At 63.4% G+C, this 115,343-nt stretch carries 102 protein-coding genes and 1 tRNA gene (2 of these 103 running past the window's edge); 37 read left to right on the forward strand and 66 right to left on the reverse strand.

The genetic code is table 11. The features are described 5' to 3' along the window. A protein-coding gene (gene purD, locus CGLAU_RS10490; RefSeq protein ID WP_095660654.1) for a phosphoribosylamine--glycine ligase crosses the window boundary here: on the reverse strand, window positions 1-1,178 show its 5' portion. 97 nt of this gene lie to the left of the window's left edge; only the first 1,178 of its 1,275 coding nucleotides appear in the window; the start codon lies at window positions 1,176-1,178; its stop codon lies off the left edge, out of view. A gap of 31 nt (window positions 1,179-1,209) precedes the next feature. On the opposite strand from purD, the gene CGLAU_RS10495 reads away from it, so the two are divergent. Further along, entirely contained in the window at window positions 1,210-1,620 is a 411-nt protein-coding gene (locus CGLAU_RS10495) for an HIT family protein (protein ID WP_095661176.1), read from the forward strand. On the opposite strand, the gene CGLAU_RS10500 is transcribed toward CGLAU_RS10495, so the two are convergent. The 3 genes from CGLAU_RS10500 to CGLAU_RS10510 all read right to left on the reverse strand — a co-directional run bounded on the left by CGLAU_RS10500 (window position 1,583) and on the right by CGLAU_RS10510 (window position 3,909). Further along, window positions 1,583-2,962 (reverse strand): sensor histidine kinase, encoded by a 1,380-nt coding sequence (locus CGLAU_RS10500; RefSeq protein ID WP_095660655.1) that lies wholly within the window; start codon window positions 2,960-2,962, stop codon window positions 1,583-1,585. The genes CGLAU_RS10495 and CGLAU_RS10500 overlap by 38 nt on opposite strands. A 22-nt stretch (window positions 2,963-2,984) precedes the next feature. Further along, window positions 2,985-3,692 (reverse strand): response regulator transcription factor, encoded by a 708-nt coding sequence (locus CGLAU_RS10505; RefSeq protein ID WP_095660656.1) that lies wholly within the window; start codon window positions 3,690-3,692, stop codon window positions 2,985-2,987. Between the two features lie 144 nt (window positions 3,693-3,836). After that, window positions 3,837-3,909: transfer RNA gene (locus CGLAU_RS10510), tRNA-Thr, on the reverse strand. A gap of 81 nt (window positions 3,910-3,990) precedes the next feature. Between CGLAU_RS10510 and thrE the strand changes: the two genes are divergently transcribed. From thrE to CGLAU_RS10525, 3 genes are all read left to right on the forward strand, one after another. After that, window positions 3,991-5,451, forward strand: a complete 1,461-nt coding sequence (gene thrE / locus CGLAU_RS10515; RefSeq protein ID WP_332461811.1) for a threonine/serine exporter ThrE — start codon at window positions 3,991-3,993, stop codon at window positions 5,449-5,451. A 65-nt stretch (window positions 5,452-5,516) separates the two neighbouring features. After that, a complete protein-coding gene (locus tag CGLAU_RS10520; RefSeq protein WP_095660658.1) occupies window positions 5,517-5,906 on the forward strand; it encodes a histone in 390 nt (129 codons plus the stop codon). A gap of 1 nt (window position 5,907) precedes the next feature. Further along, window positions 5,908-6,366, forward strand: coding sequence for a hypothetical protein (locus tag CGLAU_RS10525; RefSeq protein WP_095660659.1), 459 nt, complete (start codon window positions 5,908-5,910; stop codon window positions 6,364-6,366). On the opposite strand, the gene CGLAU_RS10530 is transcribed toward CGLAU_RS10525, so the two are convergent. From CGLAU_RS10530 to CGLAU_RS10575, 10 genes are all read right to left on the reverse strand, one after another. Continuing rightward, window positions 6,367-7,341 carry a LacI family DNA-binding transcriptional regulator gene (locus CGLAU_RS10530; RefSeq protein ID WP_095660660.1) on the reverse strand — a complete coding sequence of 325 codons (975 nt, stop codon included), beginning with the start codon at window positions 7,339-7,341 and terminating at the stop codon, window positions 6,367-6,369. A gap of 27 nt (window positions 7,342-7,368) precedes the next feature. Next, a complete protein-coding gene (gene rlmB / locus CGLAU_RS10535; protein ID WP_095660661.1) occupies window positions 7,369-8,316 on the reverse strand; it encodes a 23S rRNA (guanosine(2251)-2'-O)-methyltransferase RlmB in 948 nt (315 codons plus the stop codon). Further along, window positions 8,317-9,666, reverse strand: a complete 1,350-nt coding sequence (gene cysS, locus CGLAU_RS10540; RefSeq protein WP_095660662.1) for a cysteine--tRNA ligase — start codon at window positions 9,664-9,666, stop codon at window positions 8,317-8,319. A gap of 31 nt (window positions 9,667-9,697) precedes the next feature. Further along, window positions 9,698-10,171, reverse strand: a complete 474-nt coding sequence (gene ispF, locus CGLAU_RS10545; protein WP_095660663.1) for a 2-C-methyl-D-erythritol 2,4-cyclodiphosphate synthase — start codon at window positions 10,169-10,171, stop codon at window positions 9,698-9,700. 1 nt (window position 10,172) lies between these two features. Continuing rightward, on the reverse strand, window positions 10,173-10,766 hold the full coding sequence (locus CGLAU_RS10550; protein ID WP_095661177.1) for a Type 1 glutamine amidotransferase-like domain-containing protein: 594 nt from the start codon (window positions 10,764-10,766) through the stop codon (window positions 10,173-10,175). A 23-nt stretch (window positions 10,767-10,789) separates the two neighbouring features. Continuing rightward, complete coding sequence (locus tag CGLAU_RS10555; protein WP_232507109.1) at window positions 10,790-11,389, reverse strand: HNH endonuclease signature motif containing protein; 600 nt, start codon at window positions 11,387-11,389, stop codon at window positions 10,790-10,792. A gap of 94 nt (window positions 11,390-11,483) precedes the next feature. Continuing rightward, window positions 11,484-12,833 (reverse strand): IS256 family transposase, encoded by a 1,350-nt coding sequence (locus tag CGLAU_RS10560; RefSeq protein ID WP_095658980.1) that lies wholly within the window; start codon window positions 12,831-12,833, stop codon window positions 11,484-11,486. Window positions 12,834-12,849: 16 nt separating this feature from the next. Further along, complete coding sequence (locus CGLAU_RS10565) at window positions 12,850-13,692, reverse strand: hypothetical protein (RefSeq protein WP_095660665.1); 843 nt, start codon at window positions 13,690-13,692, stop codon at window positions 12,850-12,852. A 197-nt stretch (window positions 13,693-13,889) separates the two neighbouring features. Continuing rightward, a complete protein-coding gene (ispD, locus tag CGLAU_RS10570; RefSeq protein ID WP_095660666.1) occupies window positions 13,890-14,603 on the reverse strand; it encodes a 2-C-methyl-D-erythritol 4-phosphate cytidylyltransferase in 714 nt (237 codons plus the stop codon). Next, entirely contained in the window at window positions 14,599-15,186 is a 588-nt protein-coding gene (locus CGLAU_RS10575) for a CarD family transcriptional regulator (RefSeq protein WP_095660667.1), read from the reverse strand. The genes ispD and CGLAU_RS10575 overlap by 5 nt, the downstream gene beginning before the upstream one ends. A 159-nt stretch (window positions 15,187-15,345) precedes the next feature. Here CGLAU_RS10575 and CGLAU_RS10580 point away from each other — a divergent pair, with 159 nt between their 5' ends. Then, window positions 15,346-15,891 (forward strand): hypothetical protein, encoded by a 546-nt coding sequence (locus CGLAU_RS10580; protein WP_095661178.1) that lies wholly within the window; start codon window positions 15,346-15,348, stop codon window positions 15,889-15,891. 6 nt (window positions 15,892-15,897) lie between these two features. Further along, window positions 15,898-17,256, forward strand: coding sequence for a DNA repair protein RadA (gene radA / locus CGLAU_RS10585; protein ID WP_095660668.1), 1,359 nt, complete (start codon window positions 15,898-15,900; stop codon window positions 17,254-17,256). 7 nt (window positions 17,257-17,263) lie between these two features. Here the strand turns inward: radA and CGLAU_RS10590 are convergent, their stop codons facing one another. Both CGLAU_RS10590 and CGLAU_RS10595 read right to left on the reverse strand, forming a co-directional pair. Continuing rightward, window positions 17,264-17,950 carry a hypothetical protein gene (locus tag CGLAU_RS10590; RefSeq protein ID WP_095660669.1) on the reverse strand — a complete coding sequence of 229 codons (687 nt, stop codon included), beginning with the start codon at window positions 17,948-17,950 and terminating at the stop codon, window positions 17,264-17,266. A 9-nt stretch (window positions 17,951-17,959) separates the two neighbouring features. Beyond that, window positions 17,960-18,562: a carbonic anhydrase gene (locus tag CGLAU_RS10595; protein WP_095660670.1), complete on the reverse strand. Its 603-nt coding sequence runs from the start codon at window positions 18,560-18,562 to the stop codon at window positions 17,960-17,962. Here CGLAU_RS10595 and CGLAU_RS10600 point away from each other — a divergent pair. Together CGLAU_RS10600 and CGLAU_RS10605 are read left to right on the forward strand one after the other, a co-directional pair. Further along, window positions 18,561-19,433 carry an HhH-GPD family protein gene (locus tag CGLAU_RS10600; protein WP_198304926.1) on the forward strand — a complete coding sequence of 291 codons (873 nt, stop codon included), beginning with the start codon at window positions 18,561-18,563 and terminating at the stop codon, window positions 19,431-19,433. The two genes, CGLAU_RS10595 and CGLAU_RS10600, sit on opposite strands and share 2 nt — an antisense overlap. Before the next feature lie 111 nt (window positions 19,434-19,544). Continuing rightward, window positions 19,545-22,046 carry a hypothetical protein gene (locus CGLAU_RS10605; protein WP_095660671.1) on the forward strand — a complete coding sequence of 834 codons (2,502 nt, stop codon included), beginning with the start codon at window positions 19,545-19,547 and terminating at the stop codon, window positions 22,044-22,046. A gap of 7 nt (window positions 22,047-22,053) precedes the next feature. Here CGLAU_RS10605 and CGLAU_RS10610 read toward each other — a convergent pair whose 3' ends face one another. From CGLAU_RS10610 to dacB, 23 genes are all read right to left on the reverse strand, one after another. Beyond that, entirely contained in the window at window positions 22,054-22,224 is a 171-nt protein-coding gene (locus tag CGLAU_RS10610) for a DUF4236 domain-containing protein (RefSeq protein ID WP_095660672.1), read from the reverse strand. 20 nt (window positions 22,225-22,244) lie between these two features. Next, a complete protein-coding gene (locus CGLAU_RS10615; RefSeq protein WP_095660673.1) occupies window positions 22,245-24,965 on the reverse strand; it encodes an ATP-dependent Clp protease ATP-binding subunit in 2,721 nt (906 codons plus the stop codon). Between the two features lie 247 nt (window positions 24,966-25,212). Then, window positions 25,213-26,592: a hypothetical protein gene (locus CGLAU_RS10620; RefSeq protein WP_095660674.1), complete on the reverse strand. Its 1,380-nt coding sequence runs from the start codon at window positions 26,590-26,592 to the stop codon at window positions 25,213-25,215. Between the two features lie 469 nt (window positions 26,593-27,061). Then, on the reverse strand, window positions 27,062-28,765 hold the full coding sequence (gene ptsP, locus CGLAU_RS10625) for a phosphoenolpyruvate--protein phosphotransferase (RefSeq protein ID WP_095660675.1): 1,704 nt from the start codon (window positions 28,763-28,765) through the stop codon (window positions 27,062-27,064). 106 nt (window positions 28,766-28,871) lie between these two features. Continuing rightward, the gene (locus tag CGLAU_RS10630; RefSeq protein WP_095660676.1) at window positions 28,872-29,255 is read right to left on the reverse strand and encodes a TM2 domain-containing protein; all 384 of its coding nucleotides are present in this window, start codon (window positions 29,253-29,255) and stop codon (window positions 28,872-28,874) included. A gap of 59 nt (window positions 29,256-29,314) precedes the next feature. Beyond that, the gene (locus CGLAU_RS10635) at window positions 29,315-30,223 is read right to left on the reverse strand and encodes a hypothetical protein (RefSeq protein WP_095660677.1); all 909 of its coding nucleotides are present in this window, start codon (window positions 30,221-30,223) and stop codon (window positions 29,315-29,317) included. A 45-nt stretch (window positions 30,224-30,268) separates the two neighbouring features. Further along, a complete protein-coding gene (locus CGLAU_RS10640; RefSeq protein WP_095660678.1) occupies window positions 30,269-30,529 on the reverse strand; it encodes a hypothetical protein in 261 nt (86 codons plus the stop codon). A 172-nt stretch (window positions 30,530-30,701) separates the two neighbouring features. Then, window positions 30,702-32,789, reverse strand: a complete 2,088-nt coding sequence (locus tag CGLAU_RS10645) for a glucose PTS transporter subunit IIA (RefSeq protein WP_095660679.1) — start codon at window positions 32,787-32,789, stop codon at window positions 30,702-30,704. 118 nt (window positions 32,790-32,907) lie between these two features. Continuing rightward, window positions 32,908-34,449, reverse strand: coding sequence for a lysine--tRNA ligase (lysS, locus tag CGLAU_RS10650; RefSeq protein WP_232507110.1), 1,542 nt, complete (start codon window positions 34,447-34,449; stop codon window positions 32,908-32,910). 29 nt (window positions 34,450-34,478) lie between these two features. Further along, window positions 34,479-35,696, reverse strand: coding sequence for a hypothetical protein (locus CGLAU_RS10655; RefSeq protein ID WP_095660681.1), 1,218 nt, complete (start codon window positions 35,694-35,696; stop codon window positions 34,479-34,481). A 23-nt stretch (window positions 35,697-35,719) separates the two neighbouring features. Beyond that, a complete protein-coding gene (locus CGLAU_RS10660; RefSeq protein WP_095660682.1) occupies window positions 35,720-36,535 on the reverse strand; it encodes a pantoate--beta-alanine ligase in 816 nt (271 codons plus the stop codon). 6 nt (window positions 36,536-36,541) lie between these two features. Continuing rightward, window positions 36,542-37,246: a 6PGD fold domain-containing protein gene (locus CGLAU_RS10665; RefSeq protein ID WP_157731356.1), complete on the reverse strand. Its 705-nt coding sequence runs from the start codon at window positions 37,244-37,246 to the stop codon at window positions 36,542-36,544. Window positions 37,247-37,250: 4 nt separating this feature from the next. Beyond that, a complete protein-coding gene (locus CGLAU_RS10670; protein WP_095660684.1) occupies window positions 37,251-38,270 on the reverse strand; it encodes a DUF6779 domain-containing protein in 1,020 nt (339 codons plus the stop codon). Window positions 38,271-38,280: 10 nt separating this feature from the next. Continuing rightward, window positions 38,281-38,748 carry a DUF3180 domain-containing protein gene (locus tag CGLAU_RS10675; protein ID WP_095660685.1) on the reverse strand — a complete coding sequence of 156 codons (468 nt, stop codon included), beginning with the start codon at window positions 38,746-38,748 and terminating at the stop codon, window positions 38,281-38,283. After that, a complete protein-coding gene (gene folK / locus CGLAU_RS10680) occupies window positions 38,745-39,206 on the reverse strand; it encodes a 2-amino-4-hydroxy-6-hydroxymethyldihydropteridine diphosphokinase (protein ID WP_095660686.1) in 462 nt (153 codons plus the stop codon). The genes CGLAU_RS10675 and folK overlap by 4 nt, the downstream gene beginning before the upstream one ends. 2 nt (window positions 39,207-39,208) lie before the next feature. Beyond that, window positions 39,209-39,580, reverse strand: a complete 372-nt coding sequence (folB, locus tag CGLAU_RS10685) for a dihydroneopterin aldolase (RefSeq protein ID WP_095660687.1) — start codon at window positions 39,578-39,580, stop codon at window positions 39,209-39,211. A 4-nt stretch (window positions 39,581-39,584) separates the two neighbouring features. Further along, complete coding sequence (gene folP / locus CGLAU_RS10690; protein ID WP_095661180.1) at window positions 39,585-40,436, reverse strand: dihydropteroate synthase; 852 nt, start codon at window positions 40,434-40,436, stop codon at window positions 39,585-39,587. Between the two features lie 27 nt (window positions 40,437-40,463). After that, window positions 40,464-41,105 carry a GTP cyclohydrolase I FolE gene (gene folE / locus CGLAU_RS10695; protein WP_095660688.1) on the reverse strand — a complete coding sequence of 214 codons (642 nt, stop codon included), beginning with the start codon at window positions 41,103-41,105 and terminating at the stop codon, window positions 40,464-40,466. Next, window positions 41,095-43,521 carry an ATP-dependent zinc metalloprotease FtsH gene (ftsH, locus tag CGLAU_RS10700; protein WP_095660689.1) on the reverse strand — a complete coding sequence of 809 codons (2,427 nt, stop codon included), beginning with the start codon at window positions 43,519-43,521 and terminating at the stop codon, window positions 41,095-41,097. The genes folE and ftsH overlap by 11 nt, the downstream gene beginning before the upstream one ends. A gap of 13 nt (window positions 43,522-43,534) precedes the next feature. After that, window positions 43,535-44,140 carry a hypoxanthine phosphoribosyltransferase gene (gene hpt / locus CGLAU_RS10705; protein ID WP_198304927.1) on the reverse strand — a complete coding sequence of 202 codons (606 nt, stop codon included), beginning with the start codon at window positions 44,138-44,140 and terminating at the stop codon, window positions 43,535-43,537. 415 nt (window positions 44,141-44,555) lie between these two features. Continuing rightward, a complete protein-coding gene (locus CGLAU_RS10710) occupies window positions 44,556-45,380 on the reverse strand; it encodes a hypothetical protein (RefSeq protein WP_157731358.1) in 825 nt (274 codons plus the stop codon). A gap of 122 nt (window positions 45,381-45,502) precedes the next feature. Further along, a complete protein-coding gene (tilS, locus tag CGLAU_RS10715) occupies window positions 45,503-46,429 on the reverse strand; it encodes a tRNA lysidine(34) synthetase TilS (RefSeq protein ID WP_095660691.1) in 927 nt (308 codons plus the stop codon). 9 nt (window positions 46,430-46,438) lie between these two features. Further along, the gene (gene dacB, locus CGLAU_RS10720) at window positions 46,439-47,710 is read right to left on the reverse strand and encodes a D-alanyl-D-alanine carboxypeptidase/D-alanyl-D-alanine endopeptidase (RefSeq protein WP_095660692.1); all 1,272 of its coding nucleotides are present in this window, start codon (window positions 47,708-47,710) and stop codon (window positions 46,439-46,441) included. Between the two features lie 64 nt (window positions 47,711-47,774). Between dacB and CGLAU_RS10725 the strand changes: the two genes are divergently transcribed. Both CGLAU_RS10725 and CGLAU_RS10730 read left to right on the forward strand, forming a co-directional pair. Continuing rightward, window positions 47,775-48,308: an inorganic diphosphatase gene (locus CGLAU_RS10725; RefSeq protein ID WP_095660693.1), complete on the forward strand. Its 534-nt coding sequence runs from the start codon at window positions 47,775-47,777 to the stop codon at window positions 48,306-48,308. Window positions 48,309-48,340: 32 nt separating this feature from the next. Continuing rightward, the gene (locus CGLAU_RS10730; RefSeq protein ID WP_095660694.1) at window positions 48,341-48,640 is read left to right on the forward strand and encodes a rhodanese-like domain-containing protein; all 300 of its coding nucleotides are present in this window, start codon (window positions 48,341-48,343) and stop codon (window positions 48,638-48,640) included. Window positions 48,641-48,871: 231 nt separating this feature from the next. Here the strand turns inward: CGLAU_RS10730 and CGLAU_RS10735 are convergent, their stop codons facing one another. Next, window positions 48,872-50,335 (reverse strand): integrase core domain-containing protein, encoded by a 1,464-nt coding sequence (locus CGLAU_RS10735; RefSeq protein WP_095659852.1) that lies wholly within the window; start codon window positions 50,333-50,335, stop codon window positions 48,872-48,874. A 170-nt stretch (window positions 50,336-50,505) separates the two neighbouring features. On the opposite strand from CGLAU_RS10735, the gene CGLAU_RS10740 reads away from it, so the two are divergent. The 4 genes from CGLAU_RS10740 to CGLAU_RS10755 all read left to right on the forward strand — a co-directional run bounded on the left by CGLAU_RS10740 (window position 50,506) and on the right by CGLAU_RS10755 (window position 56,417). After that, window positions 50,506-50,946 (forward strand): MarR family winged helix-turn-helix transcriptional regulator, encoded by a 441-nt coding sequence (locus tag CGLAU_RS10740; protein ID WP_095660695.1) that lies wholly within the window; start codon window positions 50,506-50,508, stop codon window positions 50,944-50,946. Between the two features lie 113 nt (window positions 50,947-51,059). Next, the gene (locus tag CGLAU_RS10745; protein WP_095660696.1) at window positions 51,060-51,707 is read left to right on the forward strand and encodes a hypothetical protein; all 648 of its coding nucleotides are present in this window, start codon (window positions 51,060-51,062) and stop codon (window positions 51,705-51,707) included. A gap of 79 nt (window positions 51,708-51,786) precedes the next feature. Next, entirely contained in the window at window positions 51,787-52,245 is a 459-nt protein-coding gene (locus CGLAU_RS10750) for a hypothetical protein (protein ID WP_095660697.1), read from the forward strand. Between the two features lie 395 nt (window positions 52,246-52,640). Further along, complete coding sequence (locus tag CGLAU_RS10755; RefSeq protein WP_095660698.1) at window positions 52,641-56,417, forward strand: Pls/PosA family non-ribosomal peptide synthetase; 3,777 nt, start codon at window positions 52,641-52,643, stop codon at window positions 56,415-56,417. Between the two features lie 34 nt (window positions 56,418-56,451). On the opposite strand, the gene CGLAU_RS10760 is transcribed toward CGLAU_RS10755, so the two are convergent. Further along, the gene (locus tag CGLAU_RS10760) at window positions 56,452-58,263 is read right to left on the reverse strand and encodes a metallophosphoesterase family protein (RefSeq protein WP_095660699.1); all 1,812 of its coding nucleotides are present in this window, start codon (window positions 58,261-58,263) and stop codon (window positions 56,452-56,454) included. Between the two features lie 193 nt (window positions 58,264-58,456). Here CGLAU_RS10760 and CGLAU_RS10765 point away from each other — a divergent pair, with 193 nt between their 5' ends. The 5 genes from CGLAU_RS10765 (at window position 58,457) to CGLAU_RS10785 (ending at window position 62,786) form a co-directional block, all read left to right on the forward strand. After that, window positions 58,457-59,344 (forward strand): cysteine ABC transporter substrate-binding protein, encoded by an 888-nt coding sequence (locus CGLAU_RS10765; RefSeq protein WP_095660700.1) that lies wholly within the window; start codon window positions 58,457-58,459, stop codon window positions 59,342-59,344. Between the two features lie 4 nt (window positions 59,345-59,348). Beyond that, window positions 59,349-60,008, forward strand: coding sequence for an amino acid ABC transporter permease (locus CGLAU_RS10770; RefSeq protein ID WP_095660701.1), 660 nt, complete (start codon window positions 59,349-59,351; stop codon window positions 60,006-60,008). Then, window positions 59,992-60,663, forward strand: a complete 672-nt coding sequence (locus tag CGLAU_RS10775; RefSeq protein WP_095660702.1) for an amino acid ABC transporter permease — start codon at window positions 59,992-59,994, stop codon at window positions 60,661-60,663. Before CGLAU_RS10770 ends, CGLAU_RS10775 begins: the two co-directional genes overlap by 17 nt. After that, window positions 60,664-61,398 (forward strand): amino acid ABC transporter ATP-binding protein, encoded by a 735-nt coding sequence (locus CGLAU_RS10780; RefSeq protein ID WP_095660703.1) that lies wholly within the window; start codon window positions 60,664-60,666, stop codon window positions 61,396-61,398. 314 nt (window positions 61,399-61,712) lie between these two features. Beyond that, window positions 61,713-62,786: a hypothetical protein gene (locus CGLAU_RS10785; RefSeq protein WP_095660704.1), complete on the forward strand. Its 1,074-nt coding sequence runs from the start codon at window positions 61,713-61,715 to the stop codon at window positions 62,784-62,786. An 18-nt stretch (window positions 62,787-62,804) separates the two neighbouring features. On the opposite strand, the gene CGLAU_RS10790 is transcribed toward CGLAU_RS10785, so the two are convergent. The 4 genes from CGLAU_RS10790 to CGLAU_RS12320 all read right to left on the reverse strand — a co-directional run bounded on the left by CGLAU_RS10790 (window position 62,805) and on the right by CGLAU_RS12320 (window position 64,873). Then, window positions 62,805-63,467 carry an enoyl-CoA hydratase-related protein gene (locus CGLAU_RS10790; protein WP_157731360.1) on the reverse strand — a complete coding sequence of 221 codons (663 nt, stop codon included), beginning with the start codon at window positions 63,465-63,467 and terminating at the stop codon, window positions 62,805-62,807. Continuing rightward, window positions 63,460-64,359 carry a polyphosphate kinase 2 gene (gene ppk2 / locus CGLAU_RS10795; RefSeq protein ID WP_095660706.1) on the reverse strand — a complete coding sequence of 300 codons (900 nt, stop codon included), beginning with the start codon at window positions 64,357-64,359 and terminating at the stop codon, window positions 63,460-63,462. Before ppk2 ends, CGLAU_RS10790 begins: the two co-directional genes overlap by 8 nt. 131 nt (window positions 64,360-64,490) lie before the next feature. Then, the gene (locus tag CGLAU_RS12315) at window positions 64,491-64,628 is read right to left on the reverse strand and encodes a hypothetical protein (RefSeq protein WP_157731362.1); all 138 of its coding nucleotides are present in this window, start codon (window positions 64,626-64,628) and stop codon (window positions 64,491-64,493) included. 89 nt (window positions 64,629-64,717) lie between these two features. Further along, window positions 64,718-64,873, reverse strand: coding sequence for a hypothetical protein (locus CGLAU_RS12320; RefSeq protein ID WP_157731364.1), 156 nt, complete (start codon window positions 64,871-64,873; stop codon window positions 64,718-64,720). Window positions 64,874-65,271: 398 nt separating this feature from the next. On the opposite strand from CGLAU_RS12320, the gene CGLAU_RS10800 reads away from it, so the two are divergent. Next, window positions 65,272-66,336 (forward strand): alpha/beta hydrolase family protein, encoded by a 1,065-nt coding sequence (locus CGLAU_RS10800; RefSeq protein WP_095660707.1) that lies wholly within the window; start codon window positions 65,272-65,274, stop codon window positions 66,334-66,336. 89 nt (window positions 66,337-66,425) lie between these two features. Here the strand turns inward: CGLAU_RS10800 and groL are convergent, their stop codons facing one another. Continuing rightward, window positions 66,426-68,063 (reverse strand): chaperonin GroEL, encoded by a 1,638-nt coding sequence (groL, locus tag CGLAU_RS10805; RefSeq protein ID WP_095660708.1) that lies wholly within the window; start codon window positions 68,061-68,063, stop codon window positions 66,426-66,428. A gap of 274 nt (window positions 68,064-68,337) precedes the next feature. Between groL and CGLAU_RS10810 the strand changes: the two genes are divergently transcribed. The 8 genes from CGLAU_RS10810 (at window position 68,338) to CGLAU_RS10845 (ending at window position 77,350) form a co-directional block, all read left to right on the forward strand. After that, entirely contained in the window at window positions 68,338-69,717 is a 1,380-nt protein-coding gene (locus CGLAU_RS10810; protein ID WP_095660709.1) for a M20/M25/M40 family metallo-hydrolase, read from the forward strand. 218 nt (window positions 69,718-69,935) lie between these two features. After that, a complete protein-coding gene (locus CGLAU_RS10815) occupies window positions 69,936-70,553 on the forward strand; it encodes an acetyl-CoA acetyltransferase (RefSeq protein WP_232507111.1) in 618 nt (205 codons plus the stop codon). 294 nt (window positions 70,554-70,847) lie between these two features. Beyond that, on the forward strand, window positions 70,848-73,868 hold the full coding sequence (locus CGLAU_RS10820) for a Na+/H+ antiporter subunit A (RefSeq protein WP_095660710.1): 3,021 nt from the start codon (window positions 70,848-70,850) through the stop codon (window positions 73,866-73,868). Further along, window positions 73,869-74,360, forward strand: a complete 492-nt coding sequence (locus CGLAU_RS10825; RefSeq protein ID WP_095660711.1) for a Na(+)/H(+) antiporter subunit C — start codon at window positions 73,869-73,871, stop codon at window positions 74,358-74,360. It abuts the gene before it with no gap. Window positions 74,361-74,394: 34 nt separating this feature from the next. Next, window positions 74,395-76,134, forward strand: coding sequence for a Na+/H+ antiporter subunit D (locus tag CGLAU_RS10830; RefSeq protein ID WP_095661183.1), 1,740 nt, complete (start codon window positions 74,395-74,397; stop codon window positions 76,132-76,134). Next, window positions 76,134-76,646: a Na+/H+ antiporter subunit E gene (locus CGLAU_RS10835; RefSeq protein ID WP_095660712.1), complete on the forward strand. Its 513-nt coding sequence runs from the start codon at window positions 76,134-76,136 to the stop codon at window positions 76,644-76,646. The genes CGLAU_RS10830 and CGLAU_RS10835 overlap by 1 nt, the downstream gene beginning before the upstream one ends. Before the next feature lie 3 nt (window positions 76,647-76,649). Beyond that, a complete protein-coding gene (locus CGLAU_RS12540; protein WP_095660713.1) occupies window positions 76,650-76,928 on the forward strand; it encodes a monovalent cation/H+ antiporter complex subunit F in 279 nt (92 codons plus the stop codon). After that, a complete protein-coding gene (locus tag CGLAU_RS10845; protein WP_095660714.1) occupies window positions 76,925-77,350 on the forward strand; it encodes a monovalent cation/H(+) antiporter subunit G in 426 nt (141 codons plus the stop codon). Before CGLAU_RS12540 ends, CGLAU_RS10845 begins: the two co-directional genes overlap by 4 nt. Before the next feature lie 24 nt (window positions 77,351-77,374). Here CGLAU_RS10845 and CGLAU_RS10850 read toward each other — a convergent pair whose 3' ends face one another. From CGLAU_RS10850 to CGLAU_RS10860, 3 genes are all read right to left on the reverse strand, one after another. Beyond that, window positions 77,375-78,505 (reverse strand): glutamate--cysteine ligase, encoded by a 1,131-nt coding sequence (locus CGLAU_RS10850; protein WP_095661184.1) that lies wholly within the window; start codon window positions 78,503-78,505, stop codon window positions 77,375-77,377. Between the two features lie 87 nt (window positions 78,506-78,592). Then, entirely contained in the window at window positions 78,593-79,690 is a 1,098-nt protein-coding gene (locus CGLAU_RS10855; RefSeq protein ID WP_095660715.1) for a LytR C-terminal domain-containing protein, read from the reverse strand. Window positions 79,691-79,725: 35 nt separating this feature from the next. After that, window positions 79,726-79,968 (reverse strand): DUF3263 domain-containing protein, encoded by a 243-nt coding sequence (locus CGLAU_RS10860; protein WP_095661185.1) that lies wholly within the window; start codon window positions 79,966-79,968, stop codon window positions 79,726-79,728. Between CGLAU_RS10860 and CGLAU_RS10865 the strand changes: the two genes are divergently transcribed. From CGLAU_RS10865 to CGLAU_RS10880, 4 genes are read left to right on the forward strand one after another with little or no spacing between them, the layout of a single operon-like run. Continuing rightward, complete coding sequence (locus CGLAU_RS10865) at window positions 79,967-80,539, forward strand: peptide deformylase (RefSeq protein ID WP_095660716.1); 573 nt, start codon at window positions 79,967-79,969, stop codon at window positions 80,537-80,539. The two genes, CGLAU_RS10860 and CGLAU_RS10865, sit on opposite strands and share 2 nt — an antisense overlap. 13 nt (window positions 80,540-80,552) lie before the next feature. After that, the gene (locus tag CGLAU_RS10870) at window positions 80,553-81,539 is read left to right on the forward strand and encodes an N-acetylglutamate synthase, CG3035 family (protein ID WP_095660717.1); all 987 of its coding nucleotides are present in this window, start codon (window positions 80,553-80,555) and stop codon (window positions 81,537-81,539) included. Between the two features lie 25 nt (window positions 81,540-81,564). Beyond that, window positions 81,565-82,356, forward strand: a complete 792-nt coding sequence (locus tag CGLAU_RS10875) for an exodeoxyribonuclease III (protein WP_095660718.1) — start codon at window positions 81,565-81,567, stop codon at window positions 82,354-82,356. Further along, on the forward strand, window positions 82,353-83,825 hold the full coding sequence (locus tag CGLAU_RS10880) for a phospholipase D-like domain-containing protein (RefSeq protein ID WP_095660719.1): 1,473 nt from the start codon (window positions 82,353-82,355) through the stop codon (window positions 83,823-83,825). The genes CGLAU_RS10875 and CGLAU_RS10880 overlap by 4 nt, the downstream gene beginning before the upstream one ends. A 362-nt stretch (window positions 83,826-84,187) precedes the next feature. On the opposite strand, the gene CGLAU_RS10885 is transcribed toward CGLAU_RS10880, so the two are convergent. Genes CGLAU_RS10885 through CGLAU_RS10900 form a run of 4 tightly spaced genes read right to left on the reverse strand, consistent with a single transcriptional unit; the run spans window position 84,188 to window position 87,371 of the window. Further along, window positions 84,188-85,138 (reverse strand): DUF559 domain-containing protein, encoded by a 951-nt coding sequence (locus CGLAU_RS10885; protein WP_095660720.1) that lies wholly within the window; start codon window positions 85,136-85,138, stop codon window positions 84,188-84,190. A gap of 32 nt (window positions 85,139-85,170) precedes the next feature. Further along, window positions 85,171-85,902, reverse strand: coding sequence for an ABC transporter permease (locus CGLAU_RS10890; RefSeq protein WP_095660721.1), 732 nt, complete (start codon window positions 85,900-85,902; stop codon window positions 85,171-85,173). After that, window positions 85,895-86,917, reverse strand: a complete 1,023-nt coding sequence (locus tag CGLAU_RS10895) for an ABC transporter ATP-binding protein (RefSeq protein ID WP_095660722.1) — start codon at window positions 86,915-86,917, stop codon at window positions 85,895-85,897. The genes CGLAU_RS10890 and CGLAU_RS10895 overlap by 8 nt, the downstream gene beginning before the upstream one ends. After that, window positions 86,910-87,371: an NUDIX domain-containing protein gene (locus tag CGLAU_RS10900; protein WP_095660723.1), complete on the reverse strand. Its 462-nt coding sequence runs from the start codon at window positions 87,369-87,371 to the stop codon at window positions 86,910-86,912. The genes CGLAU_RS10895 and CGLAU_RS10900 overlap by 8 nt, the downstream gene beginning before the upstream one ends. A gap of 36 nt (window positions 87,372-87,407) precedes the next feature. Between CGLAU_RS10900 and CGLAU_RS10905 the strand changes: the two genes are divergently transcribed. From CGLAU_RS10905 to CGLAU_RS10915, 3 genes are read left to right on the forward strand one after another with little or no spacing between them, the layout of a single operon-like run. Continuing rightward, window positions 87,408-88,844, forward strand: a complete 1,437-nt coding sequence (locus tag CGLAU_RS10905; protein WP_095660724.1) for a hypothetical protein — start codon at window positions 87,408-87,410, stop codon at window positions 88,842-88,844. Further along, complete coding sequence (locus tag CGLAU_RS10910) at window positions 88,844-89,962, forward strand: glutamate ABC transporter substrate-binding protein (RefSeq protein WP_095660725.1); 1,119 nt, start codon at window positions 88,844-88,846, stop codon at window positions 89,960-89,962. Before CGLAU_RS10905 ends, CGLAU_RS10910 begins: the two co-directional genes overlap by 1 nt. After that, on the forward strand, window positions 89,963-92,476 hold the full coding sequence (locus CGLAU_RS10915; protein WP_095660726.1) for a serine/threonine protein kinase: 2,514 nt from the start codon (window positions 89,963-89,965) through the stop codon (window positions 92,474-92,476). It begins immediately after the preceding gene. Window positions 92,477-92,663: 187 nt separating this feature from the next. On the opposite strand, the gene CGLAU_RS10920 is transcribed toward CGLAU_RS10915, so the two are convergent. The 11 genes from CGLAU_RS10920 to CGLAU_RS10980 form a co-directional block, all read right to left on the reverse strand. Next, window positions 92,664-93,869 (reverse strand): acetate kinase, encoded by a 1,206-nt coding sequence (locus CGLAU_RS10920; protein WP_095660727.1) that lies wholly within the window; start codon window positions 93,867-93,869, stop codon window positions 92,664-92,666. Window positions 93,870-93,874: 5 nt separating this feature from the next. Then, window positions 93,875-95,227, reverse strand: coding sequence for a phosphate acetyltransferase (pta, locus tag CGLAU_RS10925; protein WP_095660728.1), 1,353 nt, complete (start codon window positions 95,225-95,227; stop codon window positions 93,875-93,877). A gap of 145 nt (window positions 95,228-95,372) precedes the next feature. After that, complete coding sequence (locus tag CGLAU_RS10930) at window positions 95,373-96,401, reverse strand: ATP-grasp domain-containing protein (protein ID WP_095660729.1); 1,029 nt, start codon at window positions 96,399-96,401, stop codon at window positions 95,373-95,375. 125 nt (window positions 96,402-96,526) lie between these two features. Further along, window positions 96,527-97,330 (reverse strand): hypothetical protein, encoded by an 804-nt coding sequence (locus tag CGLAU_RS10935; RefSeq protein ID WP_095660730.1) that lies wholly within the window; start codon window positions 97,328-97,330, stop codon window positions 96,527-96,529. Window positions 97,331-97,515: 185 nt separating this feature from the next. Then, the gene (locus CGLAU_RS10940; RefSeq protein WP_232507112.1) at window positions 97,516-98,274 is read right to left on the reverse strand and encodes a class F sortase; all 759 of its coding nucleotides are present in this window, start codon (window positions 98,272-98,274) and stop codon (window positions 97,516-97,518) included. Window positions 98,275-98,434: 160 nt separating this feature from the next. Continuing rightward, window positions 98,435-101,407, reverse strand: a complete 2,973-nt coding sequence (locus CGLAU_RS12325; protein ID WP_157731366.1) for a DUF5979 domain-containing protein — start codon at window positions 101,405-101,407, stop codon at window positions 98,435-98,437. 377 nt (window positions 101,408-101,784) lie between these two features. Further along, window positions 101,785-103,164 carry a hypothetical protein gene (locus CGLAU_RS10960; protein ID WP_095660733.1) on the reverse strand — a complete coding sequence of 460 codons (1,380 nt, stop codon included), beginning with the start codon at window positions 103,162-103,164 and terminating at the stop codon, window positions 101,785-101,787. 163 nt (window positions 103,165-103,327) lie between these two features. Beyond that, on the reverse strand, window positions 103,328-104,287 hold the full coding sequence (locus tag CGLAU_RS10965) for a hypothetical protein (protein ID WP_095660734.1): 960 nt from the start codon (window positions 104,285-104,287) through the stop codon (window positions 103,328-103,330). Between the two features lie 124 nt (window positions 104,288-104,411). Continuing rightward, window positions 104,412-106,625 carry an Ig-like domain-containing protein gene (locus CGLAU_RS12330; protein ID WP_157731368.1) on the reverse strand — a complete coding sequence of 738 codons (2,214 nt, stop codon included), beginning with the start codon at window positions 106,623-106,625 and terminating at the stop codon, window positions 104,412-104,414. Window positions 106,626-106,970: 345 nt separating this feature from the next. Then, window positions 106,971-109,670 (reverse strand): Ig-like domain-containing protein, encoded by a 2,700-nt coding sequence (locus CGLAU_RS10975; protein WP_332461812.1) that lies wholly within the window; start codon window positions 109,668-109,670, stop codon window positions 106,971-106,973. Between the two features lie 203 nt (window positions 109,671-109,873). Next, complete coding sequence (locus CGLAU_RS10980; RefSeq protein ID WP_095660736.1) at window positions 109,874-111,163, reverse strand: adenylosuccinate synthase; 1,290 nt, start codon at window positions 111,161-111,163, stop codon at window positions 109,874-109,876. A 53-nt stretch (window positions 111,164-111,216) separates the two neighbouring features. On the opposite strand from CGLAU_RS10980, the gene CGLAU_RS10985 reads away from it, so the two are divergent. Both CGLAU_RS10985 and CGLAU_RS10990 read left to right on the forward strand, forming a co-directional pair. Continuing rightward, window positions 111,217-112,122, forward strand: a complete 906-nt coding sequence (locus CGLAU_RS10985) for a hypothetical protein (protein WP_095660737.1) — start codon at window positions 111,217-111,219, stop codon at window positions 112,120-112,122. Between the two features lie 310 nt (window positions 112,123-112,432). Then, a complete protein-coding gene (locus CGLAU_RS10990) occupies window positions 112,433-113,317 on the forward strand; it encodes a PRC and DUF2382 domain-containing protein (RefSeq protein WP_095660738.1) in 885 nt (294 codons plus the stop codon). Between the two features lie 132 nt (window positions 113,318-113,449). Here CGLAU_RS10990 and CGLAU_RS10995 read toward each other — a convergent pair whose 3' ends face one another. Next, window positions 113,450-114,280 carry a glycosyltransferase family 2 protein gene (locus CGLAU_RS10995; protein WP_157731370.1) on the reverse strand — a complete coding sequence of 277 codons (831 nt, stop codon included), beginning with the start codon at window positions 114,278-114,280 and terminating at the stop codon, window positions 113,450-113,452. 49 nt (window positions 114,281-114,329) lie between these two features. Next, window positions 114,330-115,343: the 3' portion of an FUSC family protein gene (locus CGLAU_RS11000; RefSeq protein WP_332461813.1), read on the reverse strand. Its footprint extends 288 nt past the window's final position; the window shows 1,014 of its 1,302 coding nt (coding positions 289-1,302); its start codon lies off the right edge, out of view; its stop codon occupies window positions 114,330-114,332.

Here is a 115,343-nt window from a genome sequence, read left to right on the forward strand (position 1 = left end):
TCGATCTCGGCGTACGCGTTGGACACCGCTTCCTCCAGCGTCTCGCCTTGGCCAAGCACGTTGAGCACGCGCCCGCCCGCGGACACGTAGTGTCCATCGCGCTGCGCAGTTCCAGCGTGCAGCACCTTCGACGGGTCGTCGAGGTTTTCGCCCGTGATCACGTCGCCGGTCTGGGCGGCCTGCGGGTAGCCTCCCGCAGCCAGCACCACGGTGGCGGCGTATCCCGGCTTCCAGGTCAGCGATGGCAGTTGGGCGAGGCGTCGACAAGCAACTGCTTCTAACACCTCGCCGAGTGGGGTTTCCAGCAAGCTGAGCACCGCCTGGGTCTCCGGGTCACCGAAGCGGGCGTTGAACTCGACGACTGCCGGGCCCGAGCGGCCCCACGCGGCGCCGACATACAAAAGGCCGTGGTATGGAATGCCGCGCGCGACCATCTCGCGGGCGACCGGCTCGGCAATCTCGGCGACAATGCGCTGGGCACCATCCTCCGGCAGCCACGGCAGCGGCGTGTACGCGCCCATGCCGCCGGTGTTCGGGCCCTCATCGTTGTCGTGCGCGCGCTTGTGATCCTGCGCAGGCAGCAGCGGCACGACGGTCTCGCCGTCAACCAGGCAGAACAAGCTCACCTCGGGGCCTTCGAGAAAGCTCTCGAAGAGCACCGGGTTGCCCGCGGCGATCACGGCCTCAGCATGGGCCATTGCTTCTCGACGGTCTTCCGTGACCACGACCCCCTTGCCTCCGGCCAGACCGTCGTCCTTGACCACGTAGGGCGCCTGATATTCGTCGAGGGCGGCGTCGATCTCCTCTGCGGTTTCGATGCGGGTCGCGGAGGCGGTGAGCACGCCCGCGGCTGCCATGACCTCCTTGGCAAACGCCTTCGAACCCTCGAGCTGGGCGGCGGCCTCGCTCGGGCCGAAGACGTTGATGCCGGCTGCTTCGAGTGCGTCTGCGGCGCCTGCCACCAGTGGGATCTCCGGGCCGATGACCACGAGTTCGGCGTCGATGTCCTGTGCGAGCTTGAGGATGGCTTGCGGGTCGGCCACGTCCACCTCGCGGACCGTGGCGAGCGTTGCCATACCGGCGTTGCCCGGCGCGACCGTGAGCTCGTGCTGGTACCCGGAAAGGCCTGTGAGCAGGGCGTGTTCCCGGCCGCCCGAACCGATGACAAGGATGCGCATGGGTTCAAATTTACAGGTAGCGTTGGGCGTCATGAGCACAGTATTCAGCAAGATCATCAACGGCGAGCTGCCCGGCCGGTTTGTCTACCGCGACGAGACCGTGGCCGCGTTCTTGACCATCTCGCCTGTGGCGTACGGCCACACGCTGGTCGTGCCGGTCGAAGAGGTGGATAAGTGGACCGACCTCTCGCCGGAGCTGTGGGCGCACCTGAACGAGGTTGCGCAGAACGTGGGCCGAGCCATTATCGACGTCTTCGGTACCGAGCGCGCCGGCTACCTGATCGCCGGCTTCGAGGTGCCGCACGCGCACATCCACGTCTTTCCCGCCAATGACATGTCGGGCTACGACCTGTCCACCGCGATGGATCCGGACTCGGTCGACGAAGCGAAGATGGACGAGGCGGCTACGCGGCTTCGCGAGGCAGTGGAAGCGACAGCGTAAACGTCGAACCCTTGCCTGGCGCGGTTTCCACGCTGACCGTGCCGTCGTGCTGCTCGATGATGGACTTCACAATCGCCAGGCCCAACCCCGAGCCGCCGGTGGCGCGGGTGCGTGAAGTGTCTGCGCGGTAGAAGCGGTCGAAGATGTGCTCGGCATCCTCCTGGCTCATGCCGACGCCGTCGTCGGCGATGTCGATGGACAGCCGGTCAAGGTTGTCGCGCAGGGTAATCGTGACCACCGCGTCCTCGCCGGCGTGTTTGAACGCGTTGGTAATCAGGTTGAGCAGCACCTGGTGCAGGCGGTCGGGGTCGCCGTCGACCACCGGCTGGCGGGTGCAGTCGTGGTTGATGTTGACCACCCGGCCAGGAAAGGCCGCCTTCGCCGTGCTGGCGGCTGTGGTTACAGTGCCGAGCATGTCCACCGGCCGTTTCTCCAGACGCGCACCCTCCGCGCGGGTGAGCGCGAGCAGATCCTCCACCAGCAGCTGCATGCGGGCGGATTCCTCCTCGATCTTGTTCAGCACCATGTCCGCGTCCGGGGCCATGCCGGTGCGGTAGAGCTCCGCGTACCCGCGCACGCTGGTGAGCGGGGTGCGCAGTTCGTGGGAGGCGTCGCCGACGAAGCGGCGCATTTGCTCCTCTTTCGCTTCTGCTTCCGTCACCGTGTCCTGCAGCTGGGTGACCATGGTGTTCACCGCGTATGAGAGCTTGCCCACTTCGGTGTCGCGGGACCACGAGGGGATGCGCCGGTCTTGGTCGCCTCCCGCAATTGCCAGGGCGGTGCGCTCCACTTCACGTAGGGGCGCAAGCGCGTTCGCGACTTGGCGGCGCCCAATGAGGATGATCGCCAACGTCGCCAAGAGCCCGATGGCTCCTTCCGTAAGTGCGAGACCGGTGAGCGTGCGTCGCTCCGCGTCGAGCTTTTTGGCCACCATGCGCACGGTGCCGTTGGATTCCTCGCGGGCCATCGCGCGCCATTGTCGGTTGAACTCAGAGCCTGTGACCGAGCCGATGGTTTGTGCCTTGTCAAAGTCGCTCAGCTGCTCGTAGTCAGGCGGCGTAGTCGAGGTGATGGGCTCGAAGGAGCCGTACTCCGGGCGCCAGATCATCTGGTGGAAATCGCTCGGGGCGCCGTAGCTGGGGATCAGCGGCGCGGACTGGCCCACCCACGTGTCCAGCCCGTCTTTGAGCTGCTCGTCCACCCGCTGGTACAGGAAGCTGCGCATCAGGAAGAACACGAAAGTGAAGCTGATCAGCATCGCCAGCGCGGCGGTGAGCACCACGAGCGTCACCAGCCGTTTCTGCAGCGGCTTGCGCACGGAGTAGACGGAAGGGGAGGGCATGGCGTTAACGGGCTGTTGCGGTTTAGGAGCGCGGCGTCCTCAGCACGTAGCCCACACCGCGCACGGTGTGAATCAGCGGAACGTCGCCGGTGTCGATCTTACGGCGCAGGTAGGAGATGTAAGACTCGACCACGTTGCCGTCACCGCCGAAGTCGTAGTGCCACACATTATCCAAGATCTTGGCCTTGGACACCACGACCTCCGCGTTAAGCATGAGGTAGCGCAGCAGGTTGAACTCGGTCGGCGAAAGCTCCACGATCTCGCCGGCCTTGGTCACCTCGTGGGTCTCGTCGTTCAGCGTCAGGTCGGCGTAGCGCAGGGTGGCGTCCTCGCCGCTGTCCTCGGTGACGTTTCCGCGGCGCAGAATCACGCGCAGGCGGGTGATCACCTCTTCGAGGCTGAACGGCTTGGTCACGTAGTCGTCGGCGCCGATGGTCAGGCCGTGGATGCGGTCCTCCACGGAATCCTTCGCGGTCAGGAAGAGCACGGGACCTTCCAAGCCTTCGCCCCGCAGCTTGCCCAGCAGCTCAAAGCCATCCATGCCCGGCATCATCACGTCCAGGATGTAGGCATCCGGCTTGAAGGTGCGCGCGAGCTCGAGCGCCTCTTGTCCGGAGTTCGTGCTCTCCACATCGAACCCCTGGAATTTCAGGGAGACCGTCAAAAGCTCGACGATATTCGGCTCATCATCAACGACAAGCACCTTCACACCCTGCGGATTTTCAGCCATTACCACTCCTTTATTCAAGAACCACAGGACATTGAACACCCTCACGCTGAACGTTTCCTGCACACTCGCTGTACGTGTCGCGCGAAGTCAAGAGCATTTTGCTTGACGACGGTCCCCCGTTGATCCCACCCAAACGAAAAAGAGAGCTGGAGACGGGACTTGAACCCGCAACCTACGGTTTACAAGACCGTTGCGCTACCAATTGCGCCACTCCAGCAGTCGCGCTTTTTCAAGCTCGAATTAGCCTACACGGGCCCCGCACCTGCGCGAAACGGTGCCACGAGTTAGTGTGTGTCGCGTGGTAAATGGACTGTGGGACAGAATGCGCGGCTCGCGCCAACGCGTGGCGACAATCGACGAAGCCCGCACCTCTCCCCCACCCTCAGTCCTCGCCCCGGTCGACCTGACAGATCCCAATCAGGTGGCTGCTGTGATGATGATCGGCGCGCGCATCGGCGAGATCCTCATGGCCAACGGCACTACCTCGTCGGATGCGATTGCGCAGATTCGCACCGTGACCTCGTCGTACGGCCTGCACTACTGCCACGTCGACATCACGGTGAACACCATCACCATGAACGCCGTCATCGGCGGTAAAGACCGCACCCCGGTCACCGTCTTCCGCGTGGTCACCATGCTTTCGGAGAACTACCACAAGCTCCAGGAAGCCGACCGCCTGATCCGCTCCATCCGCGCCGGCGCCACGCGCCCCGAGATGGCGGAGAAGATCCTCGACGACATCGACCGCTCCCCGATCCCATACCGCAACACTCGCTTCCTGCTGGGCTGTGCGTTCATGGGTGCGGCGGTGTCGATCCTGCTCGGCGGCGACCTTCTCATGGCGCTTGTCGGCGGTATCACCGCTTTCCTCATCATGGGCTTCAACAAAGTCCTCTCTCGCAACGACCTGCCGTACTTCTACCACTGCGTCCTCGGCGGCTTCATTGCCACCATCCCGGCCGCGATCTTCTACGACTTCGCCGCCTCAATCGGCCGCACGGTCGTGCCCAGCCAGGTCATTGCGTCGGGCATTGTGGTGCTGCTCGCAGGTCTAACGTTGGTGCAATCGCTTCTCGACGGCGTGACCGGCTCCCCACTCACCGCCTCAGCGCGGTTCTTCAACACCGCGCTAAACACGGGCGGGATTGTCGCCGGCGTGGCAATGGGTCTCTACTTCACCGACATCGTCGGCGTGAGCCTGCCGCCGGTGGAAACTATGGCCCCGCGTCCCTCACTCGACGGTGTCCTGTGGCGCATTTTCGGCTCCGCCACCGCTGCCGCCGCCTTCGCGATCACCTGTTTTGCGGAACGCACCGCCATCATCGTCAGCTTCATCACCGCCGCCGCAGGTTCCGCAATGTACTACGTGTTCCTGCTGCCGTTTGGCACAGACCGCTTCCTCGCCACCGCGGCATGTGCCACCGTCGTCGGCCTTGCCGGTGGTTTGATTGCCCGCCGCCTGATGATCCCGCCGGTGATCACGGCAGTCGCCGGTGTCACCCCGTTCCTGCCAGGCTCCGGCATCTACCGCGGCATGTACGCCGTGCTGAACGAGCAGATGGTCGTGGGCATGAGCAACATCTTCTCCGCTATCGCAGTCTGCATGGCGCTCGCCGGCGGCGTGGTGTTTGGCGAGTGGCTCGCCCGCCGCATCCGCGCCCCACAGCTCTACCGCCCGTACCGGGCCATCAAGCGGATGGGCCGCGTCACCTTCCAACAGATCCGCAGGGCGGAGCGCCCGCGTCGCAAGAAGCGGTAGTTGGGCGCGCTAGACTGTCCCGAGAGTTACCTCGAGAATCACCCAGCAAAGAAAGGACCGCCCACGTGCCACCGAAGATCACCGATTCCCGCCCCGCTTCCGATGCCGTCATCGAGATGGAGGAGCAGACGGCGTCCGGTGCGCGACGGATTGTGGCCACCTACGCCGAGGACTTCCACGATGGTGTCACCCTGATGTCCATGCTGGGCGTTGAGCCGAAGGGCTTCGTGTACAAGCGCTACAACGAGCAGCGCGAGCAGGAGCTCGCCGAGTCCGGCGACGACGCATCTGAAGAGACTACGGCAAAGAAGTCCACAAAGAAGGCTTCCAAGAAGAAGGCGACCAAGAAGGCCGCGAAAAAGACCACCAAGAAGGCGACGAAGAAGGCCACCAAGAAAACCACGAAGAAGGCCACCAAAAAGGCCGCGAAGAAGAGCTCGACCACCGAGGACTAGGTTGAAGCGTTCCGCTCTCCTCGCCGCCGCGCTCTGCTTCCCTGCCGCCGTCACTGCGTGTTCCTCGGCGCAGCAGGAAACGTGGCAGGTTGTCGCCATCTACGCTGAGCCGGATCTGCCAGGTAACCTCCCCGCCGATGCGGCCGGCACGGTGAACGTCCGCCTCACCGACACCAAAGACACCCCCACCTTCGCCGGCACCACCCCGTGCGCAGAGGTCACCGGCACGCTAACCCAAAACGACGATGAGCAGGTCACAGCCATCGACACTGTCGAGTTCGGGGCAATTACTAACGACGACTCGTGCATCGGTGGCGCCCGACACACCCACAATCAGCTGGCTGAGCTTCTCAAGCCGGGCACCGCGATCGCAATGGCGAAACCCTCTGAAGAAGAGCTGCGCGTCGTGCTCTCGCCCGACGCAGTGAACCCGCCGAGCATCTGGCTGCGGCGCCTCTGACTACACCTCAAACACGGTACTGCCGGGCACGAAGTCGGTGTCCAGGATGATGCGTTCGGGGCCGGTAGGGCGACCGTCGATAAGCGAGCGCAACATCACCCCCGCCGCCTCCCCCTTGCGCCGATTCGGCTGCAGTACGGTGGTGAGCCCGCGGAGCCTGGCTTCTTCGATGCCGTCGAAACCGGTGACCGAAAGCGTTTCGCCGAACGCCTCCAACACGCCGAGTGCCATCGAGTCCGTGGTGCACAAAACGGCCGTGAGATCCGGGTAGAGGCCGAGCAGCTCGCGCGCGCCGTCGGCGGCGGAATCCGGGTCGTTCAGGTGGCGCGTGACCACCGGCACCTCCCCCAGCACCTCCTGCGCGCCAAGGACGCGCTCGCGCTGCACCACCAGATCTGCCGAGGAGACGTCTTCAACTTCGCCGTTGTACGGCTCGGAGAACATCCGCTTCGTCAGAATCCCGACACGGCGGTGCCCGGCGCGCACCAGCGCTTCGGCCGCGGGCTTAATCGCCTTGCGGTCATCGATGCCCACAAACGGCACCTCGACATCCTTCGGCTGGTCGCACACCACCAGCGGAAGTCCCCGCGCCTGCGCATCCGCAAGCTGGGGATCTTCGCTGGGCACGGAGTAGACCACTATGCCGTCCACAATCGCGGCGTGCATGCTCGCGCCGTCGGGAATCAGCGTCAGCGAATAATCCCGAATATCCGACAATCCCGCGAGAAAGTCGACCGAGGCCTTGTCCTCGAACGCGAAGTTCAGCGCCTCAGTGAGCACTACCCCGATTGCCCCGGTCTTCTGCGTGCGCAGCGAGCGCGCCATCGGATCCGGCCCCGCGTACCCGCGCGCCTTTGCCACCGCCAGGATCCGCTCACGCAGCGCTTTCGACAGCTGCTCCGGGTTGTTGTACGCGTTGGAGACGGTCGTTCGAGACACACCAACTTCTGCGGCAATCGAAGCAAGCGAGGGCATACGGCCGATAGTAACGCGTACAGCTGCTTACTGATTTCCTGGCTGACGTCGCTGACGCGCGAACTCGCTGAGCACAACGCCCGCCGCGACGGAAGCGTTGAGCGACTCGACCCAGTCCACCATCGGGATGGACATGATGACGTCGCAGTTCTCGCGCACGAGGCGGGAGATGCCCTTGCCCTCGGAGCCGACGACGATGACCACCGGGTCCGTCGCCTGATCGAAGGTATCCAGGGTGTGCTCGCCGCCCGCGTCGAGGCCGACGACGACGTAGCCGTTGTCCTTGAATTCCTTGATGGTGCGGGTCAAATTCGTCGCCTTGGCCACCGGCAGACGCGCCGCAGTGCCCGCCGAGGTGCGCCACGCAACGCCCGTGACCTGCGCCGAGCGGCGCTCCGGGATGATCACGCCGTGGCCGCCAAACGCCGCCGTCGAGCGGATCACCGCGCCGAGGTTGCGCGGGTCAGTGATGTTATCCAGCACCACGAACATGCCGGTCTCCTGGCGGTCGTTGACGCCCGCGATCAGGTCGAACACGTCCGCATACTTGTACGGCTGGATCTTCAGGCCGATGCCCTGGTGCATGCCGTTGCCGGTCATCTCATCGAGCACGCTTCGCTGCACCTCGTGCACCGGCAGGCCTTTCGAGTTCGCCAGCGTCACGGCCTCGCTGAGACGGTCGTCGTGCGCGGTGCCGAGCGCCACATACAGCGCCTCCGCCGGCACTTTCGCGTGCAGGCACTCCACGACCGGGTTGCGGCCGACGACCAGGTCCGCTTTCTCCCGCTCGTGGCGGCCCTGCGCGCGCCGCTGCTGCTCCAGTTTGCGTTTGTGCGCCGCGTGGTAGACGCGGTCCTCCGCCTTCGGGGTCGCGCCCTTGCCCTTCAGCCCGCGGCGGCGTTGCCCGCCCGAACCCTTCGTCGGGCCCTTCTTGTTCTTCTTTTGCTTATCGGGGCGCTCGTACGGCTTCGCCATCTACTTCATCTCCCATTTCTGGCCCCCGGGTGTGTCCGTGACCTCGATGCCCGCCGCCGCGAGCCGGTCGCGCACCGCGTCAGCCTCGGCCCAATCCTTGTTCTTGCGGGCCTCGGCGCGGCGCTCCAGTTCAGCTTCCACCAGCACACCCAGGGCTTCATTGCTTGTCGACGCATCCTCCCACACGCCAGGATCAATCCCCAACACACTCGCCATCGCGCGCACTTGGGCCGCGATCTCGGTCTTGGCGGTGTCGTCGGCCTTGTTGCCCTCGCGGACGAGGTTGTGGATCTCGGCGAGCGCACGCGGCACGGCGAAGTCGTCGTTCATGGCTTCTGCGAAACCCTCGGTCCACGTCGTCGGCTCCGGGGTGCCGGCGCGCTTGACGAAGTCCTCGATGCGCTTATAGCCCGCCGCCGCTTCCGCCAGCGATCCCGGCGAATACTCCAGCACGCTGCGGTAATGCGCCGAGCCGAGGTAGTAACGCAGCTCCACGGGGCGCACCGGCATCGAATCGATGTCTAAGACGTTGCCGATGGACTTCGACATCTTTTCCCCGGCCATGGTCACCCAGTGGTTGTGCATCCAATAGTTGGCGAACTTGTCTCCCGCCGCGTGCGACTGCGCCTGCTCGTTCTCGTGGTGCGGGAACTGCAGGTCAAGGCCGCCGCCGTGGATGTCGAACTGCTCACCGAGGTACCAGGTGGACATCGCCGAGCACTCCAGGTGCCAGCCCGGACGGCCGTCGCCCCAGGGTGTCGGCCAATGAGGTTCGCCCGGCTTCGCGGCTTTCCACAGGGCGAAGTCCAGCGAATTTTGTTTGCCCCGGTTGTCAGTTTCGCCCTGGTTCATCTCGTCGGGGCGGTTGCCGGAAAGCGATCCGTAGTCCCCGCCTGCGTTCACCCAAGCGTTCACATCGAAGTACACCGAGCCGTCGGCCTCGTAGGCGTAGCCGTTGGCGATCAGCCGCTGCATGTAGTCGACCATCTGCGTCACGTGCCCGGTCGCGCGCGGCTCCACCGACGGCGGCAAGACTCCGAGCGCGTTATACGCCCGGGTGAACTCGCGCTCGAAGGTGGAAACCCATTCCCACCAGGGGCGGTTGTGTTCCTCTGCCTTGGTCAGGATCTTGTCATCGATGTCGGTGACGTTGCGCACGAACGCGACGTCGTTGCCCTGCGCCATGAACCAGCGCCGGACAATGTCGAACGCGACACCGCTGCGCAGGTGCCCAATGTGCGGCTTGGCCTGCGGCGTTGCCCCACAAAGGTATATCGAGACGTGGCCTTGTTTGACCGGTTCGAAGTCTCGGAGCGTGCGGGTGGCGGTGTCGTAGATGCGTTGAGTCACAGCGCCAACTCTAGTTCACACGCAGGCGTCGTTAAGCAAGCTCCACCAGCGCAGTCGCGATCGCGGCGCGCCCCTCGCCGCTGCCCGTGAAACCCATGTGGTCGGTCGTGGTTGCGGAGATGGAGACGGGCGCACCGAGGGCGTCGCTAAGCACTTGCTCGCACTCCTCCCGCATAGCCGCCATTTTGGGGGTTTGGGCGATGAGCTGAGCGGAGACGTTGACCACGGTGTGGCCGTGCTGCGTGAGGAGCCCGCGCAATTCGCCGAGCAACTGCACACCGCGCACCCCGTCGTACTCCGGGCGGCCAACGCCAACGAACGAGCCGAGGTCGCCCAAGCTGCACGCGGAAAGCACCGCGTCGACGATTGCGTGGCTGACCACGTCACCGTCGGAGTGGCCCTCGCAGCCGTCGAAGTCTGGGTGGAGGATGCCGGCGATCCAGCATGGTTTACCGGGTTGGATTTGATGCGCGTCAAATGCGCTGCCCACTCGCAGGTTTGTCATGTCAGATCAGGTGCTCCCCTTGGTCGTCGACAAGCAATGCTTGACCGTCTCGCAGCAGAAGCAGCGGGTAGTCCGCTGCGTACTTTTCCACCATGCCGCCGATCATGGACGCCGGGTAGGGCCCCAGCGTGCCCTGGGCGTGCGGAATGATGCAGTGTTTGACCAGCCCGAGCCCGCTGAAGTCGGTGAGGTTGAGGTCTTCGGCGGGTTCATCCATCGGCGGTGTGTGCTCGAGGGTCGGGCCGGCAATCACGGCGCCGGCGGATGACCCCGCGTACGGAAGGCCGGCTCTGACCGCGTCGGCCAACACCTTGTCGTTGCCGTTGCGTTTCAACGCCTCGAGCACTTCGAAGGATTCGCCGCTTGCCACGTAGACGCCGGAGCAGCGGTCGAGCAGCGCTGTGAACTCCTCGTTCGTGAGCTCAGCGACGCTCACCTCGGTCGTGGGTTCTCCGCACTCCGCGAGTGCCCGTCGTTCCTCTTCGACGAATGGAGTGCCATCCATGTTCTTCGCGGCATCGTTGATGTACAACACCTCGCCGTCGAAAAACTCGCCCAATCGCGGGTGGAGGAAAGATGCGAGAAGCAGTTTCATGTCAGCCACCGTACCTAGTTCGCTTAGAACGGCACCGGTTCTTCGATCCCGGCTTCTTCTGCAGTGATATGCCCGTCCAGGTAAGCGCTTCGAAGCAGTTCTTTCCATTCGTTCGGGTGCATCTTCAGATCCATCGGCTCCTCCGGCCAGTACTGGAACTTCAGGCCGCTAGTTTTCTCGAGCTTTTCCAGCTCGGCAACGCACGCCTCGTAGTCGTTGTCCGCCTCGAATCGCTCGACCGCAGCATGGCACCGGGCGTTGAACTCAGCGATCACGGCCTTGCGTTCGCGGCGCTGAGCGATCGTCTGTCGCCAGCGTGGTTTGTCCGGGCTAGTGAATTCTTCGAGGATGCCGTTCGGCTCTACGACGGAGTAGGTGCCGTCGGCAAACAGCCACACGATTTCCCCCGTTGCGGGGTCCGGGACGTAGAACGCACGTCGATCGGTCTTGATGTTGTGGTGGCGCTGACACAGTGAGAACAGGTTCGCGGGCGTGGTCGGGCCGCCGTCGTCGAACGGAATGCGATGGTCCAGCTGGCACTTCGTTGAGGGCACATCGCACCCCGGATACACACATGTGCCGTCGCGCGCCTGCACGTACGCCTTCATAGCGTCGGTGGGCACGTAGGCATCGGTGACGGATGCCGCGGCAGCGTCGAGGTCGATGATCTGTGGCGGGGACTGAGGGTGTCCGATTGTTTGTGTGCGGGGGCTTGGTTTACAGGTAGTCCGCGAATCGGTCGGGGTATGCCACGGCTAGTTGGTTGATGGCTTGTTTCCACCCGGTGGCTTTCGCCCCTTCAATATAGCCGTTGCATTCGATTGCCCGTTTTGCCTTCTTCGCCCGCTGGGCGGCGCGTTTGTCTTCGATGTTGCAAATCATCAACCACAGCGTCTTCAGCGCCGCGGTGTCGTTCGGGAACTGGCCCCGGTTGCGGGTAGCTTTGCGCAGTTCAGCATTGAGCGATTCGATCGCGTTCGTGGTGTAGAGCACCCTCCGGGCCGCTGGCGGGAACTGCAAAAACGGCACGAACTGCTCCCACGCATCACGCCACACCTTCACCGACTGCGGGTAGCGGCGCCCTAGCTCAGAGGCTTCGAACGCGTCCAGGGCGGCGCGGGCGGTGTCCTCGTTCGGTGCGGTGTAGACCTCCCGTAACGCACTCGATACGGGTTTGCGGTCTTGGTAGGACACCCACCTGTTCGCAGCCCGAATCAGGTGCACGATACAGGTTTGCACCATCGAGTTCGGCCAGGTTGCCTCCACCGCATCGGGTAAGCCTTTGAGCCCGTCGCAGCAGACGATGAACACGTCTTGGACCCCACGGTTGGCAAGGTCAGCGCACACGGACGCCCAGAATGCGGCACCTTCGTTACCGGCGATCCACAACCCAAGGATGTGTTTGATGCCGTCCATGTCGACACCAACGGCCATGTAGCAGGACTTGTTGACCACGCGGTTACCATCGCGGATCTTGATCCGCAATGCGTCGAGAAAGATCACCGGGTAGAACTCTTCGAGCTGTCGGTTCTGCCACATCATCACCTCATCGAGTACCGCGTCGGTGATCGTGCTGATCGTATCGGGGCTCATGTCCACCCCGAGGGTGGTTGCGAGGTGGTGCTGGATGTCTCGCACTGTCATCCCGCCCGCATACAGGGAAATGATCATGTCATCAAGCTCAGTGAGCCTGCGGGCCCCCTTTGGCACCATCTGCGGGGCAAACGTCCCCGCCCGATCCCTTGGCATGGTTACTTCCAGCGGGCCGTAGCCAGAGTCGACGGTCTTGGTATACGACCCGTTGCGGTGGTTATCCTCACCGCGGGTGTCAACCTCAGCTTTGGCTTTGCGGTCAGAGTGCTCATAGCCCAAATGGGCATCCATCTCCGCCTGTAGACCGGCATTGATCGAGGCCTGTAAAAGCCCCTTGACCAGCTCGCTGGCATCGTCGGTGGAGGTGGACAGCTCCCCGATGAGCTTGGCGAGCTCGGGGTTATCCATCAGCTTCTCGCTGATCTCATTGACCCTGGCCGGGTCATGGCTTTTCTTCGGTGACACCGTAGTCATTATCGGTGAAACTCCTTCAGATCAGAGCCTCACACACAAAACTCCTGACACCCTCCGGGGACTCCTCCATCAGCGATTCAAGCCACGCGGTACCGTCAGCGTCGGTCCAGCCGAAGTTGGGTATGAAGTACGACGACGGATCCGTCTTCTGCGCGAACACGTGCAAAACTATCTTGGTGTTCGTGCACAACTGGCCAGTGAGGATGGCCTGGACCGCCTCGCTCTGCGTCAGCTTGCCCTCTTTGGCCACCCGGTCGACGTAGCGCTCCATCGAGGCGATGACGCCAACGTTGCCGGTGATGCTCAGACCCGCCTCAAGATCATTCAGACCATAGAACGTGGTCTCGCACGCACCGAGCGGCCTGTCCTTCTCGTCCTTACGCTGCTTGGTCTTCTTCGGATCGGGAGCTAGTGAGGCATCGATCTTGCGCACCAGCTCATTGAGTCTGCGACGAATCGCCATTGCCGACGGCAAAATCTGCCCAGCCTTCTTCGGCGTGAACATCTCGACCAGGAACGCATCGAGCTCTTCGAGCACCTCCTCGCGTGGCAGGTTGTGCAGCCGGTCGACGGTCTCCCCGATCGCATCCAGCCGCACAACATCCAACCGGCGAGTCTCCGCCTGCAGGGCCTTCAGCGCCGGTAATTCCCCGAGCCGGTAGTACGCCAAGATCGCCTGCTCAACCCATGCTTTGCTGCGTCCAAACGCCTCCCCGACCCGCCGACATTCGAGCTCCAGGTCAAGCTCCGCGAACTCCGCCTCGGCATAGCGCGCAAACACCTCGTACTCCACGTCGCGCGCGCGTTGCCCAGCCGCACACAGCTCATCGCCCTCGCGCTCTGTCGCGAAATAGCTCATCGTCTCACCCCTTCCCGAATTAACCCCAGCCAACTACAGGCAATAATATCGAAAGCCATTCGAAAGCACAAGCGTCACATCGAAAAACTTTTCGCATCGCTTATCGACGACCTGCCGCACCCGAACACCAACGTGATGCCAACCCAAAGACTACAAAACCCCGACAACACTTCGCCGGGGCCGTTCGAACATGTCAGCTACTCGCTGGGAACCTCAAACACAGTCGGCTCAACCTCATCGGTGATGGAGGTGGCCAGCCGCAGGTCGATTGGGGTGGTGATCTTGAACGCCATCGGGTCGCCCTGCACGGTGCGCACGTCCACGCCGAACCACTCCATCAAGGATGCATCGTCAGTGGCCACAAAATCCTGCGCACCGGAGAAGTACGCCTCGTTCGCCGCGCGCAACGTGCGAAGATCAAAGCCCTGGGGCGTCTGCACCGCGCGCAAGGAAGAACGGTCTGGGGTCGACGTCACCGCGTCCCCCGACACCACCTTGATCGTGTCCGCCACCGGCACTACGGGCACGACGGCGTCGGCACCCTCCAACACGGCCCGTGCCACGCGAGCAATCATTCCCGGTGGGGTGAGGGCGCGGGCGGCATCGTGGATGAGCACGCAGCCGTCGTCAAGCGAAATTGCCCTGAGTGCATTCCAGATTGAGTCGGCCCGCTCCGCTCCCCCGTGCACGAAGGTGACCGAATGCCCCTGAAGCAAGCGGCGCGCGACGGGTTCCATGGAGGGGCTGACCACCACGACCACAGAGTCGACGACCCCGGAGGTCTCCATCGCCGTCACCGACCGCTCGAGTAGCGAGCGCCCCCGCAGCGGCACATACGCTTTCGGCACCGCCGCGCCAAGCCGCGTGCCTTGCCCGGCGGCGGCGACAACGGCAACGACGCGTCGACTAATCTTCGTCGTCCTCGTCGTCGAAGGAGATGTCGTCCATATCCAGGTCGTCGTCGAGGATGTCTTCCGGATCCTCTATGATGCCGGCCTTGATCTGCTCCTCGATGATCTCGCCGATGCGTGACTCCATCTCGGACACCTTGGCCTCATCCACCGGCTCCGCCAGCGCCAGCTCGCCCACGAGGATCTGGCGCGCCTTGCCAAGCATGCGCTTCTCACCTGCGGAAAGGCCCTTGCCCTGGTCGCGGCGCCACAGATCGCGCACAACCTCGGCCACCTTGTTGATGTCGCCGGAAGCCAGGCGCTCCTGGTTCGCCTTGTAGCGCCGCGACCAGTTGCCGGCCTCTTCAACGTCGGTCTCGCGCAGCACCGAGAAGACCTTCAGCAGGCCCTCCTCATTGACCACGTCGCGCACACCGACAAGCTCGGTGTTCTTGATAGGCACGCGAACTTCCAAGTCGGACTGGAGGATCTGCAGCACGAGGTAATCCAGCTTTTCGCCGCCGATCTCGCGCTGCTCAATGTCTGCGATCCTCGCAGCGCCGTGGTGCGGGTACACAACCACTTCGCCGACTTTGAATTCCATGCAACTCTCCTCGCGCTTGTTTACGTGACCATTTAACAGTACAGGCCCCCGCGTTCACCCACTGCCAAAAGTTTACCCCACCCATAAATGCACAATCTGCCCACTCTGCGACTAATGTAAATGTGCAGAATTGCCAATTAATTGCCTAGCAACGAAATGATGGAGGACACCCTCGTGAAGTCCCTGAAGCCGGTCGCCGCTCTCGTCGCCGCCTCTGCGCTGGCGCTCGCCGGCTGCTCCGCTGGTCAGATTACCCAGACCTCCAGCCAGGTAGCAGCTGTGGACGGTGCAACCGCGTTCACCGAGAACGACGAGGTCTCCGTACAGGACGTTCAGGTCGTGCTCTCCGAGGAAGGCACCGCCGCCCTGAAGTTCGCCGCCACCAACCAGGACACGTCCATGGCGGAGCACACCTTGCAGTCGGTCTCCGTCAACGGCGAAGAGGTCAACTTCAGCCCGGCGCCGAAGGCGATGGGCTACAACTGCGTCATCGTCGGCGATTCCGCCGAGGGCCTCGAGCGCATGCCGCGGTACGACAACGAGTGCTTCCAGTACATCGAGACCACCCTGCCGAACCAGGACTTCGCCTACGCAGGCAACGTGGACGTGCAGTTCACCTTCGACGCCGGCACCCTGAACGTCCCGGCCACCGTGTCTGCGCCGCTGCTGCCGGCTGGTGAGGGCGACCGCGACATCACCAAGTAACCACTAGTGGCCAAAAAGCAGCGGGTGGTCCACACCTGCTCTGAGTGCGGCTACACGTCGCCTAAGTGGCTCGGCCGCTGCCCGGAATGCGGCTCGTGGGGCACCCTTCAGCAGGAAGCTCAAGGAGCCCCCCGCTTATCGACGGCACCTTTAACCCCAACTACCAAAGCCCAGCCGATCACGGCGATAAACGCCACCGCGACGCACACAATCAAGTCGGGAATTGGGGAACTTGACCGCGTCCTCGGCTCCGGCGTGGTGCCGGGTTCCGTCGTCTTGATGGCGGGCGAACCCGGCGTGGGAAAATCCACGCTGCTGTTGGAGGTGGCCAGCAAGTGGGCGGGTAACGACCGCCGCGCGCTCTACGTCACCGCCGAAGAGTCCGCCGGCCAGGTTCGCGCGCGTGCGGAACGCACCGGCGCGCTGAAGGACACGCTGTTTCTCGCCGCCGAATCCCAGTTGGACACCGTGTTCGGCCACGTTGATGAGGTGAAGCCCTCCCTCCTCATCGTGGATTCGGTGCAGACGATGCACGCCGCAGGTGTCGAAGGTGTCGCGGGCGGCGTCGCGCAATCCCGCGCGGTCACCGCAGCGCTGACCACGCTTGCCAAGACCACTAACTTGCCCATCCTGCTCGTGGGGCACGTGACCAAGGACGGCAACGTCGCCGGCCCGCGCGTGCTCGAGCACCTGGTGGATGTGGTGCTGAACTTCGAGGGTGACCGGCAGTCGTCGCTACGCATGCTGCGCGGCATCAAGAACCGCTTCGGCGCCACCGACGAGGTGGGCTGCTTCGAGCAGACCGCCGACGGCATCCGCGAGGTACCCGACCCCAGCGGGCTCTTCCTCTCGCACCGCGGCCAGACCCCGGACGGTTCCGCGGTGACCGTGGCCATGGACGGCGTGCGCCCGATGCTCGCTGAGGTGCAAGCGCTCACCGTCGACCCGGTGAACAAGTCGCCGCGCCGCGTGGTCACCGGGCTTGATGCGAACCGCGTGCCCATGGTGCTCGCTGTGCTCCAAGCGCGCTGCGGCGAGCGCACCAACGACAAGGACGCCTACGTGGCCACCGTCGGGGGCGTGCGCATCACAGAGACCGCCACCGATCTCGCAGTCGCGCTCGCCACCTGGTCCAGCCTGCACGAACAGCCGTTGCCACCCAAGACGGTGGTGATCGGTGAGGTCGGCCTCGCAGGAGAACTGCGCCGCGTTCCCAACCTCGGCCGCCGGCTGCAAGAAGCAGCGCGGCTGGGCTACACGCAAGCGATCGTCCCAAAGCTTGGCGAGCCCCTTGCGATCGACGGCTTGCGCGTCCACGAAGCCAAAACCCTGGCTGAGGCCGTGAAAATCCTCGCCGGACTCTAACCCAGCACTAACTTAAGTTGAATGGCATCGCGTCGGAGGCGTTATCGCCGATCACAGTGTGCAGGTAGTACGATCCCGCCGGCACCGGCTGGCGTCCGTCGCATTGCCCCGGCTTCGAGTCGGCGCGCGACCAGCGCGCCTCGAACGGCTTCTCGGTGCCGGCCTCAAACGTCTGCCGCCCGGTGGTCACCGACGGGTAACAATCCGTATCCGCCCACACGCGCTGGTTCGTGGCCATGTCGTAGACCTCGAACCGCAGATCGCCGTCGCTAATATCCAGCACGCAGTCGGTGTCGGTCGGGTTGTCCACCATCATGTAGAACGTCGGCTGCTCGTCCGGACCGTAGGAAGGCTTGTCGCTTGAAGCGGAAATTCGCAGGTCAGAAAGCTCACACTTGCCGCTTGCAAGAGGCTCTTCGCTTGACGACGGCTCCGTCGACGCCGCAGTACTCGACACCGTCGAAGAGGCTTCACTCGAAGCAGAGGTGCTTTCTTCGGGCGCCGGCACCGTCGGCTCGGTGACTGGGGCCGGCTCGGTGGCTGTGGCGGAGGTGGCCTCGTCGTCGCCGCCGGAGTTGCCCGCCCACGCGCTCAGCCCCCAGATGATTAACGCGGCCAGCACCAGCAAGACGACGAGCGCCGCGACCCTGCGGCGCATGTAGATCTCAGGTGGGTGCGGTCGCTGGTTTGTCATGCACTCACTTTAACTACCGAAGTGCTCATAAACGGTCTCGACGCGGCCCGTGTCCAGCCGGTACCTTGCACCCACAACGCCTACACCGCGGGCCTTCACCGCGGGCGCACGGTCCTCCAAGTGTTCTGCCATGATGCGGGCGTGGTCCGCCTCGATCTCGGCTGGGTCGGTGTGGCCCTTACTGTGCGCCTCGATCACAGACGGCGCGATCTTCTCCACAAACACGCGCGTCAGGCCGTAAGGGATCTCGGAGTTGTTCACGGCCTTGACAGCCGCGCCGACTGCACCGCAGCCCTCGTGGGAAAGGAACAGAACTAGCGGCACGCCAAGCACATCCACCGCGTACTCGACCGATGCGGACACCGCAGAGTCGACGCAGCCTCCGGCGGTGCGGATGACGAAGATGTCGCCGAGTCCGGCGTCGAAAAGCAACTCAACCGGAACCCGCGAATCGCTGCACGCGACGACTGCCGCAATTGGGTCCTGCCCGCTGATGATTTCGTTGCGGCGGCTGGTGTCGCGGTGCGGGGTGGCGAGATTGTCGGTGGCGAAGCGCTCGTTGCCGGCGAGGAGGGCGTCCCAGACCTCGCGGGATGTCATTGATGTAGGCATGGGCTATATTCTGGCACTCATTGTGATCAAATCTGCCGAAATCATTGCGTGGTATCGCGAAAACGCGCGTGACCTGCCGTGGCGGGCCGAGGGGGTGCCCCCGTGGGGCGTGCTGCTCTCCGAGGTGATGAGCCACCAGACCCAGGTGGAGCGCGTCGCTCCGATTTGGCAGGAGTGGATCGCGCGCTGGCCCACCCCGGCGGCGTTCGCGGCGGCCGGCACCGACGAAATTCTGCGCGCGTGGGGGACGCTCGGCTACCCGCGCCGCGCACTGCGGCTCAAGGAGTGCGCGCAAGCGATTGTCGACGCTCACCGCGGCACCGTTCCCGACGATGTCGATGACCTGCTGGCGCTGCCGGGCATCGGCGAATACACCGCGCGGGCGGTTGCGTGCTTCGCGTACGGACAGAACGTGGCGGTGGTTGATACGAACGTGCGCCGCGTGTACGCCCGCGCCGAGCGCGGCGAGGAGAACGCGAAGCCGCGCAAGGCGGAGATCGCCGAGGTGGCGGCGTTGCTGCCGGTAGAAAACGGCCCGGAGTTCTCCGTCGGCCTGATGGAGCTCGGCGCGCTGGTGTGCACATCGCGGGCGCCGAAGTGCGAGGCCTGCCCGGTCAGCGAGTGCGCGTGGGTGGCGGCAGGCAAGCCCGCCGGCGAGGTGAAGCTTTCCACGCAGAAGTTCGCGGGCACCGACCGGCAGGTGCGCGGCAAGATCATGCGGGTGCTGCGCGACGCGGATGCGCCGGTGCCGCAGGAAGCGATCGACGTGGTGTGGCCGGACGCGGCGCAGCGCTCCCGTGCGCTCTTCTCGCTGCTTGACGACGGCCTTGCGGTCCAAGACGAGCACGGCCTGTTCCACCTCCCCCGGTAAGCGCCTGAACACGCCATTTCCCAACCTGAGATAGACCCCCAGCATTCGCACGGGATACTCTACGGCCCCCCGGCCAGCGGACTCCCAGACTCCGGTGTACTACTGAAACTTATGAAACTCTCAGGTATCGATGCGCAGTGGAGAACGCTTCTGCAGCAGGCCTACGACGGCCTCCCGCAAACGGATTTTCTCGTCCAGGTAGAGGAGCTCGTCCGACAGCTCTGCGACATCGACGCTGAGGATCAGGCGGCCGAGGAGCTCGCCTACCGCATGCGTCTGCACGCGATCCTCCCCCGCACAGAACTCGACCCCGCCAACGCGCTCGAGGAGTACGAGGCTCTACTCGGCATGCATGAAGCCCACCCAGAACGCTTCCCCGCGCACCCATTCGATGAGGGCAACTGGTTCCAGGACGTCACCGACTTCATGATGTGGTGGCTCGCGGAGCGCACCTCGCGACGCCACGTCGAACACCTGCTCAACCTCGCTGCGCGGGTCTTCGACGACCCGGATATGCTGCGCCACACCCAGATCAGCGCCTACGTCAACCTTGGGGAAAGCGCCAAAGCGTTGCCGCTTCTCGACGGCTACCTGCCCTCGCCCGAAGCCGTCCACTCCGGAGAGATCCATGAAGCCGATTGGCTGCATCGCTACGACCTCGCCGCGATGGTCTACCTGCAAGAGGGCATGCTCAAAGAGTGCGACGCAACCGTGTCCGCGATGATGGACGGCGGGTTCATTCACTCCAACCAGCCGATGGCCATGGTCGCTGAGTCCCTCCTGCCGCTGGCGGAGACCGTCGACACCGAGACCTCCGTCCAGCGCTCCCTGCTGGTCCTCGAGCACTCCTTCGCTGACCCGAAGCAGACCCGCGCGATCCTGCAGACCGCGACGTTTCTCCTTCTCGGCGGCCTGCACACCCAGGCGTTCAACCTCGTGCACTTCACCGAGCCATTCATCAAGGAGACCTCCACGGAGCTCGAGGGGCTCTACCGCTTTTTCCACTTCGCCACCGAGGAGGGCTTCGGCGAGATCGTCTCGGTCCGGTTCACCTCTCCGCGTTGGCAGCTCGAGCACGGCATCGGCACTGATCCCACTTGCGCTGCGCTGGCGAGGGATTTCTACCGCGCCGCCCACGAGCGCGCGCTGCACTTCCAAGAGGTCAACGGCGACACCGAGGCCCTAAACCGCCTCAAGCAGACGTTCCACGTCCCGCAGCTCAATCCCGAGGACTACTTCAACACGGCCGCGGATATCGTGGAGAACCTCTCTAACTCCACCCTGCGCTACGACCCAATCCACACCCGCTACGACGATGCGCTCTATGACTTCGCTCGCGAGATGTTCCGCGAGGAAGGCGAATTCTCCCCCGGGATGGTCCCGCCCCGGGCCGCCGAAGATCCAAAGGTTGGCCCACTGTGGGAAGAACTCGTCAGTGGCGGCATGGACCACGCCCAGCGCGTGATGGGCAAACTCATCGACACCGCCGACGAGCCCGACCTCGACCCGGAGGTTCGCACCATCATCGAGGTATTCATGCTGGCCAACGTCACCTTCCCCGGCCAGTTCCCGGGTCTCGTGGGCATGCGCGCATTGCCAATCGCTGCCAACATCGACCCCAACCGCGCCGGCGTCTTCGCCGAGCAGATTCTCGACGCCCTCCAACAGTCTGGCTACGCCACATCCACCGTCGTCCACGACCTCTTCGACTTCACCGGCGGCCTCATCAACACCAAGGCGTTGTCGCTGCCGCTCCTCGGCGACCTGACCACCCGCGCCATCCGATCAAGCCGTAGCATGGACATCCTCGCGTTCATCAACGCGGTCGAGGAAGCCATCGCCATCGACCCCGAGCAGGTCGAGGACCCAGCCACCACCCTCGCTCACTTCGGAGCACTGAAGGGGGTTCGTTTAGGCAGGCTCGGCAACCCCGCAGCAGGAGCTTTTTCGCTTATCGACGCAGCGTTGGCTTCCGAGAAGTGCGGTGACATGACCAATTACGTCGCCCGCTTGGCGTCTGCTGCAAACGTGTTGCTCAACGCCGAACGCTACCGCCAGGTCGAGCGTCTCTTTGAGCAAGTGAGCGAGAAGCTTGATGATCCCTCGCTCGACATCGAACCATGGGCGCAACTCGAGGGCGCCGAAGCCACCTGCCGGTTCATTGCGGTGCTGGCGGATCCGAGCTTCGCTGACCTCTGGCCGCAGGCCCGCGATAGGTTCAAAAACATCCTCGTGCAGGTGCTGCAGGAGGATGAGGATGCCCCTTCGCACCTCGACGTCATTGCGAACACGGTTTGTTCGCTCACTCGCGAACTCACCTGGGACCACCACCACAATGAGGCGATAGACATGTCTGCTTGGGGCTACCAGGTGTTCGCGCAGCTTGGCGACGACCACTCGAGCTGGAAGCTGCTTGGGGAGAACGCTCTTGCGCTTGGCAACGCGGGGCGCGACGAACAGTCCGCGCTGGTCTTCGAGTCGCTGTGGCAGCGCGCACGCGAGGCAGGCGCGGTGGACCTGATGGAGTTCACCGCGATGTATCTCAGCGAGTTCGCGTCCAAGGAGGACGCGTCACCTGCTTACGCCGACATCCTCGAGCGGATGGGCGCCTAGCGTGGCGCTACTTCCAGCGACCGCGGTAGCTCATCCCGCCCGGCAGGTTCACCCAGACCCCGCCGCGCGAGTTGAAGGTCACCGGCCCGACCTTGGTGGACACTGACGCGCCGGTGCCGGTCTGGTTGATCCAGACGTTTTTCCCTACCTTGTGCTTTTTGCGGTACTGCAGACCCATGGCCGTAGAGATTACCCGACCTAGGCCGGCTCGACCGGACCGCGGCCCTCGCCGTCGGTGTCGTCATCGTCGAACTCGTCACGCTCGTCCGGGAACTCGGACGCGGTGGACGGAGCTTCCTCCAGCGACGGGTCGATCTCGCGGATCTCTTCCTCGACCTCCTCGTCGTCGAAGGTGTCAGCCGGCAGCGGGCGCGGGCGCGGTGTGAAGGTGAACTTCGCACCCTCTGCCGCGGTACCGCGTGCTTCGCGAGCCGCCTCGACATCGCCGTCCCAACCCTCGACGTCGACGGTGATGATCTCGCCAGCACCGATCTCGCCGTAGAGGATCTTCTCGGAGAGCACGTCCTCGATCTCGCGCTGGATCGTGCGGCGCAGCGGGCGCGCACCCAGCACCGCATCGAAGCCGCGGAGCGCCAGCAGGTTCTTCGCCTTGTCGGTGAGCTCGATACCCATATCCTGCGCAGCAAGGTTCTTGTCCACGCGGGAAATGAGCAGATCCACCATTTCCACGATCTCTTCCTGGGTGAGCTGGCGGAAGACCACGATCTCGTCGATACGGTTCAGGAACTCGGGGCGGAAGTGCTTCTTCAGCTCGTCGTGCACCTTGTTCTTCATGCGCTCGTACTGCGCATCGGCGTCGGTAGCGGTGCTACCAGAGAAGCCGAGGCCGACAGCCTTCGAGATGTCGCCAGTACCCAAGTTCGAGGTGAAAATCAGCACCGTGTTCTTGAAGTCCACGACACGGCCCTGGCCGTCGGTGACGTGGCCCTCTTCGAGCACCTGGAGCAGGGTGTTGTAGATCTCCTTGTGCGCCTTCTCAATCTCGTCGAAAAGCACGACGGAGAACGGCTTGCGGCGCACCTTTTCGGTGAGCTGCCCGCCTTCTTCGTAGCCGACGTATCCCGGAGGAGCACCGAAGAGACGCGACGCGGTGAAGCGGTCGTGGAACTCGCCCATATCCACCTGAATCAGCGAATCCTCGTCGCCGAACAGGAACTCAGCGAGTGCCTTGGACAGCTCCGTCTTACCCACACCGGACGGGCCGGCGAAGATGAACGAACCGCTCGGGCGCTTCGGATCCTTCAGGCCCGCACGGGTGCGGCGGATCGAGCGGGACACAGCCTTGACAGCCTCGTCCTGGCCGATGATGCGCTTGTGAAGCTCGTCTTCCATGTTGAGCAGGCGCGAAGACTCCGACTCGGTGAGCTTGAACACCGGGATACCGGTCCAGTGCGCGAGCACGTCAGCGATCTGGTCCTCGCCGACCTCGGCGATTTCCTCGAGATCATCGGAGCGCCACTTCTTTTCCTTCTCCGCGCGTTCTTCGCCGAGCTTGCGTTCGGTGTCGCGAAGACCAGCGGCCTTCTCGAAGTCCTGCGCGTCGATCGCAGCTTCCTTCTCCTTGCGGACCTCGGAGATGCGGTCATCCACCTCGCGCAGCTCTTCCGGAGCGGTCATGCGCTTGATGCGCATGCGGGCACCGGCCTCATCGAGGAGATCGACGGCCTTGTCCGGCAGGAATCGATCGTTGATGTAGCGATCCGAGAGGTTCGCTGCAGCCGAGAGAGCATCGTCGGTGTAGGACACACGGTGGTGTGCCTCGTAGCGGTCGCGGAGACCCTTGAGGATCGTGATGGTGTCCTCGACGGACGGCTCGTCGACCTGCACAGGCTGGAAGCGACGCTCAAGCGCGGCATCCTTTTCGATGTGCTTGCGGTACTCGTCGAGTGTCGTCGCACCGATGGTCTGGAGTTCGCCACGAGCAAGCTTCGGCTTGAGCAGCGACGCCGCGTCGATGGCGCCTTCTGCCGCACCGGCACCAACGAGCGTGTGGATCTCATCAATGAAGAGGATGATGTCACCGCGCTGGTTAATCTCCTTGAGCACCTTCTTGAGACGCTCTTCAAAGTCACCGCGGTAGCGCGATCCGGCCACCAGCGAGCCGAGGTCGAGCGAGTAAACCTGCTTGTCCTTCAGGGTCTCCGGAACCTTGCCGTTAGCGATGTCCAGAGCAAGCCCCTCGACGACGGCAGTCTTACCCACACCAGGCTCACCAATTAGCACCGGGTTGTTCTTGGTACGGCGGGAGAGCACCTGCATGATGCGCTCGATTTCCCTATCGCGACCGACAACCGGGTCGAGCTTGCCCTCCTTGGCGGCTGCAGTGAGGTTGCGACCAAACTGATCGAGTACCAGCGAGTTGGAGCGCTCCCCCTGGCTGCTGCCGCCACCGCGCGGCCCCGGTCCAGCAGACGCGCCGGCCGGCTGCTGGGGCGCCTCGGGGTTCTGCCCCTCGCCACCTTCGTAACCGGAGAGCAGCTGGATAACCTGCTGACGCACACGCGGCAGGTCAGCGCCGAGCTTGATCAGCACCTGTGCCGCAACGCCTTCGCCCTCGCGGATGAGGCCGAGAAGCAGGAATTCGGTGCCAATGTACTTGTGGCCCATCTGCAGACCCTCGCGGAGGGAGAGCTCAAGAACCTTCTTAGCGCGCGGGGTAAACGGAATATGCCCGGTGACCGGCTGCGTGCCGTGGCCGATAATGTCGATGACCTCTCGACGGACATCTTCTAGGTTGATGCCCATCGACTCGAGAGCCTTGGCGGCTACACCCTCGCCCTCTTTGATCAAGCCAAGGAGGATGTGCTCGGTGCCCATGTAATTGTGGTTCAGCGCGCGAGCTTCTTCTTGGGCGAGCACGATGACGCGACGGGCCCTATCGGTAAACCTCTCAAACATGAAGTTGACCCCTTCCTAAAACGCTATCCGCATATAGATGACACTCACCATAACGCTCGGGACCCACACGACATCCATCATCAAGCTCTCCGGAGGGAGCAGCGCGGCAAAACGGCCAGTTCAGAGGGGAAGTTCGCCGTTAGCGAACGGGATTGCGGAACCGCTCGCCGGCCCAGTCCAGACATGAAAAAACCACCCGGATTAAACCGGGTGGTTAGTTCGTGCTATCCGCTTAGCGGTAACTGCCTTAGAACTTCGGCAGGAACTGCTGGATGTGCGGGAAAGCAACTGCGACGATGCCGCCGAGAGCCGCGAGGACACCGATGACGATCGCAGCGATGGTGGCACCGCTCAGGTCGCCCTTGTTGGACGGGGTCTTGGTCTTGTCGCCCGGCTTGGTGGTATCGCCCGGCTCCTTGGTGTCCTTGGCATCCTGCATGCCGTTGATGGCCTCGATCAGACGATCGATGTCGGAGCCGCGCTCCTTCTCAGCAGTGTTGTCTGCGCCAGCGATGGTCGGAGCGTCGTTGCGGTACTTCTTATCCAGAAGGCGAACGCGCTGAACCGGGTTCTCCCATGCCAGACCGTCGCGGTCGGACTTGGCGTAGAACTCGAGGGAGCGAGCCTCGCCCTTCGGGTTAGCGTTGTCGAAGAGGACCTTGCGGTACTCCTCGCGCAGGGTGGACTGCTCGTTGCCGAGGATGGTGTCGTTCTCGTACAGGTCCAGCCAGCGAACGACAAGGCCGTAGTAAGCCTGGATGGTGCGCGCCTTGCGGACGTTGGACTGAGCAACCGCGTAAGCTTCCTTGATGTCAACGATGTTGCGGTTGGTAGCTTCGTTGGTGAGGCGGATTGCCTCCTTGTACAGCGCGTTGCGGTTGTCGAAACCAGTCAGGTAGGTGTTGAGCTGGTTGGAGATAGCGGTGGTTGCGTTCAGCTCGTCGACAAGCTCCTTGTCGGTCTTGCCGTAGTTCTCCTTGATGGCGTTGTCGAGGACCTCTGCCAGCTCGATGACCTTCGGTGCAACCAGGGTGACCTGCTCGTAGTAGTCATCGTCGCCCGGCTTTGCGGTGAGGGTCCAGACATCGTTCACAGCAGTGCGAACCGGCTCCGGGGTTGCCGGGTTCTTAGCCAGCTCAACGAGGGTTGCCTTCTCGGAATCGGAGATGGTGACAGCGTCGGCGTACTTGGCCCAAGCAGCCTCGGCAGCTGCGGTCTGAGCCTCGACATCCTTCAGGGTTGCGTTGATGTCGTTGAGGGTAGCAACCGCGTTGGTAAGGAGCTTGGTTGCCTCAGCCTCGTGAGCCTCAGCCTTAGCCTGAGCCTCAGCCTCGATCGGCTGATCCTGGTACTGGGAGTAGTCAGCGGTCTTGTGAGCGTCGATCGCCGCCTTGTCGTCGTTTGCAGCCTTCTTGAGTGCGTCAGCAGCCTTGACCTGGCCAACCGGTGCAATGTTCTGCAGGTTGTCGCCGTTACCAGCCTTGGAGCCGTCAGCAACGTGCTGACCGTTGTCGGTCTGGTGGGTGGTGCCGTCCTCGGCGTAAGCCGGAACGGTCAGGCCGGACACGCCGGTTGCAACTGCGATTGCACCTGCGAGAGCTGCGGTGCGAACACGGTTCTTGAACATGTGTGAGTACTCCTAGAGAGTAGAAGGTGTATCTGACCCAGACGGGTTGTCTCGGCCGAAAGTTATCCGGAACAACGGGACTTGGAGATTGATTTCCTCTTAAGTCCTCAATCACCCTATCGGCTCCGTCGCTGGAAACATTACGGGCGCTTCCAAGCAACTGCAAGCTAATTCAAATCAGGTCACAAAAGATTAACGATCCGTTTACCCGCGCGGCGCGTGAACATGGCGTTTAGCTGGGATTCTAAGTAAATAGTTAATTTAGAACTCGAATTAACAACTTTCACTACAGCCCCCTACAGGTAACCCCCAAAATAGGGTAGCCAAGGCTCTGAGCTGGGCGTTTTCCGTTACTGAGAGAAAAGACAACCGCAAATCCGAGCGTTTGCGGCGTGGCATCCCGTTAACCTGAGAGTTTTTTGTAGAGAAGGCTTCGCGGACCCAGAAAGCCTTCTCCGTGACGAAAGGTTTAGCTCACCAAATCGCGGATAATCGGATCCGCTAGTTCAAGAGCAGCCTCGCGTGCCTGGGACGCAGTTGGGGCCTTGATTGCCAGGTCAGCCATGTCCCGGCAAGTCTCTAGATCATGCAGGCGCAGTGTCGCCCTGACCGCGCTGACCTTGGCCGGGGCCATCGAGAGTGAGCTCACGCCCAGCCCGGCTAGAACCAAGGCAACGAGCGGGTCACCGCCAGCTTCACCGCAAACGCCAATCGGCTTTCCGTTGTGCTCCCCTCCCTGAGCCGTGGCTTGAATCATACGAAGCACGGCCGGCTGCCAGGGAGAGAGCAACCCGGCAAGCTCTCCCTGCATGCGGTCAGCCGCCATCGTGTACTGGGAAAGATCGTTGGTGCCAATGGAGGCAAAGTCGGCAACGGTGAGGATTTGCTCGGAAAGGATTGCCGCTGCAGGTGTCTCCACCATGACACCGATTTGCGGAAGCCCATAAGAACGGGCGCGCTCCGCGAACCACTCGGTTTCTTCGATCGTGGAGACCATCGGAGCCATGACCCACAGGTCAGCTCCTTCAACCGCCTGGTGCGCTGCGGCTAGAGCTTCCAGCTGCTGGTCGATGAGGTCGACACGCTCCATCGAAAGCCGCAAACCGCGGCGACCCAGCGCAGGATTCTCCTCTGGGCCGAGGTCGGCGAACGAAAGAGGCTTGTCGGCACCAGCATCGAGCGTGCGAACCACAACGCGGCGCTGTCCGAATGCTTGCAGCACCTTTATATAGGTCTCGGTTTGTTCTTCCACACTTGGCGCAGCATCGCGGTCAAGAAAGAGGAACTCAGTGCGGAACAGGCCTGAGCCCTCGAGGTCGAACTTTGCAGCCTTTCGCGCGTCCTCCGCGGTACCAATGTTCGCGAGCAGCTTCACCTTGTGACCGTCGCGGGTTGCCCCCTCACCCGCAGAGTCAGCAAGCAACTCGGCGCGTCGACGCGAACGCGCCTCAAGCTCGCTGACATCGGAGGCATCCGGCGCAACGATGACCTTGCCCGTACCACCGTCGAGCGCCACCTGCGGCTGGTTCACTACGGCCTCAGCAATGCCCTTGACCTGGACGGCAGCGGGGATGCCCAGCTGGGCAGCGAGGATCGCGGTGTGCGAGGTCGCGCCACCCGCCTCAGTGATAATGCCTGAAACGCTTTCCGGATCGAGGGTCGCTGTCTCCGCAGGCGCGAGGTCCTCAGCGATAAGAATTGATGGTTCGGTGAGATCAGGAATGCCCGGCTCAGGAAGATTGCGGACTCGAGCAGTGGCGCGATCACGAATGTCGTAGAGATCAGTCACGCGCTCAGCCATGTACCCGCCGAGCTTTCGCAACTTCGCCGCGTAGGTTTCCACGGCATCGTGGATCGCCTTCGTGACACCGCTTCCCTTCTTGAGCTCCTTGTCAATGCCCTTGATCAGGCCCTTGTCGGTTGCCAGCGTGGCGGTTGCCTCGAGCACCGCTTTCGAGGTCTCGGAATTCGCATGTTCAGCGCGGGAACGAAGCGATGCCGCTACCCCCTCGAGAGCCTCGCGGACGCGCACCCCGTCCGATTCGGGATCTACGGATGCCGGCTCGTGTTGATCGATACCCACCGCCGGTGTGACGAGGGCAATCGGCCCGGAAGCGGTACCAGCGGAAACGCCGATGCCTTTAAGTTCAGTGCGCGCGGTGGACTCGGACATGGTGATGCTCAGTTCCTTTCGGTCGCCTGTACCGCATCTGCGCGGCACCATTTAGGTGCCACGATACGCGCGCATCACCGGTAGCGCGGCGGGTCTTGGATCCGAGTTAGACCAAACGGATGCCGTCCTGATCCCTGTCATATCCGTCCGAGCCTTTGAGCACCATCACGAACTCTGTCAGCGACCAAATAATAAGGCCCGCGAGGACGAAAATGCCGATGAAAATAAAGTAGCCGAGCACTCCGAGGACGAAGAGCCCAAGCTTGGTGAAGCCGCGCTTCTTTTGGCCGAGGTAGAAGTTGCCCACTCCGAGAATGCCGAAGAAGAAGAACAGCAGAGCCGCGACTCGCCTACTCTTTGGGGCGGTTTGGGCCTGGGGCGGGAGGGCTGCGGAGTAGTGCGCGGCTGGTTGGCTGTAGTGGGGCTGCGGGTGAGGATTCGTGTGGATCGGGCGGTTGTGCTCAGGGTAGGCCGGCCATGGGGTGCTCATGCGAGCTCCTTTCGAAGTCACGAAATGGCTGCATGCTAACACCCCGCCTGAGTGGACGCTTAGCAGATTGGCAGCTTTAGACGCAGGTCCTTCGCGTCCTCACCGTTGACAAGCAACGAGTACGTGCCCAAGTCGCCCTGGGGCGCGATGAAGTATGCAGCAGGGTTCTGCCCCTCGAGCTCTACTGTCTCGATGGTGCAGCTGTCGTTGCCGTAGCGCTCCTTCTTTCCTGCAGGAATCGAGGCGTCGCGTTCCTCGACGGAGTCGAACAGGAAGACGCTCACGCCGTTATCTGGACCTGCGCAGCGGATCTTTGCGGATTCGTCCCCTTCGGTGGTGTGGGACCGGCACGTCATTCCCATGAACCCCGCGCCGCCGTCAGCGTCGGAAATAAGCTTGGGGAAGGCTTCCGCGAGCTCCGCATTCTGGCCCGTCCACTCTTCGGTGGTCTCTCGCTGCGTGAGCCACCAGGTCAGCAGGCCCGCAATCAAAAGAAGAGCAACAGCACCAATGATCCACGGCAGCGGGTTGCGTCGCTTATCGACGCTGGCTGCAGTACTCACATCGGTGACCTGCCGAGACTCTGCCGCGGTGGGCACCCCAACGGCGGGGCGTGCGCGGGCGAACTCCTGGGTGGGGTACGAGTCATATCCGCGTCGCGCATTCGACGAATCGGTGGCGGCACCAAAAGCAGTCACCGGTTGCTGCCTGGGCGCGATCTCCGTGGTTGCCAGTTGGCGGAGTGCATCGACGGTGATCTCTGGCGCGTAGGAGTCATCCAACCTGCGGTCGTAGATCGCCCGGCGGTCCGGATCGCCAAGCACGCGCTGCGCCACCCGGAGCTCGTCGAGGCCACCAGGGTTGTTAATCAGCCCGGCACTGATGCGCTGCTCAATCTCGTATTCGATCGACTCCGCAGACTGGGAACGATCCAGACCGAGGGAGGAATAGAGGTTGTAATGCGGCATGGGGGCAGGTCCTTTTGAAATGGAGGCGAAACGCAGACGTGAAAATTATGCCAAAGCGATACTGCAATCGCTGGTCAATAGGGGCGTTAGTGAAGGGCACTGTCCTGGAACCGTGAAGTGCACCGGCAGGCTACTCGGGTGCTGCATGAGCACCTGCTGCGCTATCTGAAACTGAGTTTCCTCCCGGTTGCCGTAGTTCACGATCGACTCCAGGATGAGGATGTTGCGGCCGTCGCAAGCTGGGTAAGAAGCGTCTTCGTACGCTTCCCACTGCTTTGTGCCGGTGGTGAGCTGGGTAGCGCCCATCTTCTCCAGCTTCTCGCGAGTATGACACTCGGTAGTAAGCGCCCCGTCTGGATCCCATCGCGCTCCAGCGGTTCCCAATCACTCCCGTTCCAGTAATTCTCGCTTACCTACGAATTGGGCTTCCCGATCCGAGCGAAGTTGACGCCTTTGTTGCCGCCGGCGAACCAGCGGCCTACTTCGAAGCGCGGAGGATGGGTGCGCCGGTGGCAACAGCGCCGTCCGGGTTCGGTTCTGCTACATCATCCACCGAGCCGAGCTTCTTCGTGTTCACCACAGTGGTGATCACGGTCGGGTTGGTGTTGGAGTCGACGATGCTGGCGAAGTCGACGTCGGCAAGCGGTGTGCCCGCCTCGATCTCCTGCTTGCGCTCCACGCGCGGGGTGAAGCCAGCGCCTTCGAGGGCGACGGTGTCGATGCCGATGTGCACGAGAATCTCCACGCCGTCGGCGGTCTTCATGCCGTAGGCGTGGCCTGTCTTCGCGACGGAGATGACCTTGCCGGTCACCGGAGCGACCACTTGCGTGGTCTGGGTTCCGGGTGCGGGAAGCACGCCGACGGCCTTGCCGAGGGCACCCGAGGCGAACGCCGCGTCTTCGATCGCTTCCTGGGCGACAACCTCACCGGCGATGGGAGCGAGGATGTCGACGACCACGGGTGTGGCGTCGGCAGTCGCGGCTGTGGGGGCAGAGGTGATCGGCTCGTCGCCGGGCTCCAGGGCGGTGACCTCGGCGGCGGCGTCGGAGTCGTCGTCAAGCGAAGCCCGAGCTGCGGCGGCGCGCGCGAGAGCTTCCTCCTTCTCCTCGGGGGTGCGGTAGTCCGTGATGAAGATGACGGCGAAGGCGGTGAAGAAGGCGACCGTGATGGCGATGATGTACACCCACGCCGGGTCGAAGACCGGGATGGTGAACAGCGAAGTGAACACGAAAGCGTTCGTCTTCACGCCGCCGTACGGGGTGCCAAGGATGGCGATGGTAAGGCCGCCGGTGAAGCAGCCGACCAGCATGCGCGGGTAGATGCGCTTGTAACGCAGGTGGATGCCGTAGAGCGAAGGCTCGCTGATGCCGCCGAGGAGGCCGGCCGCGAGCGCCGAGCCTGAGGTCTGGCGCATGATCGGGTCCCGGTCTCGGAGCGAGATGGCGAGTACGGCGGCGGTGGCTCCGAAGCAGGCGAAGTTCCAGGCACCCATCGGGCCCTGGATGAAGTCGTATCCGAGGGTGTTGATGTTCACCAGCATCAGGGCGTTCAGCGGCCAGTGCAGACCCAGCGGCACCAGGAACGGATAAAGCATCGGGATCAAGATGGCGAAGACGAACGGGGCGTTGCCGTTCAGCCACGCGAGACCGCCGCCGATCCAGGCGCCGAGGGCGTAGCCCAGCGGGCCGATGAGGAACGCGGTGAACGGGATCATGACCAGCAGGGTGAGGAACGGCACGAAAACCATGTGGACCGCGCTCGGGATGATCTTTTGCAGCCCCTTGTACACCGTGGCGGCGACGGCAGCCATGATCAGCGGCACGAAGACATTGCCGCCGTACGGCGGCAGGTACATGGGCAGCCCCATCACCTGAACGGAGGCGACCTCCGAGCCCAGAATCGGATTGTTGGTCACGGTCGCTTCCGGGTGGGTTGCGAGGTTGGTGAACTCCGGTGTGAAGAGCGCGAACATGATCGCGGCCGGCACCCAGCCGTCGATGTTCAGCTTCTTGCCGGCGTTGTAGGCCACCATGACCGGAAGGAAGTAGAAGACGGAGCGCCACATGGCGTCTACGAACTGCCAGGTTGGGGTCTTAACTGTGGCCTGGAAGTCGACGAGCTTGAAGGCGTCCATAACCGCTGCGAACGCGATGATGAGCGAGGCACCGAGAAGGACCCCCAGGATCGGGCGGAACGAGTCGGAGAGGTACTCGAAGAACGCGTCGATCCACGGGACCTTGCCCTTGGCCTTGGCGCGCTGCTCCGCCTTGACGTCTTCGTTCGACTTCGTGCCGCGGTCTTGGAACTCGGGGAGGTTCTGGATCGCGTTGTAAACGGTCGCAACATCCCCGCCCACGATCACCTGGTAGTGCGCACCGCCTTGTGGCACCGCTCCCATGACCTTCGGGTTGGCTTCGAGCCGGTCTTTGTCGGCGAGGGATGCATCGTTGAGTTCAAAACGAAGACGGGTGGCGCAGTGGGTAAGAGATTTGACGTTGCCGGCGCCGCCGACACCGTCGATGATGTCCGCGGCCTGCGAGTTCAGGTCCGCTTTAGTTGTTGCCATGCGAGGTGTGCTCCTTGATCAAAGGACGAAAAGACCCGAACGCGTGGCTCACGCTGCTCGGGTCTGCATACCTCGAACCTTAGTAGCTTCTTAGCGGGATTCCGCTGCTTTCATGCATCTAGTTCGCTTCCGGCTTGACCAGCGGGAACAGCACGGTTTCGCGGATGCCGAGGCCGGTCAGGGCCATGAGCAGGCGGTCGACGCCCATACCGGTGCCGGCGGTCGGCGGCATCCCCTGCTCCATCGCGGCGAGGAAGTTCTCATCCAGCACCATCGCCTCATCGTCGCCGTGCGCGGCGAGGCGCGCCTGGTCCTCGAAGCGCTCGCGCTGAATCACCGGGTCGACGAGCTCGGAGTAGCCGGTGGCCAGCTCGAAGCCGCGAATGTAGAGGTCCCACTTCTCGGTAACACCGGGCTTCTCGCGGTGGTCGCGGGTCAAGGGCGAGGTCTCGACCGGGAAGTTGGTGACAAAGGTCGGCTCGTAGAGCTGGTCGGAGCAGAGGTGCTCCCAGATCTCTTCCACCAGTTTGCCGTGTAGCCAGCCTGCGTTTTCCGGCACGGGCAGGCCGATGGCCGCGGCGATTGTCTTGAGTTCTTCCACGGAAGACTCGACGGTCACCTCGGGCTGGCCCGGGAACTTACGCTGCAGAGCCTCGTTGAGCGAGGGGTACATTTCAAGGACCTTCCATTCGCCGGAAAGGTCGTACACGGTGCCGTCGGCAAGCGTGACCTGCTCTGTGCCGAACACCTCGCGGGCACAGAACTGGACGAGCCCCTTCATCATTTCGGCGCCGTCTTTGTAGGTGCCCCAAGCTTGGTAGGTCTCGAGCATGGTGAACTCCGGCGAGTGGGAGGAGTCGATGCCCTCGTTGCGGAAGTTCCGGTTGATTTCAAAGACGCGCTCAATGCCGCCGACAACGGCGCGCTTGAGGTAAAGCTCGGGCGCGATGCGCAGGTAGAGGTCGATGTCGAGCGCATTGGAGTGGGTAACAAACGGACGGGCCGCCGCACCACCGTGCAGGGTCTGGAGCATCGGGGTTTCGATCTCGACGAAGTCCAGGCCAGTGAGGTACTTGCGCACCGCGGCGATGACCTTGATGCGGGTCATCGCGTTGTCGCGGGCGGCCTCACGCATGATCAAGTCGGTGTAGCGGTGGCGGACCCGCTGCTCCTCGTTCATGTCGGCGAACGCGACCGGCAGCGGGCGCAGGGCCTTCGAGGCCATTTGCCACTCGGTGGCCTGGACGGAGAGCTCGCCGCGGCGCGAGGCGATCACGCGGCCGGTCACGGAGACGATGTCACCGAGGTCGGTGTCGGCCTTCCAGCTTGCGAGCTGCTCCTCGCCGACCTCCGCGAGAGAGACCATGACCTGCAGCTGCGTCCCGTCGCCTTCCTGCAAGGTGGCGAAGCAGAGCTTGCCGGTATTGCGCTGGAACATGATGCGGCCCGTGACGGAGACGACATCTTGGGTTTCCTCGCCAGCTTCCAGCGTGCCGTCGTACTTCTGGCGCAGGTCGTGCAGCGAGGTAGTGCGCTTGACCTCGGCGGGGTAGGCACCGCGGCCGTCGCTGATCAGCTTCTCGCGCTTCGCGCGGCGGATCTGCTGCTGCTCCGAAAGGTCGTGCGTCTGGGAAGTCTGCTGGGCCTGCTGGTTAGTCACGCCAGCTAATGGTAGTCGGTGGGTGCGCGTTATTCGCACAGAGGCAGTTCGAGGCGCTTCGTCTCTGCGTCGGCACCGTTCACGATGAACAAGTACTCGGTGTTGTCGCGCGGGGCCATCGCGTACGCAGGCGGATCGGTGTCCGGGATCTCAAAATCGTTGATCATGCACGCTCCGCTGCCCAGCACCGTTGCATCGTCAACGCCGGGCACGACACCATTGCGCTCGCGCTCGTTGGCGTACTTGATCACGGTCACACCGAGGCTTTCGTCGGCGCAGCGGATCTTTCCGTCCTGCCCAGGGTCGGTGGCCGCGGACTCGCAGGTCAAGCCCTGCCAGCCATACTGCCCAGACTTCTTTGCGACGATCTGCGGGTAGGCCTCATGGATCTGGGCCTCGGCCTCGTTCCACTCCTGGCCGCGGTTGGTGAACCACCACGCGCCGATGAGAGCCACAAGTGCGAGCGCGAGAGCACCAATGATCCACGGCCACGGGTTGCGGGCCGTTGTCGTTTGCGTGGCGACGGGCGCGACCTGGCTGGCCTGGTACGGATCCGCCTCGCGGCGGTAGACCTCGCCCGGGCCCGGCGCGACACCCGAGCCGGCGATCGCGCGCAGGTAGCCCACCGCGGTGGCGTGGCGGGCGGCGGCCCCCTCGTCGACCGGCTTACCGGTGACCTCGGCAATGACCCTCCAGAAGTCGTGCAGGATGTCTTCCGCGGAGGAGTGCTCGGTGGTCGGCCCAACCAGACCGAGCTTCACCGGGGCTTTCGCAAACGCGTGCTGCACCAGCATCTGCTCGGTGTTCACGGAACGTGCGAGGAAGTTCGAGTGGCCGGCGGCGATGTAGGCGTCGACGGCCGCGGCCGCGCTTTCCAGCAGCTCACCCGCCCACGCGTCCGAGACTGTCTCCCCCGCCTCGCGCTTTTCGGCGATCAGCCCAGACAGCGGGGTGCCGGTGGGTGCGTCGCGGAGGATGAACGGGCGGCCGTCGTCAAGCTTTCCTGCGAGTCGCGGGCGGAACACCCCTGGGTGGGCGATGTCGTTGAGCTGGGAGTTGAGCGCGTCGGTGTCGGCTGCGGCGGTGAACGGGGCGTCGAAAAGCTCGATCTGCACCCCGACCCCCTCGTCGGTTTTGCCTTCGAAAAGGGTGGACGCGGCGGTGCGGCCGGTCTGGCGCGCCCCGTCGCCGACTAAGGCGATGCCGTAGCGTTCGTTGAGGACACCGGTGATAACGGGCTCAGACATGGGTGCGAGTGTAGCGCAGCAGCTTAGGAGTTCTCGGGTGAAGCTTCGATGTGTTTGAATCCGACACCCAGCGGTAGCCCGACGTTATCGAGCAGGTGGACCCCGCCGAGATCGACCGCTGCGAGCAGGCGCGCGTCACCGGTTTCCGGGGCGGGGCGGAAGGCTAGATCGCGCAGCGCGAGGTACGCGGGTGTCAAGCCGGCGGCTTCGAGGACGCCCCGGGCGGTATCGAGGACGACCTTTTCGCCGTGCTCCGCGGCGTGGGCCCCCGCGGTAAGCGCGGCGGAAAGTGCAAGGGCTGCGTCGCGCTGGGCTTCGGGAACGTCAGCGTTGCGCAACGAGATAGCGATACCGTCCGGCATGCGCACCGTGGGCACCGAGTGGAGTTTGACCTTCATGCGCAGGCTAGTTACCGCGAGCTGGGTTGCGACGAGGAGCTCGAAGTCCTTCTCCCCCATCACCAGGTCCGTGGCGTGGGTGAGGTTGGCAGCCGCGATGATGCGGGCGGTGTCGTGGGCGATGGAGTCAGCGTCTTCGAGGTGGTCAAGACCGGTGTGAATGCGGGCGGTGGTGGCGAGCTTGCCGTGGAAGACGACATCGACGCCTTCGCGGGCGAAGTCTTCGGGCACCGGTTCGCCGGGCGCGCCCTGGTAGATGACGAAGACGTAGGCGCCGAGCAGCGATTTCGCGGCGCGGATGAGGGAGATGTGACCAGCGTGGATGCCAGTCGTCAGCGGCACGACCACGATCGACTTGCCCACCTTGCGAAACGCGCGACCGTACTGCGCCAGGTGCGCCTCGTCGGTCACAACCACAGCTTGGCCGGGTTCAAATGCCATCTCGGACTAGCTCCCTTCGTACTTGGAAAACGCCCACAGCTCCACATCGGTGGAGCGGTTCTGCTCCGCTTGACGACGCTGCACGTCGACGAACAGACGACGGATTCCCGGATCCTCGATCGCGCCAAAGAGCCAGTCCAGCTCCTGCGGCGTCATCGTCGTTTCCGCCGACCCGGATTGCGCAGAGAAGAACTCGGCCTGCATGGCATCGACGTCCGGGAGTGCGGACCTAATCAGGTCGTACGCGTCGAAGCGCAGTGTGCTTTCGAGTGCGCGCAGCCGCTGGGCAGCGCCGAGGAGGCCGCGGTCGGCATCGTTGACGGGTACGCTTGTGCCGCCGATCTCGGAGACGAGCAAACCGATGACGGTTTCGCCCAGCTCGTCGGCGGCCGAGGTAACCCACACATCCGCGAAGAGGTTGTGCGCGCACATGACGATGGCGTGGGCGGTTTCGACATCGTCAAGCAACTGCGGCCCGTGTGTGAGCGCGGTGTGCAGGAACATCTGTTGCGGGCGTGCGAAAGGGCTGAGGCGCTCGGCAGCCCACTCGACACCGTCCGTAACGCCGTCGAGCAGGACGAGGTCGACCTGCTGGATGGCGCCTGGGTCCTCGACCGGATCGATCGGGTAAACGGAGTGGCCGGCTTGCTCGAGTTTCAGCGCGAGCGGTGTCTCCCCAAACACCGCCCCTACGACGAGGCGTGGTGGCACAGGCTTAAGCGCCTTCGTTCTGGCGTCGCGCGAGAAGGTCAGCGACCGAGAGCGCACTTGCACCCTGCTCGTCACGGCGGCGACGACCACCACCGCGGTGCCGGCCAGCGGAATCCTCGGCAGGTTGTGCCTCCGGCACCTGCTCAGGCTCCGGCGCTTCCTCGACGACCGGTTCGGGCTGGGGCTCAGGCTGGGGTTCGGGCTGGGGCTCAGGCTGTGGCTCGGGCTGCGATTCGGGCGCGGGCTCCGAAGCTACCGGCGTCGGCTCTACCACCTGTGCTGGCTCCTCGCTCGCCTCCGCCTGGTTCGCCTCCGCCTGGTTCGCGCGCTCGTTGATGATCTCGGACAGCGGGTTCGGCTGCTCACGCGCGGGCTGCTGGCCCAGGCGGCCTGCAATCGCGTCGGCTGACGGCGCACCCGCCGGGCGATCACGGCGCATGCTGACCGGCTCGCGCACAATGTCAATCTCCATGGTGTCTTCACTCGACTGCCACGGACGCGGTGGCTGGGTCGGCTCCGGGAACACCGGCGCCCCCGGCTCGCGGTTCAACCCGATCTCCTGAATGCGTCGCGCGCGCGCCTGCACAGCCGCCGGCTCGTACTCAAACACCGCGCCGCGCATCTCTTCAAGCTGGCTGCGCAGGGACTTGATCTCCTCCTGCAGCTCGCGCAGCACCTGAAGGTCCTGTGAGTTCAACACCGGGGCCGGCTGCGGCTGCGTGGGGTGGGCACCGGCCTCGCGCGACTGCACCACGGCCTGTTCCAGCTGCGCGCGAGTGTTGGCCAGCTCGTATTCACGCTCATCAGCCGCTGTTCGGGCCGCGTCGCGGTCCCGGCGCGCACGATCGACCACGATGATGCCAGCAGCACCCGCCCACAGCGCGAAGATCAACGAGATCTTCAGCGCGTTAGCCGAGTTGGTGAACAGCATGACCACGGTGCCGGTCACAGCGAAAACAAACGGGACGATCACCCAGATGTTCCCTCTGTCCTTGCTGGCTGCTCCGCGGCTTGGTTCAGTCATGGGGCCAACCTTAGCTGGCACCTTCCCCATGAGCCGGTGGCGACACCTCGCAAGATCGCTCCAGTACCACCCCAGCCACAGCCAGCACCACTCCACCAAGGGCACCAGAGATTAACGACGGAAAGTCCTCCGCGGCAGCAACCACAATGTGCATCCGAGGGACCACGTACACCAGAGCACCGATATATCCGCCGCCGCACAGGGCACCTGCCCAGGCACAGGCCTTGCCGAAGACCATGAAGTTCGCCACCATCATGGGGTTGAGCTGACTGCGATCCAGCCCTACTTTGCCCTCTTCGCGGCGCTTGCGCACCATGTATGCGAGATAGAAGCAGACCGCGCCGAGGATCCAAAGGCTGAGCGGCACGACCAAGCTCAACGACTCAAGCGCGGCAAAGAACCGGCGCACTAAGATCCATCCGGCTGCGGCGGCAAAGGCCACTGCGCTGAAGAGACCGGCAATCGACGTGCGCGTCACAGCTTCTCCACCCCCTGCGGCTCCAGCCGCGCGAGGATGTCGCGCACCGGCTCGCCGTTGAGGTGCGCCTCCGGATCGATCTCCAGCCACGGCCGGAGCACAAACTCGCGCTCATGCGCCCGTGGGTGCGGCACGGTGAGCACGGGGTGAGTCGAGGTGAAGCCTTCAATGTCCACGATGTCCACGTCCAAGGTGCGCGGGCCCCAGCGCACCTCGCGCACGCGGTTCGCGGCGCGTTCCAACTCTTGGCAACGGTTAAGAAGGGTGAATGGGTCGTCCAAGGGGGCGTCGATAAGCAATGCCTGGTTGAGGAATGCTTCCTGCTCGATGCCACCCCACGGTGCGCTTCGGTAAAGGGAGCTTTGCGCGATGACTTCCGGCCCGAACGCGCGGACGACGCTGACGAGATGCGCGCGCGAGTCTTCCATGTTGGAGCCGGTGGAGAGCACAGCGCGCATGGTCACAGGCGCTTTCGCGAGCGGCGGGCGACCACGGCGACGTCGTCGAAGACCAACGGGATGGGTGCGTGCGGTTTGTGCACGGTGACCTCAACGGCGTGCAGCACGGCGTAGCGCGCGAGCGCTTCCTCGGCGATCTGCGTGGCTACGGTCTCGATGAGCTGCTTCGGCGTGCCGGCGGCGATGTCGTAGGCCAGCTGCGCGAGTTCGGCGTAGTTGACGGTCTTGGTCAGGTCGTCGGTGGCGGCGGCATCGGCGAAGTCGAGCCAGCACACGATGTCCAGCGTGAACGCCTGGCCGTGCTCGGTCTCGTGCGGGAGGACGCCGTGGTTGGCGTGGACGGCGAGGCCTTTGAGTTCGATGCGGTCGGCCACTTCCTTACCTCCCGGTGTTCCCGTGCTTCCAGGCAGCGGCGACATCGACAGCGTCGCGCGAGGGGGCGACCTCGTGCACGCGCACGCACCACGCGCCGAGGTGGGCCGACAGCGCGGTGACGGCCGCGGTTGCGGGGTCCGCGTCGACCGGGCCGTGCTCCAGCCCGCGGTTCGCGCGGATCCCGATGAGGAAACGCTTGCGGCTCGCACCGACCAGCACCGGGAAGTCACCGGCGACGAACTCGGGCAGAGCGTTGAGCAGGGCCCAGTTGTCCTCTGCGGTTTTGGCGAAGCCGAGGCCCGGGTCCACCACGATCTGGCCCGGGTCGACGCCGGAGGCGATTGCATTGCCGGTGAGTTGGGCAAGGACGTTATGCACGTCGCGGACCACATCGCCGCCGTGGTCGGCGACGCCGGAGGCGCTTTCGAAGCGGTCCGCGCGCCAGTGCATGAGGCACACCGGCAGCTTGGTCTCGGCCATGACGGTGTACATGTCCGGGTCGGCGAGGCCGCCGGAGACGTCATTGATCATGTCCACCCCGGCCTCCGCGGCGGCCAGTGCGGTCGCAGCTCGCATCGTGTCGACGGAGGTGCGGATGCCGTCGGCGTGCAGCTGTTCGACCACCGGTCGCACGCGCTGTGCCTCGAGCTCTGCCGCAACTCGGGTGGCTCCCGGACGAGTGGATTCGGCTCCGACGTCGATAATGTCCGCGCCGAGCCGCACCAGCTCATGGGCGTGGGCGACTGCCTGGTCCACGTGAAGCCACTTGCCGCCGTCGGAGAACGAGTCCTCGGTGACGTTGACGATGCCCATCACCGTCGTGCGCCCCGGTGCAGTGAGGTCTGCGACGGTCACGCGTGGCTGGCTGGTGGCGCTCATGAGTTAGCTCCTGATCAGGCTCATCACTTCGGCGCGCGAGGCCGGGTTGTTTTGGAAGCCGCCGCGCACCGCAGACGTGGTGGTCACCGCGCCGGGCTTGCGGATGCCGCGCATGGCCATGCAAAGGTGCTCGCACTCGATCACCACAATCACTGCCGACGCCCCGAGCTTGCTCACCAGCGCATCGGCGATCTGGGCGGTGAGTCGCTCCTGGACCTGCGGGCGCTTGGCGTAGAGGTCGGCGAGGCGAGCGAGCTTCGACAGCCCGGTGACCTTGCCTTCCTTGCCCGGAATGTAGCCGATGTGGGCCTTGCCGTAGAACGGCACGAGGTGGTGTTCGCAGGTGGAGTAGATCGGAATGTCGCGCACAAGCACGAGCTCGCGGTGGTTCTCTGCGAAGGTCTTCTCCAGCACCTCGGTCGGCTCAGTGTGCAGGCCTGCGAAGCACTCCTCGTAGGCGCGGGCGACGCGGGCCGGGGTTTCGATAAGGCCTTCGCGATCCGGGTTCTCGCCAACGGCGATGAGGAGCTCGCGCACTGCGGCTTCCGCACGCTCCCGATCGAAGGTGCCCTTGGCAGCGACAAGGTGGTCGGAGGCTCCCGGGCTGACCTGCTCGGGGTCCAGGATGTTGGCGTTATCGCTCATCGCGGCGGTCTCCTTCCGGTGCTCCAGGTTCCGTGTCCGGGTTAACGATGTCTTCCGCGTCGCGGACCGGGGTTTCCTCCGGCACGTCTGGGCGGCGCGGGTTGTCCTCGAACGAGCGGTCCGGGCGCTCGTGCTCCGGCAGGCGGAACCCGATCTCGTCGGTGCGCTGCTCCGACGGGCGCGGCTGACGCGGCGGCAGCTGAGTGGTGTCTCCGTTCGGCCGGTAGTGGTCCATGCCTGGGTGCTGCTGCGGCGGCATCGGCTGGCCTGGTTGCTGCGGTTGCTGGTTCTGGCCCGGGTACGTCCAATCCGGCGGCGGGGTTGCGCCACCGTATTGCGGCTGGTTGCCCCGCTTCGGCTGCCAACGGGTTGAACCGCCGTCGCGGCCACCACCCTGCTGCCCGGATTGCGCCTCGCGTTCCTGGCGGCGGCGCTCGCGGGTCTCGCGGGAAGCCTCGAGGATGGAGAAGCGCTTCGGCGGCTCCTCACCGCGCTCGATAGCCAGCTCTACCGGGGTTTTTACCGGCTCGTGGCCTTCTTGGCGGGCGAAGCGCTCGTCGTGGACCGGGATCGCGGGGCGCTCCGGCTGGATCGCGCCGAAGATGTCCTCGAGGTCCGGGCGGCGCAGGGTTTCCTTCTCCAGCAGCTTGCTTACCAGCGAATCCAGCACATCGCGGTTGCGACGCAGGATGGCGTAGGCGGTCGCATGCGCGGCGTCGACAAGCTCATGCACCTCTCGGTCAATGGTCTCTGCGACTGCCGGCGAATACTCGAGCGCTGCGCCCCCTCCCCCGCCGGAGAACGGATCGCCCTGCTGCTCGCCGTACTTCACGGTGCCCAGCGCGGAGCTCATACCGTACTCGGTGACCATCGCGCGAGCGATCTTCGTGGCCTGCTCGATGTCGTTGGACGCGCCGGTGGTCGGCTCGCCGAAGACGAGCTCCTCGGCGCTTCTGCCACCCATGGCGAAGACCATGCGCGCGAAGAGCTCGTCGCGGTTGTACATGCCCTTGTCGTCCTCGTCCGCGGTCATGGCGAAGCCGCCAGTGTTGCCGCGCTGGAGGATGGTGACCTTGTACACGCGCTCAATGTCCTTCAGCGCCCAGGCGGCAAGGGTATGACCACCCTCGTGGTACGCGGTAACCTTCTTCTCCTTCTCGGAGATGATCTTGGTGCTGCGGCGCGGGCCGCCGATCACGCGGTCGGTGGCTTCTTCCAGCGCATCCGGGGTGATCACGTTGCCGCCGACGCGGGCGGTGAGCAGCGCGGCCTCGTTGAGCACATTGGCCAGGTCGGCGCCGGACATGCCCGCGGTGCGCTTCGCCAGCGCGTCGAGGTCGACGTCTTTCGAAAACGGCTTGCCCTTCGCGTGCACCTTGAGAATCTGCGCGCGGCCATTGAGGTCCGGGTTGGTCACAGGGATCTGGCGGTCGAAGCGGCCCGGGCGCAACAGCGCCGGGTCCAAGATGTCGGGGCGGTTCGTTGCGGCGATGAGGATGACGCCCTCGCGGCCGTCGAAACCGTCCATCTCCACGAGCAGCTGGTTCAACGTCTGCTCGCGCTCGTCGTGGCCGCCGCCCATGCCGGAGCCGCGCTGGCGACCCACGGCGTCGATCTCGTCGACGAAAATGATGCACGGCGAGTTCTCGCGCGCCTGCTTGAACAGGTCGCGCACACGCGAGGCACCGACACCCACGAACATCTCCACGAAGTCGGAGCCCGAGATGGAGTAGAACGGCACCCCAGCCTCGCCAGCGACGGCGCGGGCCAGGAGCGTCTTACCGGTACCGGGCGGGCCGTAGAGCAGCACACCGCGCGGGATCTTCGCGCCGAGCTTCTCGTAGATCTCCGGGTCGGTGAGGAAGTCCACAACTTCCTGCAGCTCGTCGACGGCCTCGTCCGCACCCGCGACATCGGCGAACGTGTTCGTCGGGTTGTCCTTGTTCAGCTGCTTCGCCTTCGAACCGCCAATGCCGAACATCCCGCCGCCGGCCTGCATGCGGTACATGAAGTAGAACAGCAGGCCGAAGATAATGATCATCGGCAGCATGAAGCCGAGCATGGAGAGCAGGAAGGACTCCTGCGTCACGTTCGTCTTGTAGCTATCCGCGCCGGAGTTCTGCACCGCCTCGAACACGGTCGGGGTGGTGCGCGCCGGGTATTGGGCCGAGACGGCTTCGACGCCCTCGCGCTCGTCGATAGTGATTGGCTCCCGCAACTCGATGCGGACGCGCTGCTCCCGGTCGTCGATCTGCACCTTTTCGGCGTTGCCATTCTCGAGCTGCTCGAGAGCAACGGAGGTGTCGACGTCCTGGTACGCGCGGGTGTCGTCACCAATCAGCGTGAGCAGGTAAAGAACGATGAGTACGACGGCGCCAATGAGGCCCCACCGCAAGACATTTTGGTTTTTTGTCATATCGTGGTGAAGCTTAAAGCCCTAACAGCTCGGAATAGACATTCGGGTGCAGCGTGCCCACATAGGGAATGTCGCGGTAGCGCTCGGCAAAGTCGAGACCATAACCCACCACGAACTCGTTCGGGATGTCGAAGCCGACATCGAGCAAATCGATCTTTGCGGTCTGCACCTCCGGCTTGCGCAGCAGGGTGACCACCTCGAGCGACTTCGGGCCGCGGCCCTTCAAGTTCTTCAGCAGCCACGAAAGGGTAAGGCCGGAATCGATGATGTCCTCAACGACGAGCACGTCGCGGCCCTCGATCTCCTTGTCCAAATCCTTGAGAATGCGCACCACGCCTGAGCTGGTCGTGGAGTTGCCGTACGACGACACGGCCATGAACTCCATCTCGCAGGGGATGGTGAGCTTGCGCGCAAAGTCTGTGAGGAAAAAGACCGCGCCCTTGAGCACACACACCAGCATGAGGTCCTGCTCGGAGTCCTTGTATTTCTCGCTCACCATGTCCGCGAGTTCTTGGACGCGGGCTTGCAGCGCATCCTCCGGAATGAGCACGGCCTCCACATCGTCGCCGTAGCGGTTGGCGGGGACGTTGTAATCCTTGTGGTCGTACAGCTTCGTCATTGCTTACCTCTGCGGGTGCTGCGTTTGGGAATGTTGGTAAAGATCAACTTCCTCATCTTGCCACCACAATCCGGCCAGATTCAAGAACCGCCCTGGGTGGGGGCTGGTTCCCGCGAACCTGGGGGAGGCCTGGAAGGGCTGAAGGAGGCGTGCGGGCGAAAGTGGCAACATGTTGCATTTCGGTAAATATTTGCCAGGGGCTTATTCGTCTCGGTGGCGGGCCAACGAATGCAGAATTTCGAATACCGTAACGACGTTGCGGGAAACGACAGTATCTGGGAGAATGTCGGTACAGAAAATCTGAGTAAGACTCTGTCGGTTCGTGACCGGGATTTTCGCGAAAGAGGGAGACTCGGGTTCGATTCCCGGCCCACGGTTGTGGTGTAGCTCAGTGGCAGAGCCCCTCTTTTGGTGCTTAAGGCCAGTGCGGAACCGTCCAGTAACCTTTCGATTCAGCAGCCTGTTTCAAATCGTTTGACGATAATCCCACTGGGCCATAGTTGAATTTGGCCAAACCTATGACCGACCTCTGCCACTTGCTGGAGTTACGGGGAGCACTCGTCTCGGATTCATAGTGGTCGACCACGATTTCCGCCCAAGTTCGTTTTGAGACGGTTTTACCCAGAGTACGGTTTACATCACGAGCAAGGCGCTGCACGAGGCCGAATGCGAGAAAGAGATGTCTAGCGTCTATTAGTAGGGAATTGTTGTTTCCCTTAATCTGAAGCGGCTGGCGGTTCTGAGTCACTTTCTCCCAGTAATCGAGCGCTTCATCTGATAGGGCTGGGATCATCTGATCCAAAGCCGCTTTGTAATTCCCGTTTTCATGAATGATCCCGTTGCGGACTAACCGCAAAACGTGGAAGAGCTCCAGCATCGAGTCGGGAGGCTGGGCGTGGCAAGTGGCGTAGAAAACTTCGTGCATATTAACCATTTTGATGTCGGGTCCAGTGTTACCGGCCGAATCGACGACCTGCATACCGTCTAACCGCGCCAAACCGACAGCGGATACCACGTATTGCTCAAGGACCGACATCGCGTAAGGAATGCCCACTCTTGCTAAGTGCCCCTCCGCCTGGTCAATATACGATCGCGCCTCGTCTGACCTTAGATTGAACCGCTCAATATGCCGGACTGCCGGAAAGATCCTGGCGAGAGTTTCTTCCGAGCCCTCGGTCAATTGCAGGGTATTTGAGGCTAGCTGGGACCCTGCAAGCAGAGCCATCAGTGCTGAATTCATCTGCGAACGCTGATCCAGAAACTGAAGGTACTCGGGATACTTTATCTGTGTGTCACCCACACGACCCCCCAAAAAATGTCATGGCTATTTTCATTCAACATAACGCTACCGGAGCGCATCATTCAGACAAGGTGCAGGTGCCCGGCATCGCGGGTGACGGTGCGGCCACTTGTGAGGGTGATCGGGCCCTGGCCGTGCCAGTCGGTGACGAGGCCATCGATAGCGTAGAGCTGATCGCCCTGGACGGGGATGCCGTTTTTGATGAGCCACGCTGCAATGCGACGGCGGCGCACCGGTGCGGGGTCTGCGGCGAGCTCAGCACAGTCGGCGGTGGGCTCGAGGTCGGCGAGGGACTCGAGGAGCTGGCGATCTTCGGCGATCCGGTTTGCGGTGGCGGCGAGCGGGACGACGGCGTCACCGCCGAGGAGTTCCGTCAATGCCGGGATGATCTGCTGGCGGATGGCGACGCGGCGGTAGGCCGGGTCGTGGTTCATCGGGTCGTCCCACGTTTCGAGCCCGAGTTCTTGGCAGGCGCCAACGGTTTCCGCGCGGCGGAGAAACAGCAACGGGCGGACGAGGCGATCTGACCGAGGTGCCATGCCAGCGGGGTTGCCGCGCAGCGCACCGAGGAGCAACGTCTCGGCCTGGTCATCGGCGGTGTGGGCGACCCAGACATCGGCATCAGATCCGGCTGCCGCAAAGAGCGCACTGTAGCGCGCGGCGCGGGCGGCGGCTTCGAGGCCGATGGCGCGACCAGTGCCGGCTACGGTGTCCACGTCGACGCGGACAACCTCAGCAGGCACATCCAGGCGCTGAGCCTGCTCGGCCGCGCGGGCCGCAACGTCGGCGGAGCCGGGCTGCAGACCGTGGTCCACCACCACCGCGCGGACGTGCTTGCCCTCGGCAGCGGCAGCGGCGACCAAAGCGAGTGAGTCGGGCCCGCCCGATAAACCGATGGCGGCTGGGTGGTCGGGATTGGTGTGGACGGGACGAACGGCCCGTCGACAAGCGAGAAAATGGGACGACTTCCGCGGCCAGAAGGGTTCCACGAACGCGCCTTAATACGCCCGGAGGATCGAGGCCATCTCATCCATCGCCCGGCGCGCCTCCAGCACGCTCGAACCGTTGGAGAGGAACGCGAACGTGTACACGTTGCCGTTAACACTGGTCACGGTGCCGGCGAGACCGGAGGTGTCGTCGAGCGTGCCGGTCTTGGCGCGCACCCAGCCGCGACCCGGCAGGTCGCCGTAGCGCTCGATGAGCGTGCCTTCGCCGCTGGCCACGGGCAGGGTGTTCAGCAGCGGACGCAGCTCCGGCTTGGCGGCGGCGTCGGCGAGGATGGAATCCAGCAGCTTCGGCGTGATCAGGTTCATGGTGGACAGGCCAGAGTTGTCGTGGATCTCGGTGCCGGCGGTGTCGAAGCCGTGCTCGCTCAGCGCAGCCATGGTCGCCCCCGGCGCGTCAGTCGCCGCGCGGTCCAGGGCAACTTCGCGGCCGATGGCCTCGGCGTAGACGTTGTCCGAGTGCTTCATCATCATGTCCAGGCGGGTGACCAGGTCCGGCGAGTCCACTGACGCGACCACCTGCGCACCCTCGGGCACCGGGGCAGCGCCGGCGGCCTCGGCGCCGATGGCACCGGCAAGCGCCTGCGCCACGTCGAGCGCGGGCGCGTGCGAACGCGGCACGTCGCCGGTTTCCTCCACAAGCCCGCGCCCACCGTTGAGCATCGCCGGCTGCAGCGGCGCAACGTAGCCGCCGTCGATGTCCACCGGATCCCAGCCGGGCAGCATTTCCGGCATCTGGCCCCAATAAGAAGAGTCAATGGCAACGCTGGTCACGGGCTCGCCCAAGCCATTGAGCTGCGTGGCAAGCGCGTCGATGGCCTCGGCGTCCATCCACACGTCGCCCGCGGCCTTGATCACCACTTCGCCCGGGTTCGGGCCGCGGTACACCTGCGTGGTCACCACATCGTCGGACCCGAGCTGCAGGATCGCGGCGGCCGCAGTGAGAATTTTCGTGGTGGAAGCAGGGCGCAGCGCAACGCCGGACTGCTGGTCAAACACCACTTCCCCGGTTGAAGCGTCCGTCACCCGGGCGTGAAACTCGACGAGGGCCGGGTTGGAAGCGGCGCTCAACAGGGCGTCGTGAAGCGAACTGCTCTCGATGGGCGAGCCTTGAGCTGGCTCGAGGACCTCGATTGGTGCGGGGAGTGTGTAGGCGGGGCCGTGTTCGAGCGCGGAGAGCTCCTCGTGCGCGACCACACCGAAACCAGCGACCGAACCGACGCCCACGAGCGCGGCGGCCGCGGCGACCCACGTCCAAGCTTTCATCAGGTGGCAAGCGTAGCGCACGTATGATGGCTGGCGACTATTCATCGAACAAAGGAGAGCCGCAATGGCAATCGAGGTCATCATCGAAATCCCGAAGGGGTCGCGCAACAAGTATGAGGTGGACCACGAAACTGGCCGCATCTTCCTGGACCGCTACCTGTTCACCCCGATGGCCTACCCGCTGGACTACGGCTTCATCGAGGACTCCCTGGCTGACGACGGCGACCCGCTGGACGCGCTGGTGATCACGCCGGAGCCGGTGTTCCCGGGCGTGACCGTGATCGCGCGACCGATCGGCGTGTTCAAGATGACCGATGAGGCCGGCGGCGACGACAAGCTGCTCTGCGTGCTCGACGACGTGCGCTACGAGTCTTTCCAGGACATTTCCGACATCGACGACTTCACCAAGGACGAGATCGAGCACTTCTTCGTGCACTACAAGGACCTCGAGCCGGGCAAGTCCGTGCAGGGTTCCGGCTGGGGCGACCGTGCCGAAGCCGAGTCCATCCTGCAGGCCGCGCTGGATGCGTACAAGCGCGTGGGCGACAACTCCCGCGAAGGCCTCGAAGAAGAGAAGGAAGCCAAGACCGAGAACTAGGTCCTCTCGGTTTTATTCAGGGAGAGGTTGGCATGAAAGAAGTAGAGGTACAGCAGGTCCCCGAAGGGGCACAGCTTATCGACGTCCGCGAGCCCGACGAGTTCGCCGCCCAGCGAGCCGTCGGCGCGGTGAATGTGCCGCTGAGCGAGTTCATCTCCCGAGTTGGCGAGATCGATCCGGACCAGGACGTGTACCTGATCTGCAAATCCGGGGGCCGCTCGGCGCAGGCTGGCGAGTATCTGGAAAACGCGATGGGGTGGGACAACGCGATCAACGTCGTCGGCGGGACCACCGCGTGGGTGGAAGCTGGGTTGCCGTCCGAGCAGGGCTAGGGCGGCTCGGGCGCTTCGGCGCTTCGGCGCTTCGGTGCCCCTGAGACACAAACCCGGATATCAGCCACAAACCCGGATATCTAGACCTCTTTATGTGCGAGCTTCCACACGTAAGGTGTCGTAGATATCCGGGTTTAGCTTTGCCCTGTTATGTCCATAGAGTTTTTGGACGCGGAGTCCGGGGACTTTTTGGACGCGGAGTCCGGGGACTTTTTGGACGTGCCTAGCTGATCATCGTTGTGGTCTACGTTTTGGGCGGGGCTTGGACAGGTTCGGTTTGAGCTGTGGCGGTTGGCGGTGCTTCATCCCTTCGACGAGGTTGATGTTGATCTGCCCGCCGGGTGGCCTGTGACTCAGCGTGATCGGCAGCGGCACGCTGAAGAGGAATTCACCGTCGTGGGCTGTGAAAAACTCAGCGACGTTGTCCGCTGTGACCGTGGTGTAGAGCAGACGGTTTTTGAATCTCAGGCCGATGTAGAGGCCGTGGGCGAGCACGCGGACGACCCCGTCTTTGCTTACTCGGAGTTCGTCTGGGATGCCCCAACTGTTTGTTGATCGTGTCGTTGGCATCGTTAGGGTGGGGGTATCGGTGGGAGGTATGCCTTGCTGAGCTGCCATGTCATCGGTGCTGGCCTCGGGTGAAGTTGCCGCTTGCCCGGGGCCGTTTGTCGCTATGAGTGCTGCTTGCGGGTTGTGCGCTTGGTTGAAAGTGACCACGCGGGCCCAAACATTTTCAGGATCAAGCGGATGCGTGGGTGGTGCTGCCTTGGGGAAGGTGTCGAAAGCTTGGCGTGGGGTGATATGCATTTTGCCCACCAGCAGCGATTGGTGGCGTCGTCGCTCGTTGTACACCTGGCGGTATTCAACGAGGTACGAGTTGACCTCAGCAAGGCTGACCGGGTGGCGCGCGTCTAGGAACTGAATCAGGGTGCGGTGGGAGCGCTCGTCTTTTCCCTGGGTTGTGGGAGCAAACCCAGCAATAGCCAGTACTCCTTCGCTGGCAAGCCACACTTCAGTAGCGGAGAGATGTCCACGGTGGTAGGTGGCGAACGCCTCGCCGTTATCGGAGAGGATCTCTTGGGGTTTGCCGTAGACAGCAAATGCCTCGGCTAATGCAGCGCGCGCATCAGTACCGTTTTCCGGCAAAGCGAATGCTTTAGTACCTACATCGAATCTGCTGGCGTCGTCGATGACCTGGTAGATCGTCACGTGAGTGTGGGCGTGGTCGAACAGCCGGTAGACCAGACCGTCGATCTGCCATAGCTCACCAACGAAATCGCGGGCGAATCGTTTATAGGAGCTGCGTGGGCGTTTACGGGCATTGGCTTCTACAAAACCCAACTCATGAAGCCACAACGCGATGGTGGAACGCGACGGGGTGCGATCAGGACCAACGGAATCGAACAAGGAGTAATAGATCGACCACGGGCCGTAATCCAACCCCTGTTCCATCAGATGTTGCCGAGCGTTGACGACTGCGATTTTGTCGGCTTCATCGAATCTTCTGGCCGGGTTCTTCGGAGCGGTCGAATCCGGCAGAATGCCCGATCGACCCTTCTGGGCAACCCGCTTTTTGATGTTGGTGTAGGTCTGACGCGAGATGCCCAATTCTTTGCAAAACTGTGTGATCGTTTTGCCGTCGCGGACCGGGTCAAAATCAGCGACCTTTCTGCGCTTGTGCAATGGAATAGCCATCGGGCTATTCCACCGCCGCAAATGTCCAAAAAGCCTCTAGACATCACGTCCAAAAACTTCCTGGACTCCATGCCCAAGAAGTCCCAAGACATCACAGGTTTAGCTTTGCCCGGCCTATGGCTGTCGCCAAAAGTGGCGCAACCCCATCAATTTCTGGTTACGCTTGAGACATGGCCCAGTCCGCAGATCTACCTCACTCGCTCACACGGTCGCCGTCGTTTCAGATCGAACGCGTCCGCCGACATACAAAAGACGAGGTAGAGCGCGCCCTGAGCCAGCACGGTTCGTCGATGCGGGAGTTCTGGATCCTCAGCTGCGTGGTCGATCAGCCCTACTCCCAGACCCAGCTTTCGGAGCTTTTGGCGATCGACGCCTCGGACATGGTTCGACTTGTCGACTCGCTGGAAAAGCACGAGTGGGTGAAGCGCGACCGCGACCCGCGGGATCGTCGTCGCCAAATTGTCACCCCAACCAAGAAAGGCATCAAAGCGCACGCCTCGCTTGTCGACGATGTCGCCTCGGCCGAAGATCGCGCCTTGGACATGTCGACAACGAAGCAGCTCAAATCGCTAAAGAAGCTTTCCAAGGCGATCCTGGAAGAGGAAAGCTAGCCGCATTCTTTGCGACACGAATAAAACACCTCGAAGCCTCATGGAGCGGAGCCCGGCAGCGTTAAGCTGATATCTGTTCCCTTCTTTTTCATTGTCCGTCGAGGAGTTTTGTCATGAAGCGTTTCCGCGCGGCCAGCATTGCTGCAGCCCTGTCCGCCGCGCTGATCACCGCTCCCATCCCGTTCGCTTCCGCCGAGACACCGAACGCTGAGATAGCGGCTGAAGAGAACAAGAACGCAGCCGAGGACACGAACCCGGAGCTCATCGCCGCCGAGGCCGCGCTTGAGCGAGCTGAAAAGAAGCTCAATGAGGCGAAGGCCGAGCTGACCAAGATCGAGCAAGACGCCATCGAGGCAAGAAAGGCCGAGTCCGAGGCGCTAAAGAAGGCCACCGGCGATCAGGCAGGTAAGTTCGAAGCAGCTCGAATCGACAACGAGCACGAGCGGTCAAAGAAGATCCTCGCCGCAATGGAGAAGGTGACGAAAGCCCAGGCCGACTACGACCGCGCCGCTGCCGAGGTTGAGCGCGTCAAGGCCGGCCCCTCTAACGACCGCAATGAACGCGAGTCGATTAACCAGCCCCTGGTTACCCAGGTTCCGAAGAACACTAAGGGCTCCGCAACAAGTTCCTCAGAACTTTCCGGAGTCAACCCGGTAGCCGGTGGTGCTGTCATTGGCCTGGCCATCGGCATAATCGCCGCAATCTTTAGCGTCGTCGCCGTCACGCTGCCGATGCTGCCCCAGATCGCAGCAGCGTTCTAACCCAAAGCTTGGGTAACTCCGGTTACCCAGTTCCAACTGAATAGCTCTATTTGTTTCCAACTCTCTGGAGGAGTTTCCCATGACCCGTTCCCGCATCCGCACCGCTGGCGTTGCCGCCGCAGTCGCAACCTCTCTGATCGTCGCTCCGAACGCATTCGCCGAGGATAATGCGACTACCGCTGCGGAGACCGTTGACGCACAAAACGTTGAGCAGCAGACCCCGAAGGAGGACGCTCCGAAGGAAGACACTCCGAAGGAAGACACTCCGAAGGAGGACACCCCGAAGGAGGACACCCCGAAGGAGGAGGAGGAGAAGGAGCCGAAGGGCGACCGGTCTTCAAACAACACCATCCAGTCTTCCAAGGAGGGTGACAAGACCGCCAAGGGTTCGAGCGAAGATGGCTCCCTTTCCCCGGGTGCTATCGCAGGTATCGTCATCGGCGTTCTCGCAGCGATCGCTGGCGCAGCAGCTTTCGCCCTGCCGCAGATCCAGCAGTTTCTGCCTCCGCAGATCCAGCAGTTCCTGCCGAAGTTCTAATTCGGTAGCAAATCGGGCGCCATAGGTGCCACCACTTGAAGCCGTCTGCTCGCTTGAGCGGGCGGCTTCTTTCATGCTTGCCCAGGGACCACCCCCACCCCCAACCCCTTCCACACGGCTCTGTAGGAACTTACTGAGACGCGCGCTTGTGTCGGCATTGGCTTAGGTCTCGATCGAGCAGTCGTAAATTTTTACAGTCGCCAAGATCTCGTGGCGAAGAGGGCTTGTGGCGGTGGGGGCATTCGCCGGCAAGGGCAGAGAGGCCGGAGAGGGCGAGGCTGGCCGCGTGGCCACGCACCCCAGTCAAACACCCACCCACATTGCTGGGCGCCCATAAACCGTTGGTTCGAACCAACAAATTGGATGATTGCGCCAGGTTAGTTAGCCTTATTGCCATGACAATCCAGGGCAACCACGACGAGCACTTGCTGCGCGCGCACCTCGCACCGCCACCGCGCACCCTCGTGGACATCGTCCGCGCCACTGCGGAGGAGCACCCCGAGGCCGCCGCGATCGACGACGGCGAAGTGCTCACCTACGCCGAGCTCATCGCAGAAGTCGAGGCGCTGGCCGCCGACCTGCACGCGCATGGTCTCGACCACGGCGGGCGCGTCGGCATCCGCATGACCTCCGGCTCGAAGGACCTCTACCTGGCCATCCTGGCCACGATGTTCGCCGGCTGCGCCTACGTGCCGGTCGACGCCGACGACCCGGACGAGCGCGCGGAGCTGGTCTTCGGCGAGGCCAAGATTGACGCGGTCTGGACGGATGAGGGGTTTCGCGTGCTGCGGGGCTCGAAGGCGGTGCAAGGAGGCGTCGATAAGCAAGTAAGCCCTGACGATGACTGCTGGATTATTTTCACCTCCGGCTCGACCGGAACGCCGAAGGGTGTGGCGGTGACTCACCGCTCGGCCGCGGCTTTCGTGGACGCTGAGGCGCGGCTGTTCTGCCAGGCGGAACCGCTCGGGCCCGATGACCGGGTGCTGGCGGGCCTGTCGGTGGCCTTCGACGCGAGCTGCGAGGAAATGTGGCTGGCGTGGCGCCACGGTGCATGCCTGGTGCCCGCTCCGCGCGCGCTCGTGCGCTCCGGCCAGGACTTGGGCCCGTGGCTGATTCGCCGCGACATCACCGTTGTTTCCACCGTGCCCACGCTCGCGGGCCTGTGGCCTGCGGAAGCGCTCGACAACGTGCGATTGCTCATCGTCGGCGGCGAGGCTTGCTCGCAGGAACTCACCGATCGCTTGGCGACGGGGCGCGAAATGTGGAACACGTATGGCCCCACAGAGGCGACCGTGGTGGCTTCGGCGCAGCGGCTCGTCCCGGGCGAGCCTGTGACCATCGGCTGGGCGCTCGACGGCTGGGACCTCAAAGTCGCCGACGACGGCGAGCTGGTCATCGGCGGCGTTGGCCTCGCGCGCTACCTCGACCCTGCGAAGGACGCGGAGAAGTACGCGCCGATGGGCGATTGGCCGCGCGCCTACCGCACCGGCGACCACGTGAAAATTGCCGACAATGGCTTGGCGTTTATCGGCCGCGCCGACGACCAGGTGAAGATCGGCGGCCGCCGAATCGAGCTCGGCGAGGTAGAGGCGCACGTCGCGGGCCTGGACGGGGTCTACAACTCCGCCGTCTCCACGCAGACGCTGCCCAGCGGCGACAAGGTGCTGGTGGGCTACCTCTCCCCCGACCCGGGTGTCACCCTCGACGTCATCGCGATGCGCGAGGCACTCGCAGAAGTCATGCCGGCCGCGCTCGTCCCGCGCCTGCATGTGATGGACGAGCTGCCCGTGCGCACCTCCGGCAAGGTCGACAAAAAGGCCCTCCCCTGGCCGCTGCCCGCCGAGGTCAGCGCCGTCGGTCTCACCGAAACCGAAGCATGGGTGGCGCAGACCTTCGTCGATGTCCTCGGCATGGACGTCGCCAGCCGCGACGACGACTTCTTCGCACTCGGCGGCACGTCGCTTGCCGCCGCGACCCTGGTCGCGCGCCTGCGCGAGCGCGTCCCCACCATCGCCGTGCGCGACCTCTACGACCACCCTCGACTCGGGGCTTTAGCATCGCTTATCGACGACTCCTTGGGCACGACCCACACGCTCCGCGACCGCGCTGTCACCCCGGTTGGCGCAACTACGCGTCTTGCCCAGACTCTGCTCATGGTGCCGGTGATGACGCTGCGCGCCGCCACAGCAGTGACGTGGGTGCTCCTGGCCGCGCAGCTACTAGGCGTGCTGGCGCTGTCGTGGTCCGGACTGGTGCTCGCGTTTGTGGTGTTCTGCACCCCACTCGGCCGCGTGCCTGTCGGCGCGCTTGGCGCGCGGGTAATCCGCGGCCGCATCGAGGCGGGCGTGTACCCGCGCGGCGGTGCAGTGCACGTGCGTCTCTGGGCTGCGGAACGCTGGCTCGCCGCCTCCGGCGCGACGAATATCTCTGCGGCGTGGCTGGTCAAGCCGCTTGCGCGCATGCTGGGCGCCCGCATCGGCCGCGGCGTGGACTTTCAGACGTTGCCGCCGGTCACCGGTCTACTCACGGTTGGCAGCGGTGCGGCGATCGAGCCGGGCGTCGACCTGTCGGGCCACTGGCTCGACGGCGATGAACTGCACGTCGGAGCGGTGACAATCGGCGATGACGCTCGCATCGGTGCCCGCTCGACCCTGATGCCGGGTACCGAGATCCGCCAGGATGCGCACGTTGAGGCTGGGTCCACCGTCACCGGCGACAAACCCGTGAAGAAGGGCGCGCGTTGGGCGGGCTCGCCCGCGAAGAAGGTCGGCCGCTCGAAGCTGCGCTTCCCTGACGAGCGGCCGCCGCGCGGCATCGTCTGGGCAGCGGCGTATGCGCTGACGTCGCTGGCGCTCGCTGGCCTACCCGTTGCAGCTGCGGCCGCGGGTATTGCAGTGGTGTGGGCACTCGCGCCGTCAATTGGCTGGGCGGTGGTCCTCTCCCCGCTCGGCGGCCTGGTTTACCAGGGCGTCGGCATGGGCCTGACCTGGCTGGGGGTGCGCATTGCGCAGCTGAGCATCAAACCCGGCATCGCCCCGGTGCGTTCCCGCCACGGGCTTGCGCTGTGGACCGTCGTGCGCCTGATGGATGATGCCCGCACCCGCTTCTTCCCCGTCTACGCTGCACTGCTTACCCCGGTGTGGCTGCGCACGCTCGGCGCGCACATCGGCAACGACGCCGAGGTGTCCACCGCTGTCATGGTGCCCACGCTCACCGAGGTTCGCGACGGGGCATTTCTTGCCGACGACACGCTTGCCGGCGGCTACGAACTCGGCGGCGGCTGGATCCGCAGCGCCCAAACGACTGTGGGTCGACGCGCGTTCGTAGGTAACTCCGGCATGGTCGCCCCAGGGCGCAAGCTGGCTAAGCAGTCCCTGGTCGCGGTGCTCTCTGCCAGCCCGAAGAAATCGAAAGCGGGATCTAACTGGTGGGGATCGCCGCCGGAGCGAATGCGCCGCGTCGAGGTCGAGGCGGGAAGTGAATCTGTGACGTACGCGCCGTCGACAAGCATGAAGCTCCGGCGGGGCTTTGTGGAAACCCTGCGGCTGCTCGCACCCATGGCGCATGCGTGGCTGGCTGCACTGTTCGCGGTGGTCGTTGTGGGTTTGACGCCGGTGCTGGGCTGGTGGGTGTACCTGGCTGGTGGGCTGGTGTGGATGTATATCGGCGCACTCGCGGTGCTGGTTGCTGTGGCGACGAAGTGGCTGCTGGTGGGCACGCACCGGGCGGGCGAGCACCCGCTGTACTCGTGGTTTGTGTGGCTCAACGAGCTGCAGGACCAGTTCATTGAGCTGGTGGCCGCGCCGTGGTTCTTCAACTGGGCGCCGGGCACCGGCGAGATGTCTCTGGTGCTGCGGCTGCTCGGGGTGGATATCGGGCGTGGCGCTTGGGTGGAGTCGTACTGGTTCCCCGAGACAGACCTGTGCCGCGTGGGCGACGGCGCATCGGTGGGGCGCGGCACGGTGGTGCAGACGCACCTGTTCCAGGACCGCGTGATGTCGCTGGATGCCGTGGTGGTGGAGGCCGGCGCGTCGGTGGGGCCGCACTCGGTGGTGCTGCCCGGTGCGGTGATCGGCGCGGACGCGTCGGTTGGCCCGGGTTCGCTGGTGATGCGCGGCGACGTGCTCAGCGAGCGCACCGTCTGGCAGGGCAACCCGGTCGAGCCGCGGTAGCGGCTAGTTGCGGCCCGGCGCGGGCAGTGTTTGGCTAGCGCACCACCTGCGGCGCGAAGAACGCGAACAAACCGCCGAGCGCCGCGAGCACGGCGACGATCACGCCGACCGCAGCAGGCATACCGGATCCAGACGAGCCTGTGGAACCATCCTGCTGCGGGTTCGGCGACGGTTGGGAGCCAGCGTTCGAACCCGCGCCGGCAGCCTGGTTTCGCACCGCGTCAGACGCGGTGAGGCGGCCCTGCTTGGAGAAGTCCTGGTACTTGATCAGCTTCGTCGTGCCCTCCGGGTTGGTGGCACTGTGGCCAGCCTTGAAATCCCAGGCCTCGACGCGGACGCGGTCGTCGTAGATCTTCACGCGGAGGCCGGATGCGGCCTGCTCGTCCACGATTTCCTCGTCGTGGTCGCCGTCGGGCATGTACTCGTTCAAGATCGCACCGGTGTTCACTACCGGGAATCCGATCGCGCCTTCCTGAGTGCCGTCGTAACGTCGCGTCCCCCACCAGTTGTTCTGGTACAGCGATGCATGCGAGTGGCTGGTGAATGCAACGACGTCGTTGTACTTCGACAGGACGTTGGAAAGTGCCTGCTGATTCTCGAAGTCGTTCTGGTACCACGCCGAGTGGGACATGGACACCGTCTGCGGCAGTAGCGGGTGGGTGAAGACGAGTGCAGTCACACCCTGGCTATCCCAGTACGCGAGGCGAGAGTCGAGCCAGGCGAGCTGCTCGGCCGACAGGCGTTGAAACGGTTCTTTACCGTCACGGTCGGAGTCTTGGTAGTACTCGGTGGAGATGCCGATCATCGGCACACCATCCACGACCTTTTCAAACCACGGCTTGTCCTGCCCGGTGTGCTCGCCCGCGTACTGCATGTAGCGGTCCATCTTTTCTTGGAAGTCCAGCTCGTGGCCGTAGAGCTCGTGGTTGCCGATGGTCCAGAACTCCTCGCCGGAATCGTGTGGCATTGCCTCGCGTGCGGCGAGGAAGGTGTCCCACTGTTCCTGCGTGCCCAGATCGACCAGGTCGCCGTTGATCACCAGCGCGTCAGCTTTTTCAGGCATCGCGTTGAGCCGCGCCACTGCCAGCTTGAAGTCTTCGGGGTCATCTTGGGTGTCAGAGATGACGTCGATAATGGCCTTCGGCTGCTCCGCGACTTGCGTGAACGGAGCACGAACCGCAACATTGTCCAGCGCCCACCAGTAGTCGTCGTTGCCGCCGAGGTAGGAGAAGGTCACCTGCATCTGGCTCGCGCCGGCCGGAACATCGATCTCGAAGTACTCGTGGGAGGAGTAGCGGTCCGCATCGAACGTGGCGACGGTCTGTTGTGCTCCCCCATCGAAGCTCACGCTCACCTGGGCGGTCTGGCCCGACTTGCCCTGGCGGTAGTGGTGGTCGAACTCGAGCGCGACGGTGCCCTGGCCACTGACGTTGATGTTGGCGCTGGTAAGTGAAGCGTCCATCGAGTCGCGCGGCGCGAGGCGCTGCTGCTTCGAGTCGATGATTGCCACCTGATCGTGGCCCTGGGTGAAGTAGTGGCGCTGTTCCGTGCCAGACGTCCAGGTCCAGCGCCGGATGGTGGAGAGCGTCCACCCGTTCCAGCGTTCCTCGCCAGAGGTCACGCCGGTGACGTCTTGTTTCCAGCCCTTCGGCATGTCGTGGGTGAAGTGGGCCGGGTTCGGGACTGCATCGAAGCTTTCGAAGTACAGGTACGGACGGGCCGAAGCGGGCAGGGTTTCCGGTTGAGCGGCGACGGCCTGGGTGAGGCCGAGCGGAAGAGCGATGACAGTAGCGGTTGCGATGGCGGTTGCGGTGGCGGTAGCGAGGAACGAGTTGCGCAGCGTCATACGCCAAAAATTACTCCACCCGACCAGGTTCCGCTTGGCAAGCTTTCAGCCCACTCTCAGCGAATTTGGCAGCGATTACCGGCACCCTTTCCCTTACTAGACAGGGTGGTGTATTTTCTTCATACAGATCGGTTTCCGGGCCGCCAACGGTTGCCAGGAAGACCGTCTCACCTGCAAGAGAAAGTAGAACAACATGTCTATCATCCCGAATCGCAAGCGCATCGCGGCGGGCGTCGCCGCTGTCCTCGCAGCAGTGAGCCTCACCGCTTGCTCCTCCGACTCCTCCGGTTCGAGCGACTCCGCCGGTTCCGATGCCCCTTCCGCCTCGAGCAGCTTCCGAGATGTGGATGCCATCAAGGAGGACGGCACGGTGAAGATCGGCGTGTTCTCCGATAAGGCGCCGTTCGGCTACGTCGATGCGAACGGCGGCTACGCCGGATACGACATCGAGTACGGCAACCGCCTCGGCGAGGACCTCGGCGTCGAAGTTGAGTACGTCCCGGTCGAAGCCGCCTCGCGCGTCGAGTTCCTGGACACCAACAAGGTCGACATCATCCTGGCCAATTTCACCGTCACCCCGGAGCGCCAGGAGAAGGTCGACTTCGCCAACCCGTACATGAAGGTCTCGCTCGGCGCGGTCACCCCGGATGCCAAGCCGCTGAACAGCGTCGAGGAGCTCGAGGGCAAGAACGTCATCGTGGTCAAGGGCACGACCGCAGAGGCTTACCTGGAAGAGAACCACCCGGAGATCAAACTCACTAAGTTCGAGCAGTACACCGAAGCCACCAATGCGCTTATCGACGGCCGGGGCGACGCCTGGGTCACCGACAACACCGAGGCGCTCGCATGGGCTGAGCAGACCCCTGGTTTCACCGCGACCATCCCGACACTGGGTGACATCGACACGATCGCTGGCGCAGTAGCCAAGGGCAACACCAGCCTGAAGGACTGGATGAACGACGAGCTGGTCGAGCTGGGCAAGGAGAACTTCTTCCACGACGCCTACGAGAAGACCCTGAAGCCGGTCTACGGCGACGCGGTCTCCGCAGACGACCTCGTCGTTGAGGGCGGCAAGCTCTAATCCAATGGATTTCTCGGTCGTCGCCGATAACATCCCGGTCTACGCTCAGGCGGCAGTCCTCACTGTGAGGGTTGCCGCCAAAGGCATTTTGCTGGCGTTTCTCGTTGGCGCGCTCTGCGCCACCATCAGGTACTTTCGCATCCCGGTGCTGCGCCAACTCACCACGGCCTACATCGAGGTCTCCCGCAACACTCCCCTACTTGTGCAGCTCTTCTTCCTCTACTTCGGCCTGCCGAAGTTGGGCATCGTCATCGAGTCGGAGACTTGTGCGGTAATCGGGCTCGGGTTCCTCGGCGGTTCATACATGGCCGAGGCAATTCGTGCGGGTCTGGAAGGCGTGCCGGCCAGCCAGATGCAGTCGTCGTTAAGCCTGGGCATGAGCCGTACCCAAGCCCTGCGACATGTGATCACTCCGCAGGCCACTGCCCTGGCTCTGCCCGCGCTGACGGCGAACATCATCTTCCTGATCAAGGAGACATCGGTGGTGAGCATCGTCGCACTGCCGGATTTGGTGTACACGGCGAAGGAGCAGATCGGGCAGACCTACGAAACCCGCGAGGCGCTGCTTCTGCTGGTCACGTTCTACCTGATCATTTTGCTGCCCATTTCGCTGGTGGCCGGTGCCGTTGAGAGGAAGGTGCGCGCGAATGTTTTCGGATCTTGAGGTACTCGCGCAGGGCAACAACTTCGCCCGCCTGCTCCAAGGCCTCGGAGTCTCGGTGCAGATCGCGCTGATCTCCATGGCGCTTTCGATCGTGCTGGGTACGCTCCTTGGCGTTGTCATGACGTCGAAAAGCAAAATTGTGCGGGTAGTGACCCAGTTCTACCTGCAGTTTGTGCGCATCATGCCGCAACTGGTGCTGCTGTTTCTGGTGTACTTCGACCTCACGCGCGGCTTCGGGATCAACCTCGACGCCAAGGTTGCGGCAATCATCGTGTTCACCCTGTGGGGCACCGCCGAGATGGGCGATCTGGTGCGCGCCTCTATTCAGGCGGTGCCGCGGCACCAATACCTCTCCGCCGCGGCGCTGGGCATTGAGGGCCGCGACCTCTACCGCCACGTGGTGCTGCCGCAGGCGGTGCGCGGGCTGTTGCCGCTGACCATCAACCTGACCAACCGCATGATCATGACCACCTCGCTCGTGGCGCTAATCGGCGTCGTCGAGGTGCTCAAAGTCGCACAGCAGATCATTGACGCGAACCGTTTCGACTACCCCAGCGCCGCCCTGTGGATCTACGGCGTGGTGTTTGTGCTCTACTTCCTCGTGTGTTTCCCCATCTCGCTCGCCGCGCGCAAGCTTGAAGAAAGGTGGCAGTAAATGGAGCTTTTGAAGCTTCACGACGTCCGCAAGACCTACCCCAACGGCCACCGAGCCCTCGACGGGGTGAGCTTGAGCGTGGATCGCGGCGAGGTCGTGGCCATCATCGGCCCGTCCGGTTGCGGTAAGTCGACCCTGCTCAAAACGGTCAATGGCCTCGAGCCGGTGGACTCGGGGCACATTCTTGTCGACGGCCGCGACGTCACCCTCGCCACGACGCGCCTGAAAGACGTGCGCGCTGATGTGGGCATGGTGTTTCAGTCCTACGACCTGTTCCCGCACCTGACGGTGATGAAGAACCTGCTGCTCGCCCCCAAAGTGGTGCAAGGTGCGAACGAGGCGCAGGCGCGCGAGCGGGCCATGGAGCTGCTCGAGCGAGTCGGCCTGGCGGATAAGGCAGACGCGCGCCCGCGCGAGCTATCCGGCGGGCAACAACAGCGCGTGGCAATCGTGCGCGCGCTGATGATGGAGCCGAAAGCATTGCTTCTCGACGAGATCACCGCCTCCCTCGATCCCGAGATCGTTCGGGAGGTGTTGGAGGTGGTTGTGGGACTCGCGCGCGACGGGATGACGATGCTTGTGGTGACTCACGAGATGTCGTTTGCGAAGGCAGTTGCCGATCGCGTGGTGTTCATGGACGCCGGTCGCATTGTGGAGGTAGCGCCGCCGGAGGAGTTCTTTGCATCGCCGTCCAGCGATCGCGCAAAGCGCTTCTTAGACCAGCTGGTTTTCTAGGGCGTTCGGCTGCCGAGGTGTTGGCTAGCTGAAGTCGCTGGGAGCTTTGCATTGGGCGCGGGGCCGGCGCCCCTGCATTTGTCCGGCATTTGCCCGGCAATGGTACAGACAAGTTGAGTAGTCGAATGCTGCACGCCACTTTCTTCTAGCAACATGGTTCTCACCAGTGATAATGACCACGAATCCCGCAAGATCCGCTTCCTGCATTCAGCACCGATTTGACCTAACCGCTACTCTTCTTGGGGGAAATGGTTCTATTTTCTGGAGCTTATTTATACTTGCTCTCGCCCTACTGATCTTCCCAGGAGACTTTAATGAAGAAGACCTTCCGCGCCAGCCTCGTTGCCGTTGCGCTTGGCGTCAGCACGATCACCGTTCCGGCCGCGTTCGCTCAGGAACCGACAACCTCCGCCGCTACCGCCAACCAGTCGGGCGATCAGTCGATCGCAGAGGCAGAGGCCGCGGTTAAGGACAAGGAGCAAGCCCTCGCTGCCGCCAAGCAGGAAGCTGCGTCCGCCAAGGCTGCGGCTGAGACCGCTGCCGCAGCCGCTGCCGAGGCACAGGACAAGGTAGACGCTGCGAAGAAGGAAGAGGCCGCGGCCGCAAAGCCGATTGCAGATCTCGAAGCCGCACAGGCAAAGAGCGATGCAGCGCAGAAGACTGTTGAGGACCTCCGCGCCGCCGAGATTGTCCAGGAAGAGCGCCTCTACACCGCAATGGTGGAGCTGGAAGCTGCAAAGGAGCGCAGCCGCAACGCAATCAACCACGTCGACGTGCGCAAGGCCACCGCCGACGTGCTTAAGTGGACCAACGAGCACCTCGCCGCGATCAAGGACCTGATCGCGGCACAGGAAGCAACGAACGCAGCACGCCCGGAGGCAGAGACCGCCCTAACTGAACTGACAGCTGCCGAAGAGGCCGCAGCCCCGAAGCAAGCTGCTTTGACTGAGGCGCAAGAGAAGACTGCTGCAGCTCTGGCTGAACTGGAGAAGGCTAACGCTAAGAAGTCCGAGGCCGAAAAGGCGCTTAAGGACGCCAACGACAAGGTCAAGGCACTAGGGGGGCAGACGGACGCCGAGCCGACCACCAGCGCGACCTCCACCGAATCCACGACCACCACCGAGGCGGCGGAGCCGACCACTTCGGAGACTTCGACCGAATCCTCCACCACGACGACGACCGCGACTTCCACCGAGGCTGCGGAGCCGACCACCTCGGAGGCCGCGAGCGAGACCGCGACCACCACCGAGTCGACCACCACTCAGCAGCCCAAGCCGCGCCCCACGACTCCGGTCGCTGACGCTGTAGTTGGCGTGATCACGGTCATCTCCACCACCATCACCACCCTGTGGGATCAGGTGAAGCGCGCATTCCCGTGGCGGCGCTAACTTACGCCTAAAACGCTATTAGGGCCGCGCGTCCCACGCGGCCTGCACGCCCGCGTCGCGTTCAGCTTCGGTGAACAGCGACGGGGCGAACTGCTGCTTCACGTTTGCCACGGTCTCGGCGGACTTGCCGGCAAAGTTGCCGGCAAAGGCAAGCGCGTCTTCGAGGCTGCCGCGGCCGACGGCGAAACCGGTAGCTACCGCGGTATCGACGTCCAGCGGAAGCCCCGCAAGCAGCATCGCGCGCGCCCTGGCCCCGCCAATGAGTTCGGCTAAGGCTTCGACGGGCCAAGAATCGACACCGATGCCAATCTTGGTGACCGGAAGCGAGCAGACCGCGGTCTCGGAAACAACCCGCAGATCGCAGGCCATCGCCAACATCATTCCCGCACCGATCGCGGGCCCGTTCAAATAGGCAACCGCTGGCAGCGGGCTCGCGACAATAGTGCGCATCAGCTTGGCAATTACGGGATAGAGCGCGTCCTGGAAATCCGTCTCATCCAAATCGGCACCCGCGCTGAACACGGTGCCCTCCCCGGTCAGGACGATCGCCCGGGTTGAGGAGGGCGGGTGCAAGATTCCGTCGATAAGCAATGTGCAAAGCTCCTGGCTGAGCGCATTGCGTTTCTCGTGCCGGTCGAGCGAAATTACGCGAACCGGCCCGGAGTCGACGACCTTAATCACCGATCTGATCGCGCCCCCGCTTAACGATCTTCGGGTCCGGCTCGCCCACGATCTCATGATCCTTGTTCGTGTACTCGAACTTGCTCAGAATGTAGCGCATCGCATTGAGGCGGGCGCGCTTCTTGTCGTTGGACTTAATCGTGATCCACGGAGACTCGTCGGTGTCCGTGTAGCGGAAAGTCTCCTCCTTCGCGCGCGTGTAGTCGTCCCACTTGTCCAGGCTGGCCAGGTCCATCGGGGAGAGCTTCCACTGGCGCACCGGATCCACCTGGCGGATGGCGAAACGGGTGCGCTGCTCCTTCTGCGTGACGGAGAACCAGAACTTGGTCAGCGAAATGCCAGAGCCGAGGATCATGTTCTCCAGCATCGGCACCTCGCGGAGGAACTCAGCGTGCTGCGACTCGGTGCAGAAGCCCATCACTCGCTCCACACCGGAGCGGTTGTACCAAGAACGGTCGAAAAACACGATCTCGCCCGCAGCAGGGAAGTGCTCAATGTAGCGCTGGAAGTACCAGGAGGTACTTTCGCGTGGCGACGGCTTCTCCAACGCCACGGTGCGCGCTCCGCGCGGATTGAGGTGCTCGTTAAAGCGCTTAATAGTGCCACCCTTACCAGCGGCGTCGCGGCCTTCAAACAAGATGATGTGGCGCTGACCGGTATCTTTCGTCCAATTTTGCCACTTCAGCAGCTCGATCTGGAGGGCGCGCTTCTTCTCCTCGTACTCATCGCGGCTCATCCGCTCTTCGTAGGGGTACTGCTCGCGCCACGTCTGAATCGGCGTGCCGTCCGGCATGAGGAGCACCGGGTCGTCCTCGTCAGAATCGTCCACGATCCAGCCTTCGGTCGCGGCGAGGTCGATCATCGGCATATCGTCATCGTTGTGGTCAGCCATACCGGGAATCTTACGCTGACCGGCCACATGTTGCGGGGTGAGATGGTGGCGGATCAGGCAGCAGTTGCAATGCAAAAAGCCCCGCCAAAAGTGGCGGGGCGAACTGCGAGCGCTTTCTCAGCGCCTAAGCCTTAGAGCAGGCCGAGCAGCTTGTGAGCGTTCTCAGCAGCGCCTGCGAGGGACTTCAGGATGTCCAGAAGAGCGCCAGCGAGGTGAGCGTCGGAGGAGACGAACTTCCAGTTCTCGAGAGCGGTGGTGATGTTTTCCATGGTTTGCTCCTATTCAGCAAGTATGAGTTGGTGGGTGGCACTAAGTGCCGGGTGACATTGAGTCCGAGAGAACTCGGACCGTCGACTGACTAGTTAGCCTTAGCTTCCGGGGCCAGGCCGGTCTGCTTGTCGCCCAGCTCGGTGAGCTTCAGGAGGAAGTCCGGGACGAAGCGGAACAGGCCGACGATGTTCTTGCCGAAGGTCTCGAAGTCCTTGAGCGCGGAGATGATTGCGGAGAGATCCATGTTGTCCCCTTAAGTGTTGGTGCCAGATGTCTGGCGAGGTTTTGACAGTTTCCTGACACCCTTCGAGGGGCATCACGGGTTGTAGTATGCCACAGCCAATCTTTCGCGCAAGAGATTCCTCTAAATTCCCAGCCGAATTGGTTTCGAGTATTTTGGCGGGTTAGTTAACCCCAACGTTAACTTTTGTTAAGTAATTCCGGCTACCAGCAACATTTGTCGCCGAAAGGTGAATGCCGAGTTACGGCCCCCTTGTTGATGTAACACCAGTGCACAAAATGCCCGATAAGAGCATCCAAAGCAGGCTTTCCAGGCTCCCACATCCGGGGGTGATTCAGCGCCGAGACTAAAGTTATCCGCAACGCCTCCACAGAACCCTCCCCTACTTCCAAGGAGCTCCGATGGCCGCAGAGTGGCACGAACTTCACCCCGGCGAAGCACCTGCTGCGCCCGCCGGGGCCGCGACCTACCGCGTGATCTACCCAGCCCCAGGCGCGCGCAGCGAGGTCACCATGTCCGGCCTCGTCACAGTGCCGGAAAGCACCGCCGCAACCGAAGCTGGAACTGCAGTGCCGCTGCTCTCCTTTGCCCACGGCACCACCGGCATCTCAACCTCGAGCGCGCCCTCCCTATATAAGGAAGGCGACCCGATCGGGCGCTACATCGAGCGCTCAACGGTCTTCCTCCAGAGCTGGGTCGATGCAGGATTCACGGTTCTGCAGCCGGACTATGAAGGGCTTGGCGTGGAGGAAGTCGGCGGGACCTACCTGCACCGAGCGAGTTCCGCCGGGGCGATCAACGGTCTGGTCGAAACTGCGAAGAAAAGGTTCGATGCGCAGCACTGGGTGAACGTTGGTTACTCGCAGGGCGGGTACTCTGCGCTTGCGGCAGCGGACAACCCCACAGAGGGACTAATGGCAACCGTGGCGATCGCGCCCGGTGACACCGAGCTGGTGAACAAGAACCTGCGCATCATGGGCATCGGCCCGGTGGATGTCGCGCGCATGCTCTCAGGCCGCGCGGTGCGCTTCTTCCCCATCGTGCTCGCGTCCGCGATGAACGCGTTTGAGGACGTCGACGGCGACGCCTTCCTCTCCGACCTCGGGCGCGAGCTCGTTGCGAAGGCGAACACTCTGACTCTCCCCGAGTTAGAGGAGGAAGTGGAAGATATTTCCGGCGGAGACCTCTTCTTCTCCAATGCTGACACCACTGTGCTGCAGGCGCGCCTGGATGAGCAGCGTCTCGAGCTCATGCACCCGCAGGGCCCGGTACTCGTCCTGGTCGGCAACCAGGACACCACCATCAACCGCGAACACGTCATCGGCCAGGTCAACGCCTGGGAGGCGGCGGGCGTTGAGGTGAAGTACGTCGAGCTCGATGGCGTGGGCCACGGCAAGTCCATCTCGGAGGCTCAGGCGCCGATCCACGAGTGGGTGGCGCAGCGCGACGGTCGCGCCGCTCGGTAGAACAAGGTCGGTCACAATGGGCCGTCGATAAGCATTGCATGCGAAAAAGCCCGCACGAGGCGGGCTTTCCTGCGGGAGGGGGGCAGAGCTTACATCATGCCCATGGCCTCCGGATCCATGCCAGCGCCTGCGCCAGCCGGCTCCGGCTTGTCAGCAACGACAGCCTCGGTGGTGAGGAACAGTGCGGCGATGGAAGCAGCGTTCTGCAGCGCAGAACGGGTCACCTTCGCCGGGTCAGCGATGCCGTTAGCCAGCATGTTGATGTACTCACCGGTGGCGGCGTTCAGGCCCTCGCCCTCCGGCAGGTGCGCGACCTTGTCGGCAACAACGCCCGGCTCGAGGCCAGCGTTGAGCGCGATCTGCTTCAGCGGTGCGGACAGCGCCTCGCGGACGATGCGCACGCCGGTAGCCTCGTCGCCCTCAAGACCGAGGTCGCCCTCGAGCTCCTTGGCAGCCTGCAGGAGTGCAACGCCACCGCCGGCGACGATGCCCTCCTCAACAGCAGCCTTCGCGTTGCGCACGGCGTCCTCGATGCGCAGCTTCTGCTCCTTGAGCTCCACCTCGGTGGCAGCTCCAACCTTGATCACTGCAACGCCACCGGCCAGCTTGGCCAGGCGCTCCTGCAGCTTCTCACGGTCGTACTCGGAGTCGGAGTTCTCGATCTCGGCGCGGATCTGCTTCACGCGGCCCTCGATCTGAGCCTGGTCGCCGGAACCCTGGACGATGGTGGTCTCGTCCTTGGTCACCACAACCTTGCGTGCCTGGCCGAGCAGCTCGATGCCAGCGGTCTCAAGCGACAGGCCGACCTCCTCGGAGATGACCTGGCCGCCGGTGAGGATCGCCAGATCCTGCAGCATGGCCTTGCGGCGGTCGCCGAAGCCCGGTGCTTTCACAGCCACAGACTTGAAGGTGCCGCGGATCTTGTTCACCACGAGGGTGGACAGGGCCTCGCCCTCGACGTCCTCAGCGATGATCAGCAGAGGCTTACCGGACTGCATGACCTGCTCGAGCACCGGCACGAGCTCCTTGACGTTGGAGATCTTGCCGGAGACCAGCAGGATGTACGGGTCCTCGAGTACGGCCTCGCCGCGCTCCATGTCGGTGGCGAAGTATGCGGAGATGAAGCCCTTGTCAAAGCGCATACCCTCGGTGACCTCGAGCTCCACGCCGAAGGTGTTGGACTCCTCGACGGTAATCACGGACTCCTTGTTCACGGAGCCGTTGCCCACGGCGTACATCGCCTCGGCGATCTTCTTACCAATCTCCGGGTCACCGGCGGAAATGCCTGCGGTGGACGCGATCTCCTCCTGGGTCTCAACCTCCTTGGCGGAGTTGAGCAGGGACTGGGAGACCTTCTCGGTGGCAGCTTGGATGCCGCGCTTGATGCCCATCGGATTGGAGCCGGCCGCGACGTTGCGCAGGCCTTCGCGCACGAGCGCCTGGGCGAGGACGGTTGCGGTGGTGGTGCCGTCGCCGGCGACGTCGTCAGTCTTCTTCGCAACTTCCTTGACCAGCTCGGCGCCGATCTTCTCGTACGGGTCCTCGAGGTCGATTTCCTTGGCGATGGTCACACCGTCATTGGTAATCGTCGGCGCGCCCCAGCTTTTCTCCAGCACCACGTTGCGGCCCTTTGGGCCAAGGGTGACGCGCACTGCGTCCGCCAGGGTGTTCAGTCCGTTTTCGAGGCTGCGGCGTGCTTCCTCGTCGAATGCAATCATCTTTGCCATGTGAGTTTGTTGCTCCTTATATATATGGGAACGAGCACTCAATTCGTCGGTTCCAAGCAGGCGCCCGCGACGGCACGGCTGATGAGTGGTTCAGCCTCACCTACTCGAAGGTTCATTTAGCACTCGCATTGTTCAAGTGCCAGCACCCATTTTTAGCACTCGCATGGGTCGAGTGCAAGATCGGCGCAAGGTTTCAGCACCCAGGCTCTTTTCGCTTATCGACGGCCCTTTCAAACGCGAATCCAGTCCGAAAACGCGGTGGTAGCGTGGGGATATGAGTAACGACAACGCAGTAAACAGCGCAGTGACCAGCACCGACTTCACTTTCTCGCCGAACCGAGAGCGCATCTTCCAGGAACTCGCGGAGCTGATCTCCCACTACTCCCCGCACTCTATGCCGGAGCACGCCGCGACCCACGAGGAAGCCGCAAAGTGGGTGACTGCCAAGCTCGAGGAGCTCGGTCTTGACGTCACCCGGCACCCGACCGTGGATGATGCGGACACCATCATCGGTGTCAAGGAGCCGGTGGGCGATGCCCCTACCGTCCTCCTCTACTCCCACTACGATGTCGTGCCCGCCCAGAACCCGGCCGTGTGGACGAACGACCCACTCGAACTCGACGAGCGGGGCGGCCGCTGGTACGGCCGCGGCGCCGCGGACTGCAAGGGCAACGTCATCATGCACCTCGCAGCTCTGCGCATGGTCCAGGAGAACGGCGGCACCGACCTCGGCATCAAGGTGGTCGTGGAAGGTTCGGAGGAGCTCGGCGGCGAGGACGGCCTGGGCAAGCTCATCGACGCCAACCCTGAGCTGTTCACGGCAGACGTCATTTTCATTGGCGACGGTGGCAACGTGGCCGTCGGCATCCCGACCTTGACCACCCACCTACGCGGTGGCGCGCAGCTGCGCATCAAGGTGGACACCCTTGAGGGCCCAGTTCACTCGGGCGGCTGGGGCGGCGCGGCACCGGATGCGGCGCATGCGCTGATTCGCATCAGCGACTCCTTCTTTGACGAGCACGGCCGCACCACCATCGAAGGCGTGGACACCACCGCGAAGTGGGAAGGCGACCCGTACGACCGCGAGACCTTCCGCAAAGACGCCCGCGTACTCGATGGGGTGCAGCTGCTCGGCACCGTCGACGACGAGCCGGCAGACATGGTGTGGGCACGCCCCGCCATCACCGTCATCGGCTTTACTTCGGTGCCGGTGAAGGACGCAACGAACATCGTGAACTCGACCGCCGAGGCCCAGTTCAACCTGCGCGTGCCCGCACCCCAGTCTGCTGCCGAAGTGGCGAAGAAGGTGGAGGAGCAGATCTACGCACGCGCGCCGTGGGGCGCAAAGGTTGAGGTGAGCGTCACGGGTGTGAACGAGCCGTTTTCCACGGACCCAAACGGTCCGGCGGTGCAGCACTTTGGCAAGTGCATGCAGGACGCCTACGGCGCTGAGCGCCTCACCGTGGTTGGCACCGGCGGTTCCATCCCGCTCACCGTGACCCTGCAGAAGCACTTTCCCGACGCAGAGTTCGCGCTGTACGGTGTCGCGGATCCGGCCGCGAACATCCACGGCATTGATGAATCCGTCGACCCGACGGAAATCGAGCACGTCGCCATCGCAGAGGCAACATTCCTGCTCACCTACGGAAAATAGACGGATCATGTGCGTGAGTTGATAGTTGTGTTGCAGATCACTGTGGTATCGGCTACTGTGATCTGCGTGACACAAAGAACTCTCCTTGTACTCCGAGTAGCCGGGGCTACGGACCCCGCCGCGTAAACAGACCCCGCGGCGCGCGGAAGTAGTCGTTAGCACCCCACTACCAGGGTCAGACCCCAGCAAGGCCCCAGCTACTTCAAGGAGTACCGCTCATGTTCACCGCCACCAGCACCGCCGCCACCCACACCGATCGTGCCCACTCGCTCCACGGCGCACTGCACCTCTTGTCGACGGCGCACCCGCACCTCGAGAGCCACCCTCAGCACGCGCCTCACGCTGAACCGGCTGCGCAGCTCATCGAGCCCGACCCACTCAAGGCGCGCTACGAAATCGACGCCAACCTCCCCCGCGAGCTTCGCCACGAAGCACGCGACATGGACTGGGGTCTATTCATAGCCACCTACGCGCCGGAGCCGACGCTGAAAGTCACGCTCACTGCGTGCAAGCAGAAGGATTGGATGAAGTCCGAGTACTCCTTCGACGTTTACGCCAGCCCGAAGGCTTCCGCCTCGCAGAATTTCCACGAGACGATCGAGGCTACCGGCCCAGTTCGCGCGATCAGCCAGCTCCTCGACCGCCACCGCCGCTATGTCGAGATCCTCGCATTCCACCAGATCGAGATCTTTGAGGCGACCGCGACCTGCCTGAAGGTCGGTCACTCCGAGCGCGATCTCCGCAAAGCATGGGTCATTGGTTTCGGCGGCACCCCGGAAGCGTCCGCGGCCGCCGCAATGTCTGCCGGCGCACAGCGCATCCACGGCAACCTCTAAATATCGGCCGATAGTTGAACTGTCAACGGCAACCCCTGCGCCCGGCCTGAAAGCCGGGCGTTTTCGCTGCTCGGAGGGTGTCGCGTGTCGATTGCGCTCGGCTTATGTAAAATGCCAAGCGTTGGCCGCGCCATGTACCCCTGACGCGCCTTTTATCTTGTCGCCACTTTGTGCAAGTTAAATACGGTGTTTCTCACAACGTTTCTTACGACGTTTCCAAACTGAGTTCGAAGAGTTTTCAACGGTCGCGGCCTCGCCACCCCAACTGCTACGCACCGAGGAGGGCCGTAGGACGTGCTGACGCTGCTCATCGCGCTATTCGCCACGACGGTTGCAGCACCGGTTCTTCTGCGAGTGATTGGGCGCCCGGCGTTCGGCATCCTCGCAATCGTCCCGGCCGTTGGCTTCGGTTGGATGGTCAGCCTGTTCAATCGTGGCGTGTTCCGCGACGGCGGCGAGATCGTTGCGGCGTTTCAATGGATGCCGTCGACGCACCTCAATCTGGAATTTCGGCTTGACGCCCTCGCGGCGCTGTTCAGCCTCATCATCCTGGGTGTCGGCGCGCTGGTGCTGTTTTACTGCTGGGGCTACTTCGACCAGAACCCGCGCCGCTTGGCCAAGTTCGCCGCCGAGCTGACCATGTTCGCCACCGTCATGTACGGGCTGGTGATCTCGGACAACTTCCTACTGATGTACGTGTTCTGGGAGCTGACCTCGGTGCTGTCGTACCTGCTGGTCTCCTACTACGGCGAGCGCGCCTCGTCCCGGCGCGCAGCCATCCAGGCTCTGCTGATCACGTCGTTCGGCGGTCTCGCGATGCTTGTGGGCATCAACCTGCTCGGCGCGCAGACCGGCATCTGGAAGCTCTCCGAGATCTCCCAATTCGCCGACCTCGAGGCCACCACCGGTATCTCGGTCGCGATCGTGCTCATCATGCTTGGCGCGCTGACCAAGTCGGCGCAGGCCCCGTGGCACTTCTGGCTGCCCGGTGCGATGGCGGCACCGACCCCGGTCTCGGCGTACCTGCACTCCGCTGCAATGGTGAAGGCGGGCATCTATCTGGTCGCGCGCTTGGCGCCGGACCTCGCCGCGGTGCAGACCTGGCACCTCGTCGTCCTCACCACCGGCTGCGCGACCATGCTGCTCGGCGGCTGGATGGCGCTGAAACAGCGCGACCTCAAGCTCATCCTCGCCTACGGCACCGTTTCGCAGCTGGGATTCATCACCGCGGTGATTGGCATCGGTTCGCGCGAAGCCACCATGGCTGGCCTGGCGCTCACGTTCGGACACTCGTTGTTCAAGGCGACGCTGTTCATGGTGGTCGGCGCAATCGACCACGCCACCGGGACGCGCGACATCCGCAAGCTCTCGGGCTTGGGCAAAAAGGAGCCGATCATTGCCATCCTGGCCATCGTGTCGGCGGCCTCGATGGCGGGCATCCCGCCGCTGTTCGGCTTCGTGGCCAAGGAAGCCGCGCTCGAAGCGGTGCTGCACGAGGAGCTACTCACCGGTATGCCGGGCAAGATCACGCTCGTGGTGCTGGTCGTCGGCTCCATCCTCACCATGGCGTACTCGTTGTACTTCCTGCACGGGGCGTTCGCCACCAAGGGCGATGTCGAAGACGTCGACGACAAGGGCTACTCCCCGGTCGTGCGCGAGATGCACGACATCGTGCCCACCATGTGGCTCTCCCCGCTCGTCCTCACCATTTGCACGGTGGTCTTCGGCATGTTCCCGGCGTGGTTCTCGGGGGCCTTTAACGATTACTTGGGAGTGCGCTTCCCGGCCGTCGATAAGCAAGAGCTCAAGCTGTGGCATGGGGTGACTGTGCCGCTGATCCTGACTGTGGTGATTGTTGCTGCTGGTGCGGTGATGTTCTGGCAGCGTGACCTGGTGCGGCGCGCGCAGCCCGAGCGGCCGGCGCTGGGTGACGCCGACGCGGTGTGGGACAACCTGCTCAGTGCGCTGCGCACGCTTTCGCTGCGCCTGACGGCGTCGACGCAGCGCGGCTCGCTGACCATCAACCTGGCCGTGATTTTTGCGACGCTGATGGTGGTGCAGCTGGCGTACCTGATCCTCGGAGAGAGCAACAGCATCCGCATGATCCTGTGGGACAGCACGTGGCAGGGCATCGTGGTGATCATCATGGTGGCCATGGCCGTGTTTGCGACGCTGCAGAACAACCGCCTGTCCGCGCTGGTGATGGTGGGGCTGACCGGCTACAGCCTGGCGATGATCTTCGCGCTGCACGGTGCGCCCGACCTGGCGCTGACGCAGGCGCTGGTGGAAACCATCGTGATGGTGATCTTCATGCTGGTGCTGCGCAAGATGCCCACCGAGGTCGAGCCGCGCACCGACGACAACCGCCTGCGCGCGTGGCTGTCCATCGGTGTGGGGCTGAGCGTGACCATCGTGGGCATGACCGCGATGTCCGCGCGCGTGGCGGAGCCGATTTCGAAGGACATGCCGGACCTGGCGTACGAGATCGGCCACGGCCGCAACACCGTGAACGTGCTGCTGGTGGACCTGCGCGCGGCCGATACGTTCGGCGAGATCCTCGTGCTGGTGATCGCCGCGACCGGCGTGGCCAGCCTGATCTTCGGCACCGGTAAATTCGGCCGCGCTTCGCGCCGCCCGACGCTGTCTACCACGAAGGCGCGCTGGCTCGCCGCCGGCGTGGCCACCGAGACGGAGCAAAACCGCTCCATCATGGTCGATGTGGTCACGCGCATTCTGTTCCCGTCAATGATGCTGCTGTCCGTGTACTTCTTCTTCTCCGGCCACAACGCGCCGGGCGGCGGTTTCGCCGGCGGACTTGTTGCGGCGCTTGCGTTCTCGCTGCGCTACCTCGCGGGCGGGCGCGAGGAGATCGAGGAGGCGCTGCCCGTCGATCCGGCGAAGCTGCTGGGTACCGGTGTCATGATCTCCTTCATCGCGGTGGTCACGCCGATGTTCTTCGGGTACCCGCCGCTGATAAGCAACTACGTCACGCTTGAGCTGCCGCTGATCGGCGAGTTCGATGTGCCGAGCGCGCTGGTCTTCGACGCCGGGGTGTACGTGATCGTCATCGGCCTGATCATGCACGTGCTCACCTCCATGGGCGCCTACCTCGACCGCGAGGAGGACCTGCGCAAGGAGCGTGCCCGCGACCGCGCCCGCGAGCTGCAGGAAAAGAACCTGAAGCGGCGCGGCAAGCAGGCAAGGTTACGGCAGGCTCGTCAAGAGGAAAGAGCCGGCTTTGCGACGGCCGGTTCAACCGCAGTCGGCACCACCACGCTGGACACCCGCGACGCCACAAAGGAGGGCAACGACTAGATGGAAGCGAACCTGTTCCTCCTCATCGGCTCCGGCGTGCTGATCACCTGCGGGGTGTACCTCATGCTGGATCGCGCATTGACCAAGATGATCATGGGCGTGCTGTTGATCGGCAACGGCGGCAACCTGCTGCTGCTGCAGGCAGGCGGCCAGGCGGGCTCCCCGCCGATCCTTGGGCGTTCCTCCGAGGTGGTCGCGGAGATGGCGGACCCGCTCGCACAGGCGATGATCCTCACCGCGATTGTGATCTCGATGGCGCTCGCGGGCTTCATGCTGTCGCTGGCCTACCGCCAGTACCGCTACCGCACGGACGACATCATCGAGCGCGATGAAGAGGACCGCGCAGTGGCCACGCGCCCGACCACCCCGTCGGCCGCACCGGATCACGACGCTTCCGACGACCCGGAGACCGGGCGCCTGTCGTCTTCGGGCGACGCCTTCGGCCCGCACTTCTTCGAGAACCCGGTGAGGGAGGCCGACGGTGAACGCTAACCTTCAGCAGTTCGCGGACACCGCGCTAGTCGCGATGCCGTACCTCACGGTCATGCCGCTGATCCTGCCCGCCGCAGCCGCCGGCCTCATCCTGATCTCCGGGCGCCACCTGCGTACCCAGCGCACCATCGCACTGTTCACGCTCTTCGCGCTCGCCGTCATCTCCGCCACGATGATCATCGCCGTGGACATCCACGGCATCCAGACCGTGCAGATGGGCGGTTGGGACGCACCTATCGGCATCACGCTTGTGAGCGATCGCTTATCGACGATCATGCTGTTCGTCTCATCCATCGTCCTGTTCGCAGTGATGTGGTACGGCATTTCCCAAGGTGTTCGCGACGGCGATGAAGATGACCCCGTCGCGGTGTTCCTGCCGATCTACATGCTGCTGTGCATGGGCGTGAACCTGTCCTTCCTCGCAGGCGACCTGTTCAACCTTTACGTGGGCTTCGAAGTCTTCCTCGTCGCCTCCTATGTGCTGCTGACCATGGGTGCCTCCCCGGGCCGTGTGCGCGCCGGCATCGGGTACGTGATGGTTTCCATCGCATCCTCGATGGTGTTCATCTTCGCCCTTGCGATGATCTACTCCGCGGTAGGCACGGTGAACATGGCGCAGGTAGGCATCCGGATGGAGGAGATCCCGCAGGGCACCCGGGCTGCGATCTTCGCTACCTTGCTCGTGGCGTTCGGCATCAAGGCGGCGATCTTCCCGCTCGATGCCTGGCTGCCGGACAGCTACCCCACCGCGGCCTCACTGGTGACGGCCGTCTTTGCGGGCCTGTTGACCAAGGTCGGCGTGTACGCGATCATCCGAATGCGCTCCACCGTGTTCACCGATGGCTCGCTGGATACGCTTTTGATGTGGGTTGCGTTGCTCACCATGATCGTCGGCGTGATGGGCGCGCTCGCCCAAAATGACATCAAACGTTTGCTGTCGTTCACCCTGGTCAGCCACATCGGCTACATGATCTTCGGCATCGCGCTCGGCTCCGTCGCCGGGCTGTCCGGCGCGATTTTCTACGCAGTGCACCACATTTTGGTGCAAACCTCGCTTTTCCTCGTGGTCGGCCTGGTGGAGCGCCAGGCTGGCTCGGCGCAGCTGCGCCGCTTGGGCTCGCTGATGTACACCGCACCCTTGATCGCGATCCTCTACATCATCCCGGCGCTAAACCTCGGCGGCATCCCGCCGTTCTCCGGATTCCTGGGCAAGATCATGCTTATCCAGGCAGGTGCGGAGGACGGCTCCTGGCTGGCGTGGGTACTCATTATCGGCGCCGTGGTCACCTCTCTGCTCACGCTCTACGCAATGATCCTGGTCTGGTCGAAAGCGTTCCTGCGCGACCGCAACGACGCCCCCGAAGGCGATGTCGCCATGGCGCGACCATCCACCTTGGCGGACCGCTACGCCACGACCACCGTCGCCGAGCGCCAAGACCCGGGCCGCATCCCGGTGGGCATGATCATGTCCACCGCGCTGCTGGTGACCACGTCGCTATCCATGACCGTGCTCGCTGGCCCGATCTCGGACATCACCGACCGCGCCGCACAGTCCACCCAGGACCAAGCGATCTACCGCGACGCGGTACTCGACGGTGACCTGGACAACCCGACCCGGCGGCCGGAGGAGTTCGCTAAACCGTCATCCGGCGCCGGTGGCTACGATTCGCTGGAGCAGCGCAAGACACTCGGTGAGGAGCAGGCACCGCAAACCACCGGTGTGACCACCGAACAGGTGCCGGTCCCAGTCAACGGCGAAGGCGGTGACCAGTGATGCTGCACGGATTCAAGAATCGCTTCCGTGGGCCGTTCGTCGTTTGGCTCACACTGATGTGGATCCTGCTGATGGGCGAGCTGAGCTGGGGAAACCTCGCGGCTGGCGTCGCGCTCGCGGTCCTCCTCGTGGTGCTGCTGCCACTGCCGGAAGTGCCGCGCCAGGATACGAAAGTGCACTGGGGCAAACTCGTCGCCTTTATCTTCATCTGGGTCCGAGACCTATTGGTGGCATCGGCGAAGGTGGCGTGGCTCGCGCTGCGTCGTCAGGAGCCGCCGCCGAACGCCATCGTCCGGGTGCCGATGCGCGTGTCGTCGGAACTGGTCCTCTACCTGGCCACCTGTGCGTACAACCTGCAGCCGGGCGGCTCCGTCACCGACATCGACATCGCCAACCGTGAGTGGACCATCCACATCCTCGACGCGCGCGACGAGGCCGCGGTGCAAAAAGAAATCCGCAACGTGCAGACACTGGAGCGCCAGATGATCGAGATTTTCGAAGGTAGGAGGTAAGCGATGGACGCCACCGTGTACAACATCTTCCTCGGCGTCGCGGCCGTGCTGATTGCCGTGGGGTTCGTCATACTCGCCTGGCGCGTGATAGTCGGACCGGATTCCATGGACCGCGTGCTGGGCAACGACGCCATCACGGCCTCCCTGCAATGCGCGCTCGCGCTCTACATCTGTTGGACACTGGACACCACCGTGGTCAACGTGATGATCGTGATCGCGCTGCTCGGATTCATCTCTTCGCTCTCCGTCGCGCGTTTCAGGAAGCGGGATGGTTCGCTGTGATCACCGACATCATCTCGCTCATCTTCATCCTCCCTGGCGCGTTCATGGTCTTCTCCGCGGCGGTGGGCACCGTGCGCTTCAAGTCCACTCTTGCGCGCGTCCACGCGATCACGAAACCGCAGACCACCGGTCTGCTGCTCATGATCACCGGCACCATGATCCGCCTCGTCGGCGCACCGGATTTCAGCGTCTACGAACGCGGCGACATCGGCATGATGGTCCTGTTGGTCATCTTCGCGCTGATGACCAACCCGGTCACCGCGCAGCGCCTCGGCCGCGTCGCCCGTATGGAGGGCCTCTACGGCCCGGAGGAAGACCTCACGGTCAACGAGCGCCCAGCCACCTACCACCCAGGCCGCGTCAACCCCACCAGCGATGCCACCAAGACCCAGAAGGCAGGGAAGTCCGGCAAGGATGTTTAGTTACCCGGTTATTTACCCGGTTAGTTACCAGGTCAGCTCAGTCATCTCTTGCACAGAGCTCTTGACGACGGCGCGCCAGTCCCCCGTTTCCTCATAAATCCGGCGCTGCCGCTGGTATCCCGCGCCACGCTCCAGGATGTCCTCAACCAGCCGCAGTTCCTCGACGCAGTCGAGGTCCTGGGCGATGGGCAAGAGCTCGTCGACAAGCAATGAAAGCTCTTCCGACACCCACCGCTCGTCTGTGGCCCTGCTGGTGATGACGACTGCTTCGAGGCCGTAGCGCGCGCCGCGCCACTTGTTTTCCGCGACGTGCCACGGCTGGAGGGTGGGGAGCGGCTCGCCGGCTTCGAGCATGCGGTCGTAGTGCACGACCAGGCAGTGGGTGAGCGCGACGATGGCGGCGAGTTCGCGCAGGTTGGAGGTAGCGTCGGAGATGCGGACCTCGATCGTGCCCCATTTCGCGGCGGGGCGGACGTCGAAGTGCATCGAGCCGGTGTGGTTGATCACGCCGGAGGTTTGTTGGTCGTGCATAAAGCCGACCCACTCGTCCCAGTTTTGGAACTGGTACGGCATACCCGCGGTGGGAAGTTGCTGGTAGAGCATGGTGCGGTTGGACGCGTAGCCGGTGTCCAGGCCCTCCCAGCCGGGGCTGGATGCGGAAAGGGCGAGCAGGTGCGGGTACTTCGTCATGATCGCGTTGATGATCGGCCAGACTTTATCCTCGTGGCTGATGCCGATGTGGCAGTGAATGCCCCACAAGAGCATTTGTTTGCCCCAGTACTGGGTGCGGTTGATGATCTCCTCGTAGGTGATCTTCGGGCTCAGCGCCTGCTCGCGGAAGTCGGTGAACGGGTGGCCGCCACCGGCCCAAAGCAGCAGGTTCTGGCGCTTTGCGACGTCTTGGATCCGCGTCAGGTCGCGCTGCAGCGCGTCGACGGCCTCGCGGGTGTTCGCGCACACGGGGGTCACCAGCTCGATGGTGTTCTGGAGGAACTCGCGCTCGAGGTGCGTGTCGGGATGCTTTGCTACGACTTCGTCGATCACGTCTGCCGCCCTGGGCACGAGGTCGAGCGTTTCCGGGTCAAGGACGCCGACCTCCCACTCCACGCCGAGGGTGTTGTCGGTAGAGCGGGCGAAATCGCGGAACGGATCCATTGCCATGGTGGGTAAGTGTATTGGCTGGGGTCCGCGGCGTAGGTCTCGCACCGGATTTGTATTCCGGCGACGGCGGTGCGCCAGGCGCTACCTGGTGAGGACGACGGTGATCGCGTTCCGGTTTCCGGCCGCCGGCTCCGGCAGCCCGGTCGCGCCCTGCGGGAGATCGTTGTTCGCGCGCGGGACGCCACCGACTTGCTGCGCGATGTCTGCCGCAACCTGCTCCGCACCCGGAACCTGCGGGTCGAAGAACACGGTGGTCTCCGGGAACACACCGTATTGCTGCTCCGGCATGTTCATCGTCGCTGGGTCGGGCGAGTTGTTGGCCACGTTGAACTGCGAGTCCAGACGCGCTGCGGTATCGGAAGCCGCATTCGGCACTCCGGAGTTGTTGAACACGAACACCTCAGCGTCGGCTGCGGTGAGCGCCGCACCGTCCGCTGCCGGGGCAGCGGGAGCCGGTGCCGGCGCGTTCGGGTCGTCTGCGCGCGGTGCGTTCGGATCTTGCGGGTTCGCGCCGTCAGCCGCGGTCGCGTTCGGATCCTGCGCGCCGGTCTGGCCAGCCCCCGCACCAGCATCCGCACCCGAATTTGAACCCGCCCCCGGCGCGCCGGTGTTGGCAACCGTCTCAGTCGCCGCGGTCGTGGCCTCGGTGCTCGCCGGCGCCGCGTCGTTGTCCGCACCGCGGTTCTGCGTCATCGCGTAAATGCCCCACAGCAGCAGCAACGCCGCCACCGCGATCAGGATCATCGCAAGCCCGCGCTTGGGCACCCCATCAGCAGCAACGGCGCTCGAGCCAGTAGAGCTTTTCGCTTGTCGACGCCCCTTTCCACGCACTTCTCCATCCCCACGCTTACCTCGCGTCGCAGCTGCGGTGCCCGCGGCACCAGCTGCCGCCGCACCAGCGGCAGCGGGGATAACGGAGGTGTTGTCGTCGTCAGCGTATTCACCGTAACCATCGGCGTACTCGTCGTATTCGCCGTAGTCTTCGTACTCCTCGTCGGCGTCGCGACGGTGGGCGCCACGGTAGTCGTCGACATCTTCGAACTCGACGTAGTCGGCCGCGTCATCGAACTGATCGGCTTCATCGGCGTCGACCGGGTAGGCGTCGTGCGGCTCGAGGCGGCCATCATCCCCGTGGTCACCGCGGTCGCCGGGGTTGCCGAAGTTGTACTTAGTAGTCACACGCGAGACATTAGTCTCAAGTCACAGTTGAGGGTTTACGACGCGCCGTTGAACGAGGCGTCGCGAAGCCTTTGCAAACGGCGAACCAACTGGGGGCTTGACTCGAGCGCATCGGGTGAGTCGAGCAGGGCGTTGAGCCGCTGGTAGTAGCGCACGGGGGTGATCCCAAGTTCCCGCTGAATCGCTTCCTCCCGCGCGCCGAGCGAACGCGGAGCGTGGGCGGCGAAGTCGAGGACGGCGATATCGGTCTGGGAAAGCATGCCTAATATATACAGCATGACCATTAGACCAATCGTGATTTACGGCGACCCCGTCCTGCACGCGCCCACAAAGGAAGTGACGCAGTCGGTTGCGGAGCTACAAGAGCTCATCGCCGACATGCACGAGACCATGGACGCCGCACACGGCGTTGGCCTTGCCGCGAACCAAGTCGGCGTCCCGCTGCGGCTGTTCGTCTACCACTGCCCGGACGGCGAGGAGATGCGCCGCGGCACCGTGATCAATCCCGTGCTGGAGACCAGCGAGATCCCGAAGACCATGCCGCGCGACGACGGCGAGGACGACGAGGGTTGCCTCTCGGTCCCGGGCGAGGGTTGGCCCACCGGCCGCGCGGACTGGGCGAAGGTCACCGGGTTGGACGAGAACGGCAAGCAGATCGAGATCGAGGGCACTGGTTTCTTCGCGCGCTGCCTGCAGCATGAGGTCGGCCACCTCGACGGCTACGTCTACACCGACGTGCTCACGGGCCGCTACAAGAAGGAAGCCAAGCGCGCGATCCGCGATAACGGCTGGACCGAGGCCGGCAACACCTGGCTGCCGGGCACGGACCCGGACCCGTTCGGACACTAGGGCCCCGCGCAGCATGTCGCGGATTTTCCGCTCCGACCCGGTTTCTGTCGGCGACCGCGTCGTCGTGCGTCGCGTGCGAGGCGAGCTGGCCAGTGACGTCATCGGCATCGTCGAATCCGTCTCCCCGCTTCTCGTGCGCCGCGGCGACGAGCTGGTCGACATCGGCGAATACCACGTGATGAAGCGCCTCTCGCCCCGCACCGTCCGCAACTCCGACATCCGCGCGATCGAAGCCGCCACCGCCCGCGCGTTCCCAGGTCAAGAGCAATTGCTTATCGACGGATGGCTGCTCCGCGCCGGCGCCGAAATCGCCGAACGCTCCAATAGCGCGACCCCGATCGGCCACTCCGCAGGATTCGGTGTTGTGCCGCTCGACGCGATCGAGGCGTTTTACCGCGAGCACGACATGCCGGTGCAGCTGCTGGTACCGGAGCGCATCGGCAAGCCGGCGCTGCGACTGATCGAAGCCGCCCCCGAGCGCTGGGAGCTCGGCGAGGAGATCGTGGTGATGAGCGCGGAGCTGGGTGAGATGGGCGCAGGCGAAAGCGGCGGCGCAGGCGGCGGCGCGCCAGACCCCGACGTCCGCGTCGACGTCCGCGTCGACACAGCACCCGACGCGGACTGGCTGGCCATGTACCACTACCGCGGCCAGGCGCTGCCCGAGGGCGCGGTGCGGGACCTCGCGCAACGCATCGACGGCCAGATCGGCTTCGCGCGCCTCACGCTCGACGGCCGCACCATCGCAGTCACGCGTGCGACCATCACCGCCTCCGACGACGGCCGCAACTGGCTCGGCTACTCGGCGGTGGAGGTCGCGCCCGAGTACCGCCGCCAAGGATTGGGCACGCGTCTGGGCAAAGCTGTGCTGGCCTGGGGCACGCAGCAGGGCGCGGACAACGCGTACCTGCAGGTGCGCGCCTCGAACGCCGCCGGCATCGGGCTGTACGAGAAGCTCGGCTTCGTCGAACACCATCGCCACCGCTACGCACGCTTGCGCTAAAGACGTTTCGGCTAGTCTGTTCACCATGCGAGTTGCCACTTGGAACGTCAACTCGGTGCGCACGCGCGCCGAGCGCATCGCCGCGTTCCTGGAGCGCACTGACATCGACGTGCTGTGCATGCAGGAAACCAAGGTGGCCGACGCGAAATTCCCCTACGCCACTTTCGAAGCCGCCGGCTACGAGGTCGCGCATGTGGGAACCAACCAGTGGAACGGCGTCGCCATTGCATCGCGGGTGGGGCTTGAGGATGTGCGTGAAGAGTTCGCGCGCCAGCCGTCGTTTAGCAAAAGCGGCGACCCGGTCCGCGAGGCGCGCGCGGTGGGTGCGACCTGCGGCGGCGTGAACATTTGGAGCCTGTACGTGCCCAATGGCCGGGAGATCGGCGACCCACATTACGACTACAAACTACAGTTCTTGTACAGCCTGTGCGGTGTGGTCGAGGCGTCGACAAGCAGGCTCCTGTGCGGCGACTTCAACATTGCCCCGCGCGATGAGGATGTTTGGGACATCGGCTGGTTCGAGGGCAAAACGCACGTGACCGAACCGGAGCGCGCGGCGTGGCAAATGCTGCTCGAGGCCGGGCTGACCGAGGTCACGCACGATGACCGCTTCAGCTTCTGGGACTACAAATCCATGCGGTTCCAGAAGAATCAGGGCATGCTCATCGACTTTCTGCTGGCCACAGAGCCAATGCACACAAAGCTTATCGACGCCTGGGTGGACGTGGAAGAACGCCAAGGCAAAGGCGCCTCCGACCACGCGCCGGTGATCGCCGATTTTGACACGCGGACGCTGGAGCTCGACCAAGTCCGATGACCCTGACCCTGGACCTGTCGTGGTGGCAGCTGGCGCTGATGGTGGTCGATTACGCCATCAAATTCGTCATGATCGGCATCGTGCCGGGCAACCGCAAACCGTCCGAGGCGAACGCGTGGCTGCTGCTGATTCTGCTGCTACCCATCGTGGGGCTGCCGTTGTACCTGCTTATGGGGTCAAAGCTGATCTCGCGGCGGCGCCACCGCATCCAAAATCACGCCAATGACGCGTTGAACAACGTCCACGGCGAAATCAGCGACTATCCCGCCGAACTTCCCGCGGAGACGGCGTCGCTTGTGCGGCTCAACCGGGCACTCACCGGCTACCCCGCGCTCTACGCGCACGCGCCGTACCTGTGGACAGACTACGACCTCACCATGCGCAGGATTGCACAGCTTATCGACGGCTCCGTCAGCAGCGTCGACATCGAAATCTACGCGGTGGCCTGGGACGACACTACGGCGCCGGTGTTCGAGGCGATGGAGCGGGCGGTGGCGCGCGGGGTGCACGTGCGGTTGCTCTTTGACCACATTGGGTCGCAGAAGTACCCCGGGTTCCGGCGCTTGAAGCGGCGTTTGACCGAGATCGGCGTGGACTGGCACATGATGCTGCCGCTGGATCCGCTGCGCGGCCGATGGCGCCGCCCTGACCTGCGCAATCACCGCAAAGTGATCGTGTTCGACGGTGAAGTCGCGATGATCGGCTCGTTCAACCTCATCGACCGCGGCTACCTGATGCCCGGCCACGTGCGCCACGGGCGCCAGTGGGTCGACGCGTTTGTGGAGCTCTCCGGGCCGGTGGTCACCTCCATCGAGTCCATGTTCGCCGTCGACTGGTTCACGGAATCCGGCGAGGTCATGGAACTCACACCGCCGGAGCAGATTGACGACGCTAGTGCTTTGGACGTCAACGTCGTCCAGCTCGTCCCATCTGGGCCCGGATTTTTAACCGAGCCGAACCTGCGGATGTTCAACGCAATGATCCACCACACCCGCGACCACTTGGTGCTGTGCTCGCCGTACTTCGTGCCGGAAGACTCGCTTTTGGAGGCCATCACCTCTGCCTGCTACCGCGGCGTACGGGTGGACCTGTTGGTTGGCGAGAAGGCGGACCAGTTCATGGTGCAGCACGCGCAGTCGGCGTATTACCAGCAGCTGTTGCAGGCGGGCGTACACATCTGGGAGTTTTCGGCACCGTACGTGCTGCACACCAAGTTCGCACTGGCAGATCCGGGTTCCGACGCCGCGGTCGGCGTCGTCGGATCCTCCAACATGGACATTCGTTCCTTCTCGCTGAACTACGAAAGTTCGCTGTTCATCGCGGGCGGTTCGCTCCTGCCGCGGCTCTTCGAGCTGGCGGAGAACTACCTCTCCGTCTCGCGCGAACTGACGTTGGAAGTGTGGGACCGCCGCCCCTGGTACCGCCGCTACGTCGACAACGTGATGAAGCTGACCTCCGCCGTGCAGTAGCGCCCCGCCCCCGCCCTTGCCGCTCCGCTCCCGCTGCCGCCACCCTCACCCCCCCGCTGGGCAAATTCACACCCGCCCCACTAACCCCTCCATCCACTTCCGACACATGACTCCCACCCGCAAGCCCGGCAGACCTAACCATCCATCCGCAAACCCGGACAATAGCCACAAACCCGGATATCTACCGCCCCTTACGTACAACATGTCACACATAATGCCCCCCAGATATCCGGGTTTGCGGCTATTGTCCGGGTTTGGCCTCAAAGCTCCCAGCAACAGCTGGACGTCCCGAGCGAGACCAGGCCTGAATCGAGACCAGGCCTGAAGCGAGACCAGGCCTGAAACCCGACCCGAACGCCGGCCTAATCGCCCCGGAAGCCCCAACCACCTTCCGGCTCCCATCGTTCGTCTCCGGCAGGCCGCCCCGGCGCGCCACGAAGATCGGCTCGCGCCTTGGCCTCCCGAACACGAGCCACGCAATCGGACTCGTTACGCAGAATCTCTGACGGGAACAACCTGATCACTTCATACCCCTGTTCTTTGATGAAGTTCTCGCGTTGCAGCTGCTTGACCACTGTCCCCTTCGCAACATCTTGATACTTGCTCGCACCGTCGATCTCGATGGCCAACTGCCCCCACAGAAGATCCACCCGAAACGGCCCGATCCATTTCTGCACTTCAACCGCGATGCCGTGCTCAGCGAGGATGACCCGGAACAGCGACTCGTACGCCGACTCGGAGAGATGAATGCTCAAATCGAACGCGTCGTGCGCTCGGCCGATGTACTTGTGCCCCGCCATGCGTTTCAAGTGGTCATGGACTTCTTTCCACTTTGCACGCTGTTGTCCAAGCGTAAGACCAGCGAACAGACTGTCCATCGCCACGACACCGTCGCGCGGCGAGTGAAACCGCGCGATATCGATAGCGGAGCGGATCGGCGTTGTCACCCGCACTTCCCCGTGCGCGCCGACCGTGGTGATGTCACTTTCCAGAAGCCGCACATACCTGTACAAAACGCCATCCGGCCACTGCGAACGCGGCGGCGGATTGCCACTCGGCATCGCCAACTCCACCGACGCCGTCTCATTGCTCAGAATCCATAACCCGTTCAAGCAACCAGCAGACCGCCCTATAAGGACAGACTTCCTGCCGGTGATCCCCACGGCGTAGCACCGCAACGCTGATTTTTCATGGCGCTGCAGCGCATACCATTCATCTTCCAGAACGTACTTGGACGCGGTGAGCTGCACACACGTATGCTGCGCAGCGCTCTTCCGGCCCAGTAACAGTCCCCCCAGTTTGTCTGTTTCCATGTGCCTCCCCCGCGAGGGAGGCTACCAACCCCCTACGCGTCGCGCACGGTCAGCGACACGACGCCAAGCACCCACACCACCACGGCCCACGCCGCAAAGATGCCCAGCGACTGCCAAACGGTCATCCCCTCAGCGGCCTGGTTGTTCATAAAGCCCATCAAGTTGCTAAACGGCATGTATTTCACCACGTCCTGCCCAATTTTCGGCAGCAGCGCCACGATGGTCTCAATCACAAACATCATGCCCAGACCGATCACCACCGACGCCGTCGTGTTGCGCGTCAGCCACCCCACACCCTGCACAAACAGGGTCAGCAGCACCATCCCCAGCGGCACCGCCCACAGCGCACGCTGCGTCGCCTCGCCCGTCTTCCAATCGGCAGCGACCGGCGCGATCAGGTCACCGAGAACAAACCCAGCCACCACAGCAATCACCGAGGCCACAGCCACAATCAAGGCTCCGAGCAAAAGCTTGACGACGGCCACTTCCCAGCGCTTCGGCCGCAACCGGAAGTTCGTGGCCTGGATTCCATAGCGGTACTCCGTGGTCACGATCATCGATTGCTGCACGATCACGATGATGATCGTGGTGAGCGCGACCACGGCCACCACCAGCGTGGGGACGTAGAGCTGGTTGCTCAGGCGAGCCGACCAGCCGAAGAGGGCACCGAACAAGGCGCCGAACGCGATGATGAGGCCGGTGGTCCACCAGAACGACGCGGTGGAGCGCAGCTTGGTCCATTCGGCGGGGAATTGGTTAAGCATTCGGCACCTCCGGGGAGTTGGGCTGGGACGGCTGTGCGGCGTGGCGGCCGGCGGATGGCTGGGCAACCGGCGCGGAGCCCGCGGCGTACTGCGTGTGGCCTTCGGTGGACTGCATGTATGCCTCCTCGAGGGAGGCGCGGCGCTCGGTGAGCTCCGCGAGCTGCACGCCAGCGTGGAACGCGAGTGCGCCGACCTCGTCGGAGCTGACGTCGGCAACCTCGAGTACGGGGCGGCCGTCTGCGTCGACGGAACGCGTGACACCAGCACCAGCGTTGCCGGCGCCTTCTAGCCCGCGGCGTAGCGCCTCTTCCAGCGCAGGCAGGTTGTCGCCCGCGGGGCGCACGACGGTGGTCACGCGCGAGTTGCCGCGGATGAAGTCCGCGACGGAGGTGTCGGCGACCAGGCGGCCGCGGCCGATGACGATGAGGTGGTCGGCGGTCTGCGCCATCTCGGCAAGCAGGTGCGAGGACACGAGCACGGTGCGGCCCTCGGCGGCAAGGGCGCGAAGCAGCCCGCGCACCCAGCGAATGCCTTCGGGGTCGAGGCCGTTGACGGGCTCATCCAGAATCAGGTACTCGGGATCACCTAAAAGCGCCGCGGCAATACCCAGGCGCTGGTTCATGCCCAGCGAGAACCCGCCGACGCGCTTGCCAGCCACATCCGACAACCCGACCAGCGCCAGCACCTCGTCGACGCGCGACTTTGGCAGCCCGGCCGCCTGCGCCTGCCACAACAGCGACGCCCGCGCGGAGCGGTTTGGGTGGACCCCCTTCGCGTCCAACAGCGCTCCAACGGTTTGCGCTGGTTTGTCCAGGTTGGCGTAGGCCGAGCCGTCGATAAGCGATTGCCCTGCTGTGGGCTTGTCCAACCCGACGATCATGCGCATCGTGGTGGATTTGCCTGCGCCGTTGGGGCCGAGGAAGCCGGTGACGCGGCCAGGTGGGACGGTGAATGTGAGGTCATCGACGGCCGTGACGGCGCCGTAGCGCTTGGTCAGACCTTGTACTTCAATCATGTGTGACAGTATGCCTCAGCACCGCATCAAGCGACGCGGCGAACCCCGGGTGGAGCGGCAACTCACGCAAGTTGTCCAGGGGAACCCAACGAAGCTCCTCGCTTTCCTCGTTGGCCTCAAGCGGGATCTGCTCGCCGCCGCTCGTGTGCGCGAGCACGGTGGTGTAGTTCCAGCCGTCCCGCTCGGTGGTCAGCAGCTCGCCGCGGACCTCGACAAGCGCAGGGTCGATGCCGCACTCTTCCACCGTCTCCCGAATTGCTGCCTCAGCTGCGGTTTCGTGGCTGTCGCGCGCGCCGCCCGGAATCCCCCAGGTGCCGCCCTGCGCCGTCCACCACGCGCGGTGCTGCATGAGCACGGTGCCGCCCGCTTGTAGGAACAACCCCGCTGCGCCGTAGAGCCCCCAATACTTCGCGCCGCCTGCGCCGTGCACCCATCCGTTTCCATCGCCGAGCATACCCCCACTTTCGCACAGATTGGATATTCTTGGGGAATGGTTCAGCAGTTGAGCGAGCGCGCCCCCGAGCCATCGCTTGACGACGAATGGCTCGATCGGCTCGACACCATCGAGGGCCAGCCGGAGCGCCGCACGACCTGGCAAATGTTGCAGGACACGTTCACCGGCCCGGCGCGGATGGCGCGCAGGACGTCGGTGTTCATGGCATCGACGCCGGGGCAGATTATCGCCATGATGATGGTGTTGACGATTGCGTTGCTCGCCGCTGGGTTTTCCATGAGCCAGTCGATGGGGTCCCGCCAGCGCGCGCTGGACACGCTGACCACGGCTACTGAGCCGATGAGCCACTCGGCGCACCTGCTGTACAGCTCCCTGTCGTCTGCGGACACGGTGGCGACGTCGGGTTTTGCGCAACCGGGGCTGCTCTCGCGGGAGCAGTTGGCGCTCTACATGGCTTCAATTGACCGCGCGGCGGTGACGGCTGCGGACATCTACGAGGGCGCGGTGGTCGCGGAGTCGATGGACAGCGGCAGCGGCTTCGGCGTGGCCCAGGAGGGCGAGATCACGGGCTACGTCACCGAGATCCTGCGCGACCTGCCCGTGTACACGGCGCTGATGGAGCGCGCGAAGGTGAACCAGCGCCTGGGCAACCCGGTGGGCGTGGCGTACATGACGGAGGCGAGCACCGTCATGCGCGAGCAGATGCTGCGCAGCGCGGACCGGTTGTCTTCGGTGACGCAGCAGGAAGTCGCCGCCGAGGTGAAGCGGCTGAGTTCCCCGCAGTGGGTGCCCATCAGCGGTCTCATTGCGGCGCTGGTGTTGCTCGCGGCGGCGCAGTGGTGGCTCTGGCGTGTGTTCCGGCGGCGGTTGAACCGCGGGTTCGTGGCCGCGACGCTGTGCATCGTGGTGGCCATCGTGTGGGCGGGTGTGTCCAACTTCCAGTCGTGGCAGTCCGGTGTCGTGGGTTTCAACCAGGCCGCTCGCCCCTGGGAGCAGCTCACCGACGCCCGCATTCAGGCGCAGGAATCGCGTACCGACGAAACGCTCGCCCTCCTATCGCGCCGCTCCTTGACCCGTTCCGCACAGTCCTTCGACCTGACCTACAAGAACGTCTCCGAGGCACTCGACGCGTTCGAGGAGGTCTCCGGGGCGCCTCCAGAGCTGCTCTCCGCGCGCCGGGCCCTCGACGAGTGGGCAGCCGGGCACAACGAGCTTTCCGCAGCGCTTGTCGACGGCCGCTTTGAAGCCGCCACCGACATCCTCAACGCCCGTCCCGGCTCGGCGGAAGCTTTCGCGCAGCTGGACCAGGACCTGCAGCACTTGATCAATGAGTCGCGGGAGAACACCCGCATTTATATCACTGCCTCACTGGATGCGACTCGGCTGGTCTCTACCGCCGTCGCTGTGCTGACACTGCTCGCGGTGGCGTGCATTTGGGTGGGCATTCGCCGCCGGCTTGGGGAGTACTTCTGATGCGCGGCGCAGCGCTGAAACGCGCGCTGGTCGGGAGCGCGCTCGCCGGTTGTACCCTCGCCGGCTGCGCCGCGAGCCCGCCGCCGCTCCCCGTAGAAGATCCGCCGCTGACCTACCGCGTCGCCCCGCAGCCGCCCGGCTCTGAACTCGACCCGCCCGGAATCCCGCCTGAAGGTAACTTCACTGGCGGAGACGGCAGCTGGGAGTGGCCCGGCTCGCTTCCTCCCGGCTCGGAGGAGGACCGCGAGGGTCCGCACATGCAGCGCATTCGCGACCGCGGCCGCATCATCGTCGGCGTGGACCAGTCGCAGTACCTGCTCTCCTACCGCGAACCCACCCAGGGCGACTTGCGGGGTTTCGAAGTCGACCTCGCCCGCGAGGTTGCCAAGGACATCTTCGCGCCCGACGACGCGACAGCAGACGAGCTCAAGGCCGCCGCCGCGAAGGTGGACTTCCGCTTCGTGGAACCTTCCGCCCGCGCCGAAACGCTTCGCGCCGGGGACGTCGACATTGTCATCCGCACGATGACCATTACCCCGGAGCGCGCCGAACTGGTCGACTTCTCCACGCCCTACCTCACCTCCCACGTGCGCGTGCTTGCCCCGCGCGACCGTGGCATTGCGAGCGTCGACGACCTGCGCGACCGAACCATCTGCGTGGTCGACGGAACGAACCTGGTCAACCTCGTGCGAGCGGAGATGCCAGAATCGCACGTCCTACGCACCCGCAGCTGGTCGGATTGCCTCATGGCCACCCAGCAGTTTCAAGCCGATGCGGTAATTGGCGACGATGCCGTGCTCGCCGGCATGGTCGCCCAAGATCCGCTCGCCCAGATCTTCTCCGACCCACTCGCCGAACAGCTCTACGCCGTCGGCGTTCCGAAGGGTCATGATGATCTTGTGCGCCAAGTCAATTACACCATTGAACGCGTCAGCCGTGACGGCACCTGGAGCAGGCTCTACAGGCAGTGGTTGGGCAATTCGCTTTCCAACGCCTGGCTGCCGCGCCGCATGTACCGCGACGTCTCAGCCGAAGCAACGTCTGAAGCGCCTACTGAGTCGCCTACTGAGTCAACGACCGAATCGGAAACCGAAACAGCGACAGAGGAGGCGAGCTAGATGGCGATCGAGCGCGGAACCAGCGAAGACAGGGGCCCTGATTCCGGCCCCGATCCCACCGAAGCGGTGCTCTACGACCCGTTCGTCGACGATGATGATGATGCTGACGATGATGATGCTGACGATGATGATGCCGGCGACGACGGCGGCTTTTCGCAGGAGGAACCGGACACCGAAGCCGTAGCTTTCGACCCGTTCGCGGAGGACGATGACGAAGCGGTCGACGAAGACGACGAGGATTCCGGCATCAGCGACGCCGCCTACGCCGAACTCGGCGACATGGCGGGCCTACTCAAGGACCTCGAGAAGTTGCGGCGCGGAGGCGGTCGCGAGGAGACGTCGCAACGCTCCAGGCTCCAAGCCCTGGATACCTTCCGCGAGCGGCGTGGCACGCGCCGCGCGAGCCGGATGGTTGCCGATGGCATGGTGGAGCTGCCCTGGGTGCAGCCCGCCGAGCCGAAAGAGGCGTTGCACGACCCGACCGCTGCGGTGGTGCAGAAGGGGATCCCCGCCCCCGCCCTGCACCCCGGCGATGTCGTCGCGGGACAGTACGAGATTCTTGGCGTGATCGCCCACGGCGGCATGGGCTGGATCTACCTGGCGCAGGACCACTACGTGGCCGGACGCGTGGTGGTGCTGAAGGGTCTGCACTCCACCGACAACCCGGACGAGGCGGCTGCTGCGGCGGCGGAGCGCGAGTTCCTCGCGGACATCACCCACCCCGGCATCGTGAAGATCTTCAACTTCATCGACGACCCACGCGTGCCAGGCGGATTCATAGTGATGGAGTACGTGGGCGGGCCGTCGTTACGCGAAGCGCGCAAGGCTGCACCCGGACACCTCCTGGAACCCGACATTGCGATTGCGTACATCCTGGAGGTGCTGCCGGCGCTGGGGTACCTGCACTCGCGCGGCGTGGTGTACAACGACCTGAAGCCGGACAACATCATTGTGACCGAGGACCAGGTGAAGCTGATCGACCTGGGCGCGGTGTCCGGCATCGGTGCATTCGGCTTTATCTATGGCACTCGCGGCTTCCAAGCGCCAGAGGTGGCCACGGAGGGCCCGACGATCGAATCCGACATTTACACCGTAGGGCGCACACTCGCGGCGCTGATCATCGACCTCCCGACTTCCGACGGCGTCTACGACCCGGGCATTCCCACCCCGAGCACCGAGCCAATGTTTCGCCGCTACATCTCGCTCTACCGCGTCATCGCGCGCTGCTGCCACAAAGATCCCGCGCTCCGCTTCCACTCAGCAAAGGCGCTTGAGCTGCAGCTTCTCGGTGTGCTGCGCGAACTCATCGCGGTGCGCGACGGCAAGACCTACCCCGCGCAGCACTCGCTTTTCTCGCCGCAGCGTACGACGTTCGGCACAAAGCACCTGGTGTTTCGCACCGACCAGCTCATCGATGGCATCACCCGCACCGTCGAAATCACCCCGCAGGAAGTCGTCGCCGCGCTGCCGTCGCCGCTGATCAACCGCCACGACGTCGGCGCCGCGATGCTCCAAGGATCCTCGTATGCCGAGCCCCAGGAGACCCTGGAGACGCTGCGCCAGGCGATGCGCACGCCGCAATACAAAGAATCGATGGAGATCCCGTTCGCTGTCGTGCGCACCATGCTCGACCTCGGTCTCACCTCGCAGGCGCGCTCGTGGCTCGGCTCGCTCGACGAAAAATACGGCGAGAACTGGCGTTTCTTCTGGTACTTCGGCGTGGTCAACCTTCTCCTCGGCGACTTTGCGCAAGCTCAGCGCGACTTCTCCCGCGTCCTGGGCATCCTCCCCGGCGAGGCAGCGCCCAAGCTCGCCATCGCGGCCGTCGATGAGCTCTTGCTCCAGCAAGCAGGTCTCAGGGAGGAGCAATTGCTTGACGACGACCTGGCCCGCGCCTGTGCCGGCATCCGAACGTCTCTGGACGACATTCCTTCGCGGGTGTTCCAGGATCTCGTCGCAGCCGGCGTACTGGACGACGAATGGTCGATGGTTGCCGACAACCCCGCCATGCTGCGCTTTCACGCCATGCGCCTGTATTCGCTGGTGTGGTTGGCCAATCCGACGACGGTGTCGTCGGCGTTCGGGCTGGCTAGGCAGTTGATGAACGAAGGCGAGGTAGAGTTGGCCGTCGCTGCGCTGGATCGCGTTCCGCAGTCCTCGCGCCACCACCGGATGGCGCAGCTCACGGCGATATTGTGCCTGGTGGCGCAGGACCTGACCGAGGCTCGTATCCGCCGCGCGGCGCGTCGCTTGGAGGAGATCCCGTCCACCGAGCCCAGGTTCTTGCAGGTGAAGATCTTCGTGCTGCGCGCTGCGCTGACGTTCCTCCGCCAGAACAGGGTCTACGGCGCTGCGTCGCACAAACCGCTCTTCGAGTACCCCTTCAACGTGCGCGGACTTCGCCGCGGCCTGGCGATCACCCTGCGCGAGCAGGCCCGCGTCGCTCCGTACCCGCGCCACCGGTACGCGCTGGTGGACATGGCGAACAAGGTTCGCCCCGCCACCTGGTTCTAACCCACCCCGTCACGACCCGGCGCCCCGGCAGTCGAAGCGGCTTGCAGACGCAAACCCGGATAGTTGCGCGGCCTTACGTATGGAAGTTCACGCGTAAGGGACTGGAACTATCCGGGTTTGTTGCTGTTATCCGGGTTTGACGCCGGGGTGAGGCGCAGCGGGGCCGACGCGCGCCCCGGTACGAGCGCTAGCGGATCTGGGACGCCAAGCGCGCCGCCTTCTGCGCGATCGCGAGCTCCTCGTTCGTCGGCACGACCAGAACCTTTGTCGTCGAGTTGTCGGTGGAGATGATGCGCGGGCCATCGTTAGGCAGGTCGTTCTTCTCCGGGTCGATCTCGATGCCGTACATCCTCATGTTGTCCAGGGCGTCTGCGCGCACGTGCTTGTCGTTCTCGCCGACACCCGCGGTGAAGGTGATGGCATCGACGCGGCCGAGCGCGATCATGTAGGAACCGATGAAGCGGCGCAGCTGGTTGATGTAGACGTTGTACGCCAGCCAGGCGTTTTCGTCCTCATTATCGATCATGGTGCGCAACTCGCGGAAGTCGTTGACACCGGAGAGGCCCTTCACACCGGACTGGCGGTTGAGCAGGTTGTCGATCTCGTCGATGCTCATGCCGCCCTGGCGGTACAGGTGGAAAATGATGCCCGGGTCGATGTCGCCGGAACGCGTACCCATGACCAGACCGGCAAGCGGTGTCAGGCCCATCGAGGTGTCAATCGCGTGGCCGTTTTCCACTGCAGAGCAAGACGCGCCGTTGCCCAGGTGCAGCACGATCTGTCGGGTGTGCAACGGATCGCGGTCGATGAGTGCCGGGACTTGCGAGGACACGAACTCGTGCGAGGTGCCGTGGAAACCGTAGCGGCGCACCAGGTTCTTCTCCGCCACCTCGGCGTTGATGGCATACAGTGCGGCGGCCGGCGGCAGGTCGCGGAAGAAGCCGGTATCGAACACTGCCACGTGCGGAATGTTCGGCAGCAGTTTGCGCGCGACCTCGATGCCGTCGATGTTGGCGGGGTTGTGCAACGGCGCCAGCGGGATGAGCGTACGGATCATCTCGACGACCGGATCCGAGATCAGCTCCGGCTGGGAGAACACCATGCCGCCGTGGACCACGCGGTGACCAGCGGCAACGATGTCCAGCTGGGTTGGTCCGACACCTTTGGCGTCGAGAAGCGCGAAGGTCTCCTCGAGACCGACCGCATGGGTGGCAACTTCCTTCTGCACGACGTACTTCTGCCCCGCGTGCTTGACGGTGATGCGACCGGAGGGTTCACCGATCTGCTCGACAAGGCCGGAGACGAACGGCTCGTCGGAGGCGGAAGCGGTTGGGTCGACGATCTGGAACTTGATCGAGGACGACCCGGAGTTAATAACTAGGACGTAGGGCATAAAGCTTACTTCTCCCCCGCCTGGATCGCGGTGATGGCGACGGTGTTGACAATGTCCGGCACGGTCGCGCCGCGCGACAGGTCGTTGACCGGCTTGTTCAAGCCCTGCAGAACCGGGCCGACGGCGAGGGCGTTACCGGTGCGCTGCGCGATCTTGTAGCCAGCGTTGCCTGCCTCCAGGTCCGGGAAGATGAACACGTTGGCCTGACCGGCGACCGGGGAATCCGGGGCCTTCTTCTTGCCCACGCCCGGGTCGCATGCCGCATCAAACTGCAGCGGGCCGTCCACGACCAGGTCCGGCTTGGCCTTCTTCGCCTCCTCGACAGCCTGCACCGCGCGGTCCACGTCCGGACCGGAACCGGAGGTGCCGGTGGAGTAGGACAGGATGGCGACCTTCGGATCGATGCCGAACTGCGACGCCGTGTGCGCAGAAACCGCAGCGATCTCACCGATCTGCTCGGCGGTCGGGTTCGGGTTCACCGCGCAGTCGCCGAACGCCCACAGACGCCCGCGCATGATCATGAGGAAGATCGACGAGACCACGGAAGCGCCCGGCGCAGTCTTAATGATTTGGAAGGACGGCTTAATGGTGTGCGCCGTGGTGTGGGCCGCGCCGGACACCATGCCGTCGGCAAGACCCTTGTGCACCATCATCGTGGCGAAGTAGGAGATGTCCTTCATCGTCTCGCGCGCCTCGTCGAGGGTGATGCCCTTCTTCTTGCGCAGCTCAGCGAAGTCGGCGGCGAACTCCTCGAGCAGCTCCGACTCGAGGTGGTTAATGATGTGTGCTTTCGACAGGTCCAGGCCCAGGTCAGCAGCTCGACGCTTGATGTCCGCCTCATCGCCCAGAATGGTCAGCTCCGCAACGTCCTGGCGCAGCAGCTGATCCGCGGCCTGCAGGATGCGGTCGTCCTCACCCTCCGGCAGCACGATGTGCGAGTGGTTCTCCTTCGCCTTGGCAATCAGCCAGGACTCAAATACGGTCGCAGACATCACCGGCTCGGCCTCGAGCTCTACGCTTAACGACGACCCGTCGCCAAGCTGCTGCCCCGTGACCACCGTGGCTGTACCGCCCAGCTCTTCAACGCGGCGCTGCGCGAGGGTCGCTGCACGCTCATCATCAGCCACCAGCACCACCGGCACACCGAATGCTGCGGCGACTTCGGCATCGAAGTTGTAGTCGCCGGTGCCGACGAACAGGGCGTCGCCGGTGTTGATGCCGGAGTTGTAAACCTCGGCGATTTCGGTGCCCTCAATCTGCTTCGGTTCAAGCCCGAGCTGGGACGCGACAGCGGTGATGTCAATGCCGTCAAGCGAGCGGTTGACAGAGGTGATCAGCAAAGACTTGCTTTCAGCCATGGGGTCGCCTTTCGTAGGTGCGGTGCGGTTCGTACTTAGGCAAGTCTACCGGTGTAACTCGGCCCAGGTTGGGGTCTAGAAGGAGACCCAGCGCACATCTAGGCACCTCACGTGGTGCGGTTCCGAAAGGCTAGAGCCGCACGGCCTAGCGCAGCTCGTCTGCGGCGCGCGCAGCCCGCTCACGGGCCTCCTCGACGCTCTCGCCCGTCGAGCGCACCAGCACATCCCGCCCAAGCACCTGCACACCCGTCTCCTCAACGGACATCGCGCGCGCAAGCGCCTCCGGATCGGTGTTGGCACCGTACACAATCTGGCTCGCGCCCGGCGAGACCAGCGTGACGTCGATTGGCAAGTGCAGCGTCGCGCGGGCGTGGATCTCGAACTGATCGAGCCGCTGCGTGGCGCGAGTGAGCATGCCGTCGAGCCCGGGCAGCGGCAGCACTGCGGAGAAGTAGACGTCCTCGCCGTCGACAAACAGCTCAATCGCATAGATGCCGCGGCACTCCAGTGCGTTGGTCACACGCGCCGCGATTGAGCGCGCGTTGTCGCGCACCGTGTCCGGCAGCGGCGCTGGCTGCCAGCATTCCACCAGGTCGCCGCGCGCGTGCCGAGTCCCAATCGGCTCACAGAACCACGTCGCCAGCTCCCCCGTCGCCGGATCCACCGAGCGCGCAGTGAGAATCGTCAGCTCGTAGTCGAACTCGATGAAGCGCTCGACCACCACGCCGTGCGCCGGAAACGGCTTGAGCACCGGCGCGTTCGCCAGCTCTTCCGCGTCGCGCACCACCAGCTGCCCCCTGCCGCGCCGCGGCTTCACCACCAGCGGGTACCCAATCCGCTCCGCAAACGCCGGTAGCTCCTCAGCCGTCCGGGCCAGCTCATGGGTCAGGGTCGGCAACCCCAGCTCATCGGCAGCAGTAGTGCGCAAGGCATCACGGTCGAAGGTCACGGAACAGGTGCTTATCGACGGCACGACCTCCGCCCCCGAAGACTCCAGCGCCTCGAGATCCGATGTGTTGAGCAAGTCGTCGGCAACTGCAAAGAGGTTGGGCTGCGCGTGCGGGGCGCGGCCGAGGGTCGGCGACCAGCCGAGGTGCCGGTAGGCCGCTGCGAGCTCTTCGGCGAGCGGGCCGGAGCCGAGCACGTGGACGTGCCGGTTGGGTTGTTGGCTCATAGATAGGAAGTATCGCATATCAAGGCGCGAACCCCCGCTCCGGTGCGAGGTCGTCGCACAGGCGCGGGGGTCGCGGAGCTTCAGAGCTCGGTCAGGCCTCCGAGAAAGCCTGCGCCACCGGAGTCTTAGTTCTTCTTCTCCGAAGCGGTCGGCTCGGCGGGGGAGGACTCCGAGGCGGAGGTGGTCTCAGAAGAGGACGACGACGAGGACTCGCTGGAGGGGCTCTCGGAGGCAGAGATAGTCGCCGCCGGGGTGGTGGTCTTCTTTGTCTTGATGTCGCGGATCGAGGAGCCGCCCTCAGCCGGCGGGGTGCAAGCGCTGATGATGGATGCAGCTGCTGCAATTGCGGCAGCGGTGGTTGCCAAGCCGACGATTGCGGAGGTGAGGTTCAAGCCGTAGTTCTCCAGGGCACTGTCCACGGCCTGAACCTGGCGAGCCAGATCCTCGTTGAGAATGCCAGCCTGGCGCTGCAGCTGGGTGTTAGCGTCGCGGATCTGCTGGTTGAACTGCTCGTTGATGGAAGCCAGACCACCCAGGCCGAGCTGAGAAGCAAGTGCGAACGGCACCAGCGCTGCGAGCGGGATGCCATAGCCGATGATGTAGCCCGCACACTTCTCGCCGTCCACGTTCTTGTCACCCTCGACGCGCTTGGTGACATCCTTGTCGGACGGGCGAGCGTAGCTGGTCGGGTTTGCCGGCGTAAAGATGGAGGAGCCGTCCTCCTCATTGCGCTTAATGGATGAGCCCTTGTTCTCGCCCTCGGAGGAACCCGGAACAACAACGGTAGACAGGCTGCTGCTGCCCTCGTTCTTTGCGGAGCCCTGGTCCTGCGCGTCTGCGACCGGAGAGATAGACGGCGCGAGCAGCGCTGCGGAGACAGCTGCTGCGGCGATTGCGGTGCCCTGGCGGCGGGAGAAGTTCTTGAACATTGAAACCCTTTCAGGAAATTTGTGAATACCTGCAAGACTCCGCACAGCTACAATCGCTGCGAGACTCAAGCTGGATAGAGCCTACGAGCAACATTGTAGATCCCTTATGATTTCTATGGGGGTTAAGGCAGCCACTTTTCTTCGGCGTGTCACCGGAAGTTGCCTGAAACTCCACGTCAAGTGGGCTACGCGGGCTCTGCTATCACAAAAATATTGTCGGCGTAGCCCAGTGCTCCACCTACAAATTCACCGCCGCAGGTAATCAACACCAGCATGTTCTCACCGCTGGTGTCGTTCACCTCGGCCGGCATATCCTCACCCTTAGCCACCCGGAACGGTGCCTTGGTCACCTTGTACTTCGCCGGCTGACCGTCAACGTCGATAGTCACGGTGTCCCCAACGTTCAGCTGCGTGAAGTTGTATGCGAAGCCCTGTCCCTGGGTCTGGTGGTTCACGTGTCCAGTGATCACGGTGGAGCCAACTCCGCCTTGGGAACCAGGCACAGCCGACTCCACGTACCAACCCAGTCGGGAGACATCCTCCGGCGGGATCAAGGTGCCGTCGACAGTAAGTTGCACAAAGTCGATGGGTGCTGAGTCTGCTCCGAGCGACAAGGTCATTTCCTCGACATCGTCAACCGTCGTCGGGAACGCGGTGAGCTCCTGCTCCTGCTGGCCGGAATCGTCGACGTAACCGCCTTCAGCTGGCGCCTCAGCATCCGTGCTTTCGTCCTGCTGCTCGGAGGTGGTCAAGTCGCCGGAGGCTTCGTCGGAGTCTTTGCCGCCGAGCATGAAGACCAGCGAGAGAATGAACAGCGCCGCGACGGCAATAAGGGCTACCGGGAGAATCCAGTTCCGACGCGGCTTGGCCGCGCTCGCCTCCTCCCCTGCGGCAGCATCGAATGCATCGGGGTTCGGGTCTTGGTTGGGCACAGCGGTACTCATGCAGTTAGGTCCTCACGCGTCGGTTCGGGGTTAAAGGTCTACTGGACGGCTTCAGCTGAAGCGCGCCCATAACGGATAGAGATATTAGTGGACGGCAAGCAGAAAACGGGCCGGCAGTGGTTGCTGCCAGCCCGCTTTCATGCGGTCTCAAGGGAGATTGCTAAGCGACGAAGCGCGCAACCCCATCAACCAACTCAGTCGCACCTGACGGCACAGACTTGATCTCCTTGCGCTCGCCCGGCTTCGCCGGCTGCTGTGCAGGCTTACCAGGGGCAGGCTGGCCCGGTGCCGGTGCAGGCTGGCCCGGTGCAGGCGCAGGCTGGCCCGGTGCAGGCTGACCCGGTGCCGGAGCAGGGGCCGGAGCTGGGGCAGGCGCAGGCTGGCCCGGTGCAGGCTGACCCGGTGCAGGCTGACCCGGTGCCGGAGCAGGGGCCGGAGCTGGGACAGGTGCCGGCTGAGAAGAGCCGTCCTTGCCCAGGAACCAGATCACAGCCGGAACCAGCGGAATGAGCGGGATCAGCGCCAGCCACCACGGCACTTCACTTGAACCATCCGGGGTGTCGCCCGGGGTCTTCGGCGTGGTCGGCAGAGTCGGCGACGTCGGAGCCGTAGTGCTAGACGACGACGTGGTCGAGCTCGGAGTCGACGACGGCGTACCAGTTCCCGGAACACCTGGCACACCCGGAACATTCGGGCGCGTCGTGGTCGATTCAGTCGTCGTGGTCGTCGTATCCGGCGTCGTGGTCGATTCAGTCGTCGTAGTCGACTCAGACGGCGTGGTCGTCGTACCCGGCGTCGTGGTCGACTCAGACGTCGTGGTCGACTCAGACGTCGTGGTCGATTCAGTCGTCGTGGTCGTCGTACCCGGCGTCGTGGTCGACTCAGTCGTCGTGGTCGTCGTACCCGGCGTCGTGGTCGACTCAGTCGTCGTGGTCGTCGTACCCGGCGTCGTGGTCGACTCAGTCGTCGTGGTCGACTCAGTCGTCGTGGTCGTCGTACCCGGCGTCGTGGTCGACTCAGTCGTCGTGGTCGACTCAGTCGTCGTGGTCGACTCAGTCGTCGTGGTCGTCGTACCCGGCGTCGTGGTCGACTCAGTCGTCGTGGTCGACTCAGACGGCGTGGTCGACTCAGACGGCGTGGTCGACTCAGACGGCGTGGTCGGCTCAGTCGTCGTGGTCGACTCAGTCGTCGTGGTCGTCGTACCCGGCGTCGTGGTCGACTCAGACGGCGTACCCGGCGGAATAGGCTCCCCCGGGGTAGCCGAAGTGGTCTCAGTCGACGTCTCCGGCGTAGAGCTCTCCGGGGAGGAGGACGGCGTGTCGTCCTTGACGTAGTTGTTGGTAACTGTGACGGCGACGTTGGTCTCCTCGCCCTCGGCGATGGTGAACTGGTTGACTTCCTCGCCGCCGATGGTGATGGTCGCGCCTTCGAAGGTGTAACCCTCCGGCAGCTCGCCCTGCGGTTCACCCTCGGTAATGACAACGGTTGCACCAACCGGTGCTTCACCGGCGAGTTCTTCGCCGTTTACAGAGATGGAGCCCTCAACCGGGTCAAGGGACTCGCCCTCGGCGTTGGTGATCGCGGCCGTGATCGGGAACTGGATGTTGTTGAATGCCTCAGCATCTGCTTCGTCAACGCCCTCGACGACCTTGTTCACCGTGAAGCCGCCGGTAGCGGGGGTTTCAGGAGTGCACTGCGCCGGGTTGGTCAGCGTGACGGCGACGTTGGAGGAGTTTTCGTCCTCGATGGTGACGCTCTGCTCGGAGAATACGGGCTCCTGGAATGTCACGCCCTCGATCTCCGGCTGCGCCTCGCTGAACTCGACGGTGGTGCCAGCCGGCAACCTGTCGTAGCCGGTGATGGTGGCACCGTCCTGCACGTAATCGGTGTAGGTGATCACGTTGCCGTCTCGGTTACCGCGGCCCTCACTGTTCTTGTAGATGTTCTCCTCGAAGCCTGTCGGCAGGGTGATGGTGACGTTAACCGGGTAGCGAGCACCCTCGAGGGCCTCGCAGTTTTCTTCCCCCTCGACCTCAACGGTCTTGGTCAGTGAGAAGGAGCCAGTGTTGACACCTTCAATGGTGCCAAAGCCGTCGGTGTTCCAGAACATGCTGGCGGAGGCTTCAGTGACGTTGCCGTCAGCGTTGACCGAGATGTTGTTGGAGTAGGTGTCACCTTCTTTGGTGACCTCGTTCAGGCGCTGGGTCCAGTAGGTCAGGTAAATGTCCTGCCCCTCTTCCCAGGTGCCATCGTATTCTTTGCCGTTGCCGTCGACGGTGCCTGCCTTGAACGGAGAAAGGGTGATTCGCAGCTCTTGGTCACTGACGATCTCGAAGTTCTCGTTCATGTACGACTGCTGGTCCTGAGCATCGCGCTGGGTTGCGCCCGCACGCTTAGTACCGTCCGGTGCCTCGGCATCCACGTGCTTGTGGTTGGAGCCTTGAATCGTGTCCGTGATCACGATCTGGTCAGCGTCCTTGAAGGACTCATAAGGGATGAGAATGTCCCAGATCAGGTATTCGTCGCTCAGGGAAGCGATGTGGGCGCTTTTCTCCAGGTTCTCCACACCGGTGTAGTCGGTGATCTCACCCTTCTCCTTCACGCCGCCAGGCACGTTCGCGACAGGGGTGCTCTCTTGCTTGCCCCTGACGGTGAACGGGAAGTCCTCGTCTTCAGAGGCAGCCTCGGCCTGTGCGCGCAGACCAATGAGGCCGTTGACGTTCTGCTTACCAACGAACTCTTCGTTCAGCGTACAAACCAGGGTCTGGGCGCCAGATGCCACAGAGCATGTACCGCCGACCGCCCCGTTTTCATCCGTGAGATCGAACGAATCGATCGACTGCGGTTTGAAGGTCTCCGGAAAGTCCACCTCGAAGGTGTCACCTGCATTGAAGGGGCCGTTGGCTTCCCAGTTCATGCGAACGTCGACGACGTTGCCCTCGACGACCTCTGGCTCGCCGCGATGCTCGGTGATTTTCACATCAGAGATGGTGACGTCCACCGGATCGGCCTTCGCCATCGGTAGTTGTTTCAAGCCGAACGCACCCGCCAACGCTATGGCGACAACTGTCACCAAAGCGATGAGTGTTCGGCGCAGACCGGCTGACATGCCGGCTGCACGCTGATCGTTCATGTTCACTCCGTTTCGTTCGAGTCGGGTCTACAGCCATTACTGGAGAGGGGCTTCAGCGTGGGCTGGAAGTTGCTCCGTCCTTGGCCGAGATAGGTTTACAAAGGGCAGAGACTTCACAGAATCTTAACAGTGTTGATACATCATGCAACGTTACGCGATGGTAGCTGCCCCAATTTCCCCCCCAAGAGCGGTACCACTTCCGCTCAAGACACCAGTTGAGGACACCTGTCTGGCCAGTGGAGCCATTAGAGCTAGGACACCCCCACCCTGGTCTGGAGGCCCGTAAGCAGGGCGGTCCGCTCGACCCAGGCCCCGCCCTCGAGCCCACAGCTCCATATGGGCGAGTCTGCTTATGGTTAGGATCTCGCCTCGGCTCTCTACATCCGGCCGAAACGGATGAAGAGGTTGCTGATTGCGCCGAAGTAGCTCCTAAGGTCAGCGAACAGCCAAGAGTAGAAGGTGGCCTGTCCCGGCTTACGATCCGATGGCTTTCTATCCTTGCCATCCTCGGCCGCCTTGACATCCTCGTCTCGATCGGCAGCCGCCTGAGTAGCGGGATCGAATAGATCCGATTCAGGGGCGATCTGCGGCACATTTTCGTGCAAGTCTTCCCTGGCAGATTCTGGTGCCGGTGCAGGAGGCGCTGCTGGAGCAGGGTCGTGCGCAGGGCTTGAAACTGGAGCAGATTCTGGTGCTGGAGCAGGTGCCGGGGCTGGGGGAACAGCAACGCGGTCAGCAGGGGCTGCTGGCGCTGGTGCCGACGGCAGAGAAGCGGGCGGCTGCGGTGCTGGAGCTTCTTGGGCCGGAGCCTCTGGGGCTGGCGGCTGCGGGGCCGGAGGTTGCTCGATAGGCAGGTTCGCTACAGCCCGGTTGGCGGCAACGCCGATCTCGGGAGAGTAGGAGAAATCATGGAAGGTGATCTCGTCGCCGTCGGCGTGCTGGTACGCCTGCTTGCCGGCAAAGAACGACTTGTTGGACTCGGTGGTCCACAGGTTGATGCGCAACTGCTGGGTGCCGGTGTCGCGGGGGATGCGCGTGGTCGAGGTGACGTCGGAAAGCACTTCGCCTTCCTCGGTCTTGGTGACGACGCGCAGGTAGTCCTTTTCCCACTCCGCGATGGTCTGGAGGGTGACCTGGCCGGCCGGGATGTCGAACTGGTCAATGTTGTAACGCGATGGACCCCAGAGGGTGTCCGGGTAGTAGGTCACGCCGCCGTGGGGAAGCGGGCGGGAGACCTGACCCCAGCGGCTGATCTCGATGAAGTCGATTTCGGTGGAACCGTGGCTGTTCTTGTGCACCTCGGCAGCCTTGTTAAGCTCCATCTCCGCCATGTCGTACGGGAAAATACCCAGTACGTTGTGCGGATCCATGTCGTTGAAGTCGGCGGAGTACTCGAAGGTGTATGTGCCGTAGCCGGTGGACTCGACTGCGTTGATCTCCACGCCGCCGCGAATGCCCTCGTTGCGGATCTGCAGATCGCCGTTCGGCAGCACCCGCGCGCCGTTCACCCACTTCGCTCGGTTGTCGGCCGGATCCGCAGCCTGTGGACCACCCCAGTCGATGACACCATCCGTTTGGCGGACAGCCCAGTCATGGCCAGACCAGTTGAACGTTGGGAACCCATACGAGGTGCTGAAGCGTTGACCGGTGCGCTGGATGTGCGCCGGCACGTCAGCAGACGCGTGCGTGGGGTATGCCCCCAGAGTGACAGCCAAGGCGACTGCTGCCGCGATGGAGATGGGTTTCAGTTGCTTCATCGACGATGCCCTTTCTGGCCAAAGACACCCGAAACCGCCTCCGAGCTGGACGGAAACGGAACGAGATTCACCTTAAGATTCGCTTTGATCGCTTATCTTTTTCTCAGTCAGAATAAGGTACGCAGTCGCGGGATTCAACTTCTATGACAAAACAGCTAGTGAGCTAGCACCCGAAGAGCCCGATCCGGCAGGTAATGGGCAAATCACCCGACTCGGCATCGATTTGCTCTGCCGGCTCGCGGGCGCGCTTTGGATTGTAAGAAAAGGAACTGAAGGTGACTTCGGCAGGCTCGGCTGTGGTGAAGGCACGTTGGCCGTCGATAAGCTCTGTGTTCCTGCTGGTGACCCAAAGATTGACGCGGAGCTGCTGCGTGCCGGTGTCTTCTGGGACCCGGACGGTGCTGGTGACACTGGATAGGACGGTGCCGTCCTCGGTAGTGGTGGTGACGCGGAGCGAGTCTTCTTCCCACTCTGCGACGGTGGTGAGGGTTTGGCGGCCGGGCGGGATGTCGAAGCGGTCGATGACGTAATCGTCGGGACGGTTATTGAATCGGGCGTCGGGGTAGTAAGTCACTCCCCCACGTGGGAGCGGAAGGGATGTGTCGCCCCAGCGGCTGATCTCGATGAAGTCGAGCTCCGTGGAGCCGGCGGAGTTGACGTGGACTTCGTCGTAGGTGTTGAGCTCCATCTCTGCCATGTCGTACGGAAAGATGCCGAGGACGGTATGCGGGTCCATCTCGTCGAAGTCGGCCGAGTACGTAAAGGTATAGGTGCCATACCCGGTGGATTCGACGAGGTTGAGCTCGACGCCGCCCGCAATGCCTTCAGTGCGGATGCTGAGATCGCCGTTTGGCTGGACGGTTGCGCCTTGAACCCACTTCTTCTGACCGTCTGCGGGGTCCTCCGCCTGGGGATCACCCCAGTGGATCGTGGAATTGGTCTCGCGGACGCCCCATTCGTAGCCCGCCCAGTTGACGGTGGGGAAACCATAGTTGGACTCAAAACGCTCGCCGCGGTCGCGGTACGGATGCGTGAGGTCACCAGGCGTCTGGCTGGAGATGCCTGCGAGCAGCAGCGGCGCGGCAAGGATTGCGGCCGCGATCGCGAGGGGGCGTTTTGACACGGTTGTGTAGATTACGCGAAGATTTGGTCTAGGTCGATTTCGCGAGGGTGCTGGCGGGTATTGGAATGCGAAAAGAGGCCTCAGCAACTACGTGCTGGGCCTCCATGGCAGCTTACCGAGCGGCTTACGCGATGTAGCGCTCGACGCTATCGGTCAACTCAGTCGCGCCGGACGGCACGGACTTGATCTGCTTGCGCTCGCCCGGCTTAGCCGGTGCGGGGGCAGGCTTCTTCGCCGGCGTGGACTGGCCCGGTGCGGGCGCGGGTGCCGGTGCGGGGGCCGGTGCCGGTTCGGACTTCGGCGCCGGAGCAGGTGCTGATGCCGGTTCAGATTTCGGAGCCGGGGCAGGTGCCGGAGCCGGGGTTGGCTTTGGAGCGTCCTGGCCCAGGAACCAGAGCGCTGCGGGCACCAGCGGGATCAGCGGCAGGAGAAGCAGCAGCCAACTAGCGTCGCTGGACCCACCCGGAGTGGTCGGCGTCGTCTCGGTGGACGGAGTCGTCTCGGTGGAGGGGCCTGGCTCGGTCGAAGTGGTGGTCTCGGTGGAGGAGCCTGGCTCGGTCGAAGTGGTGGTCTCGCTAGAGGAGCTCGGCTCGGTCGAAGTGGTCGTCTCGCGGGACGTGGTCGGCTCGGTCGAAGTGGTGGTTTCGCGGGAAGTGGTCGGCGGGGCCAGCGGGGTCAGCGGGGTCGGCGGCTCGCAGGTGTACGGGTTGATAATGGTCACCGCTACGTTCTGGGCCTGCTCACCTGCGATAGTCACAGTGACCTTGTCGCCGGTCTCTTCCTTACCGTTGACCTTCCAGCGCACGGGCTTCCACTCGACACCTTCGACCTCAGCCGGCTCGACCTCACTTATAGTGACTGTGGAGTTCTTCGGCAGGGAGTCGTACCCCTTCAGCGCAGTACCCACAACCAGCTTGTCGGTGTAGGTGAACACGCCGTCTTTCGCCTCGCCGCCCTTAGCTTCCTTGGTGCCAGGGAAATCGAAGCGCGGGTTCACAGAATCCTTCACATTCAGGGTCACCTGAACGGTGAATTCCTGGCCGGCGATTTCCTTCTCGCAGCGATCATCACCGTCGAGTTCCTTTGTCAGCTCGAAGGAGCCGCGGTCAACGCCATGAATGGTCGCATTGATGGCCGCGTTGTATGCGGCAGTGCCTTCGGCAGTCTTGTCAAACGCAGATGCCGTGTTACCAAAGGTCGTCCCGAGTGCAGGCAGCCCCTCACCGGTGTAGGTAGTGCGGTACCAGAAGCGCAGGTCCCAACCCTCTTTCCAGCCGTCAGCTGGCTTCGGGATGGTGAAGGTCGCTTGCTTCTTGTCCTCAGCAATCTTGGCGTCGATGCTTGCATCCGGGAGACGGAACGCATCTGCGCCGGTCCAGTTCTCGCCGTATTGAATGGCGTTGTAGGAGCCGCTGTATGCGTGGCTGCCGGTGAGCGAATCAGTGATGACAATGCTGTCTTGGTCTGCAAAGAGACCGTACGGGATCCAGACCTCCCATTCGATGGTCTTACCGTCTGGTTGCACCTCGCCAGCCTTGCGGAAGTCGCTTTCCGGGGTGCGGGTCAGATCCGGGATGACCTTCGGCATGTTCACGGTCTGGGTGCGAGGCTGCGCCTTCGCGCCGTCGGTGATCTCGATGTCTACGGTGCCGGATTCATTCGCACGGGGCTGACCTTGGAAGGCTACGGTGCCGTGAACCTGGTCCTTGTTCTTGAAGTTGTCGTTGAAGGTACAGGTCAAGGTGAACTGGTCGGTGAGGACGCAGTTGCCGCCGTCGAGGTCGCTCGTGTCGTCGACAAGCTTTGCCTCGATTGCAGAGGTGAGGGGGAAGAATTTAGGGAACTTGAGCGTGAAGGAGTCACCTTCCTGCACCTGGCCAATTGCCTCCCACTCGATCTTGACCCCGACCGGCTGGTTTTGGTACAGCGCGCCGTCGCCGCGTTTCTTCGCACCCTCACCCTCAGTGATGGCGATGCTGGTGATGGCCACCTTCGAGTTATCCGTCGGCTTCAGCCCCGTAAACGAGGGAGCCGCGGCGGACGAGCTGTCCGCGGCTTCGGAAGCGGCTGCTGCACCAGTCTCGGGCGCAGCACCACCCTCAGCCTGCTTTTCCGCAGCCGGTTCCGGGGTCTGGGACTTCGAGGCTTCACCGGCCTGCGACGCCTCTGCCGCTGGAGTCTCCGATGCGCCCGCCGTCGGCTCAGCATCCTGTGCACCAGCGGTCGGCGCGTTCTTAATGGCAAACATCGTTGTCGCCACAAGCGCGATTACCGTCACCACGGCAATCAGCATTCTCTTCAGGCCGGGGCGGCCTGCATACGCGCTATTCAAGTTCACGCGGCTCTCCTCTACATTCGTCTAGGGGTCAGTTCAAGGTCAGTAAATGGAATCAAATTTTCAGACCTTAAGCAGTGACCGGACAATTATGTGGCAATGCCTGAAGAAATGCAATAACAATCGTAAGCAAATTCCAAGGTTTTCTGAACCCCCAGCTAGGGCCATTGCTTAACGACGCCCACGCGAACCCCACTTCTCAAATCCCCTCCCCAAATCACCCCCGATCAGTGACCGATCAACAAGCACTCCGGCATCCCGGCGCAGCTTTCCACTTGCTGCGGCGCCCAAAACGAAAGAGACCGCTGCACGAACATGCTGCGGTCTCTTTGTCGCTTTCGGTTGAGGCTACGCGATGAAGCGCTCCACTCCCCCAGTCAGCTCCGTTGCCCCTGACGGCACAGACTTGATCTGCTGACGCTCGCCCGGTTTCGCTGGCTGCTGAACCGGCTTACCCGGGGCAGGTTGGCTCTGTCCAGGCTGACCAGGTTGCACCGGCTGGCCCGGCTGGCCCGGAGTGGTCTGGACCGGAGCAGGCTGGCCAGGTACGGGTTGACCAGGCTGTACCGGCTGGCCCGGCTGGCCCGGAGTGGTCTGGACCGGAGCAGGCTGGCCAGGTACGGGTTGACCAGGCTGTACCGGCTGGCCCGGAGCTGGCTGCACTTCTTCCGGATGCTGCGGTGCAGGCTCGACCGGAGCAGGCGGGTTGGACGACCCCTTTTGTGCAAGTAGCCACAACACTGCTGGGACGACCGGGATTAACGGGATGAGCAGCAGCCAGGGGCTGACGCTCGAACCGTCAGTATCGCCACCCGGTGCAGGCTGACCAGGAATTCCTGTCGGCAGCGCGGGCGCGTCAGTCGTGGAAGGAGCACCCGGTTTTCCACCAGAGCCGTTGGTATCGGCTGCGCTGGTGGCCGTGGTCGTTGCCCCGCCGGTCGGTGGAACCGGAGACACCGGTTGACCCGTCCCATTTCCATCATCCGGAAGCTCTTCAGGCGTGGTGGCACGCGGGGATGTTTCGTCGGTCGGCTCAGCTTCGCTGGTCGGCTCGGTCGGCTCAGCTTCGCTGGTCGGCTCGGTCGGCTCGGTCGGCTCAGCTTCGCTGGTCGGCTCGGTCGGCTCGGTCGGCTCAGCTTCGCTGGTCGGGGTCGGTTCCGTCTCGCTGGTCGGCTCGGTCGGCTCGGTCGGCTCGGTCGGCTCAGCTTCGCTGGTCGGGGTCGGTTCCGTCTCGCTGGTCGGCTCGGTCGGCTCAGCTTCGCTGGTCGGCCCGGTCGGCTCGGTCGGCTCGGTCGGTTCCGTCTCGTTGGTTGGTTCCGCTTCGCTGGTCGGCTCGGTCGGCTCAGCTTCGCTGGTCGGCTCGGTCTCGCTGGTCGGCTCGGTCTCGCTGGTCGGCTCAGCCTCGCTGGTCGGCTCAGTCGGCTCAGTCGGCTCAGTCGGCTCGGTCGGCTCGGTCGGCTCAGCTTCGCTGGTCGGTTCCGTCTCGCTGGTCGGCTCGGTCGGCTCAGTCTCGCTGGTCGGTTCCGTCTCGCTGGTCGGCTCCGGACAGTTCAAAACCTTGTTAGTTAGAGTTAGAGCAATGTTTTCTACGCCGTCGCCGCCAACCATGACAGCGTTACCTTCGGGTATTTCGCCTTCTGCGGTGCTCCAGCTAGGTACACCGAACTGAAAACCTTCGATCTTTGGTTCAATCTCTTCAACGGTGATCTTTGTATTTGCTGGCAGCGATTCGTATCCCTTCACCGCCACGTCAGAACGGACCTGCTGTTGGTAGACGAAAACACCGTCGGCAGGTTGCCCCCCGGTAGCCTCTGCGGTCTTGAGAAAACTGAAATTGGGATTTGCGGAGTCCCTTACATCGAGGGCAATTTGAACCGTAAATGCCTGAGAGCTCAGCCTATCCACACATTCCGCATCACCTTCGAGAACCTTGCTAATCTCAAAGGCCCCCTGTTTAACGCCTTGACTATTGGCGGCAGAGGCCGAGTCGTAGGTGTGATTTTCAAGGTTGCGATCCGTGGCAACATCAGTTTGCACATTGCCTGCACTGTCGGAAATCCGCGCTTGCGCTCCGTTATTAAATCCCTCAGCATCGCTCGGGTAACCATCACCGTTGTATTCGGTCTTGTAGCTCACCTTAAGATCCCAACCTGGCTTCCAACCACCAGCGGGAGGAGTGACCGTCGCTGTGAAGCCGCGCTCATCATCAGCCAAAGTCACGTCCGCATTTGGCCAAACCTCAGTCGAAAGATCGGGGTTTTGCTGGTAGACGTACGCAACGAAGGCCCCGTTTGGTTTTACGTAATCGTGGTTGGCGGAAGTGAGTTTGTCTGTGATCACGACTTCATTGGCGGGGTTGTCGTTATCCACGAAGCTTTCCGAGGGCAGAATGATGGTCCAGTCAATGCTCCTCGGATTCTCGTTGTACTCGATGTTCCCGTACTTCGAGAAAATGTTTTCTTTTCCGGCGGGTAGAACGTACTTAGCGACGGAGCCACCGGGAATTGCCAGCGATAACGGGCTGGTCCCCGGCTCCGTTTCAAACTCCCAATCCGGACCTGGCGCTTCTTTCAGCCCTACATTCAGAGAGATGGAACCGGAAACGGCATCCAGTCGCGATAGGGAGTCGTTGAAACGACAATTCAGCGTTTGAGTGTCGGCATCAACCCTGCACTCGCCAGCCTTATTGCCACCAACACTAAACGGGATCGGATCATTGCTACCCGGAAGGGCAATCTCATTCGGGAAAGCGATTGTCATCGTTTGCCCATCTTGGATCGACCCTTGAGCAGTCCACGGAAAGGTCAATTTGACGCGATCATTGCCAGTCAACTGAGTCCCTTCCGCAATGGGACTTCCGCCCGTCGTAGACACGGACGGCTGACCAAACTGGACAGGCGCAGCATTTTGCGCTCCCGCCGTCGGAAGTTGGCGAGCGCCGCCTACGCAAGCCGCAAGAACAGCGACCACGGTCAGGATAACGAGAAGAGCTTTCCGCCCTGAAGGCACGTGCGTATTCCTGGGAAGAGAATCCATTCGAAGAACCATTTTCTGCTGGTTGGGAAACGGGGTTGCGGAACCCCAAGATGACCAAGAAGTTATGGAATCAACTTACAGGGATCCTGGCAGAAATGGAACTGGGAGAAGCGTGAGCGTGGACGTTACGGCTCAAATGTCATTCAAATAGAGCTTTGGTCTAAAACTATGTGGCCAATTTGGGTCACCACAAGAAGTGGACTTCGCCTGTTTAACTAACGCGTCATAACGTCGTGACGCACGATCGTTTGATCACGCCCTGGGCCAACGCCGATGTAGGAGATCGGTGCGCCGGAGAGTTCCTCCAAGCGGAGGACGTAGTCCTTGGCCTTCTGCGGCAACTCGTTGAAGTCAGTGCAGCCGGTGATGTCTTCGTCCCACGCGGGCATCGTTTCGAAGATCGGCTCTGCGTGATGGAACTGGGATTGGGTCAGGGGCATCTCATCAAAACGCTCGCCGTCCACGTCGTACGCAACACAGATCGGGATCTCGCCGATGCCGGTCAGCACGTCCAGCTTGGTCAGAAACAGGTCGGTGAACCCGTTCACACGCGATGCATAGCGCGCGATCACCGAGTCGTACCACCCGGTGCGACGCTTGCGGCCAGTGTTCACACCAACCTCACCGCCGACCTCCTGGAGGTACTCGCCCCACTTGTCGAACAGCTCCGTCGGGAACGGGCCTGCGCCGACGCGGGTGGTGTACGCCTTCACGATGCCCAGCACCGCGGTGATCCTCGTCGGACCGACGCCCGCCCCGACACAGGCACCACCAGCGGTCGGATTCGAGGAGGTGACGAACGGATACGTCCCGTGGTCGACGTCGAGCATGGTCGCCTGGCCGCCCTCCATGAGCACGTGCTTGCCATCGTCGAGCGCCTGGTTCAGTACATACTCGGCATCCATGACCATCGGCTTGAGTCGATCGGCGTAGCTGAGAAAGTATTCCATTGTCTCGTCCACGGAGATCGCGCGGCGGTTGTACATCTTCACCAGCATCTGGTTTTTCACATCGAGCGCGGACTCAATTTTCTGGCGCAGGATGGATTCGTCGAAGATGTCCTGCACTCGGAGCCCCACGCGCGCAACCTTGTCAGCATAAGTCGGACCGATGCCGCGGCCGGTGGTACCAATCGCGCGTTTGCCCAAGAAGCGCTCCTGAACCCGGTCGAGGTTTTGGTGATACGGCGCGACCATGTGCGCGTTGCCGGAGATCCGCAGACGAGAAGCGTTGGCACCGCGGGCCTCGAGGCCGTCGATTTCCTCAAAAAGCGCCTCGAGGTTGACCACCACGCCGTTGCCCAGGATTGGAGTCGCATTCTCAGAAAGCACGCCGGCAGGAAGGAGCTTCAGCTCGTACTTCTCACCGCCCACCACCACAGTGTGGCCCGCGTTGTTGCCGCCGTTGGGCTTCACCACGTAATCGACCCTGCCGCCGAGGATGTCGGTGGCCTTGCCCTTCCCCTCGTCGCCCCACTGGGCACCGACGATCACGATGGCGGACATTTCATTGCTCCTTATATAAGGGACTGAACCGCGCTTATTGTAGCGTGCGGCTTATGCGTCTGATTCATTGTGCGTGCGCCACCGACGTGAGCATCCCCGGCACTGAGCGAGTGGAGCTGCCACAAGTTCCGACGCGCAAGGATTTGCGGTTTCTCGATTCGGTTGCCAAAGAGTGCATGCTTAGCGACGACACGCCGTCCCTCGCCGACATCCAATCCCGCCCAGATGTCGCCTACCTTGGTGAGCCGCAGTTTGCCGCGCAGCAACCGGACGAACGCCTCCGCATCATCGTCTCGGGGACGGACGCCGCCCTAAGCGCAGTGCTCACCCGCATGATGCGCGCTGATTACATGTGGGTGGAGGTGGCCTACATCCCAGCTGACCACAACTCCCCCGCCGCGGTTTGTTGGGGCGTGCCCGCCGAGAACCCAGCCGCTTTTGCCGTTGAGGCGCCGGTAATGCCGGCCGCGTGTGTGCGCACTGATTCCGGTGAGACGGTCGCTGGTTCGGCAGAGATATTTCACGGGGACGGCAGAGACGAATTCGTCGGTGAAATCGTTGTGGATTCGGAAACGTTGGTGTTCCGAGACGGGGCCAAAGAGTCAGCACGCTTCTTTGGCCAGTTCGGTGCGCGACTTGTGCCCACCATGACCGCTCCCGGCCTCGCTTGCACCCCACTAGTCACTCCGCTTGACGGGCCTCTCGTAGGTTCTCATCCATCTCACTCTCCAAAGCAGCTCGAGTGGTTCAGCTCCACACCCGGCCTGGCATGGCTCGCACGAGGCAAGCAGGTACCCGCAGGTCAGACCGATGGCTCGAGGGTGCTTACGGGGCGGGCGGTTCAGACGGGCGGGGAGAACATCACGGTGGTTGTGGACGGCGTTCGGAAGCCGCGGCAGGTGAACCGCGCAACCTTTTATCGCCACCTGCGCGACATCCAGAGCGTCCGAATCCCGTGATTTTCCCTACTGTGATAAAGATCACATGCACGCTTTTTCAGTCAATCTTTGGCGTCCCGTTACCGATTCGCAATGGAATGGGGAGGTTCGGGGGCACGGAGGCGTCGATAAGCAAATGTGAACCTGCAGGTAGACCTAGCCTTGATTGCCGTACCTGAAGTTTCGATTTCTGTCGGTCGAACTTTTGTTTGATTCAGCTAGGCCCGGCGGTTGGTTGCAGAACGTGGCTAGGTTGGGACTCGTTCCCGAGAGGGAAGCCGCCCGGAAGTTTCGGGCGGACTTTCAATTACTCACTTACTTAGGAGAAATCATGGCTGACTACAACCGCATTGAGGATCTGGCTAACGCAACCGCATACGACGTTGACGGCGACAAGGTTGGTGGCGTGAAGGACGTTTACGTCAACGACACCACCGGCCAGCCGGACTTCGTTTCTGTGAACCACGGCCTGTTCGGCGGCGGCGACTCCATCGTTCCGCTGCGTGGCCACACCCTGCGTGACGGCGAGCTGCACCTCGCATTCCCGAAGGAGCGTATCGAGGACGCTCCGGATCTGGACGAGAACGGCCACCTCACCACCGAGGATCAGGAGGCGTTCTACCGCCACTACGGCCTGACCGACACCCAGGATGTCACCACCTACGAGACCGGTGCTGGCTACGGCGCTGCAGCAGGTGCAGGCGCTGGCGCTGGCTACGCTGCTGGCGAGTACGCTGACCGCGACCGTGCAGAGTTCGCTGACCGTGACCGCGCTGAGTTCGCAGACCGCGACCAGGCTGCCGCTCGAACCAACGAGAACGGTGAGATCATCCGCTCCGAGGAGCAGCTCAACGTCTCCACCGACCGCGTTGAGTCCGGCCAGGTTCGCCTGCGCAAGTACGTTGTCAACGAGACCGAGACCGTTGAGGTTCCGGTTGAGCGCGAAGAGGTTCGCGTTGTGCGCGAGCCGATCACCGATGCAGACCGCGCGAACTACGACGGCAACATCGGCGAGCAGGAAGCATCCGTCACCCTCCACGAGGACCGCGTGAACGTGTCCAAGGACTCCGTGCCGGTTGAGAAGGTTTCCCTTGAGAAGGATACCGTTCAGGGCACCGAGCGTGTTTCCGAGGAGGTCCGCAAGGAGCGCTTCGAGACCGACGGCATCGTTGAGGGCCGCGAGCCGGGCCAGCCGGGTGACGCTGACCTGCGCTAGGCACACTGAGGTAGCACTGAACTAACACAGTGCTAGCAAGGCGTTAGCCGAAAGCATTCACCCCGATCGGGATTTCCCGGTCGGGGTTTTGCTATGCATGGGTGTCGCCCGCAACGCGAGTGCGGGACGAGGTTAGCGGCGCTTCGCCTGAAGCCGGCCGATACGGTTCGCTACTGCACGCACGATACGTTGCGGCGTTACGGAACCCGTGATCTCCTTCGGTCCCGCGGCCTCTTCCGCCTGCCGCAGTGTGGTACGGAATTCCTCGCTCTCGGCGCCGAGCTTCTCCGTGACCATGACATCGCCGAAGCCGTAATTACGGTTCTGCTTGAAAATAGCCCGCAGGGAAGGCCGCAGCCGGTAGTACACCACCGAGTCCTCCGCGTAGTGGGGCTCATACCCAGCCAGGCCTGCCCGGATACTGAAGACAACGTCCTCACTCGCGGTGAACTCCTCATCGAAGCCGTTGGTGGCCTCAAAGACCTCGCGATGGAAACCAAAGCCAGCTCCCACCACGTACGGGAAGGCACCGTGCCACATCGGCAACCCGTGCTCTGTCGGTGAGTGGGGCAGCGTAGTCACAGTCGCGGCCGAGTTGTTGGCCACGATGTCCATCTTGCACCCGACAAACTTGTGATCATCAAGATGCACACGCATCGCGTCCAGCCAGCCGGGCGCGACGATGTCGTCCGAATCGCAGAATACGATGCGGTCAAATGTCGCGTTCTCCACTGCCCGGTTACGCGATCCGGGCAGCCCAAGGTTCTTCTCGTTCACTAGCAGGGTGATGCGCTCCGAACCATCCACTTCCTCTACGGCACGCTGGACGCTACCGTCGGTCGAGGCATCGTCGATAAGCAACAGCTCATCGCCGTCCTGCAGCTGCCGCAGCACAGCTCGCAGTTGGTACACCAGCAGCGGACCAGGGTTGTAGGCGCAAATGCAGACCGAAACGTTATCCATAAGCCGAACCTTAATGCAGCCCATTGGTGCCGACTAGTTGAGATACCGGCTAGTCGAAGTCGAACGTCTCCGGCGGCACATTCGGCGTCGTCGACGTCGGCGCCAGCGCAGCCAACGCAGACTCGCGCGACATGCCGCACACTTGCAGCATGTCCACGGTCATCGAACGGGTTTGCGCAAGAATCGCGTAAGCAGCAAGCACAGGCTTATCGGCCGCCCCTTCAACCGCACCTTCCACTACGTCCATGCCGGAATCCTGGGCGACGCTGCGCAGCTCCTGGACCAATCGCGGAATGACCTGGGCCTGCACTTTCTGCGAATTGACCTCGTAGAGCGCGGAGAGTTCGAGGGCGACGTTGGACAGGGCGTCGATAAGCTCGATCTGCTTTTCGCTGACGGTGTCACTGTCTTCGCAGATGACCAGGGCGCGGCGCGCGAGCACGCGGGTGTTGCGCACGGCGTTGTCCACTGCCGGGATGACGGCGGACATGGAGCTGAGCTGACGTTTGCGGCCCCAGAGGAACGGCGACAGCGCGGCGGTTTCCTGGCCGGACTGCACGGCGGCGGACATGGAGTCGATGCGGGTTTGCGAGCCGCGGATGAGATCGAGCGCTTCGCGGATGGATTCGGGGTCAGTGGTGCTGAGGCCTTCGGCGACATCGTCAAGCACTGAGCTCATGAGGCTCATGACTTGGGCGATCTCGGAGCGCGCGGAGGTCATGGGCCCCTGCGGGATGATGGCGAGGGTGAGCAACGCGACGCTGCAGCCGACGAATGCGTCGACGGTGCGGTCGAGGCCGGTGACCTCGGCACCCGGCGGCATGATCGTGGCGATGAGGATGCAGCCGATGGCGACTTGGTTGTTCAGCAGCACCGATTTAGACAGGAAGGACGCTAAGACCAAGCTGCCGAAGACGATGAGCGCGATCTGCCAGGCGCCGTCGCCGAGGCGGTAGAAGATGACGTCGCCGACGAGGACGCCGAGGATGCAGCCAATCGCAATGTCTACTGCTTTGGTCACGCGGTCGCCGCTGGTGATGCCGATGACCAGGATCACCGCGAT

The sequence above is a fragment of the Corynebacterium glaucum genome, assembly GCF_002287505.1.
Lineage (GTDB): Bacteria > Actinomycetota > Actinomycetes > Mycobacteriales > Mycobacteriaceae > Corynebacterium > Corynebacterium glaucum.

Coding starts and splice junctions, on each gene's coding strand:
- CGLAU_RS10800 (WP_095660707.1), top strand. CDS start 65,272: ATGGCCGCAGAGTGGCACGAACTTCACCCCGGCGAAGCACCTGCTGCG.
- rlmB (WP_095660661.1), bottom strand. CDS start 8,316: ATGGCGAAGCCGTACGAGCGCCCCGATAAGCAAAAGAAGAACAAGAAG.
- CGLAU_RS10880 (WP_095660719.1), top strand. CDS start 82,353: ATGACCCTGACCCTGGACCTGTCGTGGTGGCAGCTGGCGCTGATGGTG.
- CGLAU_RS10975 (WP_332461812.1), bottom strand. CDS start 109,670: ATGGTTCTTCGAATGGATTCTCTTCCCAGGAATACGCACGTGCCTTCA.
- CGLAU_RS10780 (WP_095660703.1), top strand. CDS start 60,664: ATGGAGCTTTTGAAGCTTCACGACGTCCGCAAGACCTACCCCAACGGC.
- CGLAU_RS10875 (WP_095660718.1), top strand. CDS start 81,565: ATGCGAGTTGCCACTTGGAACGTCAACTCGGTGCGCACGCGCGCCGAG.
- CGLAU_RS10730 (WP_095660694.1), top strand. CDS start 48,341: ATGAAAGAAGTAGAGGTACAGCAGGTCCCCGAAGGGGCACAGCTTATC.
- CGLAU_RS12315 (WP_157731362.1), bottom strand. CDS start 64,628: ATGGAAAACATCACCACCGCTCTCGAGAACTGGAAGTTCGTCTCCTCC.
- CGLAU_RS12540 (WP_095660713.1), top strand. CDS start 76,650: ATGGACGCCACCGTGTACAACATCTTCCTCGGCGTCGCGGCCGTGCTG.
- CGLAU_RS10550 (WP_095661177.1), bottom strand. CDS start 10,766: ATGAAACTGCTTCTCGCATCTTTCCTCCACCCGCGATTGGGCGAGTTT.
- CGLAU_RS10995 (WP_157731370.1), bottom strand. CDS start 114,280: ATGGATAACGTTTCGGTCTGCATTTGCGCCTACAACCCTGGTCCGCTG.
- CGLAU_RS10850 (WP_095661184.1), bottom strand. CDS start 78,505: ATGGATCCGTTCCGCGATTTCGCCCGCTCTACCGACAACACCCTCGGC.
- CGLAU_RS10765 (WP_095660700.1), top strand. CDS start 58,457: ATGTCTATCATCCCGAATCGCAAGCGCATCGCGGCGGGCGTCGCCGCT.
- CGLAU_RS10910 (WP_095660725.1), top strand. CDS start 88,844: ATGCGCGGCGCAGCGCTGAAACGCGCGCTGGTCGGGAGCGCGCTCGCC.
- groL (WP_095660708.1), bottom strand. CDS start 68,063: ATGGCAAAGATGATTGCATTCGACGAGGAAGCACGCCGCAGCCTCGAA.
- CGLAU_RS10710 (WP_157731358.1), bottom strand. CDS start 45,380: ATGAATTCAGCACTGATGGCTCTGCTTGCAGGGTCCCAGCTAGCCTCA.
- CGLAU_RS10980 (WP_095660736.1), bottom strand. CDS start 111,163: ATGTCCGCCATCGTGATCGTCGGTGCCCAGTGGGGCGACGAGGGGAAG.
- CGLAU_RS10810 (WP_095660709.1), top strand. CDS start 68,338: ATGAGTAACGACAACGCAGTAAACAGCGCAGTGACCAGCACCGACTTC.
- CGLAU_RS10580 (WP_095661178.1), top strand. CDS start 15,346: ATGGAGGACACCCTCGTGAAGTCCCTGAAGCCGGTCGCCGCTCTCGTC.
- CGLAU_RS10565 (WP_095660665.1), bottom strand. CDS start 13,692: ATGAGCTATTTCGCGACAGAGCGCGAGGGCGATGAGCTGTGTGCGGCT.
- CGLAU_RS10670 (WP_095660684.1), bottom strand. CDS start 38,270: ATGACTGAACCAAGCCGCGGAGCAGCCAGCAAGGACAGAGGGAACATC.
- CGLAU_RS10655 (WP_095660681.1), bottom strand. CDS start 35,696: ATGTCTGAGCCCGTTATCACCGGTGTCCTCAACGAACGCTACGGCATC.
- CGLAU_RS10620 (WP_095660674.1), bottom strand. CDS start 26,592: ATGTTCAAGAACCGTGTTCGCACCGCAGCTCTCGCAGGTGCAATCGCA.
- CGLAU_RS10615 (WP_095660673.1), bottom strand. CDS start 24,965: ATGTTTGAGAGGTTTACCGATAGGGCCCGTCGCGTCATCGTGCTCGCC.
- CGLAU_RS10505 (WP_095660656.1), bottom strand. CDS start 3,692: ATGGCTGAAAATCCGCAGGGTGTGAAGGTGCTTGTCGTTGATGATGAG.
- CGLAU_RS10815 (WP_232507111.1), top strand. CDS start 69,936: ATGTTCACCGCCACCAGCACCGCCGCCACCCACACCGATCGTGCCCAC.
- CGLAU_RS10760 (WP_095660699.1), bottom strand. CDS start 58,263: ATGACGCTGCGCAACTCGTTCCTCGCTACCGCCACCGCAACCGCCATC.
- CGLAU_RS10560 (WP_095658980.1), bottom strand. CDS start 12,833: ATGACTACGGTGTCACCGAAGAAAAGCCATGACCCGGCCAGGGTCAAT.
- CGLAU_RS10590 (WP_095660669.1), bottom strand. CDS start 17,950: ATGACAAACCAGCGACCGCACCCACCTGAGATCTACATGCGCCGCAGG.
- CGLAU_RS10905 (WP_095660724.1), top strand. CDS start 87,408: ATGGTTCAGCAGTTGAGCGAGCGCGCCCCCGAGCCATCGCTTGACGAC.
- CGLAU_RS10725 (WP_095660693.1), top strand. CDS start 47,775: ATGGCAATCGAGGTCATCATCGAAATCCCGAAGGGGTCGCGCAACAAG.
- CGLAU_RS10755 (WP_095660698.1), top strand. CDS start 52,641: ATGACAATCCAGGGCAACCACGACGAGCACTTGCTGCGCGCGCACCTC.
- CGLAU_RS10900 (WP_095660723.1), bottom strand. CDS start 87,371: ATGCTCGGCGATGGAAACGGATGGGTGCACGGCGCAGGCGGCGCGAAG.
- ppk2 (WP_095660706.1), bottom strand. CDS start 64,359: ATGGCTGACCACAACGATGACGATATGCCGATGATCGACCTCGCCGCG.
- CGLAU_RS10750 (WP_095660697.1), top strand. CDS start 51,787: ATGACCCGTTCCCGCATCCGCACCGCTGGCGTTGCCGCCGCAGTCGCA.
- CGLAU_RS10870 (WP_095660717.1), top strand. CDS start 80,553: ATGTCGCGGATTTTCCGCTCCGACCCGGTTTCTGTCGGCGACCGCGTC.
- CGLAU_RS10645 (WP_095660679.1), bottom strand. CDS start 32,789: ATGGCAACAACTAAAGCGGACCTGAACTCGCAGGCCGCGGACATCATC.
- CGLAU_RS10605 (WP_095660671.1), top strand. CDS start 19,545: ATGAAACTCTCAGGTATCGATGCGCAGTGGAGAACGCTTCTGCAGCAG.
- CGLAU_RS10495 (WP_095661176.1), top strand. CDS start 1,210: ATGAGCACAGTATTCAGCAAGATCATCAACGGCGAGCTGCCCGGCCGG.
- CGLAU_RS10865 (WP_095660716.1), top strand. CDS start 79,967: ATGACCATTAGACCAATCGTGATTTACGGCGACCCCGTCCTGCACGCG.
- CGLAU_RS10860 (WP_095661185.1), bottom strand. CDS start 79,968: ATGCTGTATATATTAGGCATGCTTTCCCAGACCGATATCGCCGTCCTC.
- CGLAU_RS10835 (WP_095660712.1), top strand. CDS start 76,134: ATGCTGCACGGATTCAAGAATCGCTTCCGTGGGCCGTTCGTCGTTTGG.
- CGLAU_RS10595 (WP_095660670.1), bottom strand. CDS start 18,562: ATGCCTACATCAATGACATCCCGCGAGGTCTGGGACGCCCTCCTCGCC.
- CGLAU_RS12325 (WP_157731366.1), bottom strand. CDS start 101,407: ATGAACGATCAGCGTGCAGCCGGCATGTCAGCCGGTCTGCGCCGAACA.
- CGLAU_RS10940 (WP_232507112.1), bottom strand. CDS start 98,274: ATGAGTACCGCTGTGCCCAACCAAGACCCGAACCCCGATGCATTCGAT.
- hpt (WP_198304927.1), bottom strand. CDS start 44,140: ATGACGAAGCTGTACGACCACAAGGATTACAACGTCCCCGCCAACCGC.
- CGLAU_RS10990 (WP_095660738.1), top strand. CDS start 112,433: ATGGCTGACTACAACCGCATTGAGGATCTGGCTAACGCAACCGCATAC.
- CGLAU_RS10825 (WP_095660711.1), top strand. CDS start 73,869: ATGGAAGCGAACCTGTTCCTCCTCATCGGCTCCGGCGTGCTGATCACC.
- pta (WP_095660728.1), bottom strand. CDS start 95,227: ATGGCTGAAAGCAAGTCTTTGCTGATCACCTCTGTCAACCGCTCGCTT.
- CGLAU_RS10775 (WP_095660702.1), top strand. CDS start 59,992: ATGTTTTCGGATCTTGAGGTACTCGCGCAGGGCAACAACTTCGCCCGC.
- folK (WP_095660686.1), bottom strand. CDS start 39,206: ATGCGCGCTGTGCTCTCCACCGGCTCCAACATGGAAGACTCGCGCGCG.
- CGLAU_RS10885 (WP_095660720.1), bottom strand. CDS start 85,138: ATGGAAACAGACAAACTGGGGGGACTGTTACTGGGCCGGAAGAGCGCT.
- CGLAU_RS10890 (WP_095660721.1), bottom strand. CDS start 85,902: ATGCTTAACCAATTCCCCGCCGAATGGACCAAGCTGCGCTCCACCGCG.
- CGLAU_RS10575 (WP_095660667.1), bottom strand. CDS start 15,186: ATGGAATTCAAAGTCGGCGAAGTGGTTGTGTACCCGCACCACGGCGCT.
- CGLAU_RS10610 (WP_095660672.1), bottom strand. CDS start 22,224: ATGGGTCTGCAGTACCGCAAAAAGCACAAGGTAGGGAAAAACGTCTGG.
- CGLAU_RS12320 (WP_157731364.1), bottom strand. CDS start 64,873: ATGGATCTCTCCGCAATCATCTCCGCGCTCAAGGACTTCGAGACCTTC.
- folE (WP_095660688.1), bottom strand. CDS start 41,105: ATGAGCGATAACGCCAACATCCTGGACCCCGAGCAGGTCAGCCCGGGA.
- dacB (WP_095660692.1), bottom strand. CDS start 47,710: ATGAAAGCTTGGACGTGGGTCGCCGCGGCCGCCGCGCTCGTGGGCGTC.
- ptsP (WP_095660675.1), bottom strand. CDS start 28,765: ATGTCCGAGTCCACCGCGCGCACTGAACTTAAAGGCATCGGCGTTTCC.
- CGLAU_RS10830 (WP_095661183.1), top strand. CDS start 74,395: ATGCCGTACCTCACGGTCATGCCGCTGATCCTGCCCGCCGCAGCCGCC.
- CGLAU_RS10960 (WP_095660733.1), bottom strand. CDS start 103,164: ATGAAGCAACTGAAACCCATCTCCATCGCGGCAGCAGTCGCCTTGGCT.
- CGLAU_RS10770 (WP_095660701.1), top strand. CDS start 59,349: ATGGATTTCTCGGTCGTCGCCGATAACATCCCGGTCTACGCTCAGGCG.
- CGLAU_RS10660 (WP_095660682.1), bottom strand. CDS start 36,535: ATGGCATTTGAACCCGGCCAAGCTGTGGTTGTGACCGACGAGGCGCAC.
- CGLAU_RS10915 (WP_095660726.1), top strand. CDS start 89,963: ATGGCGATCGAGCGCGGAACCAGCGAAGACAGGGGCCCTGATTCCGGC.
- CGLAU_RS10920 (WP_095660727.1), bottom strand. CDS start 93,869: ATGCCCTACGTCCTAGTTATTAACTCCGGGTCGTCCTCGATCAAGTTC.
- CGLAU_RS10640 (WP_095660678.1), bottom strand. CDS start 30,529: ATGGGCGCTACCCAGCTCACCACCGGCACAAAGCAGTGGGAAGCGTAC.
- CGLAU_RS10785 (WP_095660704.1), top strand. CDS start 61,713: ATGAAGAAGACCTTCCGCGCCAGCCTCGTTGCCGTTGCGCTTGGCGTC.
- CGLAU_RS10635 (WP_095660677.1), bottom strand. CDS start 30,223: ATGCCGCATTACAACCTCTATTCCTCCCTCGGTCTGGATCGTTCCCAG.
- CGLAU_RS10745 (WP_095660696.1), top strand. CDS start 51,060: ATGAAGCGTTTCCGCGCGGCCAGCATTGCTGCAGCCCTGTCCGCCGCG.
- CGLAU_RS10530 (WP_095660660.1), bottom strand. CDS start 7,341: ATGCCCTCGCTTGCTTCGATTGCCGCAGAAGTTGGTGTGTCTCGAACG.
- CGLAU_RS10985 (WP_095660737.1), top strand. CDS start 111,217: ATGCGTCTGATTCATTGTGCGTGCGCCACCGACGTGAGCATCCCCGGC.
- CGLAU_RS10600 (WP_198304926.1), top strand. CDS start 18,561: ATGGGCTATATTCTGGCACTCATTGTGATCAAATCTGCCGAAATCATT.
- CGLAU_RS10895 (WP_095660722.1), bottom strand. CDS start 86,917: ATGATTGAAGTACAAGGTCTGACCAAGCGCTACGGCGCCGTCACGGCC.
- CGLAU_RS10735 (WP_095659852.1), bottom strand. CDS start 50,335: ATGGCTATTCCATTGCACAAGCGCAGAAAGGTCGCTGATTTTGACCCG.
- CGLAU_RS10930 (WP_095660729.1), bottom strand. CDS start 96,401: ATGAGCCAACAACCCAACCGGCACGTCCACGTGCTCGGCTCCGGCCCG.
- CGLAU_RS10500 (WP_095660655.1), bottom strand. CDS start 2,962: ATGCCCTCCCCTTCCGTCTACTCCGTGCGCAAGCCGCTGCAGAAACGG.
- CGLAU_RS10740 (WP_095660695.1), top strand. CDS start 50,506: ATGGCCCAGTCCGCAGATCTACCTCACTCGCTCACACGGTCGCCGTCG.
- ftsH (WP_095660689.1), bottom strand. CDS start 43,521: ATGACAAAAAACCAAAATGTCTTGCGGTGGGGCCTCATTGGCGCCGTC.
- CGLAU_RS10630 (WP_095660676.1), bottom strand. CDS start 29,255: ATGAGCACCCCATGGCCGGCCTACCCTGAGCACAACCGCCCGATCCAC.
- ispF (WP_095660663.1), bottom strand. CDS start 10,171: ATGACAAACCTGCGAGTGGGCAGCGCATTTGACGCGCATCAAATCCAA.
- CGLAU_RS10935 (WP_095660730.1), bottom strand. CDS start 97,330: ATGTTCAAGAACTTCTCCCGCCGCCAGGGCACCGCAATCGCCGCAGCA.